Raw genomic sequence first — 115343 nt, 5'->3', positions numbered from 1 at the left:
GTCCGCAAGCTCTCCGGGCAGGACTACGAGGAGGCCAATGCCGAGCGTGGTCAGGTCGTCTTCGAGGAAAACTGCGGCTTCTGCCATGGCGAGCAGGGCGAGGGCATGGCCGAGGTCGGTGCTCCGAGCCTGTCGGATGCGATCTGGCTCTATGGCGGCACCCATGCCGACATCGTTGCCCAGGTTACCAATCCGCGCCAAGGCGTTATGCCGGCCTGGGGCGACCGTCTCGGCGAGACCACGGTCAAGCAACTGGCGGTCTTCGTACACGGACTCGGCGGCGGCCAGTAAGGCCGTTCACGACTGCAAGACATGCCCTGCGGCCAAAAGCTGCAGGGCATATGCATTTTTTAGAGCGGTTCTCATCTATCCTTGATGCAGGTCAAGGAAGTTCGGCAAGCGGAAACGGCATTGTCGGCCATCCATTTGGAAAAGAACCATGAACGAACATACCGCCGTGCCTGAAACATCCGACAAGAACGCCACGGTCGAACGCCTCGACGTCGAGGCTGTTAATGTTGGCGCGAAGCAGAAGGCGCAGCCGCTTTATGCCGCGCGCAAGCAGATTTTCCCGAAGCGCGCGGAAGGCAATTTCCGCAAGCTGAAGTGGATCATCATGCTGATCACGCTCGGCATCTATTATGTCACTCCCTGGATCCGTTGGGACCGCGGCGAACATGCGCCGGACCAGGCGATCCTGATCGACATGGCGAATCGCCGCTTCTACGCCTTCTTCGTCGAAATCTGGCCGCAGGAATTCTTCTATGTCGCGGGCCTTCTTGTCATGGCGGGCGTCGGTCTTTTCCTCGTGACCTCCATCGTCGGGCGCGCCTGGTGCGGCTACACCTGCCCGCAGACGGTCTGGACCGATCTCTTCGTCGCGGTGGAACGCTTCTGGCAGGGCGACCGCAACGCGCGCATGCGCCTCGCCAATGCGCCCTGGTCGTTCGAGAAGGTGCGCAAGATCGTCGCCACCCACGCGACATTCATCGTCATCTCGGTCGCGACGGGCGGCGCATGGATCTTCTATTTCGCCGACGCTCCGACGCTCCTGCGTGATTTCGTGACCTTCCAGGCGCCGTTCGTCGCCTATTCGACCGTGGCCGTGCTGACCGGGACGACTTATGTTTTCGGCGGGCTGATGCGCGAGCAGGTCTGCATCTACATGTGCCCGTGGCCGCGCATCCAGGCGGCCATGCTCGACGAGGATTCGCTCGTCGTCACCTACAATGACTGGCGCGGCGAACCGCGTTCGCGCCATGCCAAGAAGGCGGCCGCCGAGGGCAAGGTTGTCGGCGATTGCGTCGACTGCAACGCCTGCGTCGCTGTCTGCCCGATGGGCATCGATATCCGCGATGGCCAGCAGCTGGAATGCATCACCTGTGCGCTGTGCATCGACGCCTGCGACAACATCATGGACAAGACAGGCCGCGAGCGGGGGTTGATCTCCTATGCGACGCTGCACGAATACAACCACAACATGGCCATCGCCACCGATCCGGAAACCGGCGCGATCGACCCGTCACGGGTGCGCGACGCGGACGGCAAGTTCGACGACCGGGTCCGTCACTTCAACTGGAAGATCATCTTCCGCGTCCGTTCGCTGATCTACATCGGGGCCTGGGCGTTGATCGGCGTCGTCATGCTCTATGCGCTGCTCAGCCGCGACCGGCTGGAAGTCAACGTGCAGCACGACCGCAATCCGGTCTTCGTGACGCTCTCCGACGGCTCGATCCGCAACGGCTTCACGGTCAAGCTGCTGAATATGATACCCGAGCCCCGCGTGATCTTCCTGTCGCTCGAAGGGCTGCCGGGTGCTACGATGAGCATCAACGGACTCGACCAGCCGGATGGCGTTTCCTACGCGATCCCGGTCGAACCGGACAAGCTCCGTTCGCTGCGTGTCTTCGTCTCGCAGCCGACGCAGTTTGTCACGGAAGGCCAGACCGGCTTCCACTTCATCGCCGAGGACAAGCAGTCCTTCGAGTCGGACACCTATGACGCTGTTTTCGAGGCCCCTGAAGAATGACCACGATCGAGAGAATCCTCGGGCTTAAACATTTCACGGGCTGGCACATGCTTGGCGTGCTGTTCCTGTTCTTCGGCACCATCATCAGCGTCAATCTCACGCTGGCCTATTACGCCAATTCCAGCTGGACCGGTCTCGTCGTCAAGAACTCCTATGTGGAGAGCCAGCGTTTCAACGACGTGACGGCGGAAAAGCGGCGCCAGGCGGCGCTCGGCTGGTCCGCCAGTACATCGTATGAGAACGGCGTCTTTTCGCTCGATCTGACCGACGACGAGGGCATCGCGATCCGTGACGCGGTTGTCACGGCGCTGATTGGGCATCCCGTGCAGGACCGCAACGACAAGACAGTGACGCTGCTTGCCGAGGGCGGTGCGCGCTATGCGGGTGATGTCATGCTCGATTCCGGCATCTGGAACGTGGATCTCTCGGTGACCGGACCGAAGGGCGAGGTATGGACCCACTCGATCCGGTTCCTCGTCAAGGAGTAGCAAACGATGGCGGGAAGCTGTTGCGGCGGAGATCTCGGAGTCGACAATGCGATGTGCTCCGCAGGCATCCGCGATTTCAACCGTGTCGAGGAGTTGCAGCGCGCCGGTCACGCGGAAGACGACGGCACGGTCCGCTATGTCCTCTCGGTGCCCGACATCCATTGCGGTGCCTGCATCTCGGCGATCGAACGCGGGCTGAACGGGCTCGAGGGTATCGTTTCGGCGCGGGTCAACCTGTCGCTGCGCCGCGTCACCGTCATTCTCGACGGGCCTGACCGTTCGCCCGATTTCGTCCTCGCGCGGCTCGACCAGCTTGGCTATGCGGCGACGCCGGTCGATCTCGGCGATCTCGGGAATTCCGATGAACGGCGCAAGGCTGACCGCCTTTTGAAATCACTCGCCGTCGCGGGATTTGCCGCCGGCAACATCATGCTACTCTCGGTCTCGGTCTGGTCCGGCGCATCGGGCGCGACGCGGGACCTGTTCCACCTGGTTTCCGGCCTGATCGCCATTCCGGTCGTCGCCTATTCAGGGCAGGTGTTTTTTGCTTCGGCTTACAGGGCGCTTGCCGCGCGTCGCCTCAACATGGACGTGCCGATCTCGCTCGCGGTGATCCTGGCTCTCGCCATGAGCGTCTATGAAAGCGTGACGGGTGGCGCGGAAGCCTATTTCGACGCGGCGGTAACGCTGTTGTTCTTCCTGCTGATCGGCCGCTATCTCGATCAGCTGATGCGCGATCACGCGCGCTCCGCCGTTCTTGGTCTGTCGCGGATGACCGCGCGAGGCGGGTCCGTGGTCGGAGCGGGAGGCACGCTCACCTATGTGCCGGTCGACGAGATCGAACCGGGCATGGTTCTGCGCGTAGCCCCGGGTGAGCGGATCCCCGCCGACGGCCGCATCGTCAAGGGCGCGAGCGACCTCGACAGGTCGCTGGTCACCGGCGAAAGTGCGCCGGTTTCCGTCGCGCTCAACACCGATGTCGAGGCCGGCACCTTGAACCTGACGGGGCCGATCGACATCACGGTCACCCGCAAGGCGGACGAATCCTTCATCGCCGAAGTCATGCAGATGATGGAGGCGGCAGAGAACGGACGCGGGCGCTATGTGCGCATCGCCGACCGCGCGGCGCGGATCTACGCGCCGGCGGTGCATCTTCTCGCGCTGTTCGCTTTCCTCGGCTGGATGATCGCCACCAAAGGCGACTGGCACGCTTCGCTCTACACGGCGATCTCGGTGCTGATCATCACCTGTCCTTGCGCGCTCGGCCTTGCCGTGCCGGTTGTCCACGTCATCGGGGCGGCGCGCCTGTTCCGGCAGGGCATACTGATGAAGGACGGCTCCGCGCTGGAACGCCTCGCGGAGGCGGATACCGCCGTCTTCGACAAGACGGGCACGCTGACCACCGGCACACCGCGCATCGCCGAGGCGGGGATTGCGGAGGCCGACATATCGGCCGCGAAGGCGCTGGCGCTTCATTCTATCCACCCGGCGTCGCGCGCCATCGCCGCATATTTCGGTGATGAGCCGGCTGCCGATTTGTCCGAGATCAAGGAAGTTCCGGGCTTCGGCGTGCAGGGTGTTCTGGACGGCACCGTGGTGCGGCTCGGCCGCGCCGACTGGGTCGGAGAAATCGCGAATACGGCGGGGGACGCCGTAACCGGAAGCGGGTTGGCCTTTGCACGCGAAGGCGGGGCCGCTTCCGGCTTTACGCTGTCCGAAGCGTTGCGCGAGGGCACACCCGAAGCAGTCTACGCGCTTGGCGAGCAGGGCATGGGTATCGAGCTACTTTCCGGCGACAGCGTTGCGGCGGTGCGCGAGATCGCCGGTCGTGTCGGGATCGAGGCGTTCCGCGCCCATGCGACACCGGCGGCCAAGATCGCCCGCATCAAGGCGCTGCAGTCCGAGGGCCACCGCGTGATGATGGTTGGCGACGGGCTGAACGACGCGCCCGCGCTGGCGGCGGGCCATGTTTCCATGGCGCCTGCCTCGGCGTCCGATATCGGCCGCATGGCCGCCGATTTCGTCTTCACCCGCGACACGATGATGTCGGTTCCCTTCGCCCGCGAGATTTCCATCAAGGCCGGCAAGCTGGTGCGGCAGAATTTCGGCCTTGCGGTGCTGTACAACATCATCGCGGTGCCGCTCGCCGTTTCCGGCTTCGTCACGCCGTTGATCGCGGCGCTGGCAATGTCCGGCTCCTCCATCGTGGTGGTGACGAACTCGATGCGCCTGGCGCGCGGCGGCAGCCTGCTGCCGACCTTCAAGCGGTCAAAAGAGACCGCCGATGAGAGCAGGGAGGCGCTGGCATGAATGTCCTGATCTATCTCATCCCGCTTGCGCTTGCGCTCGGAGCGCTCGGTCTCGGCGCCTTTCTCTGGTCCATGAAAACCGGCCAGTATCAGGACCTCGACGGTGCGGCGGAGCGCATTCTGGACGAGGAAGGCGACGAAAAGCCGCTTTGACCGTTCGCCGGTTGCCCTAACGTCATTAAGATGATGGCATTCGACATCAATCTTCGCGGGCAAAGCCTGGTTGAACGGGATCCGGAATGAAAGCGATCGTGCATCATCGATATGGCGGGCCGGATGAGCTTGCGCTTGCCGATATCCCCGTTCCCGAACCGGGAAAGGGTGAGGTGCGGGTGCGGGTGCTCGCCTGCGCGGTCAATCTGTCTGACTGGGAATATCTGACCGGCTCGCCGTTCTATGCCCGCATGGTGGGCGGCTTGCGGCGACCGAAGCGATCGGTGCTGGGCTCGGATATCGTCGGGGTGATCGACCGGCTTGGTCCGGGCGTCACCGGTTTCGAGCCGGGGCAGCGGATCATGGGCGATTTCGTCATGACGCGCGGCGGTTTCGCGGAATATGCCTGCGTGTCCGCCGACCACATGATCGAAGCACCCGACGATCTGTCCGACGAGGTCGCGGCCTGCTTGCCGCAGGCGGGCGGCATCGCGGTCTGGGGTACTCGCGATCTGGCGGCTGGCGCGAATGTCCTGATCAATGGTGCGGGTGGCGGCTCGGGCACTATGGCGCTGCAACTGGCGAAGGCCGCTGGCGCGTGGGTCACCGCGGTCGACAACAAGGGCAAGATCGGCTGGCTGTCGTCGCTCGGCGCGGATGCGGTGATCGACTTTCGGGAGACGGACTTCACGGAGACCGGCGAGCGATGGGACCGGGTCCTCGACATGGTCGCCACGCGCGGCCCGGCCCGGATCGCGCGGGCGCTCGCTCCGGGCGGCAGCTATCGGGCCGTCGGCGGGGAGGTGGGCGTGTTGCTGTCGCTGCTTTCTGCGAATCCGCTCTATCGATTGAGGGACAAGTCCCTCGGTATGTTGCTCGTTCCGTCCGGCCGTGACCTGACAGCCCGCGTGGCGCGGATGGCCGTGGAGGGAAGGATTGTGCCCCATCTGGAGGATGTGCTGCCGCTTTCCGCCGTACCGGACGCACTGCGGCGGACCGGAGCGGGCGAAGTCCGAGGAAAGCTGGTAATCCTGCCGTAGCGCCTCGATTGCGCGCTATGGCTTTCGCTGCCGCGCCTTCAATCTCTCGCGGTGCAACGTATAGATGCCGGACGCCATGATGATGGCGGCACCGAGCAGGGTCCAGCCGTCCGGCAGCTGCGAAAAGATCAGCCAGCTCAGCCCCGTGCTCCAGATGATCATCGTGTATTGCAGCGGCGCGAGGGTCGCCGCCTCGGCGAGTTCGAGCGCGCGAATGATAAGGACCTCGCCGGTTCCCGCGGTACACGCGAGAAGGACAATCAGGAACACCTGCTGGAAGCTCGTGGGCGTCTGCCAGATGAAGAGCATCGGTATGGTCAGCAAAGCGACGCTGCTGATCGCGGTGTAGATGATGGTCGTGACGGTCTGGTCCACGGGACCGAGAAGGCGTGACATGATCTGGCGCGCAGCGAACAGGCAGGCCGCGCCGAGGACCACGAAGATCGCGGGATGAAACAGGCCGAGCCCCGGCCGGATCACGATCAGCGTTCCGATGAAGCCTATCGTCACCGCGGTCCAGCGCCGGATTCCGACCGTTTCGCGCAGCACGACGGCTGCAAGGATCGTGACGGCGAACGGCGCAATGAAGCTCACCGCGACCGCGTCGGTCAGGGGAACGTAGCTGACCGCGAAGATGAAGCCGGTTGCGGACAATGCGGCGGCCGAGCCGCGCAGGACCTGCAGCACCGGACGTCTGGTGCGGAGAACCGGCAGGCCGCGCCTTGCCAGAAACCACAATGCGACGCTCAACAATCCGAACTGGCGGAACCACGCGATCTGGAATGCCGAAAAGTCCTCGGTCAGGTACTTCGCCGTCGCGTCCGTGAGTGAGAAAAACAGGAAGCCGAGCGCCATCAGCCCGATCCCGAGCAGGGTATTGCTGGATTGCGGCGGTTCGGCTGTCGCGACGGGCACGTTGGGGTGGGTCATGCAAGTCCGGCTTATCCCTTTCCGCTTTGAAACGCCATCGGTGGGGCCGATTTCGGGATCCGCTCTCGACAGCGGCAGGCCGGCCCCCTAGACGGGCGGAATTCTTCAGGTCGCCGGGAGACGAGAATGAGCCAGTCCACGATCAGCGAACCCGCCCGTGAAACGCCGGTGGTGCATCGCACCGACGTGCTTGTCGTCGGGTCCGGCCCGGGCGGGCTGGCTGCCGCGCTGGCCGCGGCGCGTTGCGGGGTCGAGGTGACACTGCTGGAAAGGTTCGGCTGTTTCGGCGGCAACATCACCGTGGTTGGAGTGGAAGGGTTCGCCTGGTATCGCCATGAGAAAACCGTCGAGGCCGGCGGGATCGGATGGGAATTCGAGGAGCGGGCTAAGGCAATGGGCGCGGCGGTACCGGAAAGCCAGTCGCTCTCCTACGAACTCGACAGCGAGGGCTTCAAACTCGTCGCAGACGCTCTGGTCGAGGAAGCGGGTATACACCCGATGCTCCACCGCCAGTTCGTTGCGCCGATCATGGAGGACGATGCGATCGTCGGCGTCATCGTCGAGTCGAAGGCCGGCCGCGAGGCCATCCTCGCCAAACGCGTCATCGATGCGACGGGCGATGCCGATGTCGCCCACCGCGCAGGCGCGCCGACCTTCAAGACCCCTGTCGAGGAAATGCAGGCAGCGAGCGTGATGTTCCATGTCGCGGGCGTCGACAAGGCCGCGTTCATGGCGGGCGTGAAGGCCGACCCGCAGACCTATGCCGACTGGTCGACGGGCGAATGGCAGGTCGAGACCGACGGCAAGGAGGACGAGATGTATTCGCCCTTCCTCGGCAAGCCCTTTGCACAGGCGATCCGCGACGGCATCATCCCGGCGCATCTCAACACGATTGGCGGCACCTGGGGTGCGGTCCACGATCACGGCGAGATGACCTACATGAACCTTGTCCATCTGGCCGGTTGCGACGGAACGGACCCTGCGTCGATGACCCGTTTCGAGATCGAGGGCCGGAAGCAGGCGATGCACGCCATCAAGGCGCTGCGGCACTACACGCCAGGCTGCGAGGGCATTCGGCTGCGCAATTTCGGCATGTCCATCGGCATCCGCGACACCCGCAAGATCGATGCGCATTACAACATGACGGAGGCGGATGCGCGCGGCGAGGGCCGCTTCGACGATACGATCGGCATCTATCCGGAATTCATCGACGGCTACGGCGTCCTGATCCTGCCGACGACGGGCCGCTACATGCACATTCCCTACCGCTCGATGCTGCCGAAGGGCGTGAAAAACCTGATCGTCGCCGGCCGCGCCATCGGCGGCGACCGCATTGCGCATGCGGCGACGCGCAACATGGCATGCTGCGCCGTGGCCGGGCAGGGCGGCGGGGTTGCAGCGGCATGGTCAGTGAAGAATAGCAAGGATTTCGCGGACGTCGATCTCGGCCAGGTGCAGAAGATGCTTGAGCAGCAGGGCGTTCGGATCTCGTAGTCCCTGTCGTCGCGGTCTCTTGCTGTCGCTGCCATCCGTTGCTTCGGAGGAGGCACGGCATGCTGGTGGCAATCCATCCTCTTGCAGATACGACACGATATGCCGATCGGCTCGAAGGCCTCGTGGCAATTGAGGGATTCACCCCATGGCGGTGCCGAAGTGGCATCCGCATAGTCCGCCGCGTATCAAGCGAGGACCCTTCACCATGCAAATCAGACATATCAGACGCACTACCATCATCGCCATGATCGGCGCTTTCGCGCTTGCCGGATGCACCGTGACCGTGCCGGAAAACGGTGGCTATCCGCCTCCGGGCGGCGGTCCGTCGCCGTCGCCGGGCCCTGCGCCCGCTCCGCAGCCTTCAGGGCCGAGCATCCTGCTGCAGGCGTCGTCCTTCTACAGCGGGCGCGACGGTAGCGGGAAGAACATCCGGGCTTTCGTGGCGCGCTCGGGCGAGATCATTCGCGTCGATTCCAAGACCGGTCGCAACTTCTCGCAGAACTATCGCTACACAAGCGGCAACACCTACAGGTCCGGAGGATATTCTGTGACGGTCACATCGTCGCGCAGCTTCGTCTGGAACGGGCCGTTCGGTAACGTGACGATGAATGACTAAGACCCGATTTGCCTCTATGCCCGCCGGACCGAGTGTTCCGGCGGGCTTCTCAAACCAGGAGGCGGCACCATCCCGGCTACCTAACGACGCGTGTACGATGCCCCTGATTTGATCGCTTCGAAGAAGTGCCGCACATTAAACGTCGATAAGACCGTCACGTATGGCGCGAACCAACAGGGTGGCCGTGGAATGTACGTCGAGTTTGCGCATCAGGTTCGTGCGATGGTTGTCGACCGTTTTCGGGCTTATGCCGAGGCGCTCCGCGATGCCTTTGTTGGAAAGGCCCCGCGCAATGCACTGCAATACCTCGATCTCACGGCCGGTAAGCCTTTCGCGCGCCTGGTGCTCGTCGATGTAGCGGCTCGCGTCCGCGCTGACGAAATTGCGGCCGGCCACGATATCGCGCAGGCCGGCGATCAGTTCCCCGACGGGGCCGGTCTTGAGAAAGATGCCCGCGGCGCCTGCATCGACGAGTTGGCGCAACGCGTTGGCGGCAGGGCTTCCGGTTACAATGGCGACCTTGGTTCGCGGGCTCCAGCGGCGCGCCTCGATCAGAACTTCGAGCCCGGAGGCGCCGGGCATGACCAGATCCAGCAGGGCGCAATCGGGCGACAGGCGCTTGATCAACGAGATCGCCTCGATCCCGTTGGCGGCAATGCCAACGACCTCGTAACCGTGCATGGATTCGATCACCGAACGGGTGCCGTCGACGGTCAGTGCATGATCGTCGGCAATGACAATTTTCGTCGAAATACGGCGTCTCCCCCGAAACGTGGTGAGCGCCGGTTCGCGGTGCTCGTGGCCGTTCTTTTCGCATGTCTGGGTGTGCTGTGCCAGCCATCGGGCGCGCACGCGCAGGACCGGACCCTTGTTCTCGACGGTCCCGTCGATGCCGACACCGTCGCCCGGAGCATCGATCTGCTGCTCGACGAAGACCATACGCTGCACGTCGGCGATGCTGCGGGCGCCCGGGCCAGCGACTTCAGGCCGATTACCACCCGTGTGGCCGATCTCGGTTATTCCGACGCTGTCGTATGGCTACGCCTGAGGCTCGAAAACGCAACTGAAACGACCACTGACTGGCGTCTCTATTTCAAGGAGAACTTCAAGCAAATTTTCCACGTCTACATCCTTGGCGCGGACGGAGTGCCGATCCATGCCCTGGCGCAGGACATCGACTCGCCGTTTACGACGCGTCCGATCGCCTATCCGGAAGTCGTCGTGCCGATGATGCTCGCGCCCGGGAACAGGGCAACGGTCTATGTCCGCTTCTGGACCGAGGGCTCGACCAACTTGCCTCTGGCGATTGAGACGGCTTCCAGCTTTAACGAGATATCGACACGCAACGCCGCCAAGCAGTTCATCTTCTACGGCATGATGATCATCCTGATTGTCGCGGCGTTGATGGCCTGGGCGGTCCTCGGTCACCCGATCTTTCCGGCCTATATCGCTTACGCTGGCGCGACGCTGCTTTATCTCATGCACTCCGACGGCGTGGCCTTCCAGTACCTGTGGCCGGACTTTCCTGCCTTCAACAGCTACGCGTCGGTCGTCACCGGCGGCTCCTACGCGGTGTTTGGGGCTGTCTTTGCCCGCATCTTCCTGAATACGCCCAAGTACCATCCGATTGTCGACAAGCTTCTTATTACGGTCATCGTGGTAACCGCGACCATGATGGCGGGCGGTCTCTTCGGCGATCCGCGTTTCATCAAGAAGTCTCTCATCCTGGTGGTATTGTTCGCGGTCGGGCTGTTCTGCGTCGCGGCGTTGCTTGCCGCGCGCCATCGTTTCAAACAGGTCCGGTTTTACGTCTTCGCCTGGCTGGGCGCGACGATTTCCGCGGCGCTGATGATGGCTCGGCACTGGTTCGGCGTCGAAGTCTCGCAGGAGTTCCAGTACGACAGCATGCGCGTCGTCATGCTCTTCGACGCGGTCATGTTGGGGCTCGCGATCGTGGACCGCTTCAACCAACTGCGCCAGGAGCGCCAGAAAGCACTTCGCCTGAGCTTGGAACAGGCTGAGCGCAATCTCGACATGAACACGCGCCTCCGCAATCTGGAGGCGCGCTACGAACTGGCGCTTGAAACCTCCAGCAAGCATCAACGCCTCATGGAGAATACGGTCCACGATATTCGCCAGCCGCTCCGCGCATTGCGGCTGGCGGTGCAGGGTATCATGAACGACAGAAAACAGATGTCGGGGACATCCTACAGCGACGTCTATGACAGTTTCGACTATCTGGAGTCGCTGGTCGCCGGTCATCTTGAGGATCAGGGATCAGACGGTCCCGAGGAAACCGTTGCCGACATGAAGCTCGGCGAAATCCTGGGCAGCGTCTACGAGATGTTTCTCCCGGACGCGAAGGCCAAGGGTTTGTTGTTCCAGTACGTTCCGACCAGCGTCGCGGTGCGGATCCAGCCGCTGGCCATCATGCGCATCTTCTCCAACCTGGTGTCGAACAGTATCAAGTACACGCCGTCGGGAAAGGTGCTTCTGGGCGTGCGCCGCCGTGGCGACACCGTGCGGATCGAACTCCACGATACTGGCCCGGGCCTGACGCCGGAGGAATTCGAAACGGCCTGCGGACGAGGGGCGCGGCTCGCTTCCGCGCTGACTGTCAGTGACGGAGAGGGATATGGGCTGGCGATCGTGGTCGAACTTGCGCGGCGTCACGGCTACGCGCTCGAACTCTTGAACCGGACCGGGTCGGGGACATCGGTCGGTCTCACTATTCCGCTGGCGGCCGGCGAAGGGGAGATGCCCTACTCGAACCCGTAAGGCACCGTGTCGCGCGCCTGTTCGTCCACCGTCAGCTTGTGCTTGAGCGGCGGGACAGCGCGCTGGTGGCAGTTGTGGCGCTCGCAGATGCGGCACGAAATGCCGATCGGCTCGAATGCCTCATCGCGGACGATGTCGAGATCGTCGGCATAGACCAGTTCGGAGGCATGGCGCACCTCGCAGCCGAGAGCCAGCGCGTAGCGTTGCACCGGGGCGCGATAGCCGCCGCCGGGCTTCGTCACCGTCGTCGCGAGGCACAAATAGCGAATCCCGTCAGGGGTTTCCGCCAATTGCCTGATGATCCGGTTCGGCGTCTCGAAAGCCGAATGCACGTTCCAGAGCGGACAGGCCGAGCCGAAACGCGCGAATTGCAGCTTGGTCGCCGAATGGCGTTTGGTGATGTTTCCGGCCTGGTCGACGCGGGCGAAGAAGAAGGGCACGCCCTTCAGCCCCGGCCTTTGCAGCGTCGACAGGCGATGCGCCACCTGCTCGAGCGACGCGCCGAAGCGTTCCGCCAGCAATTCGAGGTCGTGGCGCAGTTCCCGTGCGGCTTCCATAAAGGCGGCATAGGGCAGAACCGCCGCGCCGGCGAAATAGTTGGCGAGCCCGATCCGGCAGATCGCCCCGGCATCGGCGGAGCGGAAATCGGCCTTGCGCACAATCTCGTCGATGGCGTCGGAATGGGCGATCAGCGCCATCTGGTGCGCGATCTGGAAGCCTTGCGTCGCGTTCGACGAGCGCGGGTTGAGCGATAGCACGCGCGCCTGCGCGTCGTAGCGCCTCAGCCCGCCGGTTCGCGCCGCGTCGCCGCCGATGACCACGCGCACGCCGTGTTCGCGCTCGATATGCTCCGCCAGGGCGCGTGCCGAGATCGCACCGCGCAGTTGGCCGGCCAGGTCTTCCGCCGCACGGTCGAGCCAGTCGACGTAATTGTCCAGGTAGTGGAAGAAGTCCCGCACCTCCTCATAGGGCGTCGGGTCGGACTGCGCGCCTGTGCGTTCCAGCGTGTCGTCCAGTTCCGCCAGCCGCTCGCCGGCGCGCCGCAGCGCCTGGTGCATCGACAGGAAGGCATGCGCGACAGATGGCGCGTTCTGCACCACCAGCTTCAGGTCGGGCGAGGGCGGCGGCTCTCCCGAGAACATCGGGTCGGCGAGGGCTTCGGCGAGATCGGCCAGAAGCCTGTCGTCCTCATTGCCCGACAGGTCCTTGATATCGACGGCGAAAACGTCGGCCAATGCCAGCAGAACCGGCGCGGTGACGTGGCGCTGGTTGTTTTCCAGCTGGTTGAGATAGGAGGTCGAGATGCCAAGCTGCGCGGCGAAGGCCTGTTGCGTCAGCCCGTGGCCCTGTCGGATGGTGCGGATCTTGCGACCGGCGAATACCTTGCGTGCGCGCATGTTTGCAATTTCGCAGTTTGCTATTTGATTTTTTACTAAATCCACTTGCTTGCTTTTTCAACCCTAGCCCGACAGGCTGTTTTCAGCCTAATCGGTGCCATTCGGAGGACACTTCATGCAGGATATTCTGGAACAGCTCGAGCAGCATCGCGCCGCAGCGCGTCTCGGCGGCGGGCAACGGCGCATCGACGCCCAGCATGCCAAGGGCAAGCTGACGGCGCGCGAGCGGCTGGATGTGCTGCTCGACGAGGGTTCTTTCGAGGAATACGACACCTACAAGACCCATCGCTGCACCGATTTCGGCATGGCCGAACAAAAGATCTCGGGCGATGGCGTCGTGACCGGCTGGGGCACGATCAACGGCCGGCCCTGCTACGTCTTCAGCCAGGATTTCACCGTCTTCGGCGGCTCGCTGTCGGAGACCCATGCCGAGAAGATCTGCAAGGTGATGGACCTCGCCATACAGAACGGCGTGCCGATCATCGGGCTCAATGACAGCGGCGGTGCGCGTATCCAGGAAGGTGTCGCCTCGCTGGGCGGCTATGCCGAGGTGTTCTGGCGCAACGCGCAGGCCTCAGGCGTCATTCCGCAGATTTCCGTCATCATGGGGCCGTGCGCGGGCGGCGCGGTCTATTCGCCGGCGATGACCGACTTCATCTTCATGGTGAAGGACACGAGCTACATGTTCGTCACCGGTCCTGACGTGGTGAAGACCGTCACCAACGAGATCGTCACGGCGGAGGAACTGGGCGGCGCATCGACCCATTCACGGAAATCGTCGGTCGCCGACGGGGCCTACGAGAACGATGTGGAGGCGCTTCTGGAAGTGCGCCGCATGTTCGACTTCCTGCCGTCCTCCAACCGCGAGACGCCGCCGCTGATCCCGACCGCCGATCCGGGCGACCGCATCGAGACGGCGCTCGACACGCTTGTGCCGGACAACGCCAACAAACCCTACGACATGCACGAGGTTGTCACGCGCGTCGCCGATGAAGGCTCGTTCTTCGAGATCCAGAAGGACCATGCGGGCAATATCCTCTGCGGTTTCATCCGGCTGAACGGCTCGACTGTCGGCGTCGTCGCCAACCAGCCGATGGTGCTGGCAGGCTGCCTCGACATCGACGCATCCAAGAAGGCTGGCCGCTTCGTGCGGTTCTGCGACGCCTTCAACATCCCGATCCTCACCTTTGTCGATGTGCCGGGCTTCCTGCCGGGCGTCGCACAGGAGTATGGCGGCATCATCAAGCACGGTGCGAAGCTCCTCTTCGCCTACGCCCAGGCGACCGTGCCGAAGGTGACCGTCATCACCCGCAAGGCCTATGGCGGCGCCTATGACGTGATGGCTTCCAAGCATATTCGCGCCGACGTCAACTATGCCTGGCCGACCGCGCAGATCGCGGTGATGGGCGCCAAGGGCGCGACCGAGATCCTCTACCGTTCCGAACTCGGCGACCCGGACAAGATCGCCGCGCGCACGAAGGAATATGAGGATCGCTTCGCCAATCCCTTCGTCGCCGCCGAGCGCGGCTTCATCGACGAGGTCATCATGCCCCACTCAACACGGCGGCGCGTGGCGAAGGCCTTCGAGATGCTGAAGGGCAAGCAGGTGACCGCGCCGGTCAAGAAGCACGACAACATTCCGTTGTGAGGGAAGGGGCGTGGCGAGAGACTCTCATATTCACGCCGCAGATGGCCTCGCCACAAGTGGGGCGCGGAAGTCTGAACGATGTGTGCAGTCTTTTAGTCAGGCTGAGAGGGACCATATGGAAAGGTGCGATATTCTTCGCATCGTTCCAATTTTCAAACTCAAGAAAGCACTGGTCTCATGAGTGACGACAACAAATTCCCGCCCGAGAACAATTTTCCCGCCGGCTACGTTCCGCCGAAGGTTTGGGAAGACACCTCGTCCGGCGGCGCGTTCGCTTCGATCAACAAGCCGACCGCAGGCGCGCAGTTCGAGCGGGAGCTTCCGGTCGGCAAGCATCCGCACCAGCTCTACTCGCTGGCCACGCCGAACGGTGTCAAGGTCGGCATCATGCTGGAGGAACTGCTCGCCGCCGGCCATTCCGACGCCGAGTACGATGCCTGGCTGATCAAGATCAACGAGGGCGACCAGTTCGGTTCGGGCTTCGTCGATATCAACCCGAACTCCAAGATCCCGGCCATGATGGACCACGCGCCGAAGGGTGGCGGTGAGCCCGTGCGGCTGTTCGAGTCCGGCTCGATCCTGTTCTACCTGGCGGAAAAATTCGGCGCGTTCCTGCCGACCGATGTTCGCAAGCGCGCCGAGACGATGAACTGGGCGTTCTGGCAGATGGGCGCGGCGCCTTATCTCGGCGGCGGCTTCGGCCATTTCTATGCCTATGCGCCGATGAAGATTAAGTATGCGATCGACCGTTTCTCCATGGAGGTGAAGCGCCAGCTCGACGTGCTCGACAAGCAGTTGGCGAACAACGAGTTCATCGCTGGCGACGAGTACACGATCGCCGATATTCTGATCTTCCCCTGGTACGGCAGGCTGGTCGAGGGCGGGGCCTACGAGTCCGGCGAATTCCTGCAGGTCCACTCCTACGAGAATGTTGTGCGGTGGATGAAGATGATCGATGCGCGTCCAGCCGTGAAGCGGGGCAAGATGGTCAACAAGGCGATGGGCGACAAGGCGACGCAACTGCACGAACGCCATGACGCGTCGGATTTCGAGACGAAGACGCAGGACAAGCTGGAGGTCGCGGAGTGACGAGCGTTAGCCGCAGCTGGGCGAGGGGGGCTGATCCGGCGCTGGCCCCTCATCCGATCCTTCGGGCCACCTTCTCCCCGCAGGCGGGGAGAAGGAAGAAAGGGAGCCTGGTCTGATGCCCAAGCTCCCCAACATGACGAAGCATCGCGGATTTCCCTCCGGCCTGCCGGGCACCGGCTATCAGTTCACCATCCGGCGGGCCAATCCGAAGGGCGTGACGCCGATCGTGCGCCGCGAGCGCAAGCGAGACGCCCTTCCGATCGAAAAGCTGGCCGATACCGCCTTCCTGCATTCGCTGTGGCACCAGTTCGGCAGCGAACCCTTCGAGCGCGGCAATCTCGACGCCGGGCGACTGTCGCTGCTGTTTGGCCGCGAGGTCGTGCCGGCCGAAAAACCTTTCGATCCAGCCTCTTATGAAGCGCTGCTGCAAATCGACGAAGACGTGGCCCGGGCGAATTTCCCCGAGGCTTTCGCGGATGTGCTGGAGGTGTGAGCGTGCTCGAGTCCAGCAATCCGGCCATGCAGGTTTATGCGATCAGCGCGTCGCTTGCCGTGCTGAAGCTCATGGGGCAGGGCTGGATGACTGTCTATCGCATGATGAAGAGCAATTCGGGCCTGGCCAGCCCCGAGGACCTAAGGCCCGGCCCGCTCAACAGGGCGCCCCGTCCGGAACAGCTCGATATCGATGATTACGTCGACCGCTCGCGGCGCATGCATCGCAACGATCTCGAGAATATTCCGGCATTTCTGGCAATCGGTCTCCTGTTCGCGCTGACGGAGCCGCCACTGCTTCTGGCGCAAATACTGATGTACGGTTTCGTTCTGGCGCGGGCATGCCATGCCGCCGCCTACGCGACCAAACAATCCCACGAGGTCAGGGCGACGTTCTACACGCTCGGTTCTCTCGCGGTCATATACATGGCGGTCCATGTGCTTGTCGTCGTCGTAGCCGGATACGGCTTCGGCTGACGATCCGGCGGAAATACCAATCGAATGGGTGGATAAAAGTGTTTTCCAAGATCCTTGTTGCCAACCGTGGCGAGATCGCCTGCCGTGTCTTCAAGACGGCCAAGCGTCTCGGCATCGCCACCGTCGCCGTTCATTCCGAAGCGGACGCCAACGCGCTGCATGTCGAGATGGCGGACGAGAAGGTCTTTATTGGCCCGCCTGCGGCAAGCCAGAGCTACCTCGTGATCGACAAGATCATCGCGGCCTGCAAGGAAACGGGCGCGGATGCGGTGCATCCTGGTTACGGGTTTCTGTCCGAACGTGCGGAATTCGCCGAGCGGCTGAAGGCCGAGGGCATCACCTTCATCGGGCCCCCGGTGGGCGCGATCGAGGCGATGGGCGACAAGATCACCTCGAAGAAGATCGCGGACGAGGCGGGTGTGTCCACCGTGCCCGGCTATATGGGGCTGATCGACGACGCTGAGCATGCCGTGAAGATCGCGTCGGAGATCGGCTATCCCGTCATGATCAAGGCGTCGGCCGGCGGCGGCGGCAAGGGCATGCGCATCGCCTGGAACGACGCCGAGGCGCGAGAGGGCTTCGACCGCTCGAAATCGGAGGCCGCGTCCTCCTTCGGCGACGACCGGATCTTCATCGAGAAATTCGTCACCGAGCCGCGCCATATCGAAATCCAGGTGTTGGCCGACTCGCACGGCAACGCGGTCTATCTCGGCGAGCGGGAATGCTCGATCCAGCGCCGCAACCAGAAGGTCATCGAGGAAGCGCCGTCGCCATTTCTCGACGCTGAAACCCGCATGGCCATGGGCGAGCAGGCCGTCGCGCTGGCCAAGGCTGTCGGCTATGCGTCGGCGGGCACGGTTGAGTTCATCGTCGACAAGGACCGCAACTTCTACTTCCTCGAGATGAACACCCGCCTGCAGGTGGAGCATCCCGTTACCGAGTTGATCACCGGCGTCGATCTCGTCGAGCAGATGATCCGTGTCGCCGCGGGCGAACGCCTCTCGATCACTCAGGACGATATCAAGCTGAAGGGCTGGGCGATCGAGAGCCGGCTCTATGCAGAGGATCCGTATCGCAACTTCCTGCCGTCGATCGGCCGGCTGACGCGCTATCGCCCGCCCGTCGAGGGCACCCGCTTCGACGGAGTGATCGTGCGCAACGATACCGGCGTCTATGAGGGCGGCGAGATCTCGATGTTCTACGACCCGATGATCGCAAAGCTGTGCACATGGGCACCGTCGCGCGACGAGGCGGTGGAGGCGATGGCGGAATCGCTGGACGCCTTCGAGGTCGAGGGCATCGGTCACAACCTGCCGTTCCTTTCGGCGGTGATGGACCATCCGCGATTCCGTGAGGGCGCGATCACCACGGCCTTCATCGCGGAGGAGTATCCGGACGGATTTTCCGGCGCGGCGCTGTCCGCCGACAATCTGCGTCTCGTCGCCTCCACAGCCGTCATGGCGCAGTGGATCGCCGACCGGCGTGCGTCCTTCATCACCGGACGCATGGAGAAGGGGGCGAAATACGGGCCGTCGGAAACGCCCTTCGTGGTGCGCGCGGGGGAGGAAGAATTCGAGATCGCGGTCGACAACGAGGCCACACGCGGCTTCTACGACGAGGAAAGCCTCACGGCCCCGCCGAACGGAGAGTGGGGCACGCCGGTCTGGCTGTCCTTCGCCGACGAGAGCGAGGCGCGCGCCTACCAGATCGCCTGGCGGCCGGGTGACCGCGTGGCGACGATTTTCGCCGAGACCGACCAGGAAGGCCATTGGCGCGAGATCGCGGCGATGAAGATCGGCCAGGTCGCCGGCGGGTTCCGTGTGCGCTATCGCGGCGCGGATTTGAAGGTCTCCGTCCTGCCGCCGCATGTGGCGAAGCTCGCTGCGATGATGCCGGAAAAGCAGGCGCCCGACACGTCCAACCTGCTGCTCTGCCCGATGCCGGGCCTCGTCGTCGCGATCAATGTCGCGGAAGGCGAGGAAGTGCAGGAAGGCCAGACACTCGCCATCATCGAGGCGATGAAGATGGAAAACGTGCTGCGCGCGGAGAAAGCCGGCAAGGTGGCGAAGATTCCCGTCGAGGTCGGTGCCTCGCTGGCGGTCGATGCGGTGATCATGGAGTTTGAGAGATGAGCAGGACAAAACGCGATTGGCTGGATCTCGCCTCGAAGGAACTCAAGGGCCGCGACCCGTCCGAATTGGACTGGAATACGCCGGAGGGCATCACCGTCCATCCGCTCTACACGGCGGAGGACGTGCCGGAGGGCGCTGCTGATGAGTTACCCGGCTTCGCGCCGTTCACACGCGGTGTGAAGGGCACCATGTATGCCGGACGGCCGTGGACGATCCGGCAATATGCGGGCTTCTCGACTGCGGAAGAGTCCAACGCCTTCTACCGGCGTAACCTCGCCGCCGGCCAGAAGGGCCTCTCCGTCGCCTTCGACCTCGCGACCCACCGCGGTTACGACTCGGACCATCCGCGCGTTTCCGGCGATGTCGGCAAGGCGGGCGTTGCGATCGACAGTGTCGAGGACATGAAGATCCTGTTCGAGGGCATCCCGTTGGCCGAAATGTCGGTCTCGATGACCATGAACGGCGCGATCATTCCGGTGCTCGCCATGTTCATCGTCGCCGGCGAGGAGCAGGGCGTCGACAAGGCGCAGCTCACAGGCACGGTCCAGAACGACATCCTCAAGGAGTTCATGGTCCGCAATACCTATATCTACCCGCCCGAACCGTCGATGCGCATCGTCGCGGACATCATCGACTACACGGCGCGCGAGATGCCGAAGTTCAACTCCATTTCGATCAGCGGCTACCACATGCAGGAGGCCGGGGCGACGCTGGCGCAGGAGCTTGCCTATACCCTGGCCGACGGCATGGAATATGTCCGCGCCGCCACCTCGCGCGGCCTCGATGTCGACGCGTTTGCCGGCCGGTTGTCCTTCTTCTTCGGCATCGGCATGAACTTCTTCATGGAGGCCTCCAAGCTGCGCGCCGCGCGCCAGCTCTGGGCGAAGATCATGACGGATTTCGGCGCGAAGTCCGACCGCTCCAAGATGCTGCGCACCCATTGCCAGACTTCGGGCGTCTCGCTCACCGAGCAGGATCCCTACAACAACATCGTGCGCACCGCCTATGAGGCGCTTGCCGCGATCCTCGGCGGCACGCAGTCGCTGCACACCAATTCCTTCGACGAGGCGATGGCACTGCCGACGGATTTCTCCGCCCGCATTGCACGTAACACGCAGCTGATCCTCGAACACGAGACCGGCGTCGCCAATGTCGTCGATCCGCTCGGCGGGTCCTATTATGTCGAGGCGCTGACGAAGGACCTCGCCGACAAGGCCTGGGAACTGATTCAGGAGGTCGAGGCGCATGGCGGCATGACCAAGGCCGTTGAGGAGGGGCTGCCAAAGCTGCGCATCGAGGAGGCCGCCGCGCGGCGCCAGGCACGCGTCGACAAGGGCGAAGAGGTAATCGTCGGCGTCAACCGCTTCCGCCCCGCCGATCCGGACAAGGTCGATATTCTCGCCATCGACATCACCAAGGTTCGCGCCTCGCAGATCGCCAAGCTGAAGAAGGTGCGCGAGACGCGCAACCAGAGCGCCGCCGAGAGCGCCCTGCAAAACCTTCAGGCCGTCGCCGCGTCAGGCAAGGGCAATCTGCTGGAGGCAGCTGTGGAGGCCGCGCGCGCCCGCGCGACGCTGGGCGAGATTTCCGACGCGATGGAGAGCGCCTTCGCACGCTTCCACGCCACGACCCGCGTCATTTCCGGCGTCTATGGCGAGGCCTATCGCGGCGATACCGAATACGAGGCCATCCAGGCGCGCCTCGCCGAGGTGGCGAAGACGATGGGCCGAAAGCCGCATATCCTCGTCGCCAAGATGGGCCAGGACGGCCATGACCGCGGCGCCAAGGTCATCGCCACGGCCTTTGCCGACATGGGCTTCACGGTCGATCTGTCGGACATGTTCGAGACGCCGGAGGAGGTAGCCGAGAAGGCCAAGGCCATGGGCGTCGACGTCGTCGGTGTCTCCTCTCTCGCCGCCGGCCACCTGACGCTGGTGCCGGAACTGATCGACCGCCTGAAGGCCATTGATGCCGGCGACATCAAGGTCGTCTGCGGCGGCGTCATCCCGGAACAGGACTATGCGGAGCTAAGGGCTGCCGGCGTGGCGGAGATCTTCGGCCCCGGATCGAACGTGCTGGAAGCGGCGAATGCGGTGCTGGCGCAGGTGGAGGGGCTGAGGCGGAACAGGTAGGCGCGCGGTTCCCCTTCGGCGTGATCAGCCAACGTCGCTGCAGGCCGCGATGGCCTGCGCCTGTGTCGCGCCCAGCGCGAGCTGCTGGCGGAAACAGGTAAGCCGGGCCTCCGCATTGTTGGAGTTGCTGCACAACCGGGCTGCGTCGTCGACCGTCCAGTTGGCTGAACCGTCGAGATTACTGGGGAACCGGCCACTCACCACGAAATGCATGCAGATCGCGGGTTCCGTCGATTGCCCGTTCCTGCCGCAGACGCGGCCGACGGTCTCGTCGCGATAGGAACGCGCCGTATTGTTGGCGAACTGGTTGGGCCCCTTGAGTACGTTGGCGCAGACGTCGCTTGCGCCTGGGCGCACCGAGGCGGTTTCGGATGCTTGACGGTACCGGTTGCAGGTTTCGACAAAGTCCGCGATGTCCTGCCTGTCCGATTGTATGGAGGCCGACAGATCGAAGCCGCCGCCCCACCTGGCCGCGTCCACGGTCGGCTTGAACCGGGTCGTGGGGGAGATCAGTTCCGCGAAAAAGTCGGAACGGGTGTTGAGCATGAAGCGGTAGCGGGCGCGGTTTTCGCCCGCGTCATAGGATGCGTCCCGGTCATAAGTGCCCATGACCGAAAGGGCGCTATCGCGCCTTGCCTTGACAAACAGTTCCTCTCGCGGCTGGGCATTGGCCCGCACGTCGAGGCGGAGCAGGACTGTCACCTCCGGCTCCGGTGCGTCCCGATTGCACCGCGCGGTCATCAGGACGACACTCGTGCCCTCCGGCGAATTCAGGAAGCTCCGCACATGCCGGACCGAAAGCAGCGCGTGGGTGCCGTCCGTGGTGAATGCCCAGACATTGCCGGAGCTGCTGGCGCTTGCCTGCTTCAGGGCGCCGCTCCACAGGGCCGTGAACGTAAGGCACAGGGCGATGAGCCCGCGCTTGAGGCGGATTCTGGTCGTCATGCGGATCTCCGGGATCGTGATTTTCGCAGCCGTAGCCGCGGGCTGGACAGCAACGGGCCGCGACGGCGAGCGTCGCGGCCATGGCAGGGGCGCAGCCCTGCTGTAGCATTATGTCATCAGCAGTTCGGGTTCTTGCCGGTCCACGGGGTTGTCTTCTGCATCAGGCCACCCGACTTCGTTTTTACAAACTCCGGGATAAGCTTGCTCCAGGTGCCCGAAAAACTGCACTTGTCCTTGAAATACCAGGTGAAGACACCGCTCGTCGTGGGATCGTATTTCTGCTTGGTCTTCCCGTATGCACCCCAAATGACGACGGCCTGGCGACCTTCATCCCAGTCGTAACCCTTGAGTTCGATATATCCGTCGCCGTCGTAATAGGTGTTGTTGGCGAAATTGATGGGGCCGTAACTGGAATCCCAGGTTCCGGAGAGGTCAGGTGCCTTTTTCGCCTTGAAATCACTTATCGCGGCGTTGATCGCCTCGAGTTGCGACGGCGTGCTTTCGGTCGGCTTGGAGGCGTACACAGTGCGCGAATCTCCCGACGGCGACGTGATCAGGATCTGGTTGTTCTTCTGAAGTTCGATCGTGACCGTCTTGCCGGCATCGTCATCCCTGAGAATGTGCTGCTTGAAGCCTTTGGTACCGCCATTCGCGAGCAACTCGCCAGCCGCTGCCGAGGCGATGGTCGCGCTCGCGGCGGCCATGGTCGTAACGACTGCAGCCGTTGCGGCCGGACCGCATGCTCCAGCGGTGCTGGCAGTGCAAACCGCGCCGAAAACGGTTGCCGCGATGGATGTGCCTACGGGAATTGCGATCTTGCTCGCTTTTTCCATGAAGTCGATTGCGCCGCGAAAATTGTTCGGATCGGAATAGTAGATTGTCGAGCTGTCGGTATAGACCCACGAAACATACCACCAGTCTCTCCCGGTCGTACCGAACCCGGTATTGTAGGTGACGGGTTGTCCCGAAGTTTTTGCACCGTCAGCGAGGACGCCTGGCCAATCCAGCTGATGCTCGTATTCGTCGCTGTATTTGTGGGCGACGGTAACGCTAAGGATGGTTTTGCCGGTCTTGTTGCTGACGACAACATCCGCCTGCTTCTTGTCGACGGCGTAAGATGTCGAAACAGTGCTCAGTGTGAAGAGCACGCCAAAGCAAATCTTGCCCAGCATGCCGCACGAATTGATATTCATGAAAGCATCTCCAGTTCCGGATTTCACTGTCCGGATCGTTTCAGGTTGCCCCTTCGATGGTCTTATGAAAGTACCGGGTCACGGATAAAAGCCTCGCCGGACGCCAATTGGACGTTTGGCGGTGATGGTTCCGTATTTGGCGATATGGGTCCTCTTGTCCCGAACGCCTCAATCGGCTTTCCTTGCGGCACCGCGTTCGGGCGGGAAACCGGGGAAATGTTGGCTATGAGTGCAATCTCATGAAGCGCGAGGTACTGCCTTTAGCCACGCGCTATGTTGCGATGCTGGTCTATGATCATGTCGCTTCCGTTGACGTCTGCGGGCCGCTGGAGCCATTCGGAGTCGCCAACTTTCTCACGGGCCGGCCGCTCTACCGGCCGATCACCGTCTCCGTCGACGGGAGGCCGGTGGAGGTGGCGGGAAGCTTCCTGCGGATAGAGCCGACCTGCAGCTGCGAGAACCTGCCGAAAAATCTCGACCTTCTGCTGGTCGCGGGCGGCCCGGGTTGTTTCGCCGCCTCCGAGAACGAGGAGATCACCGGCTGGATCCGCAAGCTGGAGCCGCGCTGCGACCGCATGGGGTCGGTGTGCACCGGGTCGACGGTGTTGCTGGCGTCGGGCGTCACCGATGGCCACCGCATTGCGACCCACTGGCTGGAGGCGATGCGCCTGGAGGCGGATGAGAACATCGCCGGCCAGGTCGATTCCGATGCGATCTTCGTCAATTCGGGCAAGTTCTGGACCTCTGCCGGCATGCTTGCCGGCATCGATCTCGCACTGGCCCTGATCGAGGAGGACCACGGTCGCCAGCTGGCGCTCGACGTCGCGCGCTTCATGGTGCTTGTCCTGCGCCGCCAGAGCGGCCAGACCCAGTTCAGCACGCATCTCATGGCCGACGCCACCGAGGATGCCAGGATTCGTCGGGTGCAACTGTATATCTGGGAAAACCCGGGCCTGGACTACTCGATCGGCAAGCTCGCCAGCTACGCTGCGATGAGCGAGCGGTCGCTGGAACGACGTTTCAAGGAAGTCACCAACACGACGATCTTCCGCTATATCGAGGACGTAAGGCTGAACGTCGCGCGCCGGCTCCTCGAAACGTCTGATCTGCCCATTCAGGCGATCGCGACGAAGAGCGGGTTCGGCACCGCGAAGACGTTGCGCCGGGCCTTCGCGCGCCGGCTTGGCGTGGCGCCCAGCGATTACCGGGCAAATTTCGGCATGGTCCGCGTCGACGGCGAGGATGTGGCGTCGGTCGTGGGAGAGATCCGCATGGATCTCGAAAGCGTCATTCTCGGAAAGTCAGTCTGGTAGGCGAGGGAACCTCCAATCCCACGAATTATGGCCGTTCAGCGGGCATACAGCTTTGCGGTGAAAATCTGCCGGGCGACACGAAACCGGCTCAGGGCGCAGTCCGCGCCGTTCAGACAGGAGACAGGCATGTTCGTCCGACAGATACTCGCCATGATCGCGATTGCGGCCATCACGCTTCCCGCGTCCGCGCGCACCGAACGATGGAGCGTGACGGGAACCGGGGCGGAAGCCACCGTCACCGATTGCACGGATTGCGAGGAGGATATGGGCCTTCTTGTCCGTTGCGAGGCGGCCGGCGTGCCGGCGACCCTATATGTGCCGTTCCAGGCGCTGGAGGAGGCTCCTGCCGAAGACGCGGAGCCGCGCGAGATCGTCTTCACTGTCGATGGAGAGCCGTTCTCCTATATGCCGGAGTTCGAACTCTGGGGGATGATCGGACACGTACCCAGGATCGCGCTGAAACCGTCGGATCCGCTGGTCCAAGCCTTGCGGGCCGGTCGGATGGTGCGCATCGCGCTTGGCGACGCAGCCGTGGAACTGCCGTTGAAAGGTTCGTGGGTGGCTTTGGCCGCCTTTGCACGGACTTGTCCCTGGGGGGAAGGAGGGGAGGCCGCGCCTTCCGAGGCTGGCATGAGCGACGCCGAGTGGCAGCATTATGCGTTCGACAATGACGACGGCGGTCGGGACCAGGTGCTGACCTTCGGCATTCCCGAAACCGATGCTTGGGCGCTGAACGTCACCTGCGAGCCCGGCAGTGTGGAGGCCGGAGCCACCGTGATGCTCGCCCTCTCTTTCGGGGAGCGCGAGGACGGGGAGGCGGCCGGCATCCGCATCGAAGCCGGCGACTACGCGGCCGATCTGTCCGGCACGGTATCGATCCAGAGCAGCGAATATGCCGGCGTGGAGACGAGGATCGGCATGGAAGACGGGTTCTGGGCCGCGCTGGCGGGGGCGGAAACGCTCGCATACGGTATCGCTGGCGAGGAGGCCCGCGTGATCCCGCTCGAAGGCGTTGGCGAGCCGCTTGGCCGCTTCCTTGGTGCATGCCGCGGGGAGACGGGTGGAGAGTGAAGCGGAACCGACGCGGAGGTCCATCAAGGTCTTGCAGTCGCCCGACCCTTGAATCCCGCTCCCGCCATCCCCATCTACGCCTTAACCGGCTGCCGCTGTGTAAGGCTCCTTCCAGATAGGTTGTGAGGTTTGCGGGCGAGGTTGGTTCATTTCCGATTGATAGCCTGGTGACCACGGAAGTACTGGCGCCATGCAAGTCTCGGGGAACGAGGGAAGCGGGCTTTTGGCCCGCTTTTTTTGTTTGTGCGGCGGCGTTACGCGGTTGCGCGCTCCGACATATCCTGACGCACAAGACAGCGTTGTCCTAGAAATCCGGCGTCCGGAAGGCGTGCGGGGCGTCGGCGCGCGGTCTCCGCGCGAAGGCGTCAGGCCGGCTCGACGCTTTCTCGCGGCAGAACCCGGGCGGCGTCGGCCTCGGCGAAGATCCAGTCCCGGAAGGCGCGAATGCGCGGGTGGGTGGCGCGGTTTTCGGGGTAGGCGACCGCGTAGAGCGTGACCGGCATGGTCACCGTGTCGAACAGCCGCACGAGGCTGCCGTGGGCCAGCGTGTCGGCCACCATTGCCTCATAGGCAAGCGACACGCCCTGGCTGCGTTCGGCCGCCGTCGTCGCGATTTCGCAATGAGGGAAGCGCGGTCCGCGCGGCATCGAGGGCACGGTCATGCCGGCAAGGCGGAACCACTCGTCCCAGGCGTCCATCACCTCGTCGTGGATGAGTGTGACGCCCAGCAGGTCGCGCGGCGTTTCCAGCCCCTCGCGCCGGATCAGTTCCGGCGAGGCGACGGGAAAGCGGTTGGAGGCCATGAAGGGTTCGACGATGAGCCCGTCGACCGGCGCGCCGCCCCAGTGGATCACCACGTCGGCGTCGTTGCGGCCGAAATCCGTGTCCGGCGCGCCTTCCGAGACCCGGAGCCGGATCGCGTTTCCGAAGGGCAGGCGGTTCAGCCGGGGCACCAGCCAGCGCGCCGCGAAACCGGGCGTGCACAGGACGCGCAATTCGCTTTCGGCGTCGTTCAATTCGCGTGTGGTCTCGTCCAGCGCATCAAGCAGCGCCGTTAGCTTGCCGACATAGGCCCGGCCGGTGAATGTCAGGTTCAGCCGGTTGCCCCTGCGCTCGAAAAGCGCGGTGTCGAGGAATTCCTCCAGCGCCCGGATCTGGTGGCTGACCGCGGAAGGCGTGACGCAGAGCTCGTCTGCCGCGTCCTTGACGCTCAGCCGTCTGGCCGTCGCCTCGAAGGCGCGCACGGCGGCGAATGGCGGAAAGCGGCGGCCCATCTGTGCTCCCTGGCTGAATCCTTTTCACGCGTCGTTGAACAAAGGTCTTTTGACCTTCCTCGTCTCCCGAACCTAGCATGAACGCGTCCAATCGGCCACAATTCGGAGGCGAAAATGACGCAACGGCACTTTGCCGGCGCGGCGGCGGCGTTTGCCGTTTTGCTGACGCTCATTCTCCCGGCCGCCGGCTTCGAAAACACCGGCGTGCCCGATCCCGATCCCGCCTGGCGTGACGCCGGCTCTCTCGACGATCTCGCGGGTGTCCTCGATGACTGGCTCGACGCCAACAGCGACTATCCGCGAAACCCAGCGCCGCTGGCGATCGAGATCGCCGATCCGATTACAATTGCCATGAACCCCTCGGTGGCGAGCAGCTTCGGTTCGCGCACGCGCGGACTCTACGATCCCGAGGCCGGCAGAATCTACCTGATCGCGCCGTGGTCGCGCAAAGACGCGCTCGACGTGTCGGTGCTGCTCCACGAGCTGGTGCATCACCGCCAGATCGCTCGACACTGGTACTGTCCGGCGGCCCAGGAACCGGACGCCTACACCCTCCAGCAGGCATGGCTCGCCGAGCGCGGCCTCGAGGCCGATATCGACCGCGTAACCATCGTCCTCGCGGCCGGTTGTACCCCGCGCGACATCCATCCCGACTGACACCCGCCTGCCTGACAAAAAAAGCCGCCCGTGTCGGCCACGGGCGGCTTTCCGCTCTCGAAAGGGAAGGAGAGCTTACTGGGCGGTGACGACGGTCATGACGAGTTTGCCGTCGACCTTCACCGGGCCATCTTCCTTCGCGCCCAGCGTATATTCGAAGATTCCGGTCTGCGTGCCGCCATCCTCGCCATGCAGCATGAGCATCAGCTTTTCGCCGGACTTCACTTCCTCCGTGAGGATCGCTGCGACATCGGTGTTCTCTCCGGCCTTCAGCGGAGCATGACCGACCACCGGGCCGGGCTTCATGTCGTCGCCGGTGCGGTGCACGACCAGCCAACCATTGCTGTCAGCCATGATCTTTGACGCGGTCACCGTTCCGCCGGAGACATCCTGATCCATGCCTTCGACCTTGAGCGCATGATCCATCGCGAAAGCCGAAGACGACATGATACCGGTCGCGGCGAGAGCAATAAGAAATTTCTTCATGAGTATATCCTCCTGTTTGGACGTTGCGCTTCAAGGGACGAAGACCGCGGCGATCGAGTTTCACTTTTGCGAAAATTTTTTCCTGCGCAGCCGGATTCTGGGCATTCCGCCGGCGCTCCGGACCGTAATCGCACGGCCACGGCATATTGACAGTCAACATATGATAAGTATACTTATCAACTAACGCGATGCCCATGGGCGGCTCATCGCGGGCGGCAGCGGTTGGAGGAGACAGACGGCCATGCAATTTCACTTGAACGGTTTCACGACGGGTGATCCGGAGGTCTCGAGCCAGTCGGAAGACATTTCGGCGCTGGCCAATACCGACATGCTTCCCGAGGAGGTGGATGTCCTGATCGTCGGCTGCGGCCCGGCCGGGCTGACGCTCGCCGCGCAGCTTTCGAAGTTTCCCGATATCCGGACGCGGATCGTCGAGCAGAAGGACGCACGGCTGACGCATGGCCAGGCCGACGGGATTGCCTGCAGGACGATGGAGATGTTCCAGGCCTTCGGCTTTGCCCACAGCGTCGCCCGCGAAGCCTGCTGGATCAGCGAGACGACCTTCTGGCGGCCCGACGAGGCGAACCGCGCGCATATTTCGCGTTCCGACCGGATCCAGGATGTCGAGGACGGGTTGTCCGAGTTTCCCCATGTCGTGTTGAACCAGGCGCGCGTTCACGACGCCTATCTGGAGATCATGCAAAATTCGCCGAACCGGCTGGAGCCGAATTACTCGCGCAAGCTGCTCGATCTCTCGGTCGATACCGCTGCCGATGCCGGCGACTATCCGGTGAGCGTGCGCATCGAGCGGACGGATGACGCCCACAAGGGCGAGATCGAGACCGTAAAGGCGAAATATGTCGTCGGCTGCGACGGCGCGCGCAGCGCGGTGCGCGCCTCGATCGGCCGGTCGCTCAAGGGCGAGGCGGCCAACCAGGCGTGGGGCGTGATGGACATACTCGCCGTCACCGATTTCCCGGATGTGCGCATGAAGTCGCTGATCCAGTCGGCCGAAGGAGGTTCGATCGTTCTCATCCCACGCGAGGGCGGCTACCTTTTCCGCGTCTATGTGGAACTCGACGAATTGGCCGAGGACGAGCGCGTCGCCAATCGCAACATCACCTCGGAATATCTGATCGACGCGGCAAACCGTGTTTTCAGCCCTTACACGCTCGACGTGAAGGAGATCGCCTGGTGGTCGGTCTACGAGATCGGTCACCGCATCTGCGACAAGTTCGATGATGTTCCGGCGGAGGATATCGACACCCGCCTTCCGCGCGTGTTCATTGCCGGCGATGCCTGCCACACCCACAGCCCGAAGGCGGGGCAGGGCATGAATGTTTCCATGCAGGACACGTTCAACCTCGGCTGGAAACTCGCCCATGTGCTTCATGGCAAGGCCGGCCCGGACCTGCTGCACAGCTATACGGCGGAGCGGAAGGCCATCGCGCAGGATCTGATCGACTTCGACAGCCGCTGGGCCCGGATGCTGAGTGCGCCGACCAAATCGGCCGACAATCCCGATGGTGTCGATCCGGCGGAAGTACAGAAATATTTCGTCCAGCACGGGCGCTATACGGCAGGCACGGCAACCGTCTATGCGCCGTCCGTCCTGACGGGCGCATCCACGCACCAGGACCTCGCAAAGGGGTTCGCGGTCGGCACCCGGTTTCACTCCGCACCGGTCATCCGACTCGGAGACGCCAAGCCGATGCATCTCGGCCACGTGGTCGAAGCGGACGGTCGTTGGCGCGTGTTCGCCTTTTCGGGCGCGGAGGCCCCGGCCGGCGAGTACTCGAAAATCCGCGGCCTGTGCGATTTCCTTGCGGACGATCCCGGATCGCCGATCCAGAAATACACGCCTTCCGGCGCCGATCCAGATTCGCTCATCGATGTGCGTGCCGTCTTCCAGCAGCCCTATCGGCAACTCTCCATCGAAGAGATGCCGGCGTTCCTCAGGCCGCGCAAGGGCCGCTACGGGCTGGTCGATTTCGAGAAGATGTTCTGCGCCGATCCAAGGGCAGGGGACATTTTCGATATGCGCGGCATCGACAGGGCGAGCGGCTGCATGGTGATCGTGCGTCCCGACCAGTATATCGCGCATGTGCTGCCGCTGGATGCGCATGGCGAACTGGCCGCCTATTTCGACGGATTTCTTATCCAGTCCGCATAGCCGGGTCGCGGCGTTTCGCCGCCTATGGGGTAATTTAGGCGACAAACATGTTACTGATGGTCCCGGCCGGCCCGCCGGGGCGTCACATTCGCTCCCAGGCAGATGCCCGATGATCCTTTGGACCGTGAAGCCGGATTGACATGCTTTGAACGCCGTCAGCCGGGATTGCCAAGATGATTCGTTTTGCGTGCGCCCACCTGGGTCTGAGCTGGCCAGATTACGGAGGTTAACGGGAATTGACCGCAATTGCGGCCAATTTGGCCCGATTTGCCTCGCTTTTGCCGCATTCTCGCCCTTCAGGTCTTTTTACAGGCTTAAGGGTTTGTTAGGATTGGTAAAAAGCTATCCATAAGGATTGGAGGGGACGTGCTGTTTTCTGGCGGGGAAAATAGCCATCGCAAAGAAGGTCGGGGACTTCGGATCGTGGCGCTGCCGCTGATCGCGATGTTCGCCAACCTGTCGCTTCCGACCCAGGCCGCGCTTCCCGAACATTCTACGCGTGACTGGACAATCCCGCTGACCGACACCTTCCAGGCGCGGTTTTCGCCGCGCGAGGATCAGAGAACATCGCCTGAATTGAGGGCGCTCGAGGTGCAACTCGCAAAGATGCGGCTGCAACTCGACGAGGAAAGACTTCGTCCCGCCGATCTGTTCACCGACGACGAGAGTGCTTGGGACGCCGAGCCGATCAAAGGCAAGACCGGTCGTTACTGGTCGATAAACCGAAGCTACGGACCGCGGATCGATGGTGCGGATATACAGGTGGCAGCGCTTCCGGGTATCCAGTCGGTCGCCAGCGAGCGTTTCGCCGGTCTGGCTCCGGCGCGGAGCGGCCTCGTCACCGATGGGCAGGTCAGTTCCGGTGCGGTTGCCTATGCGCCCTACAATCCGAAGAAGGTCGTCTGGTCTCCGCTCGCCATGCTTTCTCCGCTGCCCAAACCATTGGGCAAGGGCGATCACGCCTGGATGCGCCGGCCGCTTCCAGCCAGCACCTACTCCGCAGAACAGCAGCGGTGTCTGGCGACCGCCGTCTATTTCGAGGCGAGAGGCGAATCCGCCAAGGGCCAGGCCGCCGTGGCCCAGGTCGTCTTGAACCGCGTTCGGAACCCCGCCTATCCCAATACGGTTTGCGGCGTCGTCTACCAGAACGCCCAGCAGCGCAATCGCTGCCAGTTCTCCTTCGCCTGCGACGGTGTCGCCGAGCGGGTTGGGCGGAAAAGCGCATACGAGCGCGCCGCAAGGATCGCCATGGCTGTTACGACCGGCGAAACCTATGTGTCCGAGGTCGGGTCATCGACCCATTATTTCGCCAATTATGTTCGTCCGCGCTGGGCGAGTTCCATGGTCAAGATGGCAAACATCGGCGACCACATTTTCTTCAGGACCAAGGGCGGCGGCTGGCGGTAACGCCTGCGTCCGGCGTTGGCCGGGTTCGTTTGCGTTCTTCTCCTGCCTAAAGGCTTCTCCGGTCAATTTCCCCGAGCGTTGATCGTGTCAAACCGGATTTCCTTCTTCGACGGCCACAATGATTTCCTTGTTCGCCTGATGATGGCGGAGGCGCCGCGCGCCGATGTCTGGCGCGGACCGCGCGAGAAGGGCCATCTGGACCTTGCCCGGATGCGCGAGGGCGGCTTTGCCGGCGGGCTGTTTGCAATCTTCGTGCCGTCACCCGCCAAGGGGCCGCGCCGCGATCTCGCCTCGCAGATGGCGGCCTCGTCGCAGGGCGTTCCGCTGCCGCCACTGATGACGCATGAGGCGGCGCAACCGGTCGCCCTCAAACAGGCGGGACTGCTGCACTGGATGGCGCGCGAAGCCCCGGACGATTTCGCCGTCTGCCGTAGCGCGGGCGAAATTCGCGGCGCGATGGCCGAGGGCAAGATCGCCGGTGTCCTGCACATGGAGGGCGCGGAGCCGATCGGCGAAGACCTCGACGCGCTCTACCTGTTCCACGAGATCGGGCTGCGTTCGCTCGGGCCGGTCTGGAGCCGGCCGACCGTCTTCGGCCATGGTGTCCCGATGCGCTTCCCTGCCGATCCCGATATCGGCCCCGGGCTGACCGAGGCGGGCAAGGATCTCGTGCGCCTGTGCAACGAGCTTGGTATCCTGATCGACCTCTCGCACATGAACGAGGCGGGTTTTGACGATGTCGCCGCGCTGTCGGACGCACCGCTTGTGGCGACGCATTCCAATGCGCACAAGCTTTGCGCCTCGCCGCGCAACCTGACCGACCGGCAACTGGCGCGGATCCGTGAGACGGGCGGGCTCGTCGGGCTCAATTTCGCGACGTTCTACTTGCGCGAGGACGGCAAGTTCGACGCCGACATGGGCTGGGACGAGTTGCTCCGCCACGCCGACTACCTGATCGAGCATCTGGGTGAGGAGCATGTCGGCCTCGGGTCGGATTTCGATGGCTGCCTCGTGCCGAACCCGATCGGCGACGTCACCGGTGTGCAGGCGCTTTTCGTTGCGTTGCGTGAACACGGCTATGACGATGCACTTCTGGCCAAGCTCGCGCGTGACAACTGGCTTTCCTGCCTGGAACGCACGCTGGGGGCCTGAGCCCACATCGGAAAGTATCCGCTTACCAAAGGTTAACCGTGTCTTAAATGAGGCCCGGTAGTTTGCCCAATCACCATGGCTCTTGGCCGTGCGGGTATGACACCCGCAGACCCCCGCCGGTTCGGCATGTCTTCCTGCTCAGGACCGGAGTTTGTTTCCATGCTGATTTCGCGCAAATTGCCGCTTGCCGCGGCCGTTCTCACAGTCGTCTCCATCGGTGTTGCCAGTTCCGCCAGCCTGCTTATCGCATCGGGAACCGTGCGTCAGGAGGCGCAGGCGAAGCTGAATGCGGTCGCAGACGGCCGCCGCAACGAACTCGAGGTGCATCTGCGCGGCGTGTTGCACGACCTGCGCACGCAGGCGTCTTCGAAGAACACGCTGTCTGCTCTGAATTCGTTCATCGCGGCGTGGAACGTTTCCGGCGACGCGGCGCAGGAGGAGATGCAACGCCGCTATATAACCGAGAATCCCAATGGTGTCGGCGAGAAGGACCTTCTCGACAATGCCGGCAACGGCGATGCCTATGACGCGGTCCACAATCTGTTCCATCCGTCCCTGCGCGAGCGCCAGCACGAGTTCGGATATTCGGACATCTTCCTGATCGATCTGGACGGCAATCTCGTCTACTCGGTTTCCAAGCAGGCGGACTACGCCACCAACCTCCTGACCGGCGAATGGAAGGATACGGGCCTCGGCACGGTCTATTCAAAGGCGGCCGGGGCGGAGGCGCCGGGAGATTTCGCCTTCGCCGATTTCGCGGCCTACGCGCCCGCGCAGGGTGAGCCGGCGAGTTTCGTGGCGGCTCCGGTCATGGATAACGGCAACAAGATCGGCGTTATCGCTTTTGAACTGCCCGTCGATCTCATTCGCAATGTTCTGGAGAACGTGACCGGTCTGGGCGAAACCGGCGAGACCGTGCTGCTGAACCGCGACGGCGTGTTCATTTCGGACGCCATGCACACGGACGAGAACGAGGCGCTGACGCAGAAACTGGATATTCCGGGCCTTGCGGCGCTTGGATATGACGGCGTGCTGAATGCGGAGATACAGGGCTATCGCGACATGACGGCCGATCTGTCGATCGCGAAGGCCGATTTCATGGATTCGGGGTGGTCCGTCGCGGCGATCATCGACCGCGCCGAGGTCATGCAGGGCGTGACGTCGATGCGCAATGCGGTGCTCGCGGCGGCGCTCGTGCTTCTTCTCGGCGCGCTGGCGTTCAGCACATGGTTTTCGCGCACACTGAGCCGACCGATCGGCGCGCTTGTCGGCGAAATGAAGCGGCTCGCCGACGGCGACACCGCGATCGAACTCGACGGACAGGACCGGCACGACGAAATCGGCGACATGGTCCGTTCGGTCGCTGTTTTCCGCGACGCGGCGGTCGAAAAGCAGCAGCTGGAATCCGAAGCCGAGGCCAATCGCTCGATGTCCGAAAAGGAACGTGCGGAGCGCGAGGCGCTAAAGGCCGAGGAACAGCGCCGCATGAAAGAGGCCGTCGATGCGCTCGGAGGCGGCCTGTCTCGTCTGGCCGACGGCGATCTCGCCGTGTCGCTGGACGAGCCCTTCATGGAAAGCCTCGACGGTCTGCGGGTGAACTTCAACGCATCGGTCTCGAACCTCAACGACACGCTGCGGCGGATCCGCGAGAAGTCGGGATCGATCGACAACAATTCGGCTGAAGTGCGCTCCGCTGCCGACGAGTTGTCGCGACGCACCGAGCAGCAGGCCGCCGCGCTCGAGGAGACCTCCTCGACGCTCGAGGAAATCACAGCCACGATCAAGGAAACGGCGGGCAGCGCCAACGAGGCCGCCGATATCGCCAATTCGACCAAGGATCACTCGGACCGGTCGGCCGGCGTCGTCGCCAAGGCGGCGGATGCGATGAAGGGGATCGAATCCGCCAGCGTCGAAATCGCCAGCATCATCAACGTGATCGATGACATCGCGTTCCAGACCAATCTCCTGGCGCTCAACGCCGGTGTCGAGGCGGCGCGGGCAGGCGAGGCCGGTCAGGGTTTTGCCGTGGTCGCTCAAGAGGTTCGCGAACTGGCCCAGCGGTCCGCCGCAGCCGCCAAGGAGATCAGGGGCCTGATCACCCGGTCGGGAAGCGAGGTGAAAAACGGCGTCGAACTGGTCGGGGCCGTCGCCATGGCACTCTCCGAGATCACGCAGAACGTCACGGACATCAACGACCGTATCGGTGGCATCGCCCGCGCGACCAAGGAACAGCTTGCCGGTGTCGAGGGCATCAATGCCGCGGTCGGCCAGATCGATCAGGTTACACAGAAGAACGCCGCGATGGTCGAGGAGACCACCGCCGTCGCGCACAATCTCGCCGGAGATGTCTCCGAGCTATCCGGGATGATCGGCGCGTTCACGCTGTCCGGGGTTTCGAAAAGCGCGTTTGTTCCCGCGGAGGCCACCGCCAGAACGACGCCGCCGGCGGAATCGCCGGCGCGCAAGCTCGCCAAGTCGGTGTCGAACGCGTTCGGCTTCAAGGGCAATGCGGCGCTGGCGCAGGGCGCCGACGCCGACTGGGACGAGTTCTGATCTCACTCGCCGAGCGCGATGCCCTCGCGGCGCGGGTCCGCCCCGCCCCTCAGGCCGTCAGGTCCGATGGAAATCGCGTGCAGTCCGGAATTGAGTTCGCGGACCGAAACCTTGTAGCCGAGCCCTTCCAGGGCTGGCTGCAACGTCGCGATATCGGTGCCTTCCTCGAGATCGAAGGTGCCGAAGCGGTTTAGCGCATGCGGCATGGACACCGCCTGCTGGACATCCATGCCCCAGGTCAGATGCGCCAGGATCGCCTGCGCGACATAGCCGATGATGCGGCTGCCTCCCGGTGAACCGATGGCCAGAACGGGGTTACCCTCGTGCATGACGATGGTGGGGGACATCGAGGAGCGCGGCCGCTTGCCCGGTTCTAAGCGGTTGGCGATGGGCTTGCCGTCGTCCTGAGTGGCGAACGAGAAGTCCGTCAGTTCGTTGTTGAGCAGGAAGCCATTGGTCATCAGCCGCGAGCCGAAGCCGTTCTCGATCGTCGTCGTCATCGACAGGACATTGCCTGCCGCGTCGACGATGGAGATGTGGCTGGTAGACGGATACTCGATCGACTGATCGTCTCCGAGCAGCATGGCGTGGTCGAAGGCGGGCATGCCGGGCTCGGCGCTCTCCAGCGCCTTGCCGGGATCCATGCGATCGCCCTCGATCATGCCGGCGCGCTCTTCCAGATAGGCCGGATCGATGAGCCCTTTCACCGGCATCGGCACGAAATCGCTGTCGGCCATGTACCGGCCGCGATCCGCGAAGGCGAGACGCGATGCGTCGCCGATCATCCGCCAAGTGTCCGCGTCCTTCGGATCGTCGATGGCGAAATTTCCGACAATTCCGAGGATCTGGCCGACCGTCAGCGCGCCGGAGGAGGGCGGTCCCATGCCGCAGACATCATATTGCAGGTATGGTGCGCAGATGGCGTCGCGCTCCTTCACCGAATAGGTGGCGAAGTCCTTGAGCGAAAGGACGCCCGGATTGCCCTCGGCATTGCGAACCGTGTCGACGATGGCCTCGGCGATAGCGCCCGAATAGAATGCATCCGCGCCTCCTTCTGCGAAGGTGCGCAGCGTGTCGGCATAAGCCGTGTTCTGGAGCCGCATACCGGCTTCGAGAGGGCGTCCGCCCGGCATGAAGTAGTTCGCTGTCGTGGCGAAACGCGACAAGCGGTCCGTGTCGGCGGCGACAAGGCTTGCCAGTCGCGGAGAGACCTCGAATCCCCGGTCGGCGAGCGTGATCGCGTCGGTAAAGAGGTCCGACCATTCGGCCTTGCCCCAGCGCTTCCAGGCTTCCTCCATCAGCATCGGCGTGCCCGGCGTGCCGACGGAACGGCCGCCGACGACAGCATCGAAGAATTTCAGCGGATCGCCGTTTTCGTCCTGGAACAGGGTCGGCGTGGCTTCCAGGGGAGCGGTTTCGCGCCCGTCCAGGGTCGTGACCTCGCCGGATTTCGCGTCGTACCAGACAAGGAAAGCGCCGCCGCCCATGCCCGACGATTGCGGTTCGACAAGGCCGAGGACGGACTGGACTGCGACCATGGCGTCGGCGGCCGAGCCGCCATTCGCAAGGACCTTCGCACCGGCCTCGACTGCCAGCGGGTTGGCGGCGGCGACCATCCAATTCTTCGCTTCGACCGGCTTGCCTGCGGCCTTGGCGTCCTGCGCGTCGCGGATCTTCTCGGAGGTGACGGAGATGAACCCCGTGGCTCCGCCTTCGGGCGCGACGGCGTCGGCCGCCTCCTGGGCATGAACCGGGAATGAATGCACGAGCGCGAGTGCGGTTGCGGCGGCGAAAGTTTTTCTCATCGGGGATCTCCTTCCAGTCGCGACACTACGCCCCCCGAAATGTGACTTTGGCAAGGCTTGCCTTTGGCCGCTTGCGGTATGCAAATGGCGTGACAGGGAGGACTGGCAATGTTCGATCACACGATGCGTTTCGGATTGGGCGAGGAGATCGAGGCGCTGCGCGAGATGGTGCGCCGCTTCGCCGCCGAGGAGATCGCGCCGCGCGCCGCCGAAATCGATGCAAGCAACGATTTTCCGATGGATCTATGGGAAAAGATGGGTGCGCTCGGCTTGCACGGTATCACGGTGCCTGAGGAAGATGGCGGCGCGGCGATGGGCTATCTCGCCCATTGCGTTGCGGTTGAGGAGGTCAGCCGGGCGTCGGCCTCGGTCGGGCTTTCCTACGGCGCGCATTCCAATCTCTGCGTCAACCAGTTGCGCCGCTGGGGTACGCCGGAGCAGAAGGCGAAATACCTGCCGAAGCTGATTTCCGGTGAGCATGTCGGTTCGCTGGCGATGAGCGAGCCTGGCGCGGGCTCCGATGTCGTGTCGATGAAGCTAAGGGCCGAGAAGCGAAACGACCGTTATGTGCTCAACGGCAACAAGATGTGGATAACCAACGGGCCGGATGCTTCGACGCTGATCGTCTACGCCAAGACCGATCCCGACGCGGGTTCACGCGGAATCACCGCATTTCTGATCGAAAAGGAGATGGCTGGTTTTTCCACGGCGCAGAAGCTCGACAAGCTCGGCATGCGCGGCTCCAACACATGCGAACTGGTCTTCGAGGATTGCGAGGTGCCGTTCGAGAACGTGCTCGGCGAGGAGGGCAAGGGCGTCAATGTGCTGATGTCCGGGCTCGACTACGAACGTGTGGTGTTGGCGGCGGGGCCGGTCGGCATCATGGCCGCCGCGCTCGATGTGGTGGTGCCCTATGTCCACGAGCGCGAGCAGTTCGGCAAGCCGATCGGTACCTTCCAGCTCATGCAGGGCAAGCTTGCCGATATGTATACGACGATGAATGCGTGCCGCGCCTATGTCTACGCCGTGGCGGCGGCCTGCGATCGCGGCGAGACAAGCCGGCAGGATTCCGCCGGCTGCATTCTCTATGCGGCCGAGAAGGCGACGCAGGTGGCGCTCGACGCGATCCAGTGCCTCGGCGGAAACGGCTATATCAACGATTACCCGGCCGGCCGGCTGCTGCGCGACGCGAAGCTCTACGAGATCGGCGCGGGGACCAGCGAAATCCGGCGCATGCTGATCGGACGGGAGCTCTTCGAGGAGACGAAGTGAGGCGACTGGTTTTCTTCGCCTTCTTCTTTGTCGCGCCGGCAGCGGCGGAGGTCGCCGAGAGTCGCGATATCGGGCAGATCGAAAGCTGCCTGAGCCGTGCAGGCGGCGATGTTTCGATGACGGCTCATGAGTGCATCGGAACAGTCTCCGATGATTGCGGCCGTGCCGAAGGTCCCGGGAGCGCCGCCGATTGCATGCTTCGCGAGGCGGATGCCTGGATGCGCGTCGGCGAAGGTAGGCTGGATGTCCTTCGCGCCCGGTCCAAGCCGGATATTGTCGCCGAAACCGAGGCAGCCCAGGCGGCATGGGCGACCTATCGGGACGCGCAATGCAACGCCACCGGCGCTTTCTTCTACCAATATTCCGGTTCCGCCTCCGCTGAATGGCAGGCTGCGTGTCTGCGGGACTTGGCGGCGGAACGCACTATCCTTCTCGATGACTGGGCCATGCGCTCGGAGGATTTCGAATGAGAAGGAGCCGAAAATGGCCGGAGACAATTTCAACGGGATAAAGGCGCTGTTCATCAACTGCACGCTGAAATCGAGTGCGCAGGGCCAATCGCACACCGAGACGCTGATGCGCGATTCGATGGCGATCATGGAGGCGAACGGGGTCGAGGTTTCCTATCTGCGCGCCGCTGATCACGCCATCGCATTCGGGGTCTATCCCGACATGCGCGAGCATGGCGCAAAGGTCGATGACTGGCCGGACGTCTTCTGGCCCAAGGTGGCGGAAGCCGACATCCTCGTCATCGGGACGCCGCTTTGGCTCGGCGAGGAGAGTTCGATCTGTCGCGTCATCATCGAGCGGCTCTATGCCCATTCCGGCCAGCGCAACGACAAGGGCCAGTACATCTTCTACGGCAAGACCGGCGGTTGCATCGTCACCGGCAACGAGGACGGCATCAAGCATGCGGCGATGACCTGCCAATACGCGATGGCGCATGTCGGCTACACGATCCCGCCGCAGGCCGATTGCGGCTGGATCGGCGAGGCAGGGCCGGGACCGTCCTATGGCGACGAGATGGAGGATGGCGGTCGCGCCGGTTTCGACAACGACTTCACGAAGCGCAACCTGACCTTCATGACCTGGAACCTGATGCACATGGCGAAGATGCTCGCTGACGCGGGCGGTATTCCGGCGGAGGGCAATTCGGTCCCCGAATGGAATGACGGCCGGCGGTTCGACCATCCCAATCCCGAGTATCGATGAGTCGGCTTTGCTGATCGTTCGTGTCATTTTCCGGGCTAGCCGTCGGCTGGCGGCGCCTGCTAAAGCGGAGAAAACCGGGGGAAGATATCTGCCATGACCGTCATCCAGTCCACCGTCGCCCATGCGTCGCCGGAATTCGCCGCCAACCGCGCGGCGATGGAAGCGCAGTATGAGGCGATCGCGGCGGAGGCGGCGCGGATCATGCGCGGTGGCTCGGAAGCCTCGCGCGAACGTCACGTCAAGCGCGGAAAGCTGTTACCGCGCGACCGGCTCGCCGGGTTGCTCGATCCGGGTTCTCCCTTCCTGGAGGTCGGGCTTTTCGCGGCGAGCGGCGTCTATGAGGACGACATTCCCTCTGCGGGCGCGATCGCAGGAATCGGCCGTATCGCCGGTCGTGACTGCATGATCCTCGTCAACGACGCGACGGTGAAAGGGGGCACCTATTTTCCCCTGACGGTCAAGAAGCATCTGCGCGCCCAGGAAATCGCCGAGGAGAACAGGCTACCCTGCATCTACCTGGTCGATAGCGGCGGCGCGAACCTTCCGAACCAGGATGAGGTCTTCCCCGACAAGGACCATTTCGGCCGTATCTTCTTCAACCAGGCGCGCATGAGCGCGAAGGGCATCGCGCAGATCGCGGTGGTCATGGGGTCGTGCACGGCGGGCGGCGCCTATGTGCCGGCGATGAGCGACCAGACCATCATCGTGAAGAACCAGGGCACAATCTTCCTTGCCGGTCCGCCTCTGGTGAAGGAAGCGACAGGCGAGGTGGTCGATGCCGAGACCCTGGGCGGCGGCGATACGCATACGCGGCTGTCCGGCGTCGCCGATTATCTCGCGGAAAACGATGACCACGCGCTTGCGCTGGCGCGCGAGATCGTCGGCAACCTCGGTCCGGCGCCCGCGCCGTCCGTCGCGCTTGCGGCCCCGTGCGAACCGGCTTATCCGGCGGACGACATCATGGGTATCGTTCCGGCCGATACGAAAACGCCTTACGACGTCCGCGAAGTGATCGCGCGGATCGTTGACGGATCGGAGTTCTCCGAGTTCAAGCCGCGCTACGGCACGACGCTGGTCACCGGCTTTGCCCATATCGATGGCGTGCCGGTCGGGATCCTCGCGAACAATGGCGTGTTGTTTTCCGAAAGCTCGCTGAAGGGCGCGCATTTCATCGAGCTGTGCTGCCAGCGCAAGATTCCGCTGCTCTTTCTGCAGAACATCACGGGCTTCATGGTCGGCTCGAAATACGAGGCCGGCGGCATCGCGCGAGATGGAGCGAAGCTGGTGGCGGCTGTCTCGACGGCGGCCGTACCGAAGGTGACCGTGATCATCGGCGGCTCCTATGGCGCCGGCAATTACGGCATGTGCGGCAGGGCCTATTCGCCGCGTTTCCTTTGGATGTGGCCGAATGCCCGCATCTCGGTGATGGGCGGGGCGCAGGCGGCAGGCGTGCTGGCCAATGTGCGCCGCGCGGGTATCGAGGCGAAGGGCGGCACATGGTCGGCGGAAGAGGAAGCCGAGTTCAAGCGGCCGACACTCGAAATGTTCGAGCGCCAGTCGCACCCGCTCTACGCCTCGGCGCGGCTGTGGGACGACGGCATCATCGATCCACGCAAAACGCGCGACGTGGTGGCGCTGAGCCTGAAGGCGGCGCTCAATGCGCCCGTGGAGGAGACGACGTTCGGCGTGTTCAGGATGTGACGCACACGCGGGAGCTGCTATCGATCTCCGGATCGGGCCTGCGCATGAAGACTGCCAGCGCTGCTGCGAGAAGCAAAGTGGAAATCGTGTTGACCCCGTAAGCCTGCGCCGACTTGAACACTGCGAGTATCGTCAGCAGCCCGATCGCGCCAAGCGCGGCGAACCCCATTTGACGAAACTTCGGCCGGCCGTCGTCCACAATCCGCTGCACGAGGACCGTCAGGGGGAAGAGCAGCCAGACGAAATAGTAGGTACGCGCCAGAGGTGAGACGATCGTCATCAGGCAAATCAATATCGCTATCTCGTCGGCATACGCCCTCGGATTCATGTGCCGTCGCGGGACCATGACAGCCACGAATGCAAGCCCCAGAAGGGCGGCCACTGCAAGCACGACGAGATTTGCCTGATCATAGCTGAGTTCGAACAGGTTCATGTAGGCAGGCTCGGAACCCTCAGAGACCGCGAAATAGTTGATCGGGCGGACGATGCGGTGCGTCAGGGCATAAATCGACGCGTTTTTCCACGACCAGTTCTGCGATTCCCGCTGGCCGAAACCGTCCTCTGAGCCGACCATCGCAACAGCCCATGTGTTCAATTCGTCGAGGTTCCGTTCGACGCCCCGGATCGGAGAGGGAATTGCGACGAGGAAGACTACGAGAAAGATGGAAAGGCTGGCTGTCGCGCGCCAGTGCCTGCGCCAGATGAGATAGGGCAGCACTGCAATCGGAAAGACCTTCACCGCCACGGCGAATGCGAAAGCCGCGCCGGACAGAACCGGCCGGTCACGCTGAAGGGCGTAGAAACCGATCAGCATGGCAAGGAGCAGGATGATATTGGGCTGGCCGAGATCGAAATTTTCGATCGCCAAGGGGGCGGTGATTAGTATGGGAACAAGATTGGCCCATTGCGGCATCGAGCGATCGCCCTGGGCCAGCTTTTGCGAAAGGATAACCGCCATCCAGAGCACCAGCGAGTTCGCCAGGAGCAGCAAAAGATAGAAAGGTATCTTGCCGAATACAGTGATGGGCGCCAGCAGGATCGCTGCAAATGGCGTGTAAAGAAAGTCGGGCGAGTCGTAGAGCGGTCCACCGGAGATCACAGTCTGACCGACCCTGAACCAGAGCGGGAAGTCTTTGGTCTTTCCGTCGCCCAAAACCTCCGGAAAGATGACATACAGGGTCATGACAACGCATATTCCAACGATCAACATGTCGCGGGGGCGTCGCAGATCGGGGGCGAGTATACGAAACGTCATTTGGTGGAGCTTTCCGCGCGAGGCTTGTCGGTCCATACCGAAAGGTCGGGGGAGTCTCAAGCGGAGAAGGATCGCATGATGAGTGGAGCCGACCGTCTGTCCGTATACCAGGGCGACATTACGACGCTCACCGTCGATGCTATCGTCAACGCCGCCAATTCCTCACTTCTCGGCGGGGGTGGCGTGGACGGGGCGATCCACCGCGCGGCGGGGCCGGAGCTGCTCGCCGTATGCCGCACGCTCGGGGGTTGCCCGACAGGCGAGGCGAGGATCACCGGCGGTTACGATCTTCCGGCGCGGTTCGTCATCCACACTGTCGGTCCGGTCTGGCGCGGTGGCGATGAGGGGGAGGCGGAACTGCTTGCCGCCTGCTATCGCAATTCGATTCAACTCGCTGCCGCAAATGACTGCGTGACAATCGCTTTTCCGGCGATCTCGACCGGTGTCTACGGCTATCCGGCGGAGCCAGCGGCCCAGATCGCCGTGCGTACGGTTGCCGATGTGCTGGAGCATCACGTTTCCATCGAAAGCGTGACCTTTTGCTGTTTCAGCGCAGCCTCGGCCGATCTGCATCGCGCCGCGATCGCCCGGCTCTGACCGCAACCGGACACCGACGGATGAATTTGCGGCTTTGCTCCGCTCCGCCGGCACGATAAACCGACTGCATGAAACCGCCTTTCTCGAAGTTGCTTATCGCCAATCGCGGCGAAATCGCCTGCCGGATCATTGCGACGGCGCGCCGGCTCGGCGTGAAGACGGTGGCAGTCTTCTCGGATGCGGATGCGCGCGCGCTGCATGTCGAGCTGGCCGACGAAGCCGTGCGGATCGGGCCGGCACCGGCAACCGATAGCTATCTCGACGCGAATGCGATCATCGCGGCAGCGAAACGGACCGGCGCCGAGGCGATCCATCCGGGCTACGGCTTTCTTTCGGAAAACCCGGAATTTGTGGAGGCGGTCGAGGCGGCTGGGCTCGTCTTCGTCGGGCCTTCTGCGGATTCGATCCGCGCCATGGGCCTGAAGGACGCCGCCAAACGCCTGATGGAGAAAGCCGGCGTGCCGGTGGTGCCCGGCTATCACGGCGAAGCACAGGAGGTCGTCGTGCTGGCCGCCAAGGCCAATGAGATCGGCTATCCGGTGCTCATAAAGGCGCGTGCGGGCGGCGGCGGCAAAGGTATGCGCAAGGTCGACGATCAGAGGGCGTTCAAGGATGCGTTAGGGGCCGCGAAGCGGGAGGCGAAATCCGCCTTCGGCGACGACCGAGTCCTGGTCGAGAAATACGTCGCCACACCGCGCCATATCGAGGTGCAGGTCTTCGGCGACAGTCACGGCAATGTCGTCCATCTTTTCGAGCGCGACTGCTCGCTGCAGCGCCGCCACCAGAAAGTGATCGAGGAAGCGCCCGCGCCGGGCATGACCGATGACGTTCGCGCCGCGATGACCGAGGCGGCCGTCAAGGCAGCGCAGGCGATCAACTATTCGGGCGCCGGCACGATCGAGTTCATCGCCGACGGCTCGGGGCCGCTTCGGTCGGACGGCTTCTGGTTCATGGAAATGAACACGCGGCTGCAGGTCGAGCATCCGGTGACTGAAGCTATCACGGGACAGGACCTCGTCGAATGGCAACTGCGCGTAGCAGCGGGTGAGACACTGCCGCTTTCCCAGGGCGATATCGCGATCAGCGGACATGCATTCGAGGCGCGGCTTTATGCGGAAGACCCGGCGAACGGCTTCCTGCCGGCAACGGGGACGCTGCATCACCTGGCCTTCGACCAAAATGCGCGCAACGATGCCGGCGTGCGCTCCGGCGACGCGATCACCCCCTTCTACGATCCGATGATCGCCAAGGTGATCACCCACGGCGAAACGCGTGACGAGGCCCTTTCGAAACTCGGCACGGCACTGCGCGGAACGCATGTGGCGGGAACGGTGACCAATGCGGCGTTTCTCGCGACGCTGGCCTCACATGAAGGCTTTGCGCGGGGCGAGGTGGATACGGGCCTGATCGACCGGGAAAATTCTGCACTGATCGTGTCCGAACCGCTGACCGAGGCCGCGATCGCGCTGGCTGCGGTGACGGCGCTTGAGCTCGATCCGGCCGCGCGCTTTGCCGGTTGGCGCTTGTGGGGCGACGCATCGCACCCCGTTCGTTTCATGCACGGGGGCGAGGAACTGAAGCGCCGGCTTCTCCTTCCAGGCGACGGTTCGGTCGTGCTTGAGGGGGGCGCAGAGACCGTGCGGCTGCGTGGCATCGTGCGCGAAGGCACGAAGGTTTCCGCGCGGACCGGGGCCACCGGAGCAATGATCGAGGCCAATATCGCAGTCTGGCGTGGGATCGAGGGCACGGAGATATCGATCCTGATGGACGGCGTGGCGCATGACCTGCTGATGCCCGACCCGCTTGCTGTCGCCGCGCATCACGGCGATCTTGGCGATGCGATACTCGCGCCGATGACGGGTATCGTGCGCGCGGTGACCGCGCGTGAAGGCGTCGCCGTGGACAAGGGCGACAAACTGGTCGTCCTGGAAGCGATGAAGATGGAGACAAGCCTGACCGCCCCGCGCGCCGGGCTGGTGGCGGAAATCTTCTGCGCCGAGGGCGAGACCGTGGATGGCGGCGCGGTTCTGCTGCGTTTCGAGGAGACCGGATCTTGATCCGGCTGCATCATTGCCATGAAACGCGGTCCATGCGGGTGCTGTGGCTGCTCAACGAACTCGGCGTGCCATTCGAACTTGTCGTCCATTCGTTCGACAAGACATTGCGCAAGCCGGACTATCTGGCGGTGTCGCCCGCCGGGCGCGTTCCGGCGCTCGAAATCGACGGCGCCACCATGTTCGAGAGCGGCGCGATGATGGAATATCTGTGCGAGCGCTTTCCCGATGCCGGTCTGGGCCGTCTTCCGGGCGATCCCGAGCGCGCCGAGTGGCTGACATGGCTGCATTTCGCGGAGACGATTAGCCAGCATACCGCCGCGCTGACGCAGCAGCATGTTGCGCTCTACGAGGACAGCATGCGGTCTCCGATCGTGATGAAGCTCGAGGCGGCGCGACTGAAGAAGTGTTTCGCGGCGATCGAGGCGCGCTTGTCCGAACCCGGCGAGAGGCGCGGGTATCTGCTTTCCTCCGGTTTTTCCGCTGTGGACATCGCGGTCGGGCAGGCCGTCTTCATGGGGACGCATTACGCATCGCTGGACGATTTCCCTCATGTCGGAGACTGGTATGGCCGCATAACCGCGCGGCCGGCTTTCAAGGCGTCGCTTCCGAACGATGGTGATCCGAAGCTGTTCGACCGCGACTTCTATCCCGTATGGGACGTGCCGGCGTGAGCCGGGTGCGTATCTACGAGGTCGGCCCGCGTGACGGGTTGCAGAACGAAAAGGCCGTGATCCCGACGGACAAGAAGATCGCACTGATCGATCTCCTGTCCGACGCCGGGTTCGACAGGATCGAGGCGACGAGTTTCGTCTCGCCGAAATGGGTGCCTCAACTGGCGGACGCGGAGGCGGTTCTCGCCGGAATCAGGCGCAGGCCGGGCATCAGCTATGCGGCTCTGACGCCGAACCTCAAGGGGTTCGAGCGCGCCGTCGCCGCGAAGGCGGACGAGGTGGCGATCTTCGGCGCGGCCTCGGAGACGTTCAGCCAGAAGAATATCAATTGTTCCATCGCCGAAAGCCTTGAACGGTTCATGCCGATCGTGGAGGCCGCCCAGCGCGCGGCCATTCCGGTGCGCGGCTATGTCTCCTGTGTTGTCTCTTGCCCCTATGAGGGCGCGATACTCCCGGAAGCGGTGCGCGACGTGGCGGCACGGCTGTCGGAAATGGGGTGCTACGAGATTTCACTTGGTGACACGATCGGCCACGGTACGCCAGACACGGTCGCGGCCATGCTCGAGGCGGTGCTGGAGGCTGTTCCGGCCGACCGTCTTGCCGGTCATTTCCACGATACCAACAACCGGGCGCTCGACAATGTACGGGCCAGCCTCGGTCTCGGGCTCAGGACCTTCGACAGCGCCGTTGGCGGACTCGGCGGGTGTCCCTATGCGCCGGGCGCCAAGGGCAATGTCTCGACCACAGCGCTTGCTGATATGCTGGCGGCGGATGGCTGGGAGACCGGCATCGACATGGACAATCTGGCGGCGGCAGAAGCTTATCTCGCGAAAGAGATCGCCACGGTGCCTGCGAGGGAGTGACGTGATGGGATACGAGACGATCCGGGTGGAAACGGATGCACGCGGCATTGCGACGGTCACGCTTGCCCGACCGGACAAGCACAATGCGATGAATGCCCGAATGATCGCCGAGCTGACGAAGGCGGCCGTGGAGCTTGCCGGCAATGCCGCTATCCGCGCCATCATCCTTGCCGGCGAGGGGAAGACGTTCTGCGCCGGTGGCGATCTTGGCTGGATGCGCGAGCAGGCGGGGAAGGACCGCGCGGGCAAAATGGCGGAGGCGCGGGCGCTCGCCGGCATGCTCGGCGCATGGAACGCGCTGTCGAAGCCGGTCATCGCGCGCGTTCAGGGGGCTGCCTATGGCGGCGGCCTTGGGTTGATGGCCGTGTCGGATATCGTCGTTGCGGCGGGTAATGCGAAATTCGCGCTGACCGAAACGCGTCTTGGGTTGATTCCCGCGACGATCGGACCCTTTGTGGTCTCCAAGCTGGGCCCGGCTTTCTCACGACAGGTCTTCTTCAGCGCCAAGCCCTTTGAGCCGGACTTCGGATTGCGCTGCGGGCTGGTCGCACGGGTCGCGCCGGATGGGGAACTGGACGCCGCCGTGGAGGAAGAGGCGACGGCTTTCCTTTCTTGCGCGCCGGGCGCCGTCGCTGACGCCAAGGCGCTGGCGCGCAAGCTTGCCGGTCCCGATCCGGCGGAACAGGCGGAGATGACCGCAAACGCGCTGGCGGACCGCTGGGAAACCGGGGAAGCGCAGGCAGGGATTGCCGCGTTTTTTGCGAAGGAAACACCGCCCTGGCGAAAGGGGTAGGTCAGTCGGTCTCGATCTTCAGTTCCACGCGGTCGGCGGCGAAGCGCGTTTCCGAATACTGGATCGGGCGGCCGTCGGCGTCGGCGTTGACCGCGCGGGTGACCAGGACGATGGCGCCGGCCGACAGGCGCAACAGGTCGATATCCTCGGTCGAGGCGTGACGCGCTTCGATGACGGTCGATTTGCGCACATAGTCCGTCACGCCGCAGGCGGCGAGCGCCCTGGTGATGGAAGCATGCTCTTCGAAAGCCTTGTCGATTCCTGCGAACCGGTTGGCGTCGAACCATGAGGTTGCGCGTGAGACTGGCACGCCATCGGCCTCACTGACCGTATCGAGCCGAATGACCGGCGTATCCGGAGCGATATCGAGGTTTTCCGAAACCGTTTGCGATGCAGCGTCTTCGCCGCTTTGGAGCAGGCGCGTGCGCGTCGTTCCAGCCTGCGTTCCCAGACCGGCGGAAAAGCGCGTGCGTTTGGCGATCGGATAGCTCAGCCGCTTGCGGCGGCGGATAAAGGTGCCGCGACCCTGCTCGGAGCGCAGCACGCCTTCCTGCTCGAGCGCGGCGATGGCGGCGCGCACCGTGTGGCGATTGACGCCGTAGCGCCCAGCCAGTTCCATTTCCGGGGGGAGGCGGTCGTTCTTGGCGGCGCTTCCGGTGGCGATATCGGAGCGGATCAGATCCGCGATCTGACGCCAAAGCGCCACGCCGGATTTCCGTTCGAGCAGTGCACCTGTCAAATCCTGCAATCCTTTTCGCGCATCCTGTCACACTCTTGTCACCGCAGACGGCTAGGTGTCTAATATGTTTAGTTGTCTATATCAATAGACAAATATAGATGCGAAACCGGACCATGAATGCGATGACGGACAATTCGGTGGAGGAGACGCGCGCGCAAAGGCTGTCCGCGTTGGCGCTGGCCGACGGGAAGGATTTGCTGACGCTGTGGAACGGGCTCGGGATCGACCCGGCCTGCGAGATGGTGCGCGGCCCAGAAACCGGGCTGATCGCGCTGCGCGGGCGTATCGGCGGTGGCGGCTCCCCGTTCAACTTCGGCGAGGCGACCGCGACCCGCGCCACCGTACGCCTGGACAATGGTGCGGTCGGTCACGCCGTGACGCTGGGGCGCGACAGGCTCAAGGCCAAGCTGATCGCGATTCTCGACGCGCTGGCGCAAGACAATGAAATGGCTTCGAAAATCGACCAGGAGATCGTTACGCCGCTGACCGCCGCGCTCGCCGAACGCGATGCGAAGCGCAAGGCGGAGACGGCGGCCACGAAGGTCGATTTCTTCACCATGGTTCGCGGAGAAGACTGATGGCAACGGCACATATCGTCGAAGGCGGTTTCGCCGATCCGGTTTTCGCGTCGCAATCGGTGTTTCGCGCTGTGATGGACGCGATGGCGCGGCCCGGCTCGGTACTCCCGATAGACGCGGGCATCAGCCCGCCGGCGCCGCTGAACGCTGCCGCCGCCGCAGTGGCGCTAACACTGGCCGATGGCGACACGCCGGTCTGGCTCGAAGCGGAAATGGCGAAGAACGAGGCCGTTGCGGGCTGGCTCGCTTTCCATACGGGCGCGCCGCTCGCGCAGATGCCGTCCGATGCCGTTTTCGCGATTGCGTCCAACCCGGCACACCTGCCGCCGCTGACCGGCTTCGCGCTCGGTACGCAGGAGTATCCGGATCGTTCGACGACGGTAATCCTGCAGATGGCATCTTTGTCCGATGGTCCGGTGCTGAGGCTTTCCGGCCCGGGCATCAGGACGACGAACAGCATCGCGCCGCGCCCATTGCCGGGCCATTTCGAGATGCAGTGGCAGGCGATCAACGATCTCTATCCGCGCGGGCTCGATCTCGTTCTCGCCGCTCCGGATGCGATCGCCTGCCTGCCACGCACCACGCGGATCGGGAACGGGGAGGCCTAGCCATGTATGTCGCGGTCAAGGGCGGCGAGGCCGCCATTCGCAATGCGCACCGACTGCTCGCCGACCGGCGGCGGGGCGACCGTTCTCTGCCGTCTCTGACACTCGGCCAGATCGCCGAACAGCTTGCGCTGGCCTGCGACCGGGTGATGGCCGAAGGCTCGGTTTACGACCGCGAACTCGCGGCTTTGGCGATCAAGCAGGCGCGGGGCGACTTGATTGAGGCGATCTTCCTGCTGCGCGCCTATCGTACGACGCTGCCGCGCTTCGGATATTCCGAGCCGATCGATACCGGCGCGATGCAGGTCGAGCGGCGTGTCTCGGCGACCTACAAGGATTTGCCGGGCGGCCAGATGCTTGGGCCGACCTTCGACTACACGCACAGACTGCTCGATCCGTCCCTCGCCGGCGACGATGCGCCGGACGACCCGGAAGCGCGCGAGGGCGACGGCGTTCCGGCGATGCGGGTGTCCGACATCCTGGCGCAGGAAGGGCTGATCGAAGCCGACGGCGAGACCGGAGGCGAGGAGATCGGCGACCTGACGCGCACGCCGATGGAATTTCCGATGGGCCGCGATACACGGCTGCAGGCGCTGGCGCGGGGCGACGAGGGGTTCCTGCTTGCGCTCGGTTACTCGACACAGCGCGGCTATGCCCGCTCGCATCCCTTCGTCGGTGAAATCCGCATCGGCGAAGTGGAGGTCGAATACAGGATGCCTGAACTGGGTCTGACGGTTTCACTCGGGCGCATCCGCGTTACCGAGTGCCAGATGGTCAACCAGTTCAAGGGATCGGCCAAGGCGCCGCCGCAATTCACGCGCGGCTACGGGCTGGTCTTCGGACAGTCGGAGCGCAAGGCGATGGCGGTGGCCCTATGCGACCGGGCGCTGCGCGCCGATGAACTCGGCGAGGACAAGTTCGCGCCGGCGCAGGACGAGGAATTCGTGATCTCGCATTCCGACAACGTCCAGGCGACGGGCTTCGTCGAGCATCTGAAGCTGCCGCACTATGTCGATTTTCAGGCCGAACTGGATCTGGTGCGCCGCATGCGGGGCGAACATGCGCGCAAACAGGGCGGAGACGAGGCCATGCCGGAGGCGGCGGAATGACATTGGAGACCGAAATCGAGGACGGGTTGGCGAGTTACAATTTCGCCTATCTCGACGAGCAGACCAAGCGGATGATCCGGCGCGCGATCCTCAAGGGGATCGCCATTCCGGGTTACCAGGTGCCGTTCGCCAGCCGTGAGATGCCGATGCCCTATGGCTGGGGTACGGGCGGCGTGCAGGTGACGGCCTCGATCATCGGCCCGGACGATACGCTCAAGGTCATCGACCAGGGCGCGGACGATACCACCAATGCTGTTTCGATCCGCGCCTTCTTCGCCAAGGTTGCCGATGTCGAGACGACGACTAGGACCGGCGAGGCGACAATCATCCAGACGCGCCACCGGATCCCCGAGGAAAAACTCACGGAAGGCCAAATCCTCGTCTACCAGGTGCCGATCCCCGAACCTTTGCGGTTCCTCGAACCGCGCGAGACCGAAACGCGCAAGATGCACGCGCTTGCCGAGTATGGGCTGATGCATGTGAAGCTCTACGAGGACATCGCCCGCAACGGCCATATCGCCACCACCTATGCCTATCCGGTCAAGGTTGAAGGACGCTACGTGATGGACCCGTCGCCGACGCCGAAATTCGACAATCCGAAGATGCACATGTCGGATGCTCTTCAGCTGTTCGGGGCGGGGCGCGAGAAGCGCATCTATGCCGTGCCACCGCATACGAATGTCGTCAGCCTCGATTTCGAGGACTATCCGTTCGAGATCCAGACATTCGAGGAGCCGTGCGCGCTGTGCGGTGCGCATGGCGTCTATCTCGACGAGGTGATCCTCGACGATCGGGGCGGGCGGATGTTCGTTTGTTCCGATACCGATTTTTGCGAAGAGCGCCGAGCCGAGGGCCATCGCGGCCATCTCTCCGGCGAAGCGATGGAGGCGGCAGAATGAGTGACGAACCGCTCCTGCGCGTCAGCGGGGTTTCGAAGTTCTACGGCAGCCGGATCGGATGCCAGGATGTCAGCTTCGAATTGTGGCCAGGCGAGGTACTCGCCATCGTTGGCGAATCCGGCTCGGGCAAGACGACGCTGCTGAACTGCATCTCCACGCGCCTGATGCCGACCGCCGGCACCGTCAGCTATCGCATGCGCGACGGCCAGTTCCGCGATCTCTACCGGATGGGCGAGGCGGAACGGCGTTTCCTGATGCGCACCGACTGGGGTTTCGTGCACCAGAACCCGGCCGACGGTTTGCGGATGAGTGTCTCGGCAGGCGCCAATGTGGGGGAGCGGCTGATGGCCGTCGGCGAGCGCCACTACGGGAACATTCGCGAGACGGCGGCCGACTGGCTCGGCCGCGTCGAGATTACCGAGGATCGCATCGACGACCAGCCGCGCTCCTTTTCGGGCGGCATGCGCCAGCGGCTGCAGATCGCGCGCAATCTCGTCACCGGGCCGCGTCTCGTCTTCATGGACGAGCCGACCGGCGGTCTCGACGTCTCGGTCCAGGCGCGCCTGCTCGACCTTCTGCGCGGTCTCGTCAACGATCTCGGCCTCGCGGTCGTTGTCGTCACCCACGATCTCGCGGTCGCCCGCCTGCTGTCGCATCGCATGATGGTGATGAAGGACGGGAAGGTGGTGGAGACCGGACTGACCGACCGGGTGCTGGACGATCCGCGCGCGCCATACACGCAACTCCTCGTGTCCTCGATCCTGCAAGTCTGAGAAGGAGCGCAACGATGCCCACGCCTGTCGTCGTTTCCGATGTTTCCAAAAGCTTCGTTATGCATCTGCGCGGCGGGATCGTTATCCCGGTGGTCGAGCATGTCGATTTCTCGCTGAAGGCGGGTGCGTGCGCCGTGCTCGGCGGTCCGTCGGGTGCAGGGAAGAGCTCCATTCTGAAGATGCTCTACGGCAATTATGGCGTCGAGCGCGGTCAGATCCTGATCAAGCACGCCGGTGACTACGTCGATCTTGCCAGCGCCGACCCGCGAACTGTCCTGGCGGTGCGGCGCGACACGATCGGCTATGTCAGCCAGTTCCTGCGCGTCGTGCCGCGAGTTTCCGCACTCGACGTCGCGGCCGAGCCGCTGGTCCAGCGAGGCGCCGATCCTCAGGCGGCGCGCGACCGGGCGGCGGAGCTGTTTTCGCGGCTGAACCTGCCCGAAACGCTATGGGATTTGCCGCCAGCGACCTTCTCCGGCGGCGAGCAGCAGCGTGTGAACATCGCGCGCGGCTTCATCACGGATCACCCGGTTCTGCTTCTCGACGAGCCGACGGCTTCGCTCGATGCGAAAAACCGGCAGGTGGTGATCGACATGATCTCGGAGAAGAAGGCGGCGCATGTCGCGCTTCTCGGCATTTTCCACGATCAGGACGTGCGCGACGAGGTTGCCGACGCGGTCATCGACGTGACGCAATTCGCGGCGGCGAAGGCCGCGTGACCAGGCTCTCCGAAGAACCGCTGGTTCACCCGACCGCCGAGGTGACGGGCTCGGCGCTCGGTCGCTATACCGAAATCGCCGAACGTTGCCGCGTGCACGAGACGGCACTCGGCGACTATTCCTATATGATGCAGGACTGCAGCGCCTGGTGCGCACGGATCGGCAAATTCGCCAATATCGCATCGAATGTGCGTTTCAACGCGACCAACCATCCGACGTGGCGGCCGACGCTGCATCATTTCACCTATCGTGCGGGCGACTACTGGGCGGATGCCTCCAACGAGGAGCAGTTCTTCGAATGGCGGCGCGAGAACATGGTGACCGTTGGCCACGACACCTGGTTCGGCCACGGTTCGACCGTGCTTCCGGGTGTGACCATCGGCGACGGCGCGGCGATCGGGGCCGGGGCCGTCGTCTCGAAGGACGTGGCGCCCTACACAATCGTCGGCGGCGTGCCGGCAAGACCGATCCGCGAACGCTTTCCCAAAGCTATCGCCGAGCGACTTCAGGCGCTGGCCTGGTGGGACTGGGAGCACGCGGCGCTGCGCGCTTCGCTGGACGATTTCCGGAGCCTCGATATCGAGGAATTTCTGGAAAAATACGAATCCACCTGAATCATTTCCGCAGCGTAACTGCCTGATCCGCCGATTTTGTTGACAGTCGGATGACATCCGGCTGTGCCTCTGTCTGTCGATCACCCGGAAAAGCCCGGAATGCCGCGAAAAAGGGCGGGCTGAAGTTCGTCCACAAGCGACCGTACAGTGTCACGCAATTGATATCGAACTGACATTTTGCGGTGATCCAAGCCGCTTAGACCCCCGGATGGAACAGTCGGAACGCGGGGTTCGCCAGTGCTCGAAATCACGAATGTGACTCGCCGTTTCGGCGCCAATGCGGCCGTCAAGTCCGTCTCCCTGACGATCCCCTCCGGCCAGATGGTCGGCGTCATCGGAGCATCGGGCGCCGGCAAATCGACCCTTCTTCGCATGATCAATCGCCTGATCGACCCGTCCGAGGGCCGGATCGTTTTCGAGGGCGCGGAAGTATCGTCGATTTCGGGACAGACGCTGCGCAACTGGCAGCGCGACTGCGCGATGATCTTCCAGCAGTTCAACCTGGTGCCGCGCATCGACGTGCTGACCAATGTGCTTCTTGGCCGGCTGAACCATCGCTCGACACTGTCGAGCATTCTGAACATGTTCACTCGCGAGGAACGCGCCATGGCGATCGCCTCGCTGGAGCGCCTCGATATCGCGAAGACTGCCATGCAGAGGGCCGGCACGCTTTCGGGCGGCCAGCAGCAGCGCGTCGCCATCGCGCGCGCGCTGATGCAGCAGCCGAAGGTGATCCTGGCAGACGAGCCGATCGCCTCGCTCGATCCGCGCAACGCGCAGATCGTCATGCAGTCGCTGCGCGACATCAACCAGAGCGACGGCATCACCGTCATCACCAATCTGCACACGCTCGACACCGCGCGCGCCTATTGCGAGCGCATCATCGGCATGTCGGGCGGCGAGGTGGTGTTCGACGGTACGCCAGACGATCTGACCGAAGCCGCCGCGCGGCGCATCTACGGCGCGGATGCGCTGGAGGAGGCGTTCTCGGAGGCGGTCACCTCGACGAGCTTCGGTGCGGGCCGCGACAAGGTCACGCCCAAACCCGAACCGGAAGTGGCCGCTGCGCGGCCCTGACGGAGAGACAAGGATTTCGCGCGATGTCGGTCGCGTCGCGCGGATGCGTTTTTCGAACGACCATCAATCGGGGGCTTGCCCCAAACAGGAGAGACGAAATGCTCAAGAAACTCCTTCTCGCAACCGCCGCTGTCGCCGCCATCGCGACCGGTTCCGTTTCCGCACAGGCACAGGACGTGTTCCGTATCGGCATCCTCGGCGGTGAAAACGAAGCCGACCGCCTGCGCAACTTCCAGTGCCTGGTCGACCAGCTTCCGGAAGCCATCGGCGTCAAGGAAGTCAAGCTGTTCCCGGCTGCCGACTATGACGGCACGATCCAGGGCCTGCTCGGCGGCACGCTCGATTACGCCGAGCTCGGCGCTTCCGGTTACGCCAAGGTCTATTTGACCGATCCGGACGCGGTCGATCCGGTCCTGACCACGGTTCAGACCGACGGTGCGACCGGCTATTATTCCATCATGCTCGCCCGCAAGGATTCCAGCATCAATACGCTGGAAGACATGAAGGGCAAGAAGCTCGGCTTCGCCGATCCGGACTCCACCTCCGGCTACCTCGTCCCGGCTGTCGCCCTGCCGGCTCAGCTTGGTGCGAAGGTCGAGGACTATTTCGGTGAAACCGGTTTCGGCGGCGGCCACGAGAACGTCGTTCTGGAGATGCTGAAGGGTAATTTCGACGGCGCCGTGACCTGGTCGTCGGGCGTTGGCGACTATGCCGACGGCTACACCTCGGGCAACATCCGCAAGATGGTCGACAAGGGCCTTCTGGACATGAACGACGTTGTCGAAGTCTGGAAGTCTCCGCTGATCCCGAACGGCCCGATCGTCGTTTCGAACAAGCTCGACCAGGACGTCCGCGCCAAGTTCATCTCCTGGATGAAGGCGCTTCCGGAATCCGATCCGGCTTGTTTCTCCGCCATCCAGGGCGGCGACTACAAGGGCTTCGTCGACGTCGACCAGTCCTTCTATGAGACCATCATCGCCGCTCGCAAGGCGAAGATCGGCTCGTAAGGTCCACGACCTTCCCGATCGCCGCGGCTTCCGGGCCGCGGCGGCTTTTTCCTCTTTCGGATCTGATCGATGGCCGTGACAGATGCATCCGCGCATGGCGCCTATGTGAGCGGGGACGGGCGTTATGACGTCGAGCGTCACTGGCGCGACCTCAACGCCACCAGGCGACTCTACACCATCGGCGGACTTGTCGCTCTGGCGATCGCGCTGGTCGCGTCGCTGTGGTTCGCCAACGAGACCAATGCGGGCAAGTTTTTCGATCGCCTGCCGCATTTCTTCGATTTCGTCGGCGACCTGATCCCGCGTGACGGGTGGGAAGTCTGGCGCGCCCTGTTCGACCTGCCGAGCCCCTACGACACCGGCAGTCTGCAGTACAATTACCCGGTCGGCCGGGTCTACATCACCGAGAACCTCTACGTTCCGGAATATTTCTACAAGATGCTGGAAACGCTGAACATCGCGGTGTTCGCGACGTTGATCGGCTTCACGTTCGGCTTCATCTTCAGCTTCATCGCGGCGAAGAACCTGACGGGGTCGCGCTGGCTGCGCTTTGTTGTGCGCCGCCTCATGGAAATCCTGCGCGCCTTTCCCGAAATCGTCATTGCGGGCTTCTTCCTGGCGATTTTCTCGCTGGGGCCAATCCCGGCGATGATCGCGGTGGCGATCCACACGATCGGCGCGCTCGGCAAGATGTTCTTCGAGGTCGTCGAAAACGCCGACATGAAGCCCGACGAGGGCCTGCGCGCGGTGGGCGGAAACTGGTTCGAGCGCGTCTGGTTCGGCATCGTGCCGCAGGTCATGCCGAACTTCATCAGCTATTTCCTGCTCCGCCTCGAGATCAATGTGCGCGCCTCGACCATTCTCGGCGCGGTTGGCGCCGGCGGCATCGGCGAGGCGCTGAGGCTTTCGATCAGCCGCGGCCACGAGGCCAAGACGCTCGCCATCATCCTTCTCCTGTTCGTCACGATCATCTGCGTGGACCAGCTTTCGGCCTGGTTGCGCAAGAAGCTCGTCGGCAAGCAGGCCTTCGAATTCGGACGCTGACCATGACGACGCTGACCGCAGACCAGATCGAGGATATCGAACGGCGTCACCCGGACGCCTTTCGCCAGCCCTTCTTCAAGCGTTTCGCCTATCCGATCGCTGTCGTGGTGCTGGCGCTCTACACCGTCTATGCGTGGTGGTTCTTCTCCATCGGTTCGGTCATTTCGAACGGCAACTGGAACATCGCCGGCGCCTATCTGGCCGACTGGGTGTCCTACGAAGTGCGGCCGGATGTCGAATACAAGACCGGCGATATCGAGATCACCTATCCGCGTTTCTCGCCGCTCGGCGAGAATCCGGATCCGTCCTGGATCACGACCGAGCGCGGCCTCGTGACGGTTTCGGTCGAAGGGACCGACACCAGCGATTCGAAGCCCGCCAGCACCGGCGGGGCTGGGGTCGGCGGCAGTTTCATGTCTCCGTCCTCGGACGCCACCAATACGGGCGGCAGCGGTCTCATGAACAGTTTCATGTCGCCGAGTTCGGATGCATCCAGCATGGGCAGCAGCGCGGATGCGGGCGGCGGCACGAGCGTCGTGACCGAAACCCGCGAGGGCATCGCCGAAGCGACGGTGGAAATTTCCTCGACCGCGAAGGTTCAGATCACCGCGGACGAGATCCGGCTGACGCGCTCCGGCGAGACGGTGGTCCTGACGATCGACCGCAAGAACGAGAAGGTGTTCCCGGTCGGCGATCTGCCCTCCTGGGCCTTGCAGAAGGGCGAGGGCGAGAAGGTCATCGCCTATTTCGGTTTTGCCGGCCGCGCGGAAGTGCGCTGGTACGAGGTCAAGGTGAACCGGCGGTTCCTCGGCTGGGAGAATTTCTGGTTCGACACGCGGTCGCCCTATTGGGGCAAGACCTTTCCCGAGGTGATGGCGCTGGCCTTTTCCGGCGAGCGCATCGATCCGGACCGGTCCAATCTCGCGGTGATGTGGGACAATATCGTCAACAATGCCGAGTGGCAGCATGGCGATGTCTGGATCAAGCTGCTGCAGACCATCGTCATGGCATTTGTCGGCACGCTGTTTGCCGTGACGATCGCCTTTCCGCTGTCCTTCATGGCGGCGCGCAACATCACGCCGAACCGCTTCGTCAACCAGATCCTGAAGCGGTTCTTCGATTTCCTGCGCTCCGTCGACATGCTGATCTGGGCGCTGTTCTTCACGCGCGCGTTCGGGCCGGGGCCGCTGGCCGGCATCTCGGCGATCTTCTTCACCGACACCGGCACGTTCGGTAAGCTCTATTCCGAGGCGCTGGAGAATATCGACGACAAGCAACGCGAAGGCGTGCGGTCGGTTGGCGCGTCGCCCGCGGCCGTTCAGCGCTTCGGCGTCGTGCCGCAGGTGCTGCCGGTTTTCATTTCGCAGGCGCTCTATTTCTGGGAATCCAACACGCGCTCGGCGACCATCATCGGCGCGGTCGGGGCCGGCGGTATCGGCCTTAAACTGTGGGAAGCGATGCGCACCAATTCGGACTGGGAAAATGTCGCCTATATGGTGATACTCATCCTCATTGTCGTCTTTGTTTTCGACAATATCTCGAATGCGCTTCGCTCGCGGCTGGTCGAGCCGGCGTCCAAGGAATGACGATGTCCACCGGAAAGCTTTTTTGATGAACGAGATACGCGGCGCGTCGGCCTTCGCCGGCGCGGGGACCGAAGAGATTTTCACCAATACGCATGTCATCCTCGCCGACGAGGTGATCGACGGAACGGTGGTCGTGCGCGACGGCCGGATCGCCGATATCCAGCCGGGCCGCTCCAGCGTGCCGGCGCACGATCTGGAGGGCGACTACCTGACGCCCGGTCTTGTCGAATTGCACACCGACCACCTCGAAACCCACTACAGCCCGCGTCCCGGCGTGGCGTGGAGCCTGATGGCCTCCGTCCAGGCCTATGACGCGCAGATCGCGACATCCGGCATCACCACCGTGTTCGATTGCTTCCGGATGGGCAGCGACGAGGACAATGGCTACGAGAAGGGCGAAATGCGCCGGCTGGCCGACGCGCTCAAGGCGGGGCAGGCGGCGGGACGGCTGCGCGCCGAACACCGCATCCACCTGCGCTGCGAGGTTTCCGCGCATAACGTGATCGACGAACTGGATGAATTCCGCGATGAGGATCTCGTCGGACTGGCTTCGCTTATGGACCATGCGCCCGGCCAGCGGCAGTTCCAGACGATGGACAAATACATCCTCTACTACAAGAAAAAGCGCGGTCTGACCGACGCCGAGTTCGAGGATTTCATCAAGCGGCGGCAGGCGGAATCCGCGCGCTATTCGGACAAGCACCGCGACGAGATTGCAGAGCATTGCCACGCGATGGGGATTACCGTCGCCTCGCATGACGACGCAACGCTCGAGCATGTCGATGATGCCATCCGGCTCGGCGTGAAGCTCGCGGAGTTTCCGACCTCCATCGAGGCGGCGAAGGCATCGCACGAGGCCGGCATGAGCGTCCTCATGGGTGCGCCGAACATCGTACGCGGCGGTTCGCATTCCGGCAATGTCGCCGCGATCGACCTGGCGCGCCACGGAATTCTCGACGTTCTGTCCTCGGACTATATTCCGTTCAGCCTGTTGCACTCCGTCTTCGTGATCGCGCGCGATGTCGATACGCTCGGTCTTCCTCAGGCGCTGCGCATGGTCACCAAGACGCCGGCCGAGACCGTCGGATTGACCGACCGCGGCGAGATCGCCATCGACAAGCGCGCGGATCTCGTTCGCGTCCATCATGATCCGGATCATCCGGAAGATGTTCCGGTCGTGCGCGGCGTTTGGCGAGACGGAAAAAGGGTCGCCTGACGGCAGGGAGGGGCGATGTTTGCGGGGCAGGGCTGTTTCATTGCCATTGTCGGCCCGAGCGGGGCCGGCAAGGACACGCTGATTTCCTGGCTGAAGCCGCGGCTGGAGCCCATCGACGACATTCTGTTCGCGCGCAGGGCCGTCACACGCGATGCGGATGGTTCTACAGAAGATCACGACTCTCTCGACCGTGAGACATTCGCTGCGCAGGAGAACGCAGGGGCATTCGCCGTCACGTGGGAAGCGCATGGCCTGCGCTACGGTATTCCGGCGGTGGCCCTTCGTCATTTTGAGACGGGCGGGATCGTGATCGGCAACGGGTCGAGACGGGCGCTCCCCGACATAGAGAGGGCCTTCTCGAACCTGCTGGTGGTCAGCCTGACAGTGGATCGGCATGTGCTGGCCGAGCGGCTTGCCGGACGCGGTCGCGAGACGGCCGAGGAAATTGAAAAGCGTCTTGCACGCAGCGCAGAGAAGCTGCCGGATATCGGCCACGTGGTCGAGATCGACAATTCCGGTGAGATCGAAATGGCGGGACGGGCGTTCCTGTCGCTCCTGAAAGAGCGCTTCGATATCGGCGAGATGGCTGTCATCGGCGCCTGACGCTGGTTTGCGGCGCTGTCAGTCCTCGAAGGGCAAGCCGATATATTCGTATGCGAGCGCCTGTTGCACTTCCTCGGATGCCAGCAGCAGGTCGTAATCGTTCTGGCGGATCTTCTGGTCGAAAGGATCCTCGTCCGGAAAGACGTGGAGGAGTTTCGTCAGTTTCCAGGAGATGTTTTCGGCAGCCCAAATCCGGCGCAACGCCATCTCCGAATAGCAGTCGAGATAGTGATCGCTGCCCTCGTCGTAGTGGGTGATCAGCGCGCGGCTCAGATAGAAGACGTCCGAGAAGGCGAGATTGAGCCCCTTGGCGCCGGTTGGCGGCACGATATGGGCGGCATCGCCAGCCAGGAACAATTTGCCCCAGCGCATCGGTTCGGAAACGAAGGAGCGAAGCGGCGCGATCGATTTCTCGATCGACGGTCCGGTCTGGACCTGCCGCGCCATATGTTCCGGTACACGACCGAGGAACGCGTCCCAGAACCGGTCATCGGACCATTCCTCGACCTTGTCTGCGGCGGGGACCTGCACATAGTAGCGGCTGAGCATCGGATTGCGGCGCGACGCCATGGCGAAGCCGTCCGTGTGATAGTCGTAGACGAGTTCCTTCAGCGGCGGGCGCTCGACCATGATGCCGAGCCATCCGAACGGGTAGATGCGCTCGTATTCCCGGCGGATATCGGCCGGGATCGCCATCCGGCTCGGTCCGTGGAACCCGTCGCAGCCAATGACGAAATCGCAGTCGACCCGGTGGGTGATGCCGTCCTTTTCATAGGTTACGGAGGGCGATCCGGTGATGTCGTGCAGCGTCGTGTTCGCGGCTTCGAAGACGATCGCCGCGCCATCGCGCTCCCGTGCGGCATAGAGATCCTCGGTGATCTGGGTCTGGCCCCAGATCATCATCCGCTTTCCGGTCCAGCGCATCGTGTCGATGAAGAAATCGTCCTTGCCCTGCCAGATGATGCGCGTGCCGTCCTTCGGCATGCCGTCACGGTCCATGCGCCCGGAGAGGCCGTATTGGCGCAGCAGTTCGACGGTGCCGTGTTCAAGTACGCCGGCGCGGATGCGGCCGAGCACATGCTTTTTGGTCTGCTTTTCGACGATGACGCTGTCGATCCCCGCCGCATGCAGCACATGTGAGAGGAAAAGGCCGGCCGGGCCGCCGCCGATAATGCAGATCTGGGTACGCATATTCGTTCCGCGAAAGAGGTCGGGCTAAACTGCTAGCGCGAGGCTCCGGCGAGTTCAATCGTGACTGGCGAATGGCATCACTGTGGAAATTCGCCCACTGGCCCGTCCTTCACCGCCTGCATCGAGACATATGTCGAGGTGTTGGAGACATGCGGCAGGGCGGAAATGGTTTCGCCCAGAATGCGGCGATAGGCGGTAATGTCGCGCGTGCGCACCTTCAGCAGGAAGTCGAACGGGCCGGCAATCATGTGGCACTGCTCGACTTCCGGGATTTGCTTGACCGCGGTGTTGAAGGCGGCGAGCGCCTTTTCCGTCGTGTCGGACAGTTTGACCTCGGTGAACGCGACATGCTCGCGACCGATCTTCGCCATGTCGAGGACGGCGCGGAATCCGAGAATGTATCCCTCGTCGATCAGCCGCTTGAGGCGGACCTGGCAGGGGCTTTTCGAAAGTCCGACGCGCCGCGACAATTCGGTGACCGGCAGGCGGCCTTCCGCCTCCAGAACCGCGATGATGCGCCTGTCGTAGCGGTCCAGTTGATCTTCGGGGTGGCCTGATTCTTTCATTTTGCCCTCAGATGAAGAAAATTTCGGGATACTTGCCCGATATTTCTCAAATCTGGGGAAAAATGCCTTCGCGGTCAATGATAGCATGACCTGACAGCGTTTCGTGCCGGAGGTCCTGATGCCAAACGAAGCCCTTCACTCCATCCGCAAGACCATGCGCGCGGCGCATCGCGCCGACGAGGCCGGCCTTCTCGAGGGGCTGATCGCTTGCGCTGCGCCCGATGCGTCGTCACGCGAGAAGGCCGTTTCGCGCGCAGCGAAGCTGGTCGAGGCGATCCGCTCGGAGGATCGGCCCGGCCTCATGGAAGTGTTCCTGGCTGAATACGGGCTATCGACGGAGGAAGGCATCGCGCTGATGTGCCTCGCCGAAGCGCTGTTGCGCGTGCCCGACGCGGCGACCATCGACGACCTGATCGAGGACAAGATCGCGCCGTCGCAATGGGGCCGGCATCTCGGCCACTCGAACTCGTCGCTCGTCAACGCCTCGACATGGGCCCTTATGCTGACCGGCAAGGTGCTCGACGGTGATCGCAAGCAGCAAGGCATGGCCGGGCTCTTGCGGGGCGCCGTGAAACGGCTCGGGGAGCCTGTCATCCGGACGGCGGTGCGTCAGGCGATGCGCGAACTCGGCAGCCAGTTCGTTCTCGGCGAGACGATCCAGGCAGCCATGCAGCGCGGCGCGGCGATGGAGGCGAAGGGCTACAGCTATTCCTACGACATGCTGGGCGAGGCAGCACTGACGGCTGGCGACGCCGAGGACTATTTCGAGGCCTATTCCGGCGCGATCCAGGCGATCGCAGCGCGCTGCGTTCATGACGACATCAGGCGCAATCCCGGAATTTCGGTAAAGCTGTCGGCGCTTCATCCGCGCTATGAGCTCGGGCAGGAGGCGCGCGCCATGGAGGAACTCGCGCCGCGCGTCGCCGACCTCGCCGCGATGGCCGCGATGGCGGAGATGGGGTTCAACATCGATGCGGAGGAGGCCGACCGGCTGGACCTGTCGCTCGACGTGATCGAGAAAGTGCTGGCCGACGAGCGGCTGGTGGGCTGGGACGGGTTTGGCGTGGTCGTGCAGGCCTATGGCAAGCGCGCGCCGGCGGTGCTCGACTGGCTGTATGCGCTGGCCGAAAAGCTCGACAGGAAGATCATGGTGCGGCTCGTCAAGGGCGCCTATTGGGACACCGAAATCAAGCGCGCGCAGATCGACGGTGTCACCGATTTCCCGGTCTTCACCCGCAAGGCGGCAAGCGATGTGTCCTATATCTGCTGCGCGAAGAAGCTGCTCGACATGACAGACCGGATTTATCCGCAATTCGCGACGCATAATGCGCACAGCGTGGCGGCGATCCTGGAGATGGCCAGGGACCGGGACAGTTTCGAATTCCAGCGCCTGCACGGCATGGGCGAGGCGCTGCACCGTATCGTGCTCAATGGCGAGAAGACGAAGTGCCGGATCTATGCGCCGGTCGGTGCGCATCGGGACCTGCTTGCCTATCTCGTGCGCCGGCTGCTGGAGAACGGCGCAAATTCGTCCTTCGTCAACCAGATCGTCGACGCGGATGTTCCGGTCGCGGAGATCGTTGCCGATCCGTTTGCCGAATGGGCCGAGGATCCGACGTCCAATCCGCATATTCGAAAGCCGGCGGCGGTGTTCGAGCCGGTGCGCGGAAATTCCAAAGGGTTCGATCTGCGCAATCGCGACGATCTCGAAACAATCGAGGCGGCGCGATCACCGTTGCGCACCGAGCGCTTCGAGGCCGGACCGATGCTGTCCGGCGGACGCGGCAAGGGCGAGACACGCGAGGTCTTCAATCCGGCCGATCCGGGCGACGTCGTCGGGTCGGTCGTTGATGCCGAACTGAAAGACGTACGCAATGCGCTCGATTGGGCGCGCGACTGGTCCGACTGCCCGGCGGAAAAGCGGGCGCAGACATTGCGCCGTGTCGCCGACCTCTATGAGGAGAATTTCGGGCCGCTCTTCGCGCTTCTGGCGCGCGAGGCCGGCAAGACGCAACTCGATGCCGTGGGAGAGTTGCGCGAGGCGGCGGATTTCCTGAGATACTACGCGAACCAGGCCGAGGGGCTCGGAGACGCGCAACCGCGCGGGCTTTTCGCCTGCATATCGCCATGGAATTTCCCGCTGGCGATCTTCACCGGCCAGATCGCAGCCGCGCTGGCCGCCGGAAACGGAGTGCTGGCGAAACCGGCCGAACAGACACCGCTTGTCGCGGCGCGCGCCGTCCAACTGATGCACGACGCCGGCGTGCCCCGCGATGTCCTGCAATTGCTACCAGGCGATGGCGCTGTCGTCGGCGCGGCGCTGACCTCCGATCCGCGCATCGGCGGGGTCTGCTTCACTGGCTCGACGGAGACTGCGCAGGCGATCAATCGGTCCATGGCGCAGCATCTCGCACCGGATGCACCGTTGATCGCGGAGACTGGCGGGCTCAACGCTATGATCGTCGATTCCACCGCTCTGCCGGAACAGGCGGTGCGCGACATCGTCGCGTCGGCGTTCCAGTCGGCCGGGCAGCGCTGTTCGGCGCTTCGGATCCTCTACGTTCAGGAGGACGTAGCCGAGGGCATGCTGGAAATGCTGTTCGGCGCGATGGACGAGCTGAAGCCGGGTAATCCGTGGTCGCTGTCGACCGATACCGGCCCCGTGATTGACGAGGAGGCGAAACAGGGGATCGTCGCGCATATCGAAAAGGCGCGTAACGAGAATCGCTTGCTCAAGGAACTTGAGACGCCGGATGAGGGCACATTTGTTGCTCCGACGGTCATTCGTGTCGACGGGATCGGCGATTTGGAGCAAGAGATTTTTGGTCCTGTCCTTCACGTCGCGACCTTCCGGGCTCCGGAAATCGACCGCGTGATCGGCGACATCAATGCCACCGGATATGGCCTGACTTTCGGGCTGCACAGCCGCATCGACGACCGGGTCGAGCATCTGACATCTCGCGTCAAGGCCGGTAACCTTTACGTCAACCGCAACCAGATCGGCGCTGTCGTTGCGTCGCAGCCTTTCGGGGGCGAGGGGCTTTCGGGCACCGGTCCGAAGGCAGGCGGGCCGAATTACCTCTCGCGCTTCGTGCAGGCCGAGGCGCGTACCGGCACGCCGACCAGGGCAACGCCAGCCGATCCGCTTGCCGTTCAAAGCCGGCTCGATCAGCTGAAGCCGGCCCGGGAGGCGGCGCTGTCGACGCTGGCCATGCCCGGTGTAACCGGCGAGTCCAATCGCCTTTCGACCTATGCGCGAGGCACCGTGTTGTGTCTCGGCCCGGACCCGGCCGACGCAGAACGGCAGGCAGAAGTTGCGCGCGCGCAGGGCTGCGTGGCGCTGATCGTGACGGCTGACGCAAGCGGTGGAGACGCGATCCCGTTTTTCCTCGACCGCGAGGATTTGACAACACTGACCGGTTTCGATGCCGTGATGCTGTGGAGCGACCCGGCGGACACCCGCGCCGCGCGCAAGGCGCTGGCGAAGCGTACGGGGCCGCTGATACCGCTGGTCACCGAACCGGACCCGTCGGAGCGCCTCATCATTGAGCGTCACGTCTGCATCGACACGACCGCCGCCGGCGGCAATGCGGCACTGCTGGCCGCGAATGCTTGACGGCGGACCGTCACGGTTCGAGGCGACCGGTTCGTTAGGAGACTGTTGTCGAATCAGGATGTATGATTTACGCAAGGTAAGGTAGAGGGCCCGCGGACGTACGGGCCCTGAGGAGGGCGTATCCTATGCGTATTTTCGACGTGCTTTCATTCGCGGCGGTTATAGCGGTCACGCAGGGGATATCCGGTGCGCGTGCCGCCGATGACGTGTTCGTTCCGGGCACGGAGACGAATTTCGGTGGTTTTTATGTCGGAGCGGAAATTGCCCATAGTATCGCGAACAACCAGATTGGCCTGAGCGAGCTGGATGACTCCATCACGGTAGATGGTTGGGGTGCCGACGGGATTTCCGGGGGAATGTTCGTCGGATACGACCACCTGCTTGATAACGGCTTCCTTATCGGCGGCCAGATCGGCGGTCACTGGTCGGACATTACGAGCAGTATTTCCTACTACGAGCCCAACGTGATCGCGCGAGGTCAGTTGAAAACCGACTGGCTTGCGACGGCTTCAGCGCGCGCGGGTTACCTCGTAAATCCCGAGACGCTGGTGTTCAGTTCCATCGGTCTGACCGTCGCGCATGGTGTTGGCAGCTATTATGTCGACGATGGCGGTGGTGTACTGTCGGACTCGGACGAAGAGTTCTTCTACGGCGTGGCGCTCGGCAGCCTCGGCGTGGAAACCGTTCTCGGCGGCAATCTGCGTGGCCGTTTCGAGTATGTCGCGAGTTATCTCACGCAGCAGAGCTTCACGTTCGACGATCTCGAACTCGACGTCACCCCCATCATCGGCACGGCGAAGGTGTCGCTGGTATACGGCTTCGGCGCTCCGTCGCCGGTTGAGACGGTTTTCGTCAATGCGCCGGAGAGCTGGACTGGTTTCTTCGGTGGTTTGCGGGGCGGACATGATATGGGTAACACGGAACTTTCTGTTGGCGACCCGGATGTCGGTGGCGTGTTCGACGGTTTCGGTTCCAATGGACTGATGGGTGGTGGCTTCGTGGGTTACAACCATCAGGTTGGCTCCCGCTTCGTCGTCGGTGTCGAAGGCGGTGTGAGCGCCTCGACCATCAATTTCGAGGTCAACGCGGATATTGGTGGCGTCGCTATCGGAAGGTTCAGCGTCGGCACCGAATGGGCGGCGAACGCCCGTCTTCGCGCCGGCGTTCTGGTCAATCCCTCGACGTTGATTTTCGGTTATGGCGGCTACTCGCGCAACCACATGTATGGTGAAATCAGCGACGGTGGAATCACCGAGCGCGAGACATTCTCGGTCAATGCCTACGAATTCGGTGGCGGCGTCGAGACTTTCGTTGCCGACGGTGTCAGCGTTCGCGGTGAGTACGGCATCTCGCTGACCGAGAACCTGCTCGAGGACATCGACGATTTTGGATCGCTTAAAAAGACCGGCGGAACCGGAAGCGTCGCCGCCGTTTTCCATTTCTAGAAGCGGCGAGGCATTACGGACACTGCTTGAGACCGTCGTGGAAATGCGTTGGTCTCGTCGTTTTGCGGGTCTCAGGAGCTGCCTGTCAGCGCAGTATTGACCGCTCGGGCGATCACGCGTTCTTCGTCCGTGGGAATGACCATGACGCGGGTTTGACCGGTCCCCAACTCCATTGCGTTATCCGCGTTTTTCGCCTTGTCGATCTCGATGCCAAGCCAGTCCATGTTCTCGCAAACCTTGCGGCGAACATGGGCCGAGTGTTCGCCTATTCCGCCGGTGAAGACGAGGGCGTCGAGCCCGCCGAGCACAGCGGCGAGGCCGCCCAGCTCCTGACGGATGCCCGCGACGAAATATTCGATGGCCTGCCGTGCTTCGGGCGCGCTGGAAGCTTCGAGCTCACGCATGTCGTGAGTGAGGCCGGACAGGCCTTTCAGACCGCTCCTCCTGTACAGCAGGTCGGTGAGCGCGTCCGGCGTCATCTTTTCGTGTTCGAGCATGTAGAGCAGGACGCCCGGATCGATCTGGCCGCAGCGCGTTCCCATCGGCAGGCCGTCGAGCGTCGTGAAGCCCATGGTTGAAGTCACGCTGGCGCCGCCGCGCAGGGCGCACATGGACGCGCCGTTTCCGAGGTGGGCGATGACCACGCGTGCGTCGCGAAGCTCGGGCGCGACGCGGGCAACTTCGCTGGAAACGTAATCGTAGGACAGGCCATGGAAGCCGTAGCGGCGAACGCCGCGATCATACCATTCGCGAGGCAGGCCGAAAGTGTCGTGCACCCACGGATGCGCCCGGTGAAAAGCCGTGTCGAAACAGGCGATCTGCACAGCGTCCGGAAAAGCCTCGATGGCCGCATGGACCGCGGCGAGGTTGTGCGGCTGATGCAGCGGGGCGAGGGGCTCCAGGTTAGTCAGCGCGGCAATCGTCGCTTCGTCCAGCCGGGCGGGCTCGGTGAAATCGGTGCCGCCGTGGACGATGCGGTGGCCGACGCCTGCGACGCCGCCATCCAGCCCGTCATCGGCATGGTCGAGGATTGCCGCGAGCGCCCGCTTGTGATCGGCTTTTCCGATCTCGTAGCGGTGCTTGTCCCGGCCGTCGGCTTCGATGCTCAATCGGGCGTCGCCACCGATATTCTCGACCTGGCCGCGCATCTTCTCGACAGGGTCCGTGCCGGGCGCATAGATCGAGAACTTGATGGAGGAGGAACCGGCGTTGATCGTGAGTATCGCGCCGGTCACGGCTTCTTTCTCCACTCATGAAAAAGCGCGGCGACGGCGCAGGAGGCGAGTCGAGCCTTGTCGTCATCGGCGCGGCTGGTCAGGATGATCGGACAAAGCGCGCCCATTACCACGCCGGCGGCCTCGGCATGGGCGACGAAGGTCAGTTCCTTCGCCAGCATGTTGCCGGCTTCCATGTTCGGAACGACGAGGATGTCGGCATGACCGGCCACAAGCGACTTGATGCCCTTGGTTCTGGCGGCCTCGACATCGACGGCGTTGTCCATGGCGAGCGGCCCGTCGACGATGCCGCCCTTGATCTGGCCGCGCTCGGCCATCTTGGAAAGGACGGCGGCGTCGATGGTCGACGGGATCTTTGGGTTTACGGTTTCAACGGCCGATAGAACGCCGACCTTGGGCTCCTCGATGCCGAGGGATCGCGCGAGGTCGATTGCGTTCTGGGTAATGTCGACCTTTTCTTCGAGGCTTGGCGCGATGTTGATCGCCGCATCGGTTACCATCAGGAGCTGGTCGAGGCCGGGCACATCCATGACGAAGACATGGCTGAGGCGCCGCGCCGTGCGCAACCCGCCGTCCTTCTTGATGACGTGGCGCAGCAATTGGTCGGTGTGAAGATGGCCCTTCATGACCGCCTTGGCGCGGCCCTCGTGAACGAGGTGAACGGCCAGCGCGGCGGCGCGATCATGATCGGGTTCATCGATCAGTTCGATTCCCGTCAGGTCGGCGCCCAGTTTCTTTGCGACGTCTGCAATCTTTTCGCGGTCGCCGATCAGGATCGGATGTATCAGCGTGTGTTCGGCGGCAAGCAGCGCGCCGGACAGGGCCTGCTCCTCCTCCGGAGCGACGACGGCTGTCGGAATCGCCTCCAGTGGTTCCGAAAGGTCGAGAAGCCTGTCGAAATGGACATGGCGACGGATCGTCAGGCCGGGAAGATCCTCGTCGTTGAAAGTGACCTGCTTTTCGGGCGCGATGACCTCGGCCTCGCCCTCGACGATTCGGCGGCCGTCCGGGCCCTCGACCCATGTGTCGAAACAGGCGATCCGGTCTGGCCGAAGCTCGGTGATGCGAACCTTGATGGTCAGTTCCTCGCCGGCCTCCGCGCGGCCGAGGAAGCGCAGGGTCTGCTGCTTGTAGAGCGAGCCGGGGCCGGGGAGGAAATTGCCCAGCACGGCGGAAAACAGCGAGGCCACCCACATGGACGGCGCCTTGGGTTCGTCCTCCAGCCCGTCGCCCGTGTGGTCCTCGTGCGGGAGGTGCACCGGATTGTGGTTGCCGGAGGAGTTGGCGAAGATGAAGAAGTCCTCGGCGCGGCAAAGGCGCTTGATCTCTGCCTCCATGCCGACGGAAAGCTGGTCATGGGTCTTGTTGGTGTAGATCGTCATTGGGTTCGACTCGGAAAATTCGACGTATCGGGGAATGTCGGCGACCTTCGCCCGCTTCGCCGATTCAGGCAAGGCTTGCGCAGAGTTTCGCCTGTGCGGACAGCGCACTCGCGCGAGAGTCGCATCAAGCTGTGACAGGTATTTTACGTCGCGATTTTCAAATTTGACCTTTTGATAAAATTCGGTCATCTTTTTTTTCGATGACGTCGCCCGATGGGCGGCAGGGCAACGCGATGTGGAGGGAGTGCCGCATGAATGCCGATCAACAGGCCCGTGACGTAAAGGCCGGTCGTCTCGATCCGGATGCCTATTCCGATCTGTTTTCGGATCTGCATCCACCGCTTGACGGGCACGAAGCGCATGTCGAGGCCGACCGGTGCTATTTCTGTTACGACGCGCCTTGTATGGAGGCGTGTCCGACATCGATCGACATACCGATGTTCATTCGCGAGATATCGACGGGCAATCCGCTCGGCGCGGCGAAGACGATCTTCGAGCAGAACATCTTCGGCGGCATGTGCGCCCGCGTCTGTCCGACGGAGACGCTCTGCGAGGAAGTCTGCGTGCGCGAAACGGCGGAAGGCAAGCCGGTGAAGATCGGCCTGCTGCAGCGCTTCGCGACCGATGCGGCCATGGCGGCTGAAAAGCAGTTCTTCACCCGCGCGCCTTCGACCGGTAAGCGCGTCGCGGTGGTCGGGGCCGGGCCGGCGGGGCTGGCCTGCGCGCATCGCCTGGCGGTGAAGGGGCATGATGTCGACGTTTACGAGGCGCATCCCAAGGCGGGTGGCCTGAACGAGTACGGCATCGCCAGCTACAAGACGCCGGACGGCTTCGCACAGGCGGAAGTCGATTACATTACCGCCATTGGCGGCATCACGATGCACTACGAAAAGGCGCTCGGCGCGGAGATTTCGCTGTCGCAGCTTTCCGCCGACTATGACGCGGTCTTCCTTGGCATGGGGCTCGCGGGTGTCAATGCGCTTTCCATCGATGGCGCCGATGCGGATGGCAGTCTCGACGCGGTCTCGTGGATCGGCGATTTGCGCCAGGCATCCGACGTCTCCACCGTTCCGGTCGGCCGGCGTGTGGTCGTCATTGGCGGCGGCATGACCGCGGTCGATGCCGCCGTGCAGGCCAGGGCATTAGGTGCGGACGAGGTGACGATCTGCTATCGCGGCCCGAAAGAGCGCATGAAGGCGTCGGAATACGAGCAGGAAATCGCCAAGGTGCGCGGCGTCTCGATCCGTTACGGGATGACTCCGAAATCGATGATTGTCGAGGGTGGCACGGTTGCGGGCATAACCTTCGACCGGGGCGGCGAAACCGTCACCATCGCCTGCGACGAGGTGATGAAGGCGATCGGCCAGGCTTTCGTGCCGGACAGCCTGAATGGCTCCGGCGAGACGATCGCGCTCGACGGCGGGCGTATCGCGGTCGATGAAGAGGGCCGGACGTCCATGGCGAAGGTCTGGGCAGGCGGCGACTGCGTCAATGCCGGCGATGACCTGACGGTGACCGCCGTGTCGCAGGGCCGCGATGCGGCCGAGAGCATTCACAGTGCATTGAGCGCCTGACAGGAGGACGCGACATGGCAGACCTTTCGACGAATTTCCTCGGTATCAAGTCGCCGAACCCGTTCTGGCTGGCCTCCGCGCCGCCGACCGACAAGCAGTATAATGTCGAGCGTGCCTTCGAGGCGGGCTGGGGCGGCGTCGTGTGGAAGACGCTGGGCGAGGCGGGACCGCCGGTGGTCAATGTCAACGGACCGCGCTATGGCGCGATCTGGGGCGCCGACCGCCGCCTGCTCGGGCTCAACAATATCGAGCTGATCACCGACCGCGACCTCGAGATCAATCTCGAGGAGATCAAGGCGACCAAGAAGAACTGGCCCGACCGGGCGGTCGTCGTCTCGCTGATGGTGCCTTGCGAAGAAGAACCGTGGAAGAAGATCCTCGGCCGCGTCGCTGAGACGGGCGCCGACGGGGTGGAGCTGAATTTCGGCTGTCCGCACGGCATGAGCGAGCGGGGCATGGGCGCGGCTGTTGGCCAGGTGCCGGAATATATCCAGATGGTCGCCGAATGGTGCAAGCAGCACACGGACATGCCGGTGATCGTGAAGCTGACGCCGAACATCACCGACATCCGCCGTCCCGCGGAAGCGGCCATGCGCGGTGGTGCCGATGCTGTCAGTCTGATCAACACAATCAACTCGATCACCGCGGTCGATCTCGACAGCTTCGCGCCCGAGCCTACCATCGACGGCAAGGGGTCGCATGGCGGCTATTGCGGGCCTGCGGTCAAGCCGATCGCCCTGTCCATGGTATCCGAGATTGCGCGTAATCCGGAGACGCATGGACTTCCGATTTCCGGCATCGGTGGCGTGACGACATGGCGCGACGCCGCCGAATTCATCGCGCTCGGCTGCGGCACCGTCCAGGTCTGCACCGCGGCGATGACATATGGATTCAAGGTCGTGCAGGAAATGATTGCAGGCCTTGAGAATTACATGGATGAGAAGGGCTTCGAGACGATCGAGGATTTCCGTGGCAAGGCGGTCCCGAACGTCACTGATTGGCAGTATCTCAACCTGAACTACGTCACCAAGGCGAAAATTGACCAGGAGGCCTGCATCAAGTGCGGCCGCTGCCACATCGCCTGCGAGGACACGTCGCACCAGGCGATCACCAACATGGTGGACGGCAAGCGCCACTTCGAGGTGATCGAAGAGGAGTGTGTCGGCTGCAACCTGTGCGTCAATGTCTGTCCGGTCGAGGGCTGCATCTCCATGGAGCCGATTTCCGGCGTCGATCCGCGCACCAAGAAGCCGGTCGATCCGGACTACGCCAACTGGACGACGCACCCGAACAACCCGGCCGTCTGGGCGAAGGAAGCTGCGGAATAGCGACGCCACGTCGGGCACAGGATTTCCGGCCCGGCCTTGACGGGCCGGCCGGAAACGTCCCAATTTCGCTGCATGGCTTACAAACTCTACTACTGGCCCGGATTGCCGGGGCGAGGGGAATTCGTCCGTCTCGCATTGGAATATGCCGGCGCCGATTATGAGGATCACGGCGGCTTCGGCGAGGATCGGGACATCGCGACCCCGTCCTTCGCGCCGCCCTATTTGCGCGACGGCGATCTCGTTATCGGCCAGGCGGCGCTGATCCTGCATCACCTCGGACCGAAACTGGGGCTTGCACCGCAGGACGAGGCCGAAAGGCTGTGGCTTCACCAGATACAGCTGACCATCATGGATTTCGTCAACGAGGTTCACGACACGCATCACCCGGTCGGTTCGGGTCTCTATTACGAGGACCAGAAGCCGGAGGCGCTGCGCCGCGCCGAGCATTTTCGGACGGAGCGCATACCGAAATTCCTCGGCTGGTTCGAAACCGTGGTCCGGCGCAATCCGCACGGGCAGGATCACATGGTCGGCGACGCCGTCACCTATGCGGACCTGTCGCTCTTCCACGTCTTCGCCGGGCTGGATTACGCCTTCCCGAAGGCCATGGCTCGGCATATCGGCGACTACCCGCATATCGCCGCTATCGCGAAGGCGGTCGGGCAAATGCCCGAACTGTCCGGCTATCTGGCGAGCGACCGCCGTCAGGCCTTCAATGAGACGGGCATTTTCCGGCATTATCCGGAGCTGGACGATCCCGACGACGTCTAACGCGGCTTGATGCCGTGAAGAATGATCGAGAGCACGGCCTGGGCGGCCTGTTCGTGGAAGCCGGGCTTGCCCGCCTGTGTGCCGATGACGGCCCTGATCTGGACGTCGAAATCCGCGTAATGCTGGGTCGTTGCCCAGATGGTGAAGATCAGGTGATAGGGGTCGATCGGCGCGAGCTTGCCTTCGCCGACCCATTTGCGGATCACCTTCGCCTTTTCGTCGACCAATGCCTTCAGCGACGTCGTGAGGAAGTCGCTGATCACAGGTGCGCCGTGAATGACCTCGTTGGCGAACAGTTTGGAGGCGTTGGGATTGCTCTCCGACATCTTCAGCTTGGCTGTGATGTAACGCCGCAGTTCTTCCACTGGATCACCGTTCGGATCGAGTTCGGCGAACGGGGTCAGCCATTCGGACAGCGTCTGTTCGAGAACCTGCTGGTAGATCGCCCGCTTGCTCTTGAAATAGTAGAGCAGGTTGGGCTTCGACATGCCCGCCTTGCCGGCGATCTCGTCGATCGTCGCGCCCCGGAAACCGGATTTGGCGAACACATCGAGCGCGGCGTCGAGAATGGCCTTTCGATTGGCTTCCTGGATACGCGAAAGCGGCTTGGCTTCCTTGGCGGTGCCTGATTTCTTGGGAGACAAGGGCGCCTTCTTTTCTTTCCGTGACGCGGGCGTTCCGTGCGATGGTAATGCCACTTGACCGGCTGTGAAAGCTCTTTTAGCGTCCGATTTGACCAAACGGTCAAGCAATGTGCGAAACTTTCTGATTTTGGTCAAGTTTTCCGTCGGATCGCATAGCGCGACGGAAGAAAAACGGGAAATCGGAACCAGCGGCAAGGTGGTGCAGTGATGTCGGAAAGAAATGTAGCGCCGAACAATCTTGAAGCGTTCTGGATGCCGTTCACGGCGAACCGGCAGTTCAAGTCGAACCCGCGCATGCTGGTTGGCGCGCAGGACATGCACTACACGACGTCTGACGGCCGCAAGGTGCTGGATGGGACGGCGGGGCTGTGGTGCTGCAATGCCGGTCACGGCCGGCCGAAGATCGTCGAGGCGATCCAGAAGCAGGCCGCCGAGCTCGACTATGCGCCCGCCTTCCAGATGGGCCATCCCAAGGCCTTCGAACTGGCCGCGCGGCTGGCCGCCAAACTGCCGAAGCCGCTCGACCATGTCTTCTTCACCAATTCCGGCTCCGAAAGCGTCGACACCGCGCTGAAGATCGCGCTCGCCTATCAGCGCCAGATCGGCCAGGGCACGCGCACGCGCCTGATCGGCCGGGAGCGGGGCTATCACGGCGTCGGGTTCGGCGGCATCTCGGTCGGCGGCATCGTCGCCAACCGGCGCACATTCGGCACCATGCTGACCGGCGTCGATCATATCCGCCACACCCATGACATCGCGCGCAACGCCTTCACCCGGGGCGAGCCGGAACATGGCGCGGAATTCGCCGACGACCTGATCTCCGTGATCAACCTGCACGACCCGTCGACCATCGCGGCCGTGATCGTCGAGCCGGTCGCCGGCTCCACCGGCGTTCTGATCCCGCCGAAAGGCTATCTCAGGAAGCTGCGCGAGATCTGCGACAAGCACGGCATCCTCCTGATCTTCGACGAGGTCATCACCGGCTTCGGGCGTCTCGGCACGCCGTTCGCGACCGACTATTTCGATGTCGTGCCGGACCTGATCACGACGGCCAAGGGGATCACCAGCGGTGTCGTGCCGATGGGCGCGGTGTTCTGTTCCTCCGACATCTACAACGCCTTCATGACCGGGCCGGAGAACATGATCGAACTGTTCCACGGCTACACCTATTCGGCGCATCCGCTGGCCTGCGCGGCGGCGCTGGGCACGCTCGACACCTATGAAGAGGAAGGGCTTCTGACGCGCGCGGCCGATCTCGCCTCCTATTGGGAGGACGCGGTGCATTCGCTGAAGGACTGCCCGCATGTCATCGATATCCGCAATCTCGGCCTGATCGGCGCCGTCGAGCTCGAACCGATCGCCGGCCAGCCGACCAAGCGCGCCTTCTCCGCCTTCCTGGAGGCCTATGAGCGCGGCATCATGATCCGCACGACCGGCGACATCATCGCCATGTCGCCGCCGCTGATCATCAGCGAGGCGCAGATCGACGAACTCATCGGCACGCTCCGCGATGTCCTGAAGGCGATCGACTGAAGAGAGCGGGGGGAGAAGCCGATGGAGATCATCAGCAACGCAATAAACGGTAGCCTGGTTCGTTCGGCATCGACGCGAACGCAGCCTGTGTTCAATCCGGCGACGGGCGAGGAGAGCGCGGTTCTGCCGCTTTCGACCGTATCCGAGCTGGACGAGGCGGTGGCGGCCGCGAAAGCCGCACTGCCGGCATGGCGGGACACGCCGCCGCTCAAGCGCGCGCGCTACATGTTCAAGTTCAAGGAACTGCTCGACGCCCATGCCGACGACATCGCCCGCGCGATCTCGAAGGAACATGGCAAGACCCATCCCGACGCGCTCGGCGAAGTGGCGCGCGGCATCGAGGTCGTCGAGTTCGCCTGCGGCATTCCGCATCTGCTGAAGGGCGAGTTTTCCCGCAATGTCGGCCCGGCGATCGACTCCTATGCAGATCGGCAGCCGCTCGGCGTCGTTGCGGGCATCACGCCGTTCAACTTTCCCGCAATGGTGCCGATGTGGATGTATCCCGTCGCGGTCGCCTGCGGGAACACCTTCATCCTCAAGCCGTCCGAGCGCGATCCGTCCGCGCCGATGCTGGTCTACGATCTTTTCAAGCAGGCCGGCTTCCCGGATGGCGTGCTGAATGTCGTCCATGGCGACAAGGAAGTGGTCGACGCGATCCTCGATCATCCGGATATCAAGGCGGTGTCTTTCGTCGGTTCCACGCCGATTGCCGAATATGTCTATTCCCGTGGCACGTCGGCTGGAAAACGCGTGCAGGCACTGGGTGGAGCCAAGAACCACATGGTCGTGCTGCCGGACGCCGATATCGAAAAGGCGGCCGATGCGCTGATGGGCGCCGGCTATGGGTCCGCCGGCGAGCGCTGCATGGCGATCTCGGTTGCGGTTCCGGTGGGTGAGGAAACCGCCGACAAGCTGGTCGCCGCGCTGAAGCCTCGTGTCGAGGCGCTGAAAATCGGCCCCTCGACAGATCCGGGTGCAGAGATGGGTCCGCTGGTGACGAAGCAGGCGCAGCAGCGGGTGCTCGGTTATATCGACGCCGGCGTCGAGGAAGGCGCGGACCTTGTCGTCGACGGCCGGGGTTTCTCGCTGCAAGGCTACGAGGACGGTTATTTCGTCGGCGGCACACTGTTCGACCGTGTCACCACCGACATGCGCATTTACAGGGAAGAAATCTTCGGTCCCGTTCTCTCCGTCGTCAGGACGAATTCCTACGAGGATGCGGTCGAGATGATCGACAAGCATGAATACGGCAACGGCACGGCGATCTTCACGCGCAACGGAGATGCGGCGCGCGATTTCGCGGACCGGATCGAGGTCGGTATGGTCGGCGTCAATGTACCGATCCCGGTGCCGGTGGCCTATCATTCCTTCGGCGGCTGGAAGCGTTCTTTGTTCGGCGACCACTCGATCTACGGATCGGAGGGCGTGCGGTTCTACACGCGGCTGAAAACGGTCACCACGCGCTGGCCGGACGATATCCACGAGGGGGCGATCTTCACGTTCCCCTCCATGAAGTAAGCGAGACAGAAGGGACGTAATACCATGGCGGCACCGGGCGAAAATCTCAGGATCAACGGGGACCGGCTGTGGGACTCGCTGATGGAAATGGCGAAGATCGGCCCCGGCGTCGCCGGCGGCAACAACCGCCAGACGGTGACCGACGAGGACGGCGAGGGCCGCAAGCTTTTCCAGAAGTGGTGCGAGGATGCCGGTTGCACCATGGGCGTCGACACCATGGGCAACATGTTCATGACGCGCGAAGGGACCGATCCCGATGCGCTGCCCGTCTATGTCGGCAGTCACCTCGACACGCAGCCGACCGGCGGCAAATATGACGGCGTTCTTGGTGTGCTCGCCGGGCTCGAAATCGTGCGCACGCTGAACGATCTCGGCATAAAGACCAAGCATCCGATCATCGTCACCAACTGGACGAATGAGGAAGGTACGCGCTTCGCGCCGGCCATGCTCGCGTCGGGCGTTTTCGCCGGCATCCACGAGCAGGACTGGGCCTATGACCGCGAGGACGCCAAGGGCAAGAAGTTTGGCGACGAGCTGGAACGCATCGGCTGGAAGGGCGACGAAGAGGTCGGTTCGCGCAAGGACAAGATGAAGGCCTTCTTCGAATTGCATATCGAGCAGGGGCCGATCCTCGAGGCCGAAGGGAAGGATATTGGCGTCGTGACGCACGGTCAGGGTCTGTCCTGGACGCAGGTGACCATCACCGGCAAGGATGCGCATACCGGATCGACGCCGATGCCGATGCGCAAGAATGCGGGTCTCGGCATGGCGAAGGTGCTGCAACTCGTCGATGAGATCGCCTGGAGCCACGCGCCGCATGCGGTCGGCGCGGCGGGCCATATCGACGTCTATCCGAACTCGCGCAACGTTATCCCGGGCAAGGTCGTCTTCACCGTCGACTTCCGCTCGCCGGACCTTGCCGTCATCACCGACATGGAAGAGCGGCTGAAGATCGGCGCGAAGGAAATCTGCGACGAGATGGGGCTCGGCATCGAGTTCGAGAAGGTCGGTGGTTTCGACCCAGTGGAGTTCGACGCGGATTGCGTGAAAGCCGTGCGGGACGCGGCCGACCGGCTCGGCTATTCGCATCGCGACATCATCTCCGGCGCGGGCCACGACGCCTGCTGGATCAACCGCGTTGCGCCGACCTCAATGGTCATGTGCCCCTGCGTGGACGGGTTGAGCCATAACGAGGCCGAAGACATCTCGCTGGAATGGGCGCGGGCAGGGGCCGACGTGCTGTTCCACGCGGTCGTCGAGACGGCGGAGATCGTGGAGTGATTTGTTGACGGACATGAACGTCGTATCACCTGGTGACGCCGACGAGCGGCAATTGCGCGTCGATTTGGCGGCTGCCTTGCGGTTGGCGGCGCGCAACGACTGGCATGAGGGTGTCGCCAACCACTTTTCAGCCGCAGTGTCGGCCGACGGAAAGAAGTTTCTCGTCAACCGGCGCTGGAAGCATTTCTCGATGGCGAAGGCGTCGGAGCTTCTGCTGGTCGATGCCGACGATCCGGAGACGATGAACCGGCCGGACGCGCCCGATCCATCGGCATGGTCGATCCATTCGGCCATTCACCGAAACCTTCCGCATGCCCGTGTGGCGCTGCACCTGCATCCGCCCTACGCCACGACGCTGGCGACGTTGAAAGACCCGACGATTTACCCGATCGACCAGGTGACGGCACGGTTTTACAAGCGCATCGCCTATGATCTTAATTTCGGAGGTATCGCCACCGAGCAGGCTGAAGGCGAACGGATCGCCACGACGATCGGCAACCATCGTCAGGTGATGATGGGCAATCACGGCGTGACGACTGTCGCGCCCACTGTCGCTGAGGCATTCGATGCCATGTATCATCTGGAAAGGGCCGCACGGCAACTCGTTCTGGCCTATCAGACCGGCCGCGAACTGGCGATCATGTCCGACGAGATCGCAGAGGCGACCGCTGCCGAATGGGAAGTCTACAAGGACGCCGAATTCGCCCATTTCGACGAAATGAAACACATCCTCGACCGCGAGGGGGCCGATTATGCAGATTGAGACCGTCGGCAAGACCACGGTGTGCGCCGCAGCGGCGCTGGCTGCGGCTACGGTCCCCGCCGGCGCGGCGGACCTCTACTGCCGGCAGTCGCACACCCTCATCTGGTCCAGGTCCGGTCCCGTCCTGATCGAACAGGACGGGCAGGAGTTCTGGCTGTCCACGGAAAACGGTCGGTGGGCAGAACGCACGATCGGCTCGCGCGCGGGTATCGGCGATGGCGGCATTCTCGATATTCGAAGCGACGGAAGCGGATACCGGGCGAACTGGGTGGGCGTCAGTGCCGGGCCAGCCGAGGCGCTGACACTCGACCTGGAGGGCGAACCCGTCGCCTATCTTTGGAGCCGTCGGGACGAGACGGCCCTGATCGGGACATGTGTCGATACGGCGGGACGTGAATTTTTCGATGGCGTTGAAATCGAACGGGAAGGGGAATGATAGTGTGAGCGCAACCAGAGCTCACATTCCAATGCCCGCCCGACAAATGGTGCAGACAAGCTAAACTGAAGAACCGGAGGCCCGAATGCCCACCATCATCAAGAACGGAACCGTCGTCACCGCCGACCTGACCTACAAGGCCGATGTGAAGATCGAGGACGGCGTCATCATCGAGATCGGGCCGAACCTGTCCGGCGGCGACGAACTGGACGCGACCGGGTGCTATGTCATGCCGGGCGGCGTCGATCCGCATGTGCATCTCGAAATGCCCTTTATGGGCACCTATTCCTCCGACGATTTCGACAGCGGTACGCGCGCGGCGCTGGCCGGCGGCACGACCATGGTGGTCGATTTCTGCCTGCCGAACCCGGAGCAATCGCTGCTCGACGCGATCCAGCGCTGGGACAACAAGTCGACCCAGGCGAATTGCGACTATTCCTTCCACATGGCGATCACCTGGTGGGGCGAGCAGGTCTTCAACGAGATGGAGACCGTGGTGAAGGAAAAGGGCATCAACACCTTCAAGCACTTCCTCGCCTACAAGGGCGCGCTGATGGTCAATGACGACGAGCTCTACGCCTCCTTCCAGCGCTGTGCCGAACTCGGCGCGATGCCGCTGGTCCACGCGGAGAACGGCGATGTCGTTGCGCAGATGCAGGCGAAGCTCATGGCCGAGGGCAATAACGGGCCGGAGGGCCATGCCTATTCGCGACCGCCGGAAGTGGAAGGCGAGGCGACCAACCGCGCCATCATGATCGCCGACATGGCCGGCGTGCCGCTCTATGTCGTGCACACCTCATGCGAGCAGTCGCACGAGGCGATCCGCCGGGCGCGCCAGAAGGGCATGCGTGTCTATGGCGAGCCGCTGATCCAGCACCTGACGCTCGACGAGAGCGAATATTTCAACAAGGACTGGGATCATTCGGCGCGCCGGGTGATGAGCCCGCCTTTCCGCAACAAGATGCATCAGGATTCGCTGTGGGCCGGCCTGCAATCCGGGTCGCTGCAGGTTGTCGCCACCGACCATTGCGCGTTCACGACCGAGCAGAAGCGCTACGGTGTGGGTGACTTCACCAAGATCCCCAACGGCACCGGCGGTCTCGAGGATCGTATCCCGATGCTGTGGACCTATGGCGTCAGCACCGGCCGGCTGACGCCGAACGAGTTCGTCGCGGTGACATCGACGAATATCGCCAAGATCCTGAACATGTATCCGAAGAAGGGCGCGATCCTTGTCGGCGCGGACGCGGATATCCTTGTGCTCGATCCGGAGAAGGAAAAGACGATCAGCGCCAAGAGCCAAGTGTCGGCCATCGATTACAACGTGTTCGAGGGCAAGCATGTGAAGGGGCTTCCGCGCTACGTGCTGTCGCGTGGCAAGGTGGTCGTCGACGATGGCAAGCTGCAGGCGGAGCCCGGCCACGGCAAGTTCGTCAAGCGCGAGCCCTATCAGGCGGTCAACAAGGCGCTGTCGACCTGGAAGGAACTGGTCGCCCCGCGTCCGGTCGAACGGACCGGCATACCGGCGAGCGGAGTGTAATTTGTCGAGACCAACCGGGGTAATCTGTCAGTGAATTCCGAGAGCAAGAACCGCGTGCCTGTCATTTCGGCGAAGTCGGTCGACCTGACCTTCCAGACCGGCGACGGTCCGGTGCACGCCCTTTCGGATATCAATCTCGACATCTTCAAGGGTGAGTTCGTGTCCTTCATCGGGCCGTCCGGCTGCGGCAAGACGACCTTCCTGCGGACCATTGCGGCGCTGGAGGAGCCGACGGGCGGCTCGATCATGGTCAACGGTATGACGCCCGACGAGGCGCGCAAGGCGCGCGCCTATGGCTACGTGTTCCAGGCGGCGGGGCTTTATCCGTGGCGCACCATCGCCGGCAACGTCAAGCTGCCGCTGGAGATCATGGGCTATCCGAAGGCCGAGCAGGATTCCCGCGTCGAGAAGGTGCTGGAAATGGTCGATCTGTCCGGTTTCGGCCAGAAATATCCTTGGCAACTGTCGGGCGGGATGCAGCAGCGCGCCTCGATTGCCCGCGCGCTGTCCTTCGACGCGGACATCCTGTTGATGGACGAGCCGTTCGGTGCGCTGGACGAGATCGTCCGCGATCACCTGAACGAACAGCTTCTGGAACTGTGGGCGCGCACGGAAAAGACGATCGGCTTCGTGACGCACTCGATCCCGGAGGCGGTGTTCCTGTCGACGCGGATCGTGGTGATGAGCCCGCGGCCCGGGCGCATCCACGATGTCATCGACTGCGATCTCGGGCCGGACCGGCCGCTTGATATTCGCGAAACGCCCGAATTTCTCGCCATCGCCCATCGCGTACGCGAGGGATTGCGGGCGGGGCACAGCTATGAGGATGTTTGATTGGGAGCCACACAGCGGCTTTCCCGCAGAACGCGGGTACGGCACGGGCAGGGGGTTACGACAGTGATCATAGCGCCTGAAGGCGGCATATCCTCAGCGATCGTCGCGACGCTGGTCCTCGCTTTCTGGACCTTCGGCGGCTTGTTCGCGGCCCTGATGCTTATGGTCGAGCTCGACAATGGAAATACGGGCGCCTTTTTCATGGTGTGGCTTACTGCATGGGTCGCGGCAGAGGCCTTTGGCGTCATCTTCATCCTGTGGAAGCTGTTCGGCCGCATCGTCATCCGCGTCTCTCCGAAGGAGGTCGCGGTTTCGCACAAGATTCTCGGGCTGATAGGCCCGACGCAGCGTATGCCTGCGGAGACGACAACGGGCATGTTCTGGGTGCCAGACGACCCCATGGTGACGAGAAAGGTCAACGGCCGGCGCATCCCGCAAACGGCGCTGAAGATTCACGCCACGCCCTATCCAGTAATTGTTGCGCGCGGGATATCGCGCGAGGACGCGGAGGCGGTCATCGCGGCTTGCAGTCCGCGCATGCCGCGCTGGGGGAGGGCTGCCGCATGAATCGCGTGGTCCCGATCCTCACTGTCGTCCTCGCCATCTTCGCGATCTGGTATGTGGCCTCCTTCACGATGAACCGTGCCTGGGTGATGGACCAAGCGGCCCGCGCCGGCGAGACGCCCAGCCTGTCCGAACAGATCGCCGGGACGATGAACCAGTCGCGACCGGTCGTTCCCGCGCCGCACCAGGTCGCCGTCGAGCTCTATGACGGCATCTTCGACAAGGCGGTCACATCGAAGCGCAGCCTCGTCTATCACGGTTTCATCACGCTACAGGCGACGCTCTGGGGTTTTGCGCTCGGGATCATCGGAGGCGTGGCGCTGGCGATTCTGATCGTCCTCAGCCGCACCGCCGATCTGACACTGATGCCATGGGCGATCATTTCACAAACCATACCCGTCGTCGCGCTGGCGCCGATGATCGTGATCCTGACCAACGCATTGGGCGCGGAGAGCCTTATGGTGCCGAAGGCGATTATCGCCGGCTACCTGTCCTTCTTCCCGGTGCTGGTCTCGATGGTGAAGGGACTGACCAGCCCGGATGCGATGCAACTCGACCTGCTGCGCACCTATGGCGCGACGAAGAACCAGGTGTTCTGGAAGCTGCGCCTTCCGGCCTCGATGCCGTTCTTCTTCGCGTCGCTGAAAATCGCGGTGGCGGCCAGCCTCGTCGGGGCCATCGTCGGCGAATTGCCGACCGGCGCGATTTCCGGGCTCGGCGCGCGCATGCTGATCGGCTCGCAATTCGGCAATCCGATGATCATGTGGTCGGCGCTGTTCGCGGCAGCCATCCTCGCCGCGATGCTGATCTGGGTCGTCGGCGGCATCGAACGGGTCGCGTCGCGGGCGATGGGAGGGCAGAGCGCATGATCATCGACCGCGCGCTTCGCGTCTTCTATCCGCTCGGCTTTGGCATCCTCGTTCTCATTCTCTGGGAGATCTCGGTCCACGCCTTTAACATTCCGCCGGCCATCCTGCCGGCGCCGACCGATATCGGCGAGGCGATGGCCAACTCGACCGGCACGCTTTTCGCGGACTGGCTGCAGACCGTCGTGAAGGGCGCATTGACCGGAATGATCATGGGCGCGCTCGCCGGCGTTGCCGCGGCGATCGCCATCGACCGGTCCGACTTTCTCAAAAAGGGATTGCTTCCGGTCGCCAATTTCGTCGCCGCGCTGCCGATCGTCGGTGTCGCGCCGATCATGGTCATGTGGTTCGGTTTCGACTGGCATTCGAAGGCGGCGGTGGTCGTGGTGATGGTGTTCTTCCCGATGCTGGTCAACACGCTGGCCGGATTGCAGGCGACCGACCGGATGCAGCGGGACCTGATGCGCACCTACAGCGCCAGTCACGGGCAGACGCTGGCGAAGCTGAGGCTTCCCGCCGCACTGCCGTTCATCTTCAACGGACTGAAGATCTGTTCCACTCTTGCCCTGATCGGCGCGATCGTTGCCGAATATTTCGGTTCGCCGACACAGGGCATGGGTTTTCGAATCTCCACCGAGGTGGGGCGGCTCGGGATCGATATGGTCTGGGCTGAAATCGCCGTGGCGGCTGTGTCCGGCACGGTGCTCTATGGCATCGTGGCACTGATCGAACGGCGAATGACCTTCTGGCATCCGTCGCAGCGCACGGGTCGGTAACTTCAGGCGAAAACAAGGAGAGTGTTGTTATGAGATTCATGAAGACAATTGCCGCAACCGCGGCGTCGCTGGCGCTGGTTACGGCGGCGCAGGCGGCGGACGAGGTGACGCTGCAGCTCAAATGGGTCACCCAGGCCCAGTTCGCAGGCTACTATGTCGCCAAGGACAAGGGTTTCTACGAAGAGGAAGACCTCGACGTGACGATCAAGCCGGGCGGTCCGGACATCGCGCCCGAGCAGGTGATCGCCGGCGGTGGCGCGGATGTGATCACCACCTGGATGGCGGCGGGGCTGGCTGCGCGCGAGCGCGGTATTCCGCTGGTGAACATCGCCCAGCCCTTCAAGTCGGGCGGCCTGCAGCTGACCTGCCTCAAGGAAACCGGCATCGAAAGCCCCGAGGACTTTCCGGGCCATACGCTCGGTGTCTGGTTCTTCGGCAACGAGTATCCGTTCTACGCCTGGATGGCGAAGCTCGGCATTCCGACCGAAGGCGGCGATGACGGCGTCGAAGTGCTCAAGCAGGCCTTCAATGTCGATCCGCTTCTGCAGAAGCAGGCTGACTGCATCAGCGTCATGACCTACAACGAGTACGGCCAGGTTCTCGATGCCGGCATTTCGGAGGATGACCTTGTCACCTTCAACTATCTCGATGAAGGCATCGGCATGCTCGAGGACGGTCTTTACGTGCTCGAGGACAATCTCGACGATCCGGAATTCGTCGACAAGATGACCCGTTTCGTCCGGGCCTCGATGAAGGGCTGGAAATACGCGGAGCAAAACCCGGAAGAAGCCGCTGAAATCGTCGTCGAAAACGACGAGACCGGCGCGCAGACCCTTGAGCATCAGGTCTACATGATGGGCGAAATCGCCAAGCTGACGGCCGGCACCGATGGTGCGCTCGATCCGGCGGATTACCAGCAGACGGTGGATACCCTGTTGTCGGCTGTTTCGCCGGACAACCCGGCGATCACCAAGGAGCCCGACGACGGCGCCTGGACGCACGCGATCACAGACGAAGCGCTGTAAGAAGCGCCGACACGGAACCGACAAGGAAAGGGCCGCTCACGCGGCCCTTTTTCGTGGGATAGCAATGTGTTGCGGCCTTATCCCCGCAAATCGATTCAGGCTGCCGCCAGTTCCTCCGGCGGCTCCTTCGCGCCCGTCATGAAGGCGACCGCGTCGGACATGGTGTAGTCCTTCGGATTGATCACGCAGAGCCGTTTGCCGAGCCGGTGGACATGGATGCGGTCGGCGACCTCGAAGACGTGCGGCATGTTGTGCGAGATCAGGATGATCGGAATGCCGCGCGACTTCACGTCCTGGATCAGTTCGAGCACGCGGCGCGATTCCTTCACGCCAAGGGCGGCGGTCGGCTCGTCGAGAATGATGACCTTGGAGCCGAAGGCCGCCGCGCGCGCGACTGCCACGCCCTGGCGCTGGCCGCCGGAGAGCGTCTCGACGGCCTGGTTGATGTTCTGGATCGTCATCAAGCCCAGCTCGGTCAGCTTGTCGCGGGCGAATTTCTCCATGGCGGGCCGGTCCAGCTGGCGGAACCATTTGCCCATGACACCCGGTTTACGCAATTCGCGGCCCATGAACATGTTGTCGGTGATCGACAGGGCCGGGGACATGGCGAGCGTCTGGTAGACGGTTTCTATGCCCGCCTCGCGCGCCTCGCTCGGCGAGGTGAAGCGCAGTTTTTCGCCATTCATCCAGATGTCGCCTTCTTCCGGCGTCACGGCGCCGGAAATGGCCTTGATCAATGTCGACTTGCCGGCGCCGTTGTCGCCGATCACTGCCAGGATCTCGCCCGGCATCAGATCGAAGTCGCAACGGTCGAGGGCGGTGACGCGGCCGTAGCGCTTGGTCAGGCCGCGGCCCTTGAGGATGGGTTCGCTCATGCCGATACCTTTCTGATCCACTGGTCGACGGCGACGGCGGCGATGATCAGCACGCCGATGAAGAAATAGGTCCATTGCGCATCCGCGCCGAGCAGGCGCAAGCCGAGCGAGAAGACGCCGACGATCAGCGCGCCGAACAATGCGCCGAGGATCGAGCCGCGCCCGCCGAAGAGCGATATGCCGCCGATCACCACGGCGGTGATGGATTCGATGTTGGCCTCATAGGCCGAGGTTGGAGACACCGAGCCGATGCGGCCGATCAGGGCCCAGCCCGCAAAGGCGCAGATCAGTCCGGCCAGCGCATAGACCGACATAAGCGTTGCCTTGACGTTGACGCCGGAGAGCTGTGCTGCTTCCGGGTCGTCGCCGACGGCGTAGACATGCCGGCCCCATGCGGTGTGGCGCAGGACCCAGGCGAGGACGAGCATCAGCACGATCATGAAGATGACGCCGAGGGTCAGGACTGCGCCGCCGATCTGGAACTTCGTGCCCATCAATTGCAGGAGAGGGGCCTCGGCCTCGATCTCCTGGGCGCGGATCGTCTCGTTGGCGGAATAGAGATAGTTGGAGGCGAGGATGATCTGCCAGGTGCCGAGCGTGACGATGAAGGGCGGCAGCTTGACGCGCGCGACCAGAAAGCCGTTGAGCGCGCCGCAGAGTGTGCCGAAAATCAGGCCGCAGACCACCGCGACAGATGGCGGAAGCCCGTAGCGGAAGGCGAACTGGCCCATGATGACCGAGGAGAACACCGTGATAGCGCCGACTGACAGGTCGATGCCGGCCGTCAGAATGACGAGGCTCTGCGCGGCGGCGACGATGCCGACAATCTGCACTTGCTGCAGGACGAGGGTCAGCGCAAACGGCGAAAAGAAGCGGTCGCCGATCAATACGCCGAAGATCAGGATCGAAGCGATCAGCACGATCAGCGGCACTGCCGCCGGCGTCTGGTGCAACCAGTGTTGCAGGTTGCCGATCAGGCCGCGTTTGCTGCCCTCGAATTCGGCAAGTTTTTCCTCGCGGTTGCTGGCGGACTCGTAATTGTCCTTCGTCGTGACATTGTCCGACATGGGCGCAATCTCCTCCATTATGCCGGCCCATTCAGGCCGGACATGCGCCTGATGGAAGGCGGGCCGGAGCCCGCGCTTCCAGTGTTGCATTGTGCCGCCAATGGCGGGACGGGATCAAGTGCGGGCGATCAGCCCCAGCAAAGGTCCATGCCTTCCTTGACCGAGATGGAGGGCACGCCGTCCACCGGCTGGTCGGTGACCAGCGATACGCCGGTGTCGAAGAAGTCCTTGCCCTCTGTCGGCTCCGGCTTGGAGCCGTCCTTCGCCCAGGCGGCAATCGCCTCGATGCCCTTGGAGGCCATCAGCAGCGGGTATTGCTGCGAAGTCGCGCCGATGACGCCATCGGCGACGTTCTGGACACCGGGGCAACCGCCGTCCACGGAAACGATCAGAACGTCGTTCTCGCGACCGATCGACTTCAGCGCCTCATAGGCACCGGCCGCCGCCGGCTCGTTGATCGTGTAGACGACGTTGATCATCGGGTCGGTCGCCAGCAGGTTTTCCATCGCCGTGCGGCCGCCTTCCTCGTTGCCCTGGGTCACGTCATGGCCAACGATGCGCTCATCCGTTTCGTCGCCCCACTTGTTCGGGTCGCCGAGATCGATGCCGAAGCCCTGCATGAAGCCCTGGTCGCGCAGCACGCCAACGGTCGGCTGGCTGACGGCGAGATCGAGCATGCCGATCTTGGCGTTGGCCGCGTCGTCGCCGAGCTTGGCGGCGGCCCATTGACCGATCAGTTCGCCCGCCTTGAAGTTGTCCGTGGCGAAGGTCATGTCGGCCGCGTCGATCGGGTCGAGCGGGGTGTCGAGCGCGATCACGAGGAGACCGGCGTCTCGGGCCTGTTGCACGGACGAGACGATCGACGAAGTGTCGGACGCAGTCAGCAGGATGCCCTTGGCGCCGTCGGCGATGCAGGTCTCGATGGCTGCGACCTGGGTTTCATGGTCGCCGTCGATCTTGCCGGCGAAGCTCTTCAGGTCGATGCCGAGTTCCTCGGCCTTGGCGGTAGCGCCTTCCTTCATCTTCACGAAGAACGGGTTGGTGTCGGTCTTGGTGATCAGGCATGCGCCGATCTTGTCCTGCGCACTTGCCGGCGAGGCGAAAGCCGCGCCGAGTGCGAGGGTCGCGATCGCAGTCGTAATAAGGGTCTTCTTCACGTGTAATCCTCCCAGTTTGATGTCTCCGCCGCGCATGGCGGAGTCGGCTCCGGTGAGATCCAATGCGGTCTCTCCTCCCGGACGTTCCATAGGGAACTACAGGCGATTTCGCGTGTCAATAACTAATTCACTGTGATTTAATTATTGACAGATGCGAGCGGTCGCGGCCATTCTGGACGGGGGAGGAGTAAGCTTTTGACGTTGAATCCGTGTATGTCATGCCGTCCGATTCGGAATCCGGGGCAGGGGCATGGTCCAGACTGAGGAGCGCGACGATCCGCCTGGCGGCGGTGCCGTACAGATGCGCGGCACGAATCAGAGCGGCATGCGCGCCTATAACGAAAAGCTGATCCTCACGCTTATTCGGCGGAGCGGTGCCTTGGCGAAATCCGATCTGACGCGTCTGACCGGTCTTTCCGCTCAGACCATTTCGGTGATCATGCGCCGTCTCGAAGCCGACGGGCTGGTGATACGCGGGGAACCGCAACGCGGGCGTATCGGCCAGCCATCGATCCCCCTGTCTCTCAATCCCGAAGGGGCCTATTCGTTGGGGCTGAAGATCGGCCGGCGAAGCATGGAACTGGTGTTGATGAATTTTCTGGGCGAGGTCATTCACCGCTCGGCCAGGACGCACCGCTATCCGAAACCCGATCAGGCCATTCAGTTTGCACACGACGCGATTGGGGCTCTGATCAGCCGGCTCGATTCGGACGCGTTGTCGCGGATCGCCGGGCTCGGTATCGCGATGCCCTTTTATCTTTGGAATTGGACCCGGGCGCTGGGCGTGCCCGACGAAGCAATGGCCGATTGGCGGGATGCCGATATCCGCAGCGAAATCGCTTCCATGTATGCGTTTCCCGTTTATCTCGAAAACGACGCGTCATCCGCTTGCGCGGCAGAGATCGCATTCGGCGTGGCGAACACGCCGGACGACTACCTTTATTTCTATGTCGGCTATTTCATTGGCGGTGGCGTCGTTCTCAACCGTGCGCTCTATACGGGCCCCGGCGGGAACTCGGGCGCGCTTGGCCCGATGCCCGTCGTCGGCCGGGACGGCAAGGTTTGCCAGCTGATCGAGGTCGCAAGCCTGTCGGAACTCGAAAAACAGCTTGCCGTACAGGGGCTCGAAACGAGTTCGCTCTGGGAGGGCACGGAAAATTGGCAGGTGAACGCCGGCATTCTCGACGACTGGATCGCGTCCGCCGCGGCGGGGCTGGCGCATGCGATCGCCTCGGCATGTTCATTGATCGATTTTTCGGCGATTGTCGTCGATGGCTGGCTCCCCGTCGACGTTCGCCTGAGGCTTGTCGATGCAATCAGCGACGAGCTTGAGAAGCTGGATATGACCGGCCTGGAAAAGCCCGAAATACGCAGCGGTGTGGTGGGCGCCGATGCGCGGGCTCTCGGTGCGGCGAGCCTGCCGCTGTTCGCACGCTTCCTGCTCAACCAGAAGCTGACGAACCGAGACGCGGCCTAACGGCGCAACGCTGATTGACAGTCCGCACTGGCATTGCTTTTGTGCGCCGCATCTGCCGACAAGAACGAATAAGAAAGGGATGTCATGGGCGATACGACAACGCCGGAACTCGGCTCGTTTTCCTGGGAGGATCCGTTCCTTCTGGATGACCAGTTGAACGACGAGGAACGGCTGATCCGCGACACGGCGGCGGCCTATGCACAGGAGAAGCTGCAGCCGCGCGTTATCGCCGCATATCGCGAGGAGCGCGTCGAACCGGAAGTCTTCGCCGAGATGGGGGAAACCGGGCTGCTCGGCGTCACCGTTCCCGACGACTACGGCGGGGCGGGCGCTGGCTATGTCGCCTACGGGTTGGTCGCGCGCGAGATCGAGCGCGTCGATAGCGGCTACCGCTCGATGATGAGCGTGCAGTCCTCGCTGGTCATGTATCCGATCCAGGCCTACGGGACCGAGGAACAGCGCAAGAAGTACCTGCCGAAGCTGGCTTCCGGCGAATGGATCGGCTGCTTCGGGCTGACCGAGCCAGATGCGGGGTCCGATCCGGGCGGCATGAAGACGACCGCGAAGAAGACCGACGGCGGATATGTGCTGAACGGCTCGAAGATGTGGATCTCGAACAGCCCGATCGCCGACGTGTTCGTCGTCTGGGCGAAGTCGGAGGCACATGGCGGCAAGATTCGCGGCTTCGTGCTGGAGAAGGGCATGAAGGGGCTTTCTGCGCCTAAGATCGCGGGCAAGCTGAGCCTGCGGGCATCCGTGACCGGCGAGGTCGTGATGGAGGGGGTCGAGGTCGGCGAAGATGCACTCCTGCCGAATGTCGAGGGGCTCAAAGGCCCGTTCGGATGTCTCAACCGGGCGCGTTACGGCATCGCCTGGGGGGCGATGGGCGCTGCCGAGTTCTGCTGGCATGCGGCGCGCCAATATGGTCTCGACCGCAAGCAGTTCGGCAAGCCGCTGGCGCAGACGCAATTGTTCCAGAAGAAGCTCGCCGACATGCAGACGGAAATCTCACTCGGCCTGCAGGCGGCGCTCCGCGTCGGACGCCTGATGGAGGAGGCGAGGGCCGCGCCAGAGATGATTTCGCTCATCAAGCGCAACAATTGCGGCAAGGCGCTGGATATCGCGCGTCATGCCCGCGACATGCATGGCGGCAACGGCATTTCCGAGGAATTCCAGGTGTTTCGCCACATGGCCAACCTCGAGACGGTCAACACCTATGAGGGCGCGCATGACGTTCATGCCCTTATCCTCGGCCGTGCCCAGACGGGTTTGCAGGCTTTTTTCTAGGGGCGTTTCATGGATCGCGCGGAACTTGTCCACAAGCGCTTCCTTGAGCGCGTGACGGCTGGCGACCTGCCCGTCGCGGACCTGCCGAACGAACTGCCGATGGATCGCGAAAGCGCCATCGGCATCTTCCGCTCGCAATGCACGTCACGGCATCTCGACCGGATGGGCCGCAGAATGCAGAAGGCGGGGCAGGGCTATTACACGATAGGTTCGTCCGGCCATGAGGGAATGGCGGCGGTCGCAGCCGCTTTGCGCCCGACGGACATGGCCTTTCTGCATTACCGCGACGGAGCGTTTCAGGTGGAGCGGGCCGGTCAGGTCGACGGGCAGAATCCGATCCGTGACATGCTGCTGAGCTTTGCCTGTTCGGTGGAGGATCCGATCTCGGGCGGGCGGCACAAGGTGCTGGGTTCGAAGGCGCTTTCCATTCCGCCGCAGACATCGACGATCGCCAGCCATCTGCCGAAAGCGGTGGGCGCGGCCTATTCCGTCGGCCTCGCGAAGCGCCTGCGGCCGGAGCATGCGGCCTTGCCTCAGGACTCGGTGGTCATGTGCTCCTTCGGAGACGCATCTGCCAATCACTCGACTGCGCAAGGCGCGTTCAACGCGGCAGCCTGGACGGCATACCAGTCGGTGCCGCTGCCGCTCATGTTCGTCTGCGAGGACAACGGTATCGGCATTTCCGTGCGTACGCCGACGGACTGGATCACCGCGAATTTCTCCAACCGCGCCGGGCTTGCCTATTTCGCCTGCAACGGCCTCGACATCTTCGATACCTATGCCACAGCGCTCGAGGCAGCGGAGTTCGCACGCACCAGACGTCAGCCGGTGTTCCTGCACGTGAAGACCGTACGCCTGTTCGGCCATGCGGGCTCCGACGTCGAGGCGGCCTACAGGCCGAAATCGGAGATCGAGCAAGCCGAAGACAACGACCCTCTGGTTCACACGGCGAGTCTGCTTTCGGCAGCGGGCTTTCTCGCGCCCGATGATGCCGTTGACATCTACAAGGGCATCGAGACGGCCTGCGAGGCGGAAATGGAATTCGCCGTCGATCGTCCACGGCTGAAGGCGGCCGGCGACGTGATGGCGAGCCTCGTTCCCCCGAAACGAATATGCAAGCCGACCAACGGCCCATCGGAAGCGGCGCGCGAGCGGGCCTTTGGCGGCGACCTCAGGGCTCTCGAACAGCCGCAGCCCATGGCCCGGTTGATCAACTGGGCGTTGACCGACCTGATGCTCGAACATGGCGAGATCGTCCTGGCAGGAGAGGATGTCGGCGCGAAGGGCGGCGTTTACGGCGTTACCCAGAAACTCATGGAGCGGTTCGGACGCCACCGGGTCATCGATACTTTGCTTGACGAGCAGTCGATCCTCGGTCTGTCCATCGGCATGGCGCATAACGGCATTCTGCCGATCCCGGAAATCCAGTTCCTGGCCTATCTGCACAATGCGGAAGACCAGTTGCGGGGCGAGGCGGCGACGCTGTCCTTCTTCTCGGACGGGCAGTATACCAACCCGATGGTCGTCCGGATCGCCGGGCTCGGTTACCAGAAGGGGTTTGGCGGTCACTTCCACAACGACAATTCCCTTGCCGTTCTGCGCGACATACCGGGCCTGATCGTCGCCTGTCCGTCGAACGGTGCCGATGCAGCGATGATGCTGCGCGAATGCGTGCGGCTTGCGCGCGAGGAACAGCGCGTCTGTGTCTTCGTTGAGCCGATTGCGCTCTATCCGATGCGCGACCTGCATGGAGAAAAGGACGGGCTGTGGATGCGCCATTATCCCGCTCCTGACAAGCGTATCCCGCTTGGCGAGGTAGCGGTGGAGGGCCATGGCGACCATCTTGCGATCGTTACCTATGGCAATGGCTGCTACCTTGCGCACCAGGCGGTGGAACGGCTGGTCGAGGCGCATGGAATAGAGGCGCGCATCGTCGACATGCGTTGGCTCGCGCCGCTGCCGGGCGAGGCAATCCTGGAGGCGGCGGCCGATTGCCCCCACGTGCTGATCGTCGACGAGTGCCGGCGCACGGGCTCGCAATCAGAGGCGCTGATGGCGCTCATGGCGGAAGCCGGCGTCGAATCCTTCGCGCGCGTGACTGCCGAAGACAGCTTCATCGCGACGGGTCCCGCCTATGCGGCGACGCTTCCGTCTGCGGCGGGGATCGTCGAGGCGGCGGTGAAGCTGGCCGGCAAGCGCACAGGATGATTTGAAATTTCGCATTCCCGGGGGTCGGTTGCATCGCATCGACGACTCCGTCACCGCCCGCACGCTGTGGGGTGTGTGACGGCGTCGGGTGTTTGGTGTTAGATTTCTTCCGAAAGCCGGAACGCAGCGGAATGGACGATGAGCGAAAAGCGCGATCTTCTGAGGGACCGCCTCGGAAGCAACTATGAAGCCTTTTGCGAGGCGCTCATGGAGGCGCATGAGGGGCTGACTTTCGAGCAATGCCTGCGCATGGATGCGCGCCTGATCCTGATCCTGGCAAGCCAGATCGGCGATCCCGAGATATTAAGCCAGGCGCTCGCCGCAGCGCGACGTAACGCGAAATAGGGATCGCGGCGGCAAGATATCGCCTAGCAGCAACAGATCAATTATTATGCATATGACGAATTTGCATATTTATTGAGCATTGCATGCGTCGGTTGCCGCTTTGCGGTGCAGTGACCGAGATCTCGCGTCGCTTGATGATGTGAATCGAATTGTCTCTATAAGATATTGAAATATAAGAGGAATGTATTCTCTCGAGAGGCTTTTTTGGGTGTTGGCACGACGATTGCTCTTTACCAAGCGTTATCAATTGTCAGGGAGCCTCCTATGAATTTTTTTCGAAAAACGCTGACCGGTGCCTTAGCGGGCGCCGCGCTCGCAGCCTCGGCGCTGGTGAACGCGGCCACGGCCCAGGAAGACACGATCAAGGTCGGCATTCTACACTCGCTGTCGGGAACGATGGCGATTTCCGAGACGACCCTCAAGGACGTCATGGAAATGCTCATCGACGAGCAGAACAAGAAGGGTGGCTTGCTCGGCAAGCAGCTTGAAGCGGTCGTCGTCGATCCGGCTTCGGACTGGCCGCTTTTCGCCGAAAAGGCACGTGAACTGATCACCGGCGACGGCGTCGACGTGGTGTTCGGCTGCTGGACCTCCGTGTCGCGCAAATCCGTTCTTCCGGTCTTTGAAGAGCTGAACTCGATCCTGTTCTACCCCGTCCAGTACGAGGGCGAAGAATCGCAGCGCAACGTCTTCTACACAGGCGCCGCTCCGAACCAGCAGGCCATTCCGGCCGTCGACTACCTGATGGAAGAAGAAGGCGTCGAGCGCTGGGTTCTCGCCGGTACCGACTACGTCTATCCGCGTACGACCAACAAGATCCTCGAGGCCTATCTCAAGGACAAGGGCGTTGCTGAAGAAGACATCATGATCAACTACACGCCGTTCGGTCATTCCGACTGGCAGACGATCGTGGCCGACATCAAGGCATTCGGCTCGGCCGGCAAGAAAACCGCCGTCGTCTCGACCATCAACGGCGACGCCAACGTGCCGTTCTACAAGGAACTGGGCAACCAGGGCATCGAAGCTTCCGACATTCCCGTCGTCGCCTTCTCGGTCGGCGAGGAAGAGCTTGCCGGTCTCGACACCGGTCCGCTGGTCGGCCACCTTGCCGCCTGGAACTACTTCCAGTCCGTCGATACGCCGGAGAACGAAGAGTTCATCGCGACCTGGAAGGCGCGCATGGGCGACGATCGCGTGACCAACGACCCGATGGAAGCCCATTATATCGGCTTCAACATGTGGGTTAAGGCGGTCGAGGCTGCCGGCACCACCGACGCCGACGCCGTCATCGACGCGCTGCCGGGCATCGAGACCCCGAACCTCACGGGCGGGACCTCGGTAATGCTTCCGAACCACCACATCACAAAGCCGGTGCTGATCGGCGAAATCCAGGATGACGGTCAGTTCGAAGTGGTTTCCGAGACCGAAGATCTCGTTCCGGGCGATGCATGGTCCGACTTCCTGCCGGAATCCAAGCCGCTCAAGTCCGACTGGATCGAGCTGAAATGCGGTAACTACAATACCGAAACCGAAAAATGCCTGGGCTCTTCCTCCTAAGACACCCTCGCTGCGGGAAGCCGGTTCGCCGGCTTCCCGTTCTTTCCGACAAATTCTTATTGGGCGCGCCAGACCGACAATGCGGCTGATCCTATTTCTCACCGGCCTGCTGGCCATGATCATGGCTGTCACGGGACCGGTTCGCGCCGACGAGGCGGAACTGCGCGCCGCTATCGCCAAGTTCGCCGAGGCCACCAAGTTTTCCGAAACCGAGGCCGTAATCGAGGAGATCGCAGGTCTTGGCGATCCCGCCGCCGCGACGGCGCTGAACGAGCTCTCCGAAGGCCAGGTGATGGTGCGCGAGAGCGATGGCGAGGTCTTCGTCATCCGCGGCAAGGACGATAATGTCCAATTGCTCGACCCGCTGACGCTCGAGGTGGTCGGTACCGCCACCGAAGACGATCTTCGCAAAATCAAGATCAAGAACTCCATCCGCCGGATGATCGCCGATGTCGTGTCCGGCCTGACATTGCGCGCGAAAGACCCGAAGATTCGAATGCAAGCCGCCGAGACGATCTTCTCGCGGCCCGACGAGGACATCATCGAAACGCTCGACGCTGTCATCGCCGAGGAGCAGGACGACCGGGTGCGGCAGGCCTTCATCGATGCACGCGCCGCCGCCGTTCTCGACTCCGATATGAGCGAAGCCGAAAAACTCGAAGCGGTCGATATCCTCGAAACACGCGGCGGGCGCGATGTCCTGCCGATCCTGACCACTGTCTCAAACAGCGATATCGCGACCGTCGCGGAAGCCGCCAAAACCGCGATCGCCTCGGTCGAGGAGCGATTGATGTTCTGGGCCGCCGGCCAGAACATCTGGTACGGTATTTCGCTGGGTTCCGTGCTTTTGCTCGCTGCGATCGGGCTGGCGATCACCTTCGGCGTGATGGGCGTGATCAACATGGCGCATGGCGAGATGGTCATGCTCGGCGCCTACACGACCTTCGTCGTCCAGGAAGTGATCCGCAACTCCGCGCCCGGCATGTTCGATTATTCGCTGGCCATCGCGCTGCCGCTCGCCTTTCTTGTCGCCGGCACCGCCGGGTTTGTGTTGGAACGCGGCGTCATCCGCTTCCTCTATGGCCGTCCGCTTGAGACTCTGCTGGCGACGTGGGGCGTATCGCTGATCCTGCAGCAGACCGTTCGCACGATCTTCGGGCCGACCAATCGCGAAGTGGGCAACCCGTCCTGGATGTCGGGTTCCTTCGAGGTCGGAGAAATCCTGATCACCACGAACCGGCTGTGGATCGTCGTGTTCTCGCTGGTGGTCTTTGCGATCCTGCTCATCGTCCTGAAGCGGACCCGTTTCGGCCTGCAGATGCGCGCGGTGACGCAGAACCGCCCGATGGCGTCCTCGATGGGGATCGCAACGCCCTGGGTCGATGCGTTCACATTCGCGCTCGGCTCCGGCATTGCCGGTATCGCCGGGGTGGCGCTGAGCCAGATCGACAATGTCTCGCCGAACCTTGGCCAGGGCTACATCATCGACAGCTTCATGGTCGTCGTCTTCGGCGGGGTCGGCAATCTTTGGGGCACGCTGGTCGGCGCGTTGACGCTGGGTGTCGCCAACAAGTTCCTCGAACCCTATGCGGGCGCCGTGCTGGCCAAGATCTTCATTCTCGTCTTCATCATCCTGTTCATCCAGAAACGTCCGCGCGGCCTGTTCGCGCTCAAGGGGAGGTCGGTCGAGACATGATCACCGGGTTCCTTTTCCGCGCGCTCGACAAGAAGGCGATCTGGGTCGCACTGGCGCTGCTTGCGGTGGCCGTGCTTGTGCCGCTGTCGAACGCCATGCTGCCGATCAACCACCCGCTGCATGTGCCGACACACATCATGGCGCTGTTCGGCAAGTATCTCTGCTATGCCATGCTGGCGCTCGCGCTCGATCTCGTCTGGGGCTATTGCGGCATTCTCTCGCTAGGCCACGGCGCGTTCTTCGCGCTCGGCGGCTACGCGATGGGCATGTATCTGATGCGCCAGATCGGCACCCGCGGCGTCTACGGCCACCCGATCCTTCCCGACTTCATGGTGTTCCTGAACTGGAAGGAACTGCCGTGGTTCTGGTTCGGTTTCGACATGTTCTGGTTCGCCATGCTGATGGTGCTGTTCGTGCCGGGACTGCTCGCTTTCGTGTTCGGCTGGTTTGCCTTTCGAAGCCGCGTCAACGGCGTCTACCTGTCGATCATCACGCAGGCCATGACCTACGCGCTGCTGCTCGCCTTCTTCCGAAACGAGATGGGTTTTGGCGGCAATAACGGCCTGACAGACTTCAAGGACATTCTCGGATACTCCGTGCAGGCGCAGGAGACCCGCGCCGCGCTGTTTGCCGCGACCGCGATCGGGCTGGCGATCGCCTTTGTCCTGTGTTCGGGAATCGTCAATTCGCGCTACGGCAAGGTGCTGGTCAGTGTGCGCGATGCGGAAAGCCGCACCCGTTTCATCGGCTACCGTGTCGAGCACATCAAGCTGTTCGCTTTTGTCGTCTCGGCGATGATCGCGGGCATCGCCGGAGCGCTCTATGTGCCGCAGGTCGGCATCATCAATCCGGGCGAGTTCGCACCCGCCAACTCCATCGAGGTCGTTATCTGGACGGCGGTCGGGGGACGCGGAACACTGATCGGTCCGATCATTGGCGCAGTGGCGGTCAATTTCGGCAAGAGTTATTTCACCGCCGCTTTCCCGGAGTTCTGGCTCTTCGCGCTCGGCGCGTTGTTCGTGGCGACCACGCTGTTCCTGCCCAAGGGCATTGTCGGGCTCTTCAATGAAGGCTGGACGCGTCTCAGGAGCGGCCGCGAGGCCGACCGCGCCGAAGAGACCCTGCAGCCGGGAACGGAGGCGGCGGAATGACCGAGAAGCTCACCAAGTCGCTGCTCTATCTCGACGGTGTTTCCGTTTCTTTCGACGGCTTCAAGGCGATCAACGAATTGTCGCTGACCGTCGAGCATGGCGAGATGCGGGCGATCATCGGCCCGAACGGCGCCGGCAAGACGACAATGATGGATATCATCACCGGCAAGACGCGACCCGACTCGGGAACGGTCCTGTTCGAGGGCGATATCGACCTGACGCGTCACGATGAATCCGCCATCGCGTTGCTCGGAATCGGCCGCAAGTTCCAGAAACCGACGGTCTTCGAAAGCCATACGGTCGAGGACAATCTGGAACTGGCGCTGAAACGCGACCACGGCATCTTCGCCACGCTGTTCACCGACACTTCCTCGGAGCAGAAGGAACGCATCGACGAGATCCTGGAGACGATCCGTCTCGGGCACCGCCGCTCGGAACTCGCCGCCGACCTGTCGCACGGCCAGAAGCAGTGGCTGGAGATCGGCATGTTGCTGGCGCAGGATCCCAAGCTTCTTCTCGTCGATGAACCCGTTGCCGGCATGACCGATGCCGAGACCATAGAAACCGCCAAGCTGCTGCGCGAAATCGCCGGTGAGAAGGCGGTGATCGTCGTCGAGCACGACATGACCTTCATTCGCGATCTCGACGTCAAGGTGACCGTGCTGGCCGAAGGCTCGGTTCTGGCGGAAGGCTCGCTCGACCATGTCAGCGCGGACGAACGCGTGATCGAAAGCTATCTGGGGCGCTGATGACCGCACTGACCGTCTCCAATATCGACCTCTACTATGGCGCCGCCCAGGCGCTGCGGAGCGTCTCCGCCAAGGCCGAGTCCGGCAAGATCACCTGCGTCCTCGGCCGAAACGGCGTCGGCAAGTCGTCGCTCTTGCGGGCAGTGATGGGCCATCAGCCGATCCGTACGGGTGAAATCGCGCTGGACAGCGAAAAGCTCACCGGCGCGCCGCATGCACGCGCGGGCAGGGGGATCGCCTATGTGCCACAGGGACGCGAAATCTTCCCGCTCCTAACCGTGAAGGAAAATCTCGAAACGGGTTATGCCCGTCTTCCGCGCAAGGAACGCAACGTTCCGGACGACGTGTTCGAGCTCTTCCCGATCCTCAAGTCGATGCTGTCGCGGCGCGGCGGCGACCTGTCCGGCGGCCAACAGCAGCAATTGGCCATCGGCCGCGCGCTGGTCACCCGGCCCAAGGTCCTCGTCCTTGATGAACCCACCGAAGGCATCCAGCCGTCGATCATCAAGGATATTGGCAGGGCGCTTCAGTATCTTCGCGACGAGAAGGGCATCTCGATCCTGCTGGTCGAGCAATATCTCGATTTTTGCCGCGAACTGGCTGACAAGGTCTACATCATGGATCGTGGCGAGATCGTCCATGAGGGTCCGGCCGAAAGCCTCGACCAGCCGGACGTGCGGCGGCATCTGACAGTGTAGGACCTAAATCACGCGTTCAGCGCTCTCATCCTGGGGCCGCGCGTCCTGATATAAAGCGTGCCGACCACAAGAAGGTTGAGCGCGGCGGCATAGGCTGCGATCGAGTAGGCGAGGGAATAGCCGCCTGTCAGGTCGTAAAGGTAGCCGCCGAGGTAGCCGCCATTCGCATGGCCGAGCCAACCGAACAGCGAGACGATCGCCATCGCCGACGCGCGCCGTGACGGGTGTGTGAGAGAAGCGATCGAGACGAGAACACCCGTCATGACCCCGGCATAGCCGAAGCCATAAAGCGCGGCGTAGACGTAGAATCCGGAGAGGCTTTCCATCCACATGAAGCCGTAGACGAGCAGGCCCATCCAGGCCGTGGCGGTCATGTAGGCGGGGAGCGCGCCGATGATATCGGCCAGCTTGCCGAAGGCGACGCGGCCTGCAATGGCGACCATTAGCATCAGGAAGATGACGCTTCCCGCTTCGTCGGCCGAAAAGCCCTTGTCCTGGCAAAGCGGGACGAGGTGCATCAGGGGTACCGACATGCAGGTGCAGCACAGGAGGATCGCCGCGCACATCGCGGGGATGACAAGCTTTGCCGGCGGGTATGTCCTGTCTTCCGCCGCCCGCGCCGCAGCGCTTCTGGTGGATAATGCCGGCGGCTGCCGGAGAAGCAGGGCCAAAGGAATGAGAACGGCGAGCATGACGGCCCCGGTCACCGCGAGCGCGCCACTGATCCCGAAACTCTTGATGAGGAACGACGAGGCGAATGGCACGCCGCCCTGACCCAGCGCCTGTCCGCCCGAGGCGAGGCCGATTGCGAGGCCGGCGCCGATCGGAAACCAGTTGCCGATCGATGCCATGATCGGCGGGAAGATGGCTGCTGCGCCGAAGAATCCGGCACAGAACATCAGCAGGTAGAACTGCCACAGCGCGGTGGCGAAGGACGCCGCGAGATAACAGATGCCGATCGCGACTGCGCCAAACAACACGACCGGGCGCGTTCCGCGCTTGTCGGCCTGCGGTCCCATGATCAGTCCGCCTGCCGCGAGCCCGATGATTCCCGCCACGTTGATCAGGGCAATATCGCCCCTGTCCCAGCCATAGGCGTCCTCGATCGGCACGATATAGGCCGACATGCCGTTGACGATCGACCCCATTGCGATCGCAAGGATGAGCGCGGATGCGAACACAATAGTCCAGCGATAGGCCGACAGCCCTTCAGTGTCCCGCATCGTCTTGCTCCCCGCCAATGAATCGGAGCGGGAGACTAGCACTTTTCGGGAACGCGCGCCAAACTGTGACTACCTCACGTAATGCTGTTGCCATGGGACAGGTCCGTCCGCTCCAGCGCATTCATTTGTCACAACCGGTCGACTAGGCAGCGGACACCTGCTCAAGAATGGCGACACCCGCATGCCGGCTCGGGGCCACGCCGTATTTCCTCGAATAGTCCCGGCTGAAATGGGTCGGGCTTTCGTAGCCCACGGCGAAGGCCGCTTCGGAAACCGAGCGCTGTCCGGCGAGCAATGTCTTCGCCTCGATCAGGCGGAGATCCTTCTGGTATTGCAATGGCGTCGTTCCGGTCACGGACTTGAAGTGCTCGTGGAAAGACGACGGGCTCATGCCGGCCGTCTTCGCCAGGTCCGGCACGCTGAGTGGCGTCCGGAAATCGCTGCGCACTTTGCGGATGGCCTTGGCGATCCGGCTGGCATGGCTGTCCGCGACGAGGAGGTTTCGCAGCATCCCACCGATCGGCGAGAGCAGGAGGCGATAGTGGATCTCGCGCCGGATGGAAGGACCAAGCACCTTCGCGTCCAGAGGGTTGGCCATCAATTCGAAATACCGGGTCAGCGGCGCTATCCATGCCGGGTCGACCGGACCTGCGGCGAGCGAACGCGCACTGCTGGAGATGGACTCGGGCGCATCGGCGACCTGTTCATAAAGACTCCGCAACAGCCCCGGATCGAGCCGAAGGATAAGCGCGAGATAGGGTTCGTTTTCGCTCGCGCGGGTGATCCGGGACACGACGGGCAATTCATGGCTCACCAGCAAGGCGTCGCCCGGATTGAGTTCGACGGTCTGGTCGCCAATGGATGTCACTTTGCTGCCCTGAAGGATCAGGCACATGACGGGCTCGTAGACCTGGGCTTCGATACTGCTCCTTTCGTGCCGGCGGAGAATGGACATGCCGGGTGGCAGTTCCAGATTTTCCCTCTCACGATCAAGGAGGTAGCGGTTGCTCATCTCGAGGAGGGGCAAGACATTCATGGTTTTCTCCTGAACGCAAAGCTTATCAGGCTTCGCGGTACCGTACATTGGAAAACAGGTCGATCTGGAGGAATTGGCAGGTGTTACGGAGGATGTGGCAGGTGCGGCAGGCCGGGCCGGTGGCGTTAGCTGAGTGCCACAAAGGACGTGGAAGAACTCGCGGCCATGGAGGACGCGATCTGCTGGTGAATCGCCGGCGCCGTCGCACTACATAAAGGCGATGATTACACGACGCAGTTTCACTGCCGGCCTGCTCGCCGGTACCGCCTCCTCCCTCGTGTCGAAGGCGATGGCGCAGGACGACGACATCAAGAGCGCGATCGGGCGTCTCGACCAGTTGCACTCGATCCAGGTCCAGATCGGCGGCGAGCTCTTATTCGCCGCCGCACCGCGCGGACCGGGGCTCGACCGTGTCGCAAACATCAAGTCCTGTTCGAAATCCATCGTTGCTCTGCTCCTCGGGACCGCGCTCACCCGTGGTGAGATCGAAAGCGTCACTGCAACGCTCGGCGAAATTGCGCCGGGTCTCGTGCCCGCGAATGCCACCGAGGGCGTCGAAGAGATCACGGTTGAGGATCTTGTGTCCCTGCGCGCCGGGCTGGAGCGCACCTCCGGGCCGAACTATGGCCGGTGGATCGCCTCGCGAGACTGGATCGCCGACCAGCTGACCCGGCCATTCGTCGCCGAGCCCGGCGGCCGGATGCTTTATTCGACGGGCTCATTTCATGTGCTCGGAGCAGTTCTGGCGGAAGTCACGGGAAAGAGCCTGCTCACGCTCGCGCGCGAACGCCTTGGCGCACCGCTCGGAATCGAGGTGCCGCCATGGACGCGCGATCCGCAGGGATATTATCTCGGCGGAAACGAGATGGCGTTGACGCCTCGCGGCATGTTGAAGATCGCGGTCATGATTCGCGACGGCGGCCGATTCGAAGGCGAGCAGGTCATCGCGCAAGACTGGATTGACGCTTCGCTGCAAGCGCGCGCCGTTTCTCCGTTTTCGGGCATGGGCTACGGCTATGGATGGTTCCTGACCGATAGCGGATATGCGCTGGCACGCGGCTATGGCGGCCAGGTTATCGCGGCGCATCGCGAAAGGGACCTTGCGGTCGCCATCACTTCGGATCCGACACGGCCCGCCCGCTCGGGCGGATATTTCGGGGAAATCATGGCGTTGCTCGACGGGCCGGTGCTGAGAATGGCTTAAAAAGGAATGTCCGGCAGAAGTTTCTTGACCTTCCAGTAACTGGAAGCCCTATCTCGGGATTACCAAGACTGGAAGGTTTGAAAAATGGACCATCGGGACCACGATCATCACGAGCACAAATCCGACGGCAGTTGCTGCGGATCTCACACGGCCGAGGATAAGTCGGAGAGCAAAGCCGTCGAGGGCGAAACCGCAATCGATCCGGTTTGCGGCATGACGGTGAAGCTCAATGCGGGAAAACCCTCGCTGACATACAAGGGCGAGGAGTACCATTTCTGCAATCCGAAGTGCCACGACCGCTTCGAAGCCGACCCGTATTTCTTTCTCTCGGGCAATAACAAGAAGAAGAAAAAGGCCGAGAAGAAGAACGCGCTTTACACGTGCCCGATGGATCCCGAGATCGTTCAGGAGGGGCCGGGAACCTGCCCGATCTGCGGCATGGCGCTGGAGCCGATGAGCGGCGTGTCCGAAGGCCCGAACACGGAACTGATCGATTTCACCCGCCGGCTCTGGGGCAGTGCCGGCGCGGCGATTCCGCTGCTGGTCCTGACCATGGGGCCGATGATCGGCCTGCCGGTGCGTGACTGGATCGGCGAGCAGATCGCCGTCTATCTCGAGTTCATGCTCGCGACCCCGGTCGTGTTATGGGCGGCGCGACCGTTCTTCCATCGCGGCTGGACGTCCATCGTCACGCGCAATTTCAACATGTGGACGCTCATCATGCTGGGCGTGGCGGCAGCCTATACCTATTCCGTCGTAGCGACTTTCGCTCCGGGCCTCTTCCCTGAGACCATGCGCATGGAAGGGGGGCATGTACCGGTCTATTTCGAAGCAGCCGTGGTGATCATCGCGCTCGTCTTTGTCGGACAGGTCCTAGAACTGAGAGCACGTGAGCGCACGGGGGATGCGATCAAGGCGTTGCTCGACCTCGCGCCCAAGACGGCGCGGCGGATCACGCCGGACGGTGAGGAATATGACGCGCCGCTGGAAAACATCATCGAAGGCGACCTCATGCGCGTGCGGCCGGGCGAAAGCGTTCCGGTCGATGCCGTGGTTAAGGAAGGCCGGTCCTCGGTCGATGAGAGCATGATCACCGGTGAGCCGGTCCCAATCGAGAAAGGCGAGGGCGACAAAGTCACTGGCGGTACGCTCAACAAGAACGGCACGCTGGTTGTCGTGGCGGACAAGGTCGGCGAGGACACGATGCTTGCCCATATCGTCGAAATGGTCGCCTCGGCGCAGCGCTCGCGTGCACCCATCCAGGGGCTCGCGGATCGCGTGGCGTCTTGGTTCGTCCCGACGGTTGTGTCGGTCGCGGTCATCGCCTTTCTGGCATGGCTGTTCCTGGGGCCGCAGCCGGCTTTTGTTTTCGCCATCGTTTCCGCGGTCTCGGTGCTGATCATCGCGTGTCCTTGCGCATTGGGCCTCGCGACGCCGATGTCGATCATGACGGCGACCGGACGCGGCGCGCAGGCCGGCGTGCTGGTCAAGGATGCGGAAGCGCTCGAGCGCATGGCGAAGGTGGATACGGTAATCGTCGACAAGACCGGCACTCTGACCGAGGGCAAGCCGAAGCTGACCGACGTCCTGGCGCTCGGGGAACACAACGAGACGGCGATCCTCTCGCTCGCGGCGGCGCTCGAGAAGGGGTCCGAGCATCCGCTCGCCGAGGCAATTATCGCGGGCGCCGAGGAACGCGGCGTCACAGTCGGCTCCGCGACGGATTTCGACGCTGTCACCGGCAAGGGCGTCAAGGGCACTGTTTCAGGCGAGGCTGTCGCGCTCGGCAATGGTGCGATGATGGAGGCCGAGGGTATCGATGCGGACGTCGCGGCGGATGAGGCCGACAGGCTTCGCGGCGAGGGAAAAACCGTCATGCTGGTCGCTGTCGGCGGCAAGGTTGCGGGCATGGTGGCAGTTGCCGATCCGGTCAAGGAGAGCACTGCCGGCGCGATCAGGGCGCTGCACGAAGCGGGCCTGCGGGTCATCATGGCGACAGGCGACAACGAACGCACGGCGAAGGCTGTGGCCGCGCAACTGGGCATCGACGAAGTGCGCGCCGGCGTGCTGCCGGAAGACAAGAAAGCACTGGTCGAGGAGTTGCAGGCCGCGGGCAGGAGTGTCGCCATGGCCGGCGACGGCATCAACGACGCGCCCGCGCTGGCCGCAGCGCATGTCGGCATCGCGATGGGCACCGGCGCCGACGTGGCGATGGAAAGCGCCGGCATCACGCTTCTGAAGGGAGACCTGCAGGGCATCGCCAAGGCGCGGAAACTGGCGCAATCGACGCTTGCCAACATCAAGCAGAACCTGTTCTTCGCCTTTGCCTATAACTCGATCGGCGTGCCGGTGGCGGCAGGCATCCTCTATCCGCTGACCGGGACGCTGTTGTCGCCGATGATCGCGGCGGCCGCGATGAGCCTGTCGTCGGTCTCGGTCATCTCGAACGCGCTTCGGCTGCGGACGTTGAAACTCTAGGGAGAGCCGCATGAACATCGGAACGGCCGCCGATCAGGCAAACCTGCCACCCAAGACCATCCGCTATTACGAGGAAATCGGCCTCGTCACCCCGTCGCGCGCCGAAAACGGCTATCGCGACTACTCGGAAAACGACGTGCACAGGCTGCGTTTCCTGCAAAGGTCGCGCAGCCTTGGCTTCACCATCGACGAGTGTCGGCTGCTGCTCTCGCTCTACGACGACAAGAACCGGGCGAGCGCGGACGTGAAGGCGGTCGCTCTCGAAAAGGTGACGGAGATCGACCGCAAGATCGCCGATTTGCAATCGCTGCGCGACACGCTCGCGACCCTGGCGAAGCATTGCCACGGCGACGGGCGGCCGGACTGCCCGATCATCGACGATCTGGCGGGCGAGGCGGCGAACGCAGCTACTTAGTCGTTCGCGACGATCCAGTCGGCGAGTTTCGCTTTCGCCATGTCGTCGATCAGTTCGGCGAATCCCTTCGCTTGGTGTTCGGCGGTCAGGCGGCCCTTTTCTCCGGTCGCTTGGGCAGCTTCGCCGACCGCGCCGGAGGGATTCACGTCCTGGGCGATCCAGGCGAAGGCGTTCGGGCCGGTGTGGGCGATATGGGTAAACTGCTTCTGTGCGTCTGCGACGCGCGAGGTGAAGTCCTCGGCCTTGTCAATTTGCACCGTATCGGGCGTGAAATGCAGCATCAGCGACGTTTCGACGTCGCCACCATGGATGCCGTATTTCCGCTCGTAATCGCCATAGAGACCTTCCGGCACGCCAAAACGCATCCATGATGTCTTGGCGACCATCATGTCGTGACGCACGCGCAATTCGCGGGCGACGATGCCCATGATTTCCTCGTTGCCGCCATGCGAATTGACGATCACGAGCTTGCGGATGCCGGCGCGGGCAACCGAGGCGCCAAGGTCGCACCAGTGGTCGATGAGCGTGGTCGCCGAAATGGTCAGCGTGCCGGGCGAGCGGATATGTTCGTTGGACTTACCGACCGACTGGATCGGCAGGACCCGCATGTCGATCCCGTCCGGCATCAGCGGAAAGACAGTTTCCAGCATCCCGGCCATGATGGCGTGGTCGGTCGAGACGGGCAGATGCGGGCCATGCTGCTCGGTTGCTGCGATCGGCAACACGGCAATCGCCCCGTCGGGATCGAGGTTCTCGAACTCGCGTGAAGTGAAGTCGCCCCACCAGAAACGTTTCGTCATCATTCCGTCCTCGCCGGTCCGGCGGCAATTGCCTCGATTTCGACGGTGAATTCCTCGCGAGCGAAGCCCGAAACGATCATCAGCGTGGAGGCGGGAGCCGGCTCGGAAAACAATTCGTCGCGCACGGCCATGTAGGGTTTGAGATGGTCTCGTCCGGTGACATAGGCATTGATGCGCACGATATCGGAAAGTCCCAAACCGGCCTCTTTCAGGATCGCTTCGATATTGGAGAAGCAGAGGCGCGCCTGGGCCCCGGTGTCTGCCGGTATGACGTCGTCGGCATCGATGCCGAGCTGGCCGGAACACAGGACCAGCCGCATGCCTTCGGGGATTTCCACGCCGTGGCTGTATTTCGCAAAGGGGGGCCGGATGCCGGCTGGAGTCAGATGGTTGAACACGTTGGTCTCCGGTCAGATTCGCCGCTCATAATGCAAAGCGCACCCGCAAACTCAAGCGTGCTGTTTTTTTAAGCAGGATGCGATAAAACTGGGCTTGTGAAAGGGAGGCTTTGCGGGAAAGAAGCGGAAACTGAACGGTCTGCGCTGTCGCATGGCTGGCATATCACTTGCATCAATTGCCGAGGTTCAAAAAGCGTGGCTAACCGGCTGTGCGTCCAACTAATAGAGGTGTGAACGTGAAACGAGTTCTATTGATCACCACTGCCCTTGCGGCCGTTTTCTCAACCCAGGCCTTCGCCCTGGAAAAGGTCACTTTCGGCACCAATTGGCTCGCCCAAGCGGAACATGGCGGTTACTATCAGGCTGTCGCTGATGGTTCCTACGAGGAATGCGGGCTCGAAGTCGAGATCATGCCCGGCGGACCGCAGGTCTCCGGCCGTCCGCTGATGCTGGCCGGAAAGATCGACTTCTACATGGGCGGCAACATGCTGCAGGCCTTCTCGGCTGTCGAGCAGGACATTCCGCTCAAGGTCGTCGCCGCGCACTTCCAGAAGGAGCCGCAGGTTCTGATGAGCCACCCCGGCGAGGGGCTCGATACCTGGGAAGAGCTGAAGAACGCCGAACAGTTCATCCTCGGCGACGAGGGTTTCCAGACGTTCTATCAGTGGATGGTCAAGGATTTCGGCTTTGATGAGTCGAAGCGCATTCCGTACACGTTCAACCCGGCGCCGTTCATCGCCAACCCGAAGTCTGTTCAGCAGGGCTATATCACCTCCGAGCCCTTCGCGGTGGAGCGTGAAGGCGGGTTCGTGCCGAACCTGTTCCTGCTCGCCGATTTCGGTTTCAGCACCTATTCCACGACGGTCGAGACCATGCAGGCGACGATCGATGAGCGTCCCGAGGTTGTGCAGTGCTTCATCGATGCCTCGTCGAAGGGCTGGTACAACTACCTTTATGGCGACAACGCTGCCGCCAACGAGATGATCAAGAAAGACAATCCGGACATGACCGACGAGCAGATCGCTTTTTCGATCGAGAAACTCAAGGAATATGGCATCGTCGATTCCGGCGATACGGAAGAGATGGGCATCGGCGCGATGACAGCCGAGCGGATCGCCGACTTCTACCAGAAAATGGTCGATTCTGGCGTCATGGATGCGGGCATCGATATCGAGAAGTCCTACACGCTGGAATTCGTGAACAAGGGCGTCGGCCTGGACCTGAAGAAGTAATCTTCGAAAGGCATTTCCGCGTGGACATGCAAACTGCCGACAAGGCAAAAACCGACGGACCGCAGCTTATTCTGCGGTCCGTCGGAAAAGTTTTCGGAAACGATGTCGTCGCCTTGCGCGATGTCGATATGACGATCAACCAGGGCGACTTCCTGAGCCTGCTCGGGCCGTCAGGCTGCGGCAAGTCGACGGCCTTGCGGCTTATCGCCGGGCTGTCGTCGCCGACTTCGGGCGTGCTCGACTGGCGCGGGCCGGCGATGGGAAAGGCCGATATCGGCTTCGTTTTCCAGGAGCCGACGCTGATGCCGTGGGCGTCTGTCTTCGACAATGTCTGGCTGCCGCTGCGCCTGCAGGGTGTTTCGCGTGCCGAGGCGAAGACGCAGGTCGAGGATGTGCTGGCGCAGGTCAATCTGAGCGGTTTCGAGAATGCCGTCCCGCGCGAATTGTCAGGCGGCATGAAGATGCGCGTCTCGATTGCACGCGGTCTGGTGACACGGCCGCGGGTGCTGCTGATGGACGAGCCCTTTGCTGCGCTTGACGAGATTACGCGTTTCCAGCTCAACAGCGACCTGCTGGCTCTTTGGGAGCGTGAGCGCTTTACGGTGATTTTCGTGACCCATTCCGTGTTCGAAAGCGTGTTCCTGTCGAACCGCATCGTCGTCATGGCCGCGCATCCGGGCCGCGTCTTCGGCGAGATGGAGGTGGACGCGCCTTATCCGCGCGACGAGACGTTCCGCACGTCGGAAGACTATGCGCATCTGACCCGCAAGGCCTCGTCGTTGCTGCGTTCGGCGATGGGCATAGAGGGCGAGGGGGGCGACGATCATGTCCTCCACTGAGATGCAGGGCGACGCAGCGGTCATGGTCGACGCCGAGGAAATGCGGCGCGCGCGTCAGCGCAAGATGGAAAAGACCGGCAAATGGCTGTTGCCGATCCTGATCATGTGTGTCGCGATCTTCATGTGGGACCGGATCTGCGTCTGGAACGAGATCCCGCGCTATATCCTGCCGCGGCCGGGCGAGGTGCTGGCAACGCTTATCGAGGATCGCGGCCTGCTGTTCTCCTCGCTGGTGAACACGCTGAAGATCACCTTCCTCTCACTGGCTCTCGCGGTTGCGGGCGGCGTCGGGCTTTCGGTGCTGTTCACCCAGTCGAAATGGGTGGAGATGAGCTTCTTTCCCTTCGCGGTCGTGCTTCAGGTGACGCCGATCGTGGCGATCTTCCCGCTGATCAACATCTATGTCGACAACCAGACCACCAAGCTCCTGCTATGCGCCTGGATCGTCGCCTTTTTCCCGATCCTGTCGAATACCACGCTGGGTTTGAACTCGGTCGATCGGAACCTGCTCGACCTGTTCAAGCTCAATGGCGCAACGCGTTGGCAAACGCTTTGGCATCTGCGGCTGCCGGCATCGATGCCGTATTTTCTCGGCGGGTTGAAGATTGCCGGCGGGCTGGCTCTGATCGGCGCGGTCGTTGCAGAATTCGTTGCCGGTGCATCCGGCCAGTCTTCCGGGCTTGCCAGCCGCATCATCGAGGCCGGTTACCGGCTCAACGCCCCGCGTCTCTTCGCCGCGCTGATCCTGATCTCCTTTACCGGCATTGTGATCTTTCTCGTGCTTACATTCATTTCCAACCGCATCCTGCGCCGTTGGCATGAAAGCGCGCTAACACAGGAGCATTGATGTCTGGTGGGTCGATTGTTCGCACAGGAACGGGATTTTCGCTGCATCGGGTGCATTTGCATGACTCGTGGGTTGATGGAGACGCCAGCCGGCATGACGCGGAAGGCTTCGGGCTTTACGACCTGACGGTCGAGAACGATCGCATCACTAGGATCGTGCCATCGGGGGCGGCGAGCGAAGGGGCGCAAAACGACCTGCGCCGCCGCGTCGTGATGCCGGCCTTCGTCGATTGCCACACCCATCTCGACAAAGGCCATATCTGGCCGCGCCAGCCCAATCCTGACGGGTCCTTTCCCGGCGCACTGGAGGCGGTGGGTGCGGACCGCGCCGCCAATTGGAGCGCCGAGGATATCGAGGCGCGCATGGAGTTCGCGCTGAAATGCGCCTACGCCTACGGCACCAAGGCCATCCGTACCCATCTCGATTCCCTGCCGCCGCAGGAAACAATCTCGTGGCCGGTTTTCGAAGCCATGCGCGAGCGATGGGCGGGGCGCATAGATTTGCAGGCAGCCTGCCTTTTCGGCATCGACACCGGGCGCGACGAAGCGTGGTTCAAGACGCTTGTCGACCGGGTCAGGAATGCCGGCGGCGTGCTCGGCGCGGTGACCTTCATGGTGCCGGACCTGGATGAATTGCTCGACATGGTGTTCCGCGCGGCCATCGAGAATCAACTGCAGCTCGATTTCCATGCCGACGAGACAGATGCTCTCGAAGCCGTATCGCTTCGAAAGATAGCCGAAGCGGCCAAGCGGCATGGATATGAAGACCGCATCCTGATCGGTCATTGCTGCTCGCTGGCGCGCCAGCCCGATGACGAGGTTCTGCGCACGCTGGACGCCGTGGCGGATTGCAACATCTCGGTCGTGTCGCTTCCCATGTGCAACATGTACCTGCAGGACCGGCGCTCCGATGGCACGACACCGCGCTGGCGCGGCGTGACGCTGTTGCACGAGATGAAGGCGCGGGGCATCAATGTCTGCGTTGCCTCCGACAACACCCGCGATCCATTCTACGCCTATGGCGATCTCGACATGGTGGAGGTCTACCGCATGGCGACGCGCACCATTCAGTTCGACCATCCGGTCGCCGACTGGCCGAAGTCGGTATTCGCCAATCCGGCGCGGGCGATGGGGCTGGACGAGAACTACGGCAGACTCGCCGAGGGCGGGCCGGCGGACTTCGTGATCTGTGAAGGTCGCAGTTGGACCGAGGTCCTGTCCCGGCCGGAAAGCGGACGCATCGTGGTGCGTGACGGCGCGGTGATCGACCGGGCGCTGCCGGCCTACGACGAACTTGACCATTTGATGGAGTAGACGATGACTGATTTGCAAGCGTTCAGGGCGGATATCGAGGGCATCAAGGTCGAGGACAACGAGAAGATCGTTCAGCAGAAAAGCCGCGATTTCTACTGGTATTCGCCGGTCCTGAAGGAGCGGCTGGACCATGTGACCGGCGACCTGATCGTATCGCCGAAGACCGAGGGCGAGGTCATTCAGGTTCTCAAGGCCTGTTACAAGCACGGCGTGCCGGTAACGCCGCGCGGCACGGGCACGGGAAATTACGGCCAGGCGATGCCGCTGTCGGGCGGCGTGGTCCTGTCGTTGGCCGACATGGACGAGATCAAGGAGATCGCGCCGGGAAGGGCCGTTGTCGGCCCGGGCGTCATATGCGCCAAGCTGGATGCGGCCGCGCGCGAGCATTCCGGCCAGGAAATGCGCATGCATCCCTCCACAGCGCATACCGCCACTGTCGGCGGTTTCATCGCCGGCGGTTCCGGCGGCATCGGGTCGACGCGCTGGGGCGGGTTGCGCGATTTCGGAAATGTCATCCGGCTGCGCGTGGTGACGATGGAGGAAGAGCCGCGGGTGCTCGAACTCACGGGCGCAGATCTGCACAAGGTCACTCATGCCTATGGCACGAACGGCATTATCACCGAGGTGGAGTTGCCGCTGACCGCCGCCTATGACTGGGTCGATGTGATCGTGGCCTTCGACGATTTCCTGGAGGCTGCGACCTATGCCAATACGCTCGGCCGGCTCGACGGCGTCCTTCTCAAGCTGAATACCGTCGTATCCGCGCCGGCGCCGTTCGATTATTTCAAGCGGCACCGGAAGTTTCTCGAAGAAGGCGACAATGTCGTCATCTGCATGGTCGCGCCGCAGTCGCTCGACGCCTTTCTGGCCTTCACGGCGCGCGAGGGTGGCCGGGTCGCCTTCAACCGCGCCGAACTGGACGAGGAAGAGTTGCGGGGCCTGCCCCTGGCCTATGAACTCGCCTGGAACCACACGACATTGCGCGGGCTGCGCATCGAACCGGCGATCACCTATCTCCAGGTGCTCTATCCGTTCCCGAACCAGCTTGCGCTGGTCGAGAAGCTCCACCGCATGTTCAAGGGCGAGCTCATCGATCACCTGGAGTTCGTGCGGTTCGACGGCGACATCACCTGTTTCGGCCTGCCGATGGTGCGGTTTACCAGCGAAGAGCGGCTGGACGAGATAATAGAGATCTTCAATCGCGAAGGCGCGCCGATCTTCAATCCGCATCGCTATACGCTTGAAGAGGGCGGGATGAAACAGACCGACGAAATCCAGCTTGCATTCAAGCGCGAGGCCGATCCGAAAGGTCTTCTCAATCCGGGCAAGATGATCGCCTGGGAGAACCCGGATTACGACTTCAACACTGGAGAGGTGTGGCTGTTCAAAGGTTTGCAGAAGGCGGGGTAAGTCAATGCGCGTTCTGGTCCTGCATGCGCATCCCGTCGCCGAAAGCTATAACGGGCATCTGCACCGGCGGATCGTAGACCGGCTCACCGCGAGCGGGCACGATGTCGACGACTGCGATCTATACGCCGAAGATTTCGATCCGCGGCTGACGCGCGATGAGCGGCTCAACTACCACGAGATCGGGCCCAATACCGAGTCGGTCAAGGGGTATGTGGAACGGCTGCGCGCGGCCGAGGCGCTGGTGATGAGCTATCCGGTCTGGAATTTCGGCTATCCGGCGATCCTGAAGGGTTTTTTCGACCGCGTTTTCCTGCCGGGCGTGTCGTTCGAAATGAGGGACGGCAAGGCAAGTCCGTGCCTGCACAATATTCGCAAGGTCGGCGTGGTGACGACCTATGGCGGTAACCGGCTGCGTGCCTTCCTCGTTGGAGACCCGCCGCGCAAGGCCGTTAATCGCGTGCTCCGCGTGATCGTCAAGCCGGGCGCGCCGTTCGACTATCTCGCCCATTACGACATGAACCGCTCGACCGACGAGACGCGCACGCGCTTCATCGGTCGCGTGGAAAAGGCGATGGACGCTTTCTGATGCGCATACTGGTTATTTTCTGTCATCCGGTTCCCGAGAGCTTTGGCGCGGCCTTGAAGGACACGGTAATGAAGGCGCTGGCCGAAAGCGGCAACGAGACGCGTCTGATCGATCTCTACGCGGAAGGTTTCAATCCCGTGATGGGATGCGAGGAACGTCGCTGCTACAACGAGATGCAAAAGGACCAGCATCCGGCCCCCGACCATGCCGAGCATCTCGCCTGGGCAGAGGGGCTGGTATTCGTCTATCCGACATGGTGGTACGGTTTGCCGGCGATGCTGAAAGGCTGGCTCGACCGTGTGTGGACACCGGAGATCACCTTCGCCATTTCGCCCGACACCAAGCGCATCACGCCGCTGATGACACACATCCGCAAGCTTGGCGTGGTGACCACCTGCGGTGCGCCGCGCTGGTGGTCCTACGTGGTCGGCCATCCGGGCAAGCGCACGCTGCTGCGCGGCATGCGCGCGCTGTTCGCGAAGCGCTGTAAGACGCTGTTCCTGGCGCATTACCTCATGGATGTCTCGACGCCGCAGTCGCGCCAAAATTTCCTTGAACGCGTCGACCGCCGGATGCGCCGTTTCTAGACAGCGACTTTCGGCAGGGCCAGGGGCACGCCCGGCATTTCCGCTGGATCGTCCGGATAGGACAGGAAGTGGAGTTCGTCGGCCGGAACGCCCTCGATCGAGCGAATCACGCAGGTCGCCAAATCGCGGCCGCCCTGGCGGACATCCTCGTTGATGACGTCGATATCCTTGCGGAACCGCTTGAGGATGTTGGTGTGCTGCTTGGAAACGAGCTGCACATCCCGACCGAGCGAAAGGCCTGCCTGTTCGACGCCGGCAGAAGCGGCGATAGCGGCGCCGCCGCTGCCGCAGACGATGCCATCGGGCCGTCCGGGTCCGCGCATGATTTCGTACACGCCGGCCTGTATCGTATCGAGCGTGTCGTCGACGGTGACCGTGTCGAGCGCGACCTGCTGCATTCCATTCTCGCGGAGGCCGGTGGCAAAGCCAGTCTTCATGTGGCGCGCATAGGTTAGATTGTCCGGCGGCCCGATCAGAGTCGCACGCTTGACACCCCGCTCCGCCAGCATGTTGGCGGCGTCATGGCCAAAGCGCTCATTGTCGAAGTCATGCCAGGGGTGATCGATGCCCATGTCCGTGCGGCCATGGGTGGCGAACGGCATGCCGTGCTCGGAAAGATAGCGCACGCGTCGGTCCTGCATTTCGATGCGCGACAGGATGACGCCGTCGGCGGAGCCCGTCTCGACGATGTAGCGCATTGGCTCCATGGAATCGTTTTCCAGGGAGTAGGGCGTTACGACGAGATGGTAAGGCGTGCCGCGCAGCACGTCGGAAATGCCGAGAACCATCTGGGATGTCAGCCCCATGACCTCTTCCTGGGTGTTGAGAACGAGGCTGATCACGTTCGTCTTGCCGGTTCTCAGGCGCACGCCCGCGCGGTTCGGACGGTAGCCGATCTGCTTGGCCACCAGCCGCACCCGTTTCTTGGCCTCCTCACCGATATCCGGCGCATCCTTGAGCGCGCGCGAAACGGTGGTGATCGAGTAACCGGTCATGAATGCGATGGACTTCAGTGTCGGCGGGCCGGACGCGGGGTCCGCCGCTTCGCTCTGTTTCCCTTTTGTTTTTAGCGCCATTCCGGTTCCGCCCCTTAGACTCGGGGGGACTATAGGCCTGTCGGCAGTGTGGTTTCAACAAACATGCGTCGGTTGACACAAACGTTAAAGTTTGCTGCAGCGCAAAAAGAGATATTGCGTTGCCGAAGGCGGGTGTCCTCCTCAGGTTTGCCCTCGAGTTCATTGACAAAGATCCATGTATTCCGGGTTTTCGCGATCATTTTCGTATTTTTTTGATGCTCGAATAAAATTTTGCAGACCCTGTTGCGCGGGAAAAATCCTTGCCATACAGTTCCACTGCAACGTTACAGTTCGCAGGGAGGAAAACATGCGTCTTCGTTCAACAATTGCGGCGTTGGCCGTGTCGGCGGTTTTGCCGGCCGCCACCGCTCACGCAACAGATCTTGAGGTCATGCACTGGTGGACCAGTGGCGGCGAAGCAGCTGCCGTTGGGGAGTTTGCCAAGGCTTTCGATGCGACCGGCAACAAATGGGTCGATGCCGCCTTCGCCGGCCCGGGAGAGCAGGCCCGCGCCATCATGG

103 protein-coding genes and 1 pseudogene (2 of these 104 cut by a window edge) are annotated in these 115343 nt (G+C 62.9%); 81 read left to right on the top strand and 23 right to left on the bottom strand.

What is annotated here, in order from left to right; translation table 11 throughout:
• The 6 genes from ccoP to LC343_RS01590 form a co-directional block, all read left to right on the top strand.
• Positions 1 to 291, top strand: the 3' end of a protein-coding gene (gene ccoP, locus LC343_RS01615; protein ID WP_223475339.1) for a cytochrome-c oxidase, cbb3-type subunit III. Its footprint begins 582 nt before the window's first position; only the last 291 of its 873 coding nucleotides appear in the window; its start codon lies off the left edge, out of view; it ends in the stop codon at positions 289 to 291.
• Positions 292 to 439: 148 nt separating this feature from the next.
• Positions 440 to 2029: a cytochrome c oxidase accessory protein CcoG gene (gene ccoG, locus LC343_RS01610; protein WP_223475338.1), complete on the top strand. Its 1590-nt coding sequence runs from the start codon at positions 440 to 442 to the stop codon at positions 2027 to 2029.
• On the top strand, positions 2026 to 2517 hold the full coding sequence (locus LC343_RS01605) for a FixH family protein (RefSeq protein WP_223475337.1): 492 nt from the start codon (positions 2026 to 2028) through the stop codon (positions 2515 to 2517). The genes ccoG and LC343_RS01605 overlap by 4 nt, the downstream gene beginning before the upstream one ends.
• A 6-nt stretch (positions 2518 to 2523) precedes the next feature.
• On the top strand, positions 2524 to 4827 hold the full coding sequence (locus tag LC343_RS01600; protein WP_223475336.1) for a heavy metal translocating P-type ATPase: 2304 nt from the start codon (positions 2524 to 2526) through the stop codon (positions 4825 to 4827).
• Positions 4824 to 4979 (top strand): cbb3-type cytochrome oxidase assembly protein CcoS, encoded by a 156-nt coding sequence (gene ccoS / locus LC343_RS01595; RefSeq protein WP_223475335.1) that lies wholly within the window; start codon positions 4824 to 4826, stop codon positions 4977 to 4979. The genes LC343_RS01600 and ccoS overlap by 4 nt, the downstream gene beginning before the upstream one ends.
• An 86-nt stretch (positions 4980 to 5065) precedes the next feature.
• Positions 5066 to 6019, top strand: a complete 954-nt coding sequence (locus LC343_RS01590) for an NAD(P)-dependent alcohol dehydrogenase (RefSeq protein ID WP_223475334.1) — start codon at positions 5066 to 5068, stop codon at positions 6017 to 6019.
• Between the two features lie 15 nt (positions 6020 to 6034).
• Here the strand turns inward: LC343_RS01590 and LC343_RS01585 are convergent, their stop codons facing one another.
• Positions 6035 to 6949, bottom strand: a complete 915-nt coding sequence (locus LC343_RS01585) for a DMT family transporter (protein ID WP_223475333.1) — start codon at positions 6947 to 6949, stop codon at positions 6035 to 6037.
• A gap of 126 nt (positions 6950 to 7075) precedes the next feature.
• On the opposite strand from LC343_RS01585, the gene LC343_RS01580 reads away from it, so the two are divergent.
• Together LC343_RS01580 and LC343_RS01570 are read left to right on the top strand one after the other, a co-directional pair.
• The gene (locus tag LC343_RS01580) at positions 7076 to 8443 is read left to right on the top strand and encodes an FAD-dependent oxidoreductase (RefSeq protein ID WP_223475332.1); all 1368 of its coding nucleotides are present in this window, start codon (positions 7076 to 7078) and stop codon (positions 8441 to 8443) included.
• Positions 8444 to 8648: 205 nt separating this feature from the next.
• Positions 8649 to 9059, top strand: a complete 411-nt coding sequence (locus tag LC343_RS01570; RefSeq protein WP_223475331.1) for a hypothetical protein — start codon at positions 8649 to 8651, stop codon at positions 9057 to 9059.
• Positions 9060 to 9194: 135 nt separating this feature from the next.
• Here LC343_RS01570 and LC343_RS01565 read toward each other — a convergent pair whose 3' ends face one another.
• Positions 9195 to 9998 (bottom strand): LuxR C-terminal-related transcriptional regulator, encoded by an 804-nt coding sequence (locus LC343_RS01565; RefSeq protein WP_223476090.1) that lies wholly within the window; start codon positions 9996 to 9998, stop codon positions 9195 to 9197.
• Between LC343_RS01565 and LC343_RS01560 the strand changes: the two genes are divergently transcribed.
• Positions 9885 to 11837 (top strand): sensor histidine kinase, encoded by a 1953-nt coding sequence (locus LC343_RS01560; protein ID WP_223475330.1) that lies wholly within the window; start codon positions 9885 to 9887, stop codon positions 11835 to 11837. The genes LC343_RS01565 and LC343_RS01560 overlap by 114 nt on opposite strands.
• On the opposite strand, the gene LC343_RS01555 is transcribed toward LC343_RS01560, so the two are convergent.
• Positions 11822 to 13234 (bottom strand): helix-turn-helix domain-containing protein, encoded by a 1413-nt coding sequence (locus LC343_RS01555; protein ID WP_223475329.1) that lies wholly within the window; start codon positions 13232 to 13234, stop codon positions 11822 to 11824. The genes LC343_RS01560 and LC343_RS01555 overlap by 16 nt on opposite strands.
• Positions 13235 to 13349: 115 nt before the next feature.
• On the opposite strand from LC343_RS01555, the gene LC343_RS01550 reads away from it, so the two are divergent.
• From LC343_RS01550 to scpA, 7 genes and pseudogenes are all read left to right on the top strand, one after another.
• Positions 13350 to 14882: an acyl-CoA carboxylase subunit beta gene (locus LC343_RS01550; RefSeq protein ID WP_223475328.1), complete on the top strand. Its 1533-nt coding sequence runs from the start codon at positions 13350 to 13352 to the stop codon at positions 14880 to 14882.
• Positions 14883 to 15059: 177 nt separating this feature from the next.
• Positions 15060 to 15971, top strand: coding sequence for a glutathione-dependent disulfide-bond oxidoreductase (yghU, locus tag LC343_RS01545; protein WP_223475327.1), 912 nt, complete (start codon positions 15060 to 15062; stop codon positions 15969 to 15971).
• Between the two features lie 115 nt (positions 15972 to 16086).
• Positions 16087 to 16464 (top strand): hypothetical protein, encoded by a 378-nt coding sequence (locus LC343_RS01540; protein WP_223475326.1) that lies wholly within the window; start codon positions 16087 to 16089, stop codon positions 16462 to 16464.
• 2 nt (positions 16465 to 16466) lie between these two features.
• Positions 16467 to 16940 (top strand): MAPEG family protein, encoded by a 474-nt coding sequence (locus LC343_RS01535; protein ID WP_223475325.1) that lies wholly within the window; start codon positions 16467 to 16469, stop codon positions 16938 to 16940.
• Positions 16941 to 16978: 38 nt separating this feature from the next.
• Positions 16979 to 18448, top strand: a pseudogene (locus LC343_RS01530) (acetyl-CoA carboxylase biotin carboxylase subunit); the annotation flags it as partial.
• A complete protein-coding gene (locus LC343_RS25285; RefSeq protein ID WP_428982504.1) occupies positions 18434 to 19072 on the top strand; it encodes a DUF2118 domain-containing protein in 639 nt (212 codons plus the stop codon). The pseudogene LC343_RS01530 and the gene LC343_RS25285, both read left to right, overlap by 15 nt.
• Positions 19069 to 21204, top strand: a complete 2136-nt coding sequence (gene scpA / locus LC343_RS01525) for a methylmalonyl-CoA mutase (RefSeq protein ID WP_223475323.1) — start codon at positions 19069 to 19071, stop codon at positions 21202 to 21204. The genes LC343_RS25285 and scpA overlap by 4 nt, the downstream gene beginning before the upstream one ends.
• 24 nt (positions 21205 to 21228) lie before the next feature.
• Here scpA and LC343_RS01520 read toward each other — a convergent pair whose 3' ends face one another.
• Together LC343_RS01520 and LC343_RS01515 are read right to left on the bottom strand one after the other, a co-directional pair.
• Complete coding sequence (locus tag LC343_RS01520; RefSeq protein WP_223475322.1) at positions 21229 to 22149, bottom strand: hypothetical protein; 921 nt, start codon at positions 22147 to 22149, stop codon at positions 21229 to 21231.
• Positions 22150 to 22265: 116 nt separating this feature from the next.
• Positions 22266 to 23342 (bottom strand): hypothetical protein, encoded by a 1077-nt coding sequence (locus tag LC343_RS01515; protein WP_223475321.1) that lies wholly within the window; start codon positions 23340 to 23342, stop codon positions 22266 to 22268.
• Between the two features lie 239 nt (positions 23343 to 23581).
• Between LC343_RS01515 and LC343_RS01510 the strand changes: the two genes are divergently transcribed.
• Entirely contained in the window at positions 23582 to 24655 is a 1074-nt protein-coding gene (locus LC343_RS01510; protein WP_223475320.1) for a GlxA family transcriptional regulator, read from the top strand.
• 126 nt (positions 24656 to 24781) lie between these two features.
• Entirely contained in the window at positions 24782 to 25726 is a 945-nt protein-coding gene (locus tag LC343_RS01505) for a hypothetical protein (RefSeq protein ID WP_223475319.1), read from the top strand.
• A 365-nt stretch (positions 25727 to 26091) separates the two neighbouring features.
• Here LC343_RS01505 and LC343_RS01500 read toward each other — a convergent pair whose 3' ends face one another.
• Positions 26092 to 27000 (bottom strand): LysR substrate-binding domain-containing protein, encoded by a 909-nt coding sequence (locus LC343_RS01500; RefSeq protein ID WP_223475318.1) that lies wholly within the window; start codon positions 26998 to 27000, stop codon positions 26092 to 26094.
• 114 nt (positions 27001 to 27114) lie between these two features.
• On the opposite strand from LC343_RS01500, the gene LC343_RS01495 reads away from it, so the two are divergent.
• Positions 27115 to 27657, top strand: a complete 543-nt coding sequence (locus tag LC343_RS01495; protein WP_223475317.1) for a DUF6647 family protein — start codon at positions 27115 to 27117, stop codon at positions 27655 to 27657.
• A gap of 75 nt (positions 27658 to 27732) precedes the next feature.
• Here LC343_RS01495 and LC343_RS01490 read toward each other — a convergent pair whose 3' ends face one another.
• Complete coding sequence (locus LC343_RS01490; protein WP_223475316.1) at positions 27733 to 28143, bottom strand: DUF7282 domain-containing protein; 411 nt, start codon at positions 28141 to 28143, stop codon at positions 27733 to 27735.
• 241 nt (positions 28144 to 28384) lie between these two features.
• Here LC343_RS01490 and LC343_RS01485 point away from each other — a divergent pair, with 241 nt between their 5' ends.
• From LC343_RS01485 to LC343_RS01470, 4 genes are all read left to right on the top strand, one after another.
• The gene (locus tag LC343_RS01485; protein WP_223475315.1) at positions 28385 to 30316 is read left to right on the top strand and encodes an FAD-binding monooxygenase; all 1932 of its coding nucleotides are present in this window, start codon (positions 28385 to 28387) and stop codon (positions 30314 to 30316) included.
• Positions 30317 to 30739: 423 nt separating this feature from the next.
• Positions 30740 to 31723, top strand: coding sequence for a cell wall hydrolase (locus LC343_RS01480; RefSeq protein ID WP_223475314.1), 984 nt, complete (start codon positions 30740 to 30742; stop codon positions 31721 to 31723).
• Positions 31724 to 31801: 78 nt separating this feature from the next.
• The gene (locus LC343_RS01475; RefSeq protein WP_223475313.1) at positions 31802 to 32875 is read left to right on the top strand and encodes a dipeptidase; all 1074 of its coding nucleotides are present in this window, start codon (positions 31802 to 31804) and stop codon (positions 32873 to 32875) included.
• A 159-nt stretch (positions 32876 to 33034) separates the two neighbouring features.
• Positions 33035 to 35428 (top strand): methyl-accepting chemotaxis protein, encoded by a 2394-nt coding sequence (locus LC343_RS01470; RefSeq protein ID WP_223475312.1) that lies wholly within the window; start codon positions 33035 to 33037, stop codon positions 35426 to 35428.
• 2 nt (positions 35429 to 35430) lie between these two features.
• Here the strand turns inward: LC343_RS01470 and ggt are convergent, their stop codons facing one another.
• Complete coding sequence (gene ggt / locus LC343_RS01465; RefSeq protein ID WP_223475311.1) at positions 35431 to 37233, bottom strand: gamma-glutamyltransferase; 1803 nt, start codon at positions 37231 to 37233, stop codon at positions 35431 to 35433.
• Positions 37234 to 37356: 123 nt separating this feature from the next.
• Between ggt and LC343_RS01460 the strand changes: the two genes are divergently transcribed.
• From LC343_RS01460 to LC343_RS01445, 4 genes are all read left to right on the top strand, one after another.
• Positions 37357 to 38505 (top strand): isovaleryl-CoA dehydrogenase, encoded by a 1149-nt coding sequence (locus tag LC343_RS01460; protein WP_487345353.1) that lies wholly within the window; start codon positions 37357 to 37359, stop codon positions 38503 to 38505.
• Positions 38502 to 38975 carry a lysozyme inhibitor LprI family protein gene (locus tag LC343_RS01455; protein ID WP_223475309.1) on the top strand — a complete coding sequence of 158 codons (474 nt, stop codon included), beginning with the start codon at positions 38502 to 38504 and terminating at the stop codon, positions 38973 to 38975. Before LC343_RS01460 ends, LC343_RS01455 begins: the two co-directional genes overlap by 4 nt.
• Positions 38976 to 38988: 13 nt before the next feature.
• Positions 38989 to 39717 carry a flavodoxin family protein gene (locus LC343_RS01450; RefSeq protein WP_223475308.1) on the top strand — a complete coding sequence of 243 codons (729 nt, stop codon included), beginning with the start codon at positions 38989 to 38991 and terminating at the stop codon, positions 39715 to 39717.
• Positions 39718 to 39810: 93 nt separating this feature from the next.
• Entirely contained in the window at positions 39811 to 41418 is a 1608-nt protein-coding gene (locus LC343_RS01445; RefSeq protein WP_223475307.1) for a carboxyl transferase domain-containing protein, read from the top strand.
• Here the strand turns inward: LC343_RS01445 and LC343_RS01440 are convergent.
• Positions 41408 to 42601, bottom strand: a complete 1194-nt coding sequence (locus tag LC343_RS01440) for a glycosyltransferase family 87 protein (RefSeq protein ID WP_223475306.1) — start codon at positions 42599 to 42601, stop codon at positions 41408 to 41410. The genes LC343_RS01445 and LC343_RS01440 overlap by 11 nt on opposite strands.
• A 147-nt stretch (positions 42602 to 42748) precedes the next feature.
• Here LC343_RS01440 and LC343_RS01435 point away from each other — a divergent pair, with 147 nt between their 5' ends.
• The 5 genes from LC343_RS01435 (at position 42749) to LC343_RS01415 (ending at position 47654) form a co-directional block, all read left to right on the top strand.
• Positions 42749 to 43270, top strand: coding sequence for an O-acetyl-ADP-ribose deacetylase (locus LC343_RS01435; RefSeq protein ID WP_223475305.1), 522 nt, complete (start codon positions 42749 to 42751; stop codon positions 43268 to 43270).
• 68 nt (positions 43271 to 43338) lie between these two features.
• Entirely contained in the window at positions 43339 to 45327 is a 1989-nt protein-coding gene (locus LC343_RS01430; RefSeq protein ID WP_223475304.1) for an acetyl/propionyl/methylcrotonyl-CoA carboxylase subunit alpha, read from the top strand.
• Complete coding sequence (locus LC343_RS01425; RefSeq protein ID WP_223475303.1) at positions 45324 to 45998, top strand: glutathione S-transferase family protein; 675 nt, start codon at positions 45324 to 45326, stop codon at positions 45996 to 45998. Before LC343_RS01430 ends, LC343_RS01425 begins: the two co-directional genes overlap by 4 nt.
• The gene (locus tag LC343_RS01420; RefSeq protein WP_223475302.1) at positions 45980 to 46861 is read left to right on the top strand and encodes a hydroxymethylglutaryl-CoA lyase; all 882 of its coding nucleotides are present in this window, start codon (positions 45980 to 45982) and stop codon (positions 46859 to 46861) included. The genes LC343_RS01425 and LC343_RS01420 overlap by 19 nt, the downstream gene beginning before the upstream one ends.
• Before the next feature lie 4 nt (positions 46862 to 46865).
• Positions 46866 to 47654 carry a crotonase/enoyl-CoA hydratase family protein gene (locus LC343_RS01415; protein WP_223475301.1) on the top strand — a complete coding sequence of 263 codons (789 nt, stop codon included), beginning with the start codon at positions 46866 to 46868 and terminating at the stop codon, positions 47652 to 47654.
• A gap of 1 nt (position 47655) precedes the next feature.
• On the opposite strand, the gene phnF is transcribed toward LC343_RS01415, so the two are convergent.
• Positions 47656 to 48402 carry a phosphonate metabolism transcriptional regulator PhnF gene (gene phnF / locus LC343_RS01410; protein ID WP_428982484.1) on the bottom strand — a complete coding sequence of 249 codons (747 nt, stop codon included), beginning with the start codon at positions 48400 to 48402 and terminating at the stop codon, positions 47656 to 47658.
• A gap of 104 nt (positions 48403 to 48506) precedes the next feature.
• Between phnF and phnG the strand changes: the two genes are divergently transcribed.
• The 13 genes from phnG to phnN all read left to right on the top strand — a co-directional run bounded on the left by phnG (position 48507) and on the right by phnN (position 60223).
• Entirely contained in the window at positions 48507 to 48971 is a 465-nt protein-coding gene (gene phnG, locus LC343_RS01405) for a phosphonate C-P lyase system protein PhnG (RefSeq protein WP_428982483.1), read from the top strand.
• Complete coding sequence (gene phnH, locus LC343_RS01400) at positions 48971 to 49579, top strand: phosphonate C-P lyase system protein PhnH (protein ID WP_223475299.1); 609 nt, start codon at positions 48971 to 48973, stop codon at positions 49577 to 49579. The genes phnG and phnH overlap by 1 nt, the downstream gene beginning before the upstream one ends.
• A gap of 2 nt (positions 49580 to 49581) precedes the next feature.
• A complete protein-coding gene (locus tag LC343_RS01395) occupies positions 49582 to 50685 on the top strand; it encodes a carbon-phosphorus lyase complex subunit (RefSeq protein ID WP_223475298.1) in 1104 nt (367 codons plus the stop codon).
• Positions 50682 to 51584 (top strand): alpha-D-ribose 1-methylphosphonate 5-phosphate C-P-lyase PhnJ, encoded by a 903-nt coding sequence (locus LC343_RS01390; protein WP_223475297.1) that lies wholly within the window; start codon positions 50682 to 50684, stop codon positions 51582 to 51584. The genes LC343_RS01395 and LC343_RS01390 overlap by 4 nt, the downstream gene beginning before the upstream one ends.
• On the top strand, positions 51581 to 52357 hold the full coding sequence (phnK, locus tag LC343_RS01385; RefSeq protein ID WP_223475296.1) for a phosphonate C-P lyase system protein PhnK: 777 nt from the start codon (positions 51581 to 51583) through the stop codon (positions 52355 to 52357). The genes LC343_RS01390 and phnK overlap by 4 nt, the downstream gene beginning before the upstream one ends.
• A gap of 14 nt (positions 52358 to 52371) precedes the next feature.
• The gene (gene phnL / locus LC343_RS01380) at positions 52372 to 53076 is read left to right on the top strand and encodes a phosphonate C-P lyase system protein PhnL (RefSeq protein ID WP_223475295.1); all 705 of its coding nucleotides are present in this window, start codon (positions 52372 to 52374) and stop codon (positions 53074 to 53076) included.
• A complete protein-coding gene (locus LC343_RS01375) occupies positions 53073 to 53690 on the top strand; it encodes a DapH/DapD/GlmU-related protein (RefSeq protein WP_223475294.1) in 618 nt (205 codons plus the stop codon). The genes phnL and LC343_RS01375 overlap by 4 nt, the downstream gene beginning before the upstream one ends.
• Positions 53691 to 53927: 237 nt before the next feature.
• On the top strand, positions 53928 to 54767 hold the full coding sequence (gene phnC, locus LC343_RS01370) for a phosphonate ABC transporter ATP-binding protein (RefSeq protein ID WP_223475293.1): 840 nt from the start codon (positions 53928 to 53930) through the stop codon (positions 54765 to 54767).
• Between the two features lie 98 nt (positions 54768 to 54865).
• On the top strand, positions 54866 to 55774 hold the full coding sequence (gene phnD, locus LC343_RS01365) for a phosphonate ABC transporter substrate-binding protein (RefSeq protein WP_223475292.1): 909 nt from the start codon (positions 54866 to 54868) through the stop codon (positions 55772 to 55774).
• A 69-nt stretch (positions 55775 to 55843) separates the two neighbouring features.
• On the top strand, positions 55844 to 56818 hold the full coding sequence (gene phnE, locus LC343_RS01360; RefSeq protein WP_223475291.1) for a phosphonate ABC transporter, permease protein PhnE: 975 nt from the start codon (positions 55844 to 55846) through the stop codon (positions 56816 to 56818).
• Positions 56819 to 56820: 2 nt separating this feature from the next.
• On the top strand, positions 56821 to 58404 hold the full coding sequence (gene phnE / locus LC343_RS01355) for a phosphonate ABC transporter, permease protein PhnE (RefSeq protein ID WP_223475290.1): 1584 nt from the start codon (positions 56821 to 56823) through the stop codon (positions 58402 to 58404).
• Positions 58405 to 58429: 25 nt separating this feature from the next.
• Positions 58430 to 59620 (top strand): alpha-D-ribose 1-methylphosphonate 5-triphosphate diphosphatase, encoded by a 1191-nt coding sequence (locus LC343_RS01350; protein WP_223475289.1) that lies wholly within the window; start codon positions 58430 to 58432, stop codon positions 59618 to 59620.
• A gap of 15 nt (positions 59621 to 59635) precedes the next feature.
• The gene (phnN, locus tag LC343_RS01345) at positions 59636 to 60223 is read left to right on the top strand and encodes a phosphonate metabolism protein/1,5-bisphosphokinase (PRPP-forming) PhnN (RefSeq protein ID WP_223475288.1); all 588 of its coding nucleotides are present in this window, start codon (positions 59636 to 59638) and stop codon (positions 60221 to 60223) included.
• An 18-nt stretch (positions 60224 to 60241) separates the two neighbouring features.
• Here the strand turns inward: phnN and pobA are convergent, their stop codons facing one another.
• Positions 60242 to 61414, bottom strand: coding sequence for a 4-hydroxybenzoate 3-monooxygenase (gene pobA, locus LC343_RS01340; RefSeq protein WP_223475287.1), 1173 nt, complete (start codon positions 61412 to 61414; stop codon positions 60242 to 60244).
• A 77-nt stretch (positions 61415 to 61491) separates the two neighbouring features.
• A complete protein-coding gene (locus tag LC343_RS01335; RefSeq protein WP_223475286.1) occupies positions 61492 to 61980 on the bottom strand; it encodes an Lrp/AsnC family transcriptional regulator in 489 nt (162 codons plus the stop codon).
• Positions 61981 to 62098: 118 nt separating this feature from the next.
• Here LC343_RS01335 and putA point away from each other — a divergent pair, with 118 nt between their 5' ends.
• Complete coding sequence (gene putA / locus LC343_RS01330) at positions 62099 to 65596, top strand: bifunctional proline dehydrogenase/L-glutamate gamma-semialdehyde dehydrogenase PutA (RefSeq protein ID WP_223475285.1); 3498 nt, start codon at positions 62099 to 62101, stop codon at positions 65594 to 65596.
• A gap of 125 nt (positions 65597 to 65721) precedes the next feature.
• Complete coding sequence (locus tag LC343_RS01325) at positions 65722 to 67041, top strand: outer membrane protein (RefSeq protein ID WP_223475284.1); 1320 nt, start codon at positions 65722 to 65724, stop codon at positions 67039 to 67041.
• A 71-nt stretch (positions 67042 to 67112) separates the two neighbouring features.
• Here LC343_RS01325 and LC343_RS01320 read toward each other — a convergent pair whose 3' ends face one another.
• Both LC343_RS01320 and LC343_RS01315 read right to left on the bottom strand, forming a co-directional pair.
• The gene (locus LC343_RS01320) at positions 67113 to 68276 is read right to left on the bottom strand and encodes an acetate/propionate family kinase (RefSeq protein WP_223475283.1); all 1164 of its coding nucleotides are present in this window, start codon (positions 68274 to 68276) and stop codon (positions 67113 to 67115) included.
• Positions 68273 to 69658: a bifunctional enoyl-CoA hydratase/phosphate acetyltransferase gene (locus tag LC343_RS01315; protein WP_223475282.1), complete on the bottom strand. Its 1386-nt coding sequence runs from the start codon at positions 69656 to 69658 to the stop codon at positions 68273 to 68275. The genes LC343_RS01320 and LC343_RS01315 overlap by 4 nt, the downstream gene beginning before the upstream one ends.
• A gap of 251 nt (positions 69659 to 69909) precedes the next feature.
• Between LC343_RS01315 and LC343_RS01310 the strand changes: the two genes are divergently transcribed.
• The 3 genes from LC343_RS01310 to LC343_RS01300 all read left to right on the top strand — a co-directional run bounded on the left by LC343_RS01310 (position 69910) and on the right by LC343_RS01300 (position 73331).
• Positions 69910 to 71232, top strand: coding sequence for an NAD(P)-dependent oxidoreductase (locus tag LC343_RS01310; RefSeq protein ID WP_223475281.1), 1323 nt, complete (start codon positions 69910 to 69912; stop codon positions 71230 to 71232).
• A 14-nt stretch (positions 71233 to 71246) separates the two neighbouring features.
• Positions 71247 to 72560, top strand: a complete 1314-nt coding sequence (gene preA, locus LC343_RS01305; RefSeq protein WP_223475280.1) for an NAD-dependent dihydropyrimidine dehydrogenase subunit PreA — start codon at positions 71247 to 71249, stop codon at positions 72558 to 72560.
• A 72-nt stretch (positions 72561 to 72632) separates the two neighbouring features.
• The gene (locus LC343_RS01300) at positions 72633 to 73331 is read left to right on the top strand and encodes a glutathione S-transferase (protein WP_223475279.1); all 699 of its coding nucleotides are present in this window, start codon (positions 72633 to 72635) and stop codon (positions 73329 to 73331) included.
• On the opposite strand, the gene LC343_RS01295 is transcribed toward LC343_RS01300, so the two are convergent.
• Positions 73328 to 73975, bottom strand: coding sequence for a TetR family transcriptional regulator C-terminal domain-containing protein (locus tag LC343_RS01295; RefSeq protein WP_223475278.1), 648 nt, complete (start codon positions 73973 to 73975; stop codon positions 73328 to 73330). The genes LC343_RS01300 and LC343_RS01295 overlap by 4 nt on opposite strands.
• Before the next feature lie 207 nt (positions 73976 to 74182).
• On the opposite strand from LC343_RS01295, the gene aptA reads away from it, so the two are divergent.
• The 11 genes from aptA (at position 74183) to LC343_RS01240 (ending at position 85111) form a co-directional block, all read left to right on the top strand.
• Positions 74183 to 75508, top strand: a complete 1326-nt coding sequence (aptA, locus tag LC343_RS01290) for an omega-aminotransferase AptA (RefSeq protein ID WP_223475277.1) — start codon at positions 74183 to 74185, stop codon at positions 75506 to 75508.
• Between the two features lie 21 nt (positions 75509 to 75529).
• Positions 75530 to 77026: a CoA-acylating methylmalonate-semialdehyde dehydrogenase gene (locus LC343_RS01285; protein ID WP_223475276.1), complete on the top strand. Its 1497-nt coding sequence runs from the start codon at positions 75530 to 75532 to the stop codon at positions 77024 to 77026.
• Positions 77027 to 77050: 24 nt separating this feature from the next.
• Complete coding sequence (locus tag LC343_RS01280) at positions 77051 to 78307, top strand: Zn-dependent hydrolase (protein ID WP_223475275.1); 1257 nt, start codon at positions 77051 to 77053, stop codon at positions 78305 to 78307.
• Positions 78308 to 78320: 13 nt separating this feature from the next.
• Complete coding sequence (locus tag LC343_RS01275) at positions 78321 to 79070, top strand: class II aldolase/adducin family protein (protein ID WP_223476088.1); 750 nt, start codon at positions 78321 to 78323, stop codon at positions 79068 to 79070.
• Positions 79060 to 79506: a hypothetical protein gene (locus LC343_RS01270; RefSeq protein ID WP_223475274.1), complete on the top strand. Its 447-nt coding sequence runs from the start codon at positions 79060 to 79062 to the stop codon at positions 79504 to 79506. Before LC343_RS01275 ends, LC343_RS01270 begins: the two co-directional genes overlap by 11 nt.
• Before the next feature lie 85 nt (positions 79507 to 79591).
• The gene (gene hydA, locus LC343_RS01265; protein ID WP_223475273.1) at positions 79592 to 81046 is read left to right on the top strand and encodes a dihydropyrimidinase; all 1455 of its coding nucleotides are present in this window, start codon (positions 79592 to 79594) and stop codon (positions 81044 to 81046) included.
• A 30-nt stretch (positions 81047 to 81076) separates the two neighbouring features.
• Complete coding sequence (locus LC343_RS01260) at positions 81077 to 81880, top strand: ABC transporter ATP-binding protein (protein ID WP_223475272.1); 804 nt, start codon at positions 81077 to 81079, stop codon at positions 81878 to 81880.
• Between the two features lie 63 nt (positions 81881 to 81943).
• The gene (locus tag LC343_RS01255) at positions 81944 to 82447 is read left to right on the top strand and encodes a hypothetical protein (RefSeq protein WP_223475271.1); all 504 of its coding nucleotides are present in this window, start codon (positions 81944 to 81946) and stop codon (positions 82445 to 82447) included.
• Positions 82444 to 83313 carry an ABC transporter permease gene (locus tag LC343_RS01250; protein ID WP_223475270.1) on the top strand — a complete coding sequence of 290 codons (870 nt, stop codon included), beginning with the start codon at positions 82444 to 82446 and terminating at the stop codon, positions 83311 to 83313. Before LC343_RS01255 ends, LC343_RS01250 begins: the two co-directional genes overlap by 4 nt.
• Positions 83310 to 84086, top strand: a complete 777-nt coding sequence (locus tag LC343_RS01245) for an ABC transporter permease (protein ID WP_223475269.1) — start codon at positions 83310 to 83312, stop codon at positions 84084 to 84086. The genes LC343_RS01250 and LC343_RS01245 overlap by 4 nt, the downstream gene beginning before the upstream one ends.
• 29 nt (positions 84087 to 84115) lie before the next feature.
• Positions 84116 to 85111 (top strand): ABC transporter substrate-binding protein, encoded by a 996-nt coding sequence (locus LC343_RS01240; RefSeq protein ID WP_425417978.1) that lies wholly within the window; start codon positions 84116 to 84118, stop codon positions 85109 to 85111.
• A 95-nt stretch (positions 85112 to 85206) separates the two neighbouring features.
• On the opposite strand, the gene LC343_RS01235 is transcribed toward LC343_RS01240, so the two are convergent.
• From LC343_RS01235 to LC343_RS01225, 3 genes are all read right to left on the bottom strand, one after another.
• A complete protein-coding gene (locus LC343_RS01235; protein ID WP_223475268.1) occupies positions 85207 to 85986 on the bottom strand; it encodes an ATP-binding cassette domain-containing protein in 780 nt (259 codons plus the stop codon).
• Complete coding sequence (locus LC343_RS01230) at positions 85983 to 87053, bottom strand: ABC transporter permease (protein ID WP_223475267.1); 1071 nt, start codon at positions 87051 to 87053, stop codon at positions 85983 to 85985. Before LC343_RS01230 ends, LC343_RS01235 begins: the two co-directional genes overlap by 4 nt.
• A 128-nt stretch (positions 87054 to 87181) precedes the next feature.
• A complete protein-coding gene (locus LC343_RS01225) occupies positions 87182 to 88210 on the bottom strand; it encodes a sugar ABC transporter substrate-binding protein (protein WP_223475266.1) in 1029 nt (342 codons plus the stop codon).
• A gap of 250 nt (positions 88211 to 88460) precedes the next feature.
• Here LC343_RS01225 and LC343_RS01220 point away from each other — a divergent pair, with 250 nt between their 5' ends.
• From LC343_RS01220 to urtE, 9 genes are all read left to right on the top strand, one after another.
• Positions 88461 to 89687, top strand: coding sequence for an ROK family transcriptional regulator (locus tag LC343_RS01220; protein WP_223475265.1), 1227 nt, complete (start codon positions 88461 to 88463; stop codon positions 89685 to 89687).
• 84 nt (positions 89688 to 89771) lie between these two features.
• Entirely contained in the window at positions 89772 to 90974 is a 1203-nt protein-coding gene (locus LC343_RS01215; protein WP_223475264.1) for an acyl-CoA dehydrogenase, read from the top strand.
• A gap of 9 nt (positions 90975 to 90983) precedes the next feature.
• A complete protein-coding gene (locus LC343_RS01210; RefSeq protein ID WP_223475263.1) occupies positions 90984 to 93182 on the top strand; it encodes a dehydrogenase E1 component subunit alpha/beta in 2199 nt (732 codons plus the stop codon).
• 138 nt (positions 93183 to 93320) lie between these two features.
• Entirely contained in the window at positions 93321 to 93527 is a 207-nt protein-coding gene (locus tag LC343_RS01205; protein ID WP_223475262.1) for a DUF2783 domain-containing protein, read from the top strand.
• A gap of 264 nt (positions 93528 to 93791) precedes the next feature.
• Positions 93792 to 95084, top strand: a complete 1293-nt coding sequence (gene urtA, locus LC343_RS01200; protein ID WP_223475261.1) for an urea ABC transporter substrate-binding protein — start codon at positions 93792 to 93794, stop codon at positions 95082 to 95084.
• Positions 95085 to 95163: 79 nt separating this feature from the next.
• Positions 95164 to 96780: an urea ABC transporter permease subunit UrtB gene (gene urtB, locus LC343_RS01195; RefSeq protein ID WP_223475260.1), complete on the top strand. Its 1617-nt coding sequence runs from the start codon at positions 95164 to 95166 to the stop codon at positions 96778 to 96780.
• A complete protein-coding gene (gene urtC / locus LC343_RS01190; RefSeq protein WP_223475259.1) occupies positions 96777 to 97931 on the top strand; it encodes an urea ABC transporter permease subunit UrtC in 1155 nt (384 codons plus the stop codon). The genes urtB and urtC overlap by 4 nt, the downstream gene beginning before the upstream one ends.
• Entirely contained in the window at positions 97928 to 98680 is a 753-nt protein-coding gene (gene urtD / locus LC343_RS01185) for an urea ABC transporter ATP-binding protein UrtD (protein ID WP_223475258.1), read from the top strand. The genes urtC and urtD overlap by 4 nt, the downstream gene beginning before the upstream one ends.
• Complete coding sequence (urtE, locus tag LC343_RS01180; protein WP_223475257.1) at positions 98680 to 99378, top strand: urea ABC transporter ATP-binding subunit UrtE; 699 nt, start codon at positions 98680 to 98682, stop codon at positions 99376 to 99378. The genes urtD and urtE overlap by 1 nt, the downstream gene beginning before the upstream one ends.
• An 8-nt stretch (positions 99379 to 99386) precedes the next feature.
• Here urtE and LC343_RS01175 read toward each other — a convergent pair whose 3' ends face one another.
• Both LC343_RS01175 and LC343_RS01170 read right to left on the bottom strand, forming a co-directional pair.
• Positions 99387 to 100601 carry an MFS transporter gene (locus tag LC343_RS01175; RefSeq protein ID WP_223475256.1) on the bottom strand — a complete coding sequence of 405 codons (1215 nt, stop codon included), beginning with the start codon at positions 100599 to 100601 and terminating at the stop codon, positions 99387 to 99389.
• Between the two features lie 142 nt (positions 100602 to 100743).
• A complete protein-coding gene (locus LC343_RS01170) occupies positions 100744 to 101637 on the bottom strand; it encodes an AraC family transcriptional regulator (protein ID WP_223475255.1) in 894 nt (297 codons plus the stop codon).
• 220 nt (positions 101638 to 101857) lie between these two features.
• Between LC343_RS01170 and LC343_RS01165 the strand changes: the two genes are divergently transcribed.
• The 3 genes from LC343_RS01165 to cueR all read left to right on the top strand — a co-directional run bounded on the left by LC343_RS01165 (position 101858) and on the right by cueR (position 105734).
• Entirely contained in the window at positions 101858 to 102841 is a 984-nt protein-coding gene (locus LC343_RS01165) for a serine hydrolase domain-containing protein (RefSeq protein ID WP_223475254.1), read from the top strand.
• A gap of 84 nt (positions 102842 to 102925) precedes the next feature.
• A complete protein-coding gene (locus LC343_RS01160) occupies positions 102926 to 105319 on the top strand; it encodes a heavy metal translocating P-type ATPase (RefSeq protein WP_223475253.1) in 2394 nt (797 codons plus the stop codon).
• 10 nt (positions 105320 to 105329) lie between these two features.
• On the top strand, positions 105330 to 105734 hold the full coding sequence (gene cueR, locus LC343_RS01155) for a Cu(I)-responsive transcriptional regulator (RefSeq protein ID WP_223475252.1): 405 nt from the start codon (positions 105330 to 105332) through the stop codon (positions 105732 to 105734).
• On the opposite strand, the gene LC343_RS01150 is transcribed toward cueR, so the two are convergent.
• Both LC343_RS01150 and LC343_RS01145 read right to left on the bottom strand, forming a co-directional pair.
• Entirely contained in the window at positions 105731 to 106534 is an 804-nt protein-coding gene (locus LC343_RS01150) for a creatininase family protein (RefSeq protein WP_223476086.1), read from the bottom strand. The genes cueR and LC343_RS01150 overlap by 4 nt on opposite strands.
• Positions 106534 to 106932 (bottom strand): RidA family protein, encoded by a 399-nt coding sequence (locus LC343_RS01145; RefSeq protein WP_223475251.1) that lies wholly within the window; start codon positions 106930 to 106932, stop codon positions 106534 to 106536. The genes LC343_RS01150 and LC343_RS01145 overlap by 1 nt, the downstream gene beginning before the upstream one ends.
• A gap of 251 nt (positions 106933 to 107183) precedes the next feature.
• Here LC343_RS01145 and LC343_RS01140 point away from each other — a divergent pair, with 251 nt between their 5' ends.
• The 7 genes from LC343_RS01140 to LC343_RS01110 are packed head-to-tail and all read left to right on the top strand — an operon-like array spanning position 107184 to position 113746.
• Positions 107184 to 108164: an ABC transporter substrate-binding protein gene (locus LC343_RS01140; RefSeq protein ID WP_223475250.1), complete on the top strand. Its 981-nt coding sequence runs from the start codon at positions 107184 to 107186 to the stop codon at positions 108162 to 108164.
• 26 nt (positions 108165 to 108190) lie between these two features.
• Positions 108191 to 109003, top strand: coding sequence for an ABC transporter ATP-binding protein (locus LC343_RS01135; protein WP_223476085.1), 813 nt, complete (start codon positions 108191 to 108193; stop codon positions 109001 to 109003).
• Positions 108990 to 109850, top strand: coding sequence for an ABC transporter permease (locus LC343_RS01130; protein WP_223475249.1), 861 nt, complete (start codon positions 108990 to 108992; stop codon positions 109848 to 109850). Before LC343_RS01135 ends, LC343_RS01130 begins: the two co-directional genes overlap by 14 nt.
• The gene (locus tag LC343_RS01125; RefSeq protein ID WP_223475248.1) at positions 109850 to 111163 is read left to right on the top strand and encodes a cytosine deaminase; all 1314 of its coding nucleotides are present in this window, start codon (positions 109850 to 109852) and stop codon (positions 111161 to 111163) included. The genes LC343_RS01130 and LC343_RS01125 overlap by 1 nt, the downstream gene beginning before the upstream one ends.
• A 3-nt stretch (positions 111164 to 111166) precedes the next feature.
• On the top strand, positions 111167 to 112573 hold the full coding sequence (locus tag LC343_RS01120) for an FAD-binding oxidoreductase (protein ID WP_223475247.1): 1407 nt from the start codon (positions 111167 to 111169) through the stop codon (positions 112571 to 112573).
• A 4-nt stretch (positions 112574 to 112577) separates the two neighbouring features.
• Entirely contained in the window at positions 112578 to 113159 is a 582-nt protein-coding gene (locus LC343_RS01115; RefSeq protein WP_223475246.1) for an NAD(P)H-dependent oxidoreductase, read from the top strand.
• Positions 113159 to 113746 carry an NAD(P)H-dependent oxidoreductase gene (locus LC343_RS01110; RefSeq protein WP_223475245.1) on the top strand — a complete coding sequence of 196 codons (588 nt, stop codon included), beginning with the start codon at positions 113159 to 113161 and terminating at the stop codon, positions 113744 to 113746. The genes LC343_RS01115 and LC343_RS01110 overlap by 1 nt, the downstream gene beginning before the upstream one ends.
• Here the strand turns inward: LC343_RS01110 and LC343_RS01105 are convergent.
• Positions 113743 to 114822 carry a LacI family DNA-binding transcriptional regulator gene (locus LC343_RS01105; RefSeq protein ID WP_223475244.1) on the bottom strand — a complete coding sequence of 360 codons (1080 nt, stop codon included), beginning with the start codon at positions 114820 to 114822 and terminating at the stop codon, positions 113743 to 113745. The two genes, LC343_RS01110 and LC343_RS01105, sit on opposite strands and share 4 nt — an antisense overlap.
• Before the next feature lie 307 nt (positions 114823 to 115129).
• Here LC343_RS01105 and LC343_RS01100 point away from each other — a divergent pair, with 307 nt between their 5' ends.
• Positions 115130 to 115343, top strand: partial view of an ABC transporter substrate-binding protein gene (locus LC343_RS01100; RefSeq protein ID WP_223475243.1) — the start only. The gene runs 1022 nt beyond the window's last position; 214 of the gene's 1236 nt are visible here — the first part of the coding sequence; its start codon is at positions 115130 to 115132; the stop codon falls past the right edge of the window.

Source organism: Oricola indica (genome assembly GCF_019966595.1).
In the GTDB taxonomy this organism is placed as follows: Bacteria; Pseudomonadota; Alphaproteobacteria; order Rhizobiales; family Rhizobiaceae; genus Oricola; species Oricola indica.
The sequence above is the reverse complement of the archived record's forward strand: the minus strand, read 5'-3'. Positions and strand labels throughout refer to the sequence as shown.

Coding starts and splice junctions, on each gene's coding strand:
- LC343_RS01495 (WP_223475317.1), top strand. CDS start 27,115: ATGACGCAACGGCACTTTGCCGGCGCGGCGGCGGCGTTTGCCGTTTTG.
- LC343_RS01540 (WP_223475326.1), top strand. CDS start 16,087: ATGCCCAAGCTCCCCAACATGACGAAGCATCGCGGATTTCCCTCCGGC.
- LC343_RS01210 (WP_223475263.1), top strand. CDS start 90,984: ATGGATCGCGCGGAACTTGTCCACAAGCGCTTCCTTGAGCGCGTGACG.
- LC343_RS01415 (WP_223475301.1), top strand. CDS start 46,866: ATGGGATACGAGACGATCCGGGTGGAAACGGATGCACGCGGCATTGCG.
- ccoG (WP_223475338.1), top strand. CDS start 440: ATGAACGAACATACCGCCGTGCCTGAAACATCCGACAAGAACGCCACG.
- LC343_RS01115 (WP_223475246.1), top strand. CDS start 112,578: ATGCGCGTTCTGGTCCTGCATGCGCATCCCGTCGCCGAAAGCTATAAC.
- LC343_RS01520 (WP_223475322.1), bottom strand. CDS start 22,149: ATGACGACCAGAATCCGCCTCAAGCGCGGGCTCATCGCCCTGTGCCTT.
- LC343_RS01555 (WP_223475329.1), bottom strand. CDS start 13,234: ATGCGCGCACGCAAGGTATTCGCCGGTCGCAAGATCCGCACCATCCGA.
- LC343_RS01275 (WP_223476088.1), top strand. CDS start 78,321: ATGAACGTCGTATCACCTGGTGACGCCGACGAGCGGCAATTGCGCGTC.
- LC343_RS01205 (WP_223475262.1), top strand. CDS start 93,321: ATGAGCGAAAAGCGCGATCTTCTGAGGGACCGCCTCGGAAGCAACTAT.
- LC343_RS01270 (WP_223475274.1), top strand. CDS start 79,060: ATGCAGATTGAGACCGTCGGCAAGACCACGGTGTGCGCCGCAGCGGCG.
- cueR (WP_223475252.1), top strand. CDS start 105,330: ATGAACATCGGAACGGCCGCCGATCAGGCAAACCTGCCACCCAAGACC.
- LC343_RS01605 (WP_223475337.1), top strand. CDS start 2,026: ATGACCACGATCGAGAGAATCCTCGGGCTTAAACATTTCACGGGCTGG.
- LC343_RS01580 (WP_223475332.1), top strand. CDS start 7,076: ATGAGCCAGTCCACGATCAGCGAACCCGCCCGTGAAACGCCGGTGGTG.
- LC343_RS01390 (WP_223475297.1), top strand. CDS start 50,682: ATGACATTGGAGACCGAAATCGAGGACGGGTTGGCGAGTTACAATTTC.
- LC343_RS01590 (WP_223475334.1), top strand. CDS start 5,066: ATGAAAGCGATCGTGCATCATCGATATGGCGGGCCGGATGAGCTTGCG.
- scpA (WP_223475323.1), top strand. CDS start 19,069: ATGAGCAGGACAAAACGCGATTGGCTGGATCTCGCCTCGAAGGAACTC.
- LC343_RS01175 (WP_223475256.1), bottom strand. CDS start 100,601: ATGCGGGACACTGAAGGGCTGTCGGCCTATCGCTGGACTATTGTGTTC.
- LC343_RS01440 (WP_223475306.1), bottom strand. CDS start 42,601: ATGACCCTGTATGTCATCTTTCCGGAGGTTTTGGGCGACGGAAAGACC.
- LC343_RS01470 (WP_223475312.1), top strand. CDS start 33,035: ATGCTGATTTCGCGCAAATTGCCGCTTGCCGCGGCCGTTCTCACAGTC.
- putA (WP_223475285.1), top strand. CDS start 62,099: ATGCCAAACGAAGCCCTTCACTCCATCCGCAAGACCATGCGCGCGGCG.
- yghU (WP_223475327.1), top strand. CDS start 15,060: ATGAGTGACGACAACAAATTCCCGCCCGAGAACAATTTTCCCGCCGGC.
- LC343_RS01245 (WP_223475269.1), top strand. CDS start 83,310: ATGATCATCGACCGCGCGCTTCGCGTCTTCTATCCGCTCGGCTTTGGC.
- urtD (WP_223475258.1), top strand. CDS start 97,928: ATGACCGAGAAGCTCACCAAGTCGCTGCTCTATCTCGACGGTGTTTCC.
- preA (WP_223475280.1), top strand. CDS start 71,247: ATGGCAGACCTTTCGACGAATTTCCTCGGTATCAAGTCGCCGAACCCG.
- hydA (WP_223475273.1), top strand. CDS start 79,592: ATGCCCACCATCATCAAGAACGGAACCGTCGTCACCGCCGACCTGACC.
- LC343_RS01435 (WP_223475305.1), top strand. CDS start 42,749: ATGATGAGTGGAGCCGACCGTCTGTCCGTATACCAGGGCGACATTACG.
- LC343_RS01510 (WP_223475320.1), top strand. CDS start 23,582: ATGAAGCGCGAGGTACTGCCTTTAGCCACGCGCTATGTTGCGATGCTG.
- LC343_RS01280 (WP_223475275.1), top strand. CDS start 77,051: ATGGCGGCACCGGGCGAAAATCTCAGGATCAACGGGGACCGGCTGTGG.
- LC343_RS01240 (WP_425417978.1), top strand. CDS start 84,116: ATGAGATTCATGAAGACAATTGCCGCAACCGCGGCGTCGCTGGCGCTG.
- LC343_RS01230 (WP_223475267.1), bottom strand. CDS start 87,053: ATGTCGGACAATGTCACGACGAAGGACAATTACGAGTCCGCCAGCAAC.
- LC343_RS01325 (WP_223475284.1), top strand. CDS start 65,722: ATGCGTATTTTCGACGTGCTTTCATTCGCGGCGGTTATAGCGGTCACG.
- urtC (WP_223475259.1), top strand. CDS start 96,777: ATGATCACCGGGTTCCTTTTCCGCGCGCTCGACAAGAAGGCGATCTGG.
- LC343_RS01120 (WP_223475247.1), top strand. CDS start 111,167: ATGACTGATTTGCAAGCGTTCAGGGCGGATATCGAGGGCATCAAGGTC.
- LC343_RS01150 (WP_223476086.1), bottom strand. CDS start 106,534: ATGACGAAACGTTTCTGGTGGGGCGACTTCACTTCACGCGAGTTCGAG.
- LC343_RS01460 (WP_487345353.1), top strand. CDS start 37,357: ATGCGTTTCGGATTGGGCGAGGAGATCGAGGCGCTGCGCGAGATGGTG.
- LC343_RS01135 (WP_223476085.1), top strand. CDS start 108,191: ATGCAAACTGCCGACAAGGCAAAAACCGACGGACCGCAGCTTATTCTG.
- LC343_RS01250 (WP_223475270.1), top strand. CDS start 82,444: ATGAATCGCGTGGTCCCGATCCTCACTGTCGTCCTCGCCATCTTCGCG.
- LC343_RS01420 (WP_223475302.1), top strand. CDS start 45,980: ATGGGACGTGCCGGCGTGAGCCGGGTGCGTATCTACGAGGTCGGCCCG.
- LC343_RS01430 (WP_223475304.1), top strand. CDS start 43,339: ATGAAACCGCCTTTCTCGAAGTTGCTTATCGCCAATCGCGGCGAAATC.
- LC343_RS01485 (WP_223475315.1), top strand. CDS start 28,385: ATGCAATTTCACTTGAACGGTTTCACGACGGGTGATCCGGAGGTCTCG.
- ggt (WP_223475311.1), bottom strand. CDS start 37,233: ATGAGAAAAACTTTCGCCGCCGCAACCGCACTCGCGCTCGTGCATTCA.
- LC343_RS01600 (WP_223475336.1), top strand. CDS start 2,524: ATGGCGGGAAGCTGTTGCGGCGGAGATCTCGGAGTCGACAATGCGATG.
- phnL (WP_223475295.1), top strand. CDS start 52,372: ATGCCCACGCCTGTCGTCGTTTCCGATGTTTCCAAAAGCTTCGTTATG.
- LC343_RS01215 (WP_223475264.1), top strand. CDS start 89,772: ATGGGCGATACGACAACGCCGGAACTCGGCTCGTTTTCCTGGGAGGAT.
- phnK (WP_223475296.1), top strand. CDS start 51,581: ATGAGTGACGAACCGCTCCTGCGCGTCAGCGGGGTTTCGAAGTTCTAC.
- LC343_RS01500 (WP_223475318.1), bottom strand. CDS start 27,000: ATGGGCCGCCGCTTTCCGCCATTCGCCGCCGTGCGCGCCTTCGAGGCG.
- LC343_RS01160 (WP_223475253.1), top strand. CDS start 102,926: ATGGACCATCGGGACCACGATCATCACGAGCACAAATCCGACGGCAGT.
- LC343_RS01110 (WP_223475245.1), top strand. CDS start 113,159: ATGCGCATACTGGTTATTTTCTGTCATCCGGTTCCCGAGAGCTTTGGC.
- LC343_RS01125 (WP_223475248.1), top strand. CDS start 109,850: ATGTCTGGTGGGTCGATTGTTCGCACAGGAACGGGATTTTCGCTGCAT.
- phnN (WP_223475288.1), top strand. CDS start 59,636: ATGTTTGCGGGGCAGGGCTGTTTCATTGCCATTGTCGGCCCGAGCGGG.
- LC343_RS01235 (WP_223475268.1), bottom strand. CDS start 85,986: ATGAGCGAACCCATCCTCAAGGGCCGCGGCCTGACCAAGCGCTACGGC.
- phnG (WP_428982483.1), top strand. CDS start 48,507: ATGAATGCGATGACGGACAATTCGGTGGAGGAGACGCGCGCGCAAAGG.
- ccoS (WP_223475335.1), top strand. CDS start 4,824: ATGAATGTCCTGATCTATCTCATCCCGCTTGCGCTTGCGCTCGGAGCG.
- LC343_RS01395 (WP_223475298.1), top strand. CDS start 49,582: ATGTATGTCGCGGTCAAGGGCGGCGAGGCCGCCATTCGCAATGCGCAC.
- LC343_RS01445 (WP_223475307.1), top strand. CDS start 39,811: ATGACCGTCATCCAGTCCACCGTCGCCCATGCGTCGCCGGAATTCGCC.
- LC343_RS01490 (WP_223475316.1), bottom strand. CDS start 28,143: ATGAAGAAATTTCTTATTGCTCTCGCCGCGACCGGTATCATGTCGTCT.
- LC343_RS01570 (WP_223475331.1), top strand. CDS start 8,649: ATGCAAATCAGACATATCAGACGCACTACCATCATCGCCATGATCGGC.
- LC343_RS01565 (WP_223476090.1), bottom strand. CDS start 9,998: ATGGTCTTCGTCGAGCAGCAGATCGATGCTCCGGGCGACGGTGTCGGC.
- LC343_RS01350 (WP_223475289.1), top strand. CDS start 58,430: ATGAACGAGATACGCGGCGCGTCGGCCTTCGCCGGCGCGGGGACCGAA.
- LC343_RS01505 (WP_223475319.1), top strand. CDS start 24,782: ATGTTCGTCCGACAGATACTCGCCATGATCGCGATTGCGGCCATCACG.
- LC343_RS01550 (WP_223475328.1), top strand. CDS start 13,350: ATGCAGGATATTCTGGAACAGCTCGAGCAGCATCGCGCCGCAGCGCGT.
- urtA (WP_223475261.1), top strand. CDS start 93,792: ATGAATTTTTTTCGAAAAACGCTGACCGGTGCCTTAGCGGGCGCCGCG.
- phnH (WP_223475299.1), top strand. CDS start 48,971: ATGGCAACGGCACATATCGTCGAAGGCGGTTTCGCCGATCCGGTTTTC.
- urtB (WP_223475260.1), top strand. CDS start 95,164: ATGCGGCTGATCCTATTTCTCACCGGCCTGCTGGCCATGATCATGGCT.
- LC343_RS01300 (WP_223475279.1), top strand. CDS start 72,633: ATGGCTTACAAACTCTACTACTGGCCCGGATTGCCGGGGCGAGGGGAA.
- pobA (WP_223475287.1), bottom strand. CDS start 61,414: ATGCGTACCCAGATCTGCATTATCGGCGGCGGCCCGGCCGGCCTTTTC.
- LC343_RS01170 (WP_223475255.1), bottom strand. CDS start 101,637: ATGAATGTCTTGCCCCTCCTCGAGATGAGCAACCGCTACCTCCTTGAT.
- LC343_RS01310 (WP_223475281.1), top strand. CDS start 69,910: ATGAATGCCGATCAACAGGCCCGTGACGTAAAGGCCGGTCGTCTCGAT.
- LC343_RS01515 (WP_223475321.1), bottom strand. CDS start 23,342: ATGAATATCAATTCGTGCGGCATGCTGGGCAAGATTTGCTTTGGCGTG.
- LC343_RS01335 (WP_223475286.1), bottom strand. CDS start 61,980: ATGAAAGAATCAGGCCACCCCGAAGATCAACTGGACCGCTACGACAGG.
- LC343_RS01450 (WP_223475308.1), top strand. CDS start 38,989: ATGGCCGGAGACAATTTCAACGGGATAAAGGCGCTGTTCATCAACTGC.
- LC343_RS01130 (WP_223475249.1), top strand. CDS start 108,990: ATGTCCTCCACTGAGATGCAGGGCGACGCAGCGGTCATGGTCGACGCC.
- LC343_RS01105 (WP_223475244.1), bottom strand. CDS start 114,822: ATGGCGCTAAAAACAAAAGGGAAACAGAGCGAAGCGGCGGACCCCGCG.
- aptA (WP_223475277.1), top strand. CDS start 74,183: ATGTCGGAAAGAAATGTAGCGCCGAACAATCTTGAAGCGTTCTGGATG.
- LC343_RS01585 (WP_223475333.1), bottom strand. CDS start 6,949: ATGACCCACCCCAACGTGCCCGTCGCGACAGCCGAACCGCCGCAATCC.
- urtE (WP_223475257.1), top strand. CDS start 98,680: ATGACCGCACTGACCGTCTCCAATATCGACCTCTACTATGGCGCCGCC.
- phnE (WP_223475291.1), top strand. CDS start 55,844: ATGGCCGTGACAGATGCATCCGCGCATGGCGCCTATGTGAGCGGGGAC.
- LC343_RS01220 (WP_223475265.1), top strand. CDS start 88,461: ATGGTCCAGACTGAGGAGCGCGACGATCCGCCTGGCGGCGGTGCCGTA.
- LC343_RS01165 (WP_223475254.1), top strand. CDS start 101,858: ATGATTACACGACGCAGTTTCACTGCCGGCCTGCTCGCCGGTACCGCC.
- phnE (WP_223475290.1), top strand. CDS start 56,821: ATGACGACGCTGACCGCAGACCAGATCGAGGATATCGAACGGCGTCAC.
- LC343_RS01315 (WP_223475282.1), bottom strand. CDS start 69,658: ATGACGATCTACACCAACAAGACCCATGACCAGCTTTCCGTCGGCATG.
- LC343_RS01285 (WP_223475276.1), top strand. CDS start 75,530: ATGGAGATCATCAGCAACGCAATAAACGGTAGCCTGGTTCGTTCGGCA.
- phnD (WP_223475292.1), top strand. CDS start 54,866: ATGCTCAAGAAACTCCTTCTCGCAACCGCCGCTGTCGCCGCCATCGCG.